Consider the following 115,343-nt stretch of genomic DNA (forward strand, 5'->3'; position numbering starts at 1 on the left):
ACCTAAAGGTGTACTCCACAGCTTCGGTAATATGTTTAGCCCCGGTACATTTTCGGCGCAGGGTCACTCGACTAGTGAGCTATTACGCACTCTTTAAATGGTGGCTGCTTCTAAGCCAACATCCTAGTTGTCTGTGCAACCCCACATCCTTTTCCACTTAACATATATTTTGGGACCTTAGCTGGTGGTCTGGGCTGTTTCCCTTTCGACTATGGATCTTATCACTCACAGTCTGACTCCCGGATATGAATGAATGGCATTCGGAGTTTATCTGAATTCGGTAACCCGAGATGGGCCCCTAGTCCAAACAGTGCTCTACCTCCATCATTCTCAATTCCGAGGCTAGCCCTAAAGCTATTTCGGAGAGAACCAGCTATCTCCAAGTTCGTTTGGAATTTCTCCGCTACCCACACCTCATCCCCGCACTTTTCAACGTACGTGGGTTCGGTCCTCCAGTGCGTTTTACCGCACCTTCAACCTGGACATGGGTAGATCACATGGTTTCGGGTCTACGACTACATACTCAAACGCCCTATTCAGACTCGCTTTCGCTGCGGCTCCGTCTCTTCAACTTAACCTCGCATGCAATCGTAACTCGCCGGTTCATTCTACAAAAGGCACGCCATCACCCATTAACGGGCTTTGACTTGTTGTAGGCACACGGTTTCAGGTTCTATTTCACTCCCCTTCCGGGGTGCTTTTCACCTTTCCCTCACGGTACTGGTTCACTATCGGTCACTAGGGAGTATTTAGCCTTGGGAGATGGTCCTCCCGGATTCCGACGGAATTTCTCGTGTTCCGCCGTACTCAGGATCCTCCTAGGTGTCTTCCACATTTCGTCTACGGGGTTTTTACCCTCTTTGACTGACTTTTCCAAGTCATTCGACTATCTGAAAGAACTACCATATTGGAGTCCTACAACCCCAACAAGCAAGCTTGTTGGTTTGGGCTTTTCCCGTTTCGCTCGCCGCTACTCAGGGAATCGAATTTTCTTTCTCTTCCTGCAGGTACTTAGATGTTTCAGTTCTCTGCGTCTACCTCGAATGTGCTATGTATTCACACAATCGTAACATCCTATTAAAGATGCTGGGTTCCCCCATTCGGAAATCTCTGGATCATAGCTTACGTACAGCTCCCCAAAGCATATCGGTGTTAGTCCCGTCCTTCATCGGCTCCTAGTGCCAAGGCATCCACCGTGCGCCCTTATTCACTTAACCTTATCAACCTTGCGGTTGGGTTTTGATCCTTCTTCTAGCGATAGAAGTTAGATCAAGAAAATAAGCAATTGAACTTATTAAAAAACTCATTCAACGCGGTGTTCTCGGTTTGTATTACTTACATTTACTTCAAATATCCAGTTTTCAATGAACAAAAGTGTTTGAGAGTAAACCTCTCAAAACTGAACAAAGTAAAAACAAATTGTGTAGTCTCCGTAATATTCCTTAGAAAGGAGGTGATCCAGCCGCACCTTCCGATACGGCTACCTTGTTACGACTTCACCCCAATCATCTATCCCACCTTAGGCGGCTGGCTCCAAAAAGGTTACCTCACCGACTTCGGGTGTTACAAACTCTCGTGGTGTGACGGGCGGTGTGTACAAGGCCCGGGAACGTATTCACCGCGGCGTGCTGATCCGCGATTACTAGCGATTCCGGCTTCATGCAGGCGAGTTGCAGCCTGCAATCCGAACTGAGAGAAGCTTTAAGAGATTAGCTTAGCCTCGCGACTTCGCAACTCGTTGTACTTCCCATTGTAGCACGTGTGTAGCCCAGGTCATAAGGGGCATGATGATTTGACGTCATCCCCACCTTCCTCCGGTTTGTCACCGGCAGTCTTGCTAGAGTGCCCAACTGAATGATGGCAACTAACAATAAGGGTTGCGCTCGTTGCGGGACTTAACCCAACATCTCACGACACGAGCTGACGACAACCATGCACCACCTGTCACTTTGCCCCCGAAGGGGAAGCTCTATCTCTAGAGTGGTCAAAGGATGTCAAGACCTGGTAAGGTTCTTCGCGTTGCTTCGAATTAAACCACATGCTCCACCGCTTGTGCGGGCCCCCGTCAATTCCTTTGAGTTTCAACCTTGCGGTCGTACTCCCCAGGCGGAGTGCTTAATGCGTTAGCTGCAGCACTGAAGGGCGGAAACCCTCCAACACTTAGCACTCATCGTTTACGGCGTGGACTACCAGGGTATCTAATCCTGTTTGCTCCCCACGCTTTCGAGCCTCAGCGTCAGTTACAGACCAGAGAGCCGCCTTCGCCACTGGTGTTCCTCCATATATCTACGCATTTCACCGCTACACATGGAATTCCACTCTCCTCTTCTGCACTCAAGTCTCCCAGTTTCCAATGACCCTCCCCGGTTGAGCCGGGGGCTTTCACATCAGACTTAAGAAACCGCCTGCGCTCGCTTTACGCCCAATAAATCCGGACAACGCTTGCCACCTACGTATTACCGCGGCTGCTGGCACGTAGTTAGCCGTGGCTTTCTGGTTAGATACCGTCAAGGGATGAACAGTTACTCTCATCCTTGTTCTTCTCTAACAACAGAGTTTTACGATCCGAAAACCTTCTTCACTCACGCGGCGTTGCTCGGTCAGACTTTCGTCCATTGCCGAAGATTCCCTACTGCTGCCTCCCGTAGGAGTTTGGGCCGTGTCTCAGTCCCAATGTGGCCGATCACCCTCTCAGGTCGGCTATGCATCGTGGCCTTGGTGAGCCGTTACCTCACCAACTAGCTAATGCACCGCGGGTCCATCCATCAGCAACACCCGAAAGCGCCTTTCAAATCAAAACCATGCGGTTTCGATTGTTATACGGTATTAGCACCTGTTTCCAAGTGTTATCCCCTTCTGATGGGCAGGTTACCCACGTGTTACTCACCCGTTCGCCACTCTTCTTTTTCCGGTGGAGCAAGCTCCGGTGGAAAAAGAAGCGTACGACTTGCATGTATTAGGCACGCCGCCAGCGTTCGTCCTGAGCCAGGATCAAACTCTCATAAAAAGTTCGAACAATCTTGCGATTGTTAAGCTCAATTTGTTTGCTAGCATATTGCTTGCTTGTTAAAAATGTTTGTTGTCTTGAATTGAATCAAGACGCCCTACACATTTGGTTTGTCTTACTTTGTTCAGTTTTCAAAGGTCTACTTCATCGGAAGTGTTTTTCCGATTTGTTTTTGGCTGCCGTAGCAACTTTTATATCATATCAGAGTGACAAGTGATTGTCAACTCTTTTTTAAAAGTTTTTTCGATTTCGTTTTTCGAAATCTTTCGGCAACTCATTTATCATAACTTATCGTTTGTTATTTGTCAAGAACTTTTTTGAAGTTTTTTTCGATAGAATCAAGCTTCGCAAGCTGTTCTTTTTTAACGACTCAGTTATCTTATCATGTCATCATCAACATGTCAATAACTATTTTTTAAGTTTTTTCAGAAACGTGATATAACGTCCACTTCAGAATCAACGCTGTTAAATTTATCATGTATTTCTTCCTTGGTCAACTATAAATTAAGCATTACTTTGTGAAATGATTTTTCGCTCAATTATTATTATTCGTTATACAAACGTTTTCTACATATTTTGAAAACAAAATGCACTAAAAAATTATCTATAGCAGAACATTTCATTGTCTTTTTTGGATCAAACAATAAAAAAAGAAGTTTGAAAAAAATTCAAACTTCTTTGTTCGCTTAATCTGTATTTTAGAAGAAAGGCACTCCCTCTACTTCGTAAGTTCCAAGAACAGAGCGCATTTGACCTGGTTCTTCCCAAATATATCCTTCGCCTAATTCTTCTCTTTGATTCTTTTGTTCAGTCTCAAAGACAAACAACGGAACATTTTCCTGATTAATATGTGTATTTGTCAATTCCATCAAACTAATCTTGCTAACATCGATATGAACTATTTCTTTTAAGAAATTAAGTATATTCGCTAAACCAGTCTTCCCTTCAGAAAGTTCCGCTAACGCAAATTCCAACTTGTCATCAATTGAATGGACCAAAAATTTTTTAGAACCATCCTCCAAATGCAACATAATTGTACCAGCAACTCTTTTGCTTGCCAAAATTTCCACCTCGATCACCTTGTTCTATGGCTTACATAAAAATTCTAGCACATTTTCAGAAAAAATACACACTTTTTATTTCTTATTTTCTTTCCGTTCTAATTCAGATAACGCTTCTTCTATCCAAATAGGTAACTGCTCCGCAATAGTGGCAAAACCGATTTTACGATTTTTATTCGTGAAATATCTTTTTCTACGATAAGGAACAGCTGAATTTGTTTTTTCTAATGTTCTTAAAGATAAACTGATTTTTTTGGAATATTCATCAATGTCGATGATCTGAACGGTTACTGGCTGCCCGACTTTTAACAATGAATGGATATTTTTCGTATAACCGGATTGTACTTCCGAAACATGAATAAGTCCTTGCGTCTCATTATCAAGAGAGACGAATGCCCCATAAGGCTGTATCCCTGTTACTTTTCCTTCAATTATTTGTCCAATTTTATAAGTCATCTACTTCCCTCTCTTCGCATTTATCATTATACTGTAAATAGCGCAAAAAAAGAAGCGACGAAAATGACTGGAGGTATTGAGATGATCGAATTTGATAAAAAGATTTCAAGAAAAGATACAGAAAGTGTAAAATGGGATGCGATTGCCGAGACATATCAAATGGATGATTTACTTCCTTTATGGGTAGCAGATATGGATTTCTTATCTCCCGAGGGGGTAGCTAATGCGTTTAGTGAATACATCAAACACGGAATCTTTGGTTATGCCACTCTGTCTGATAAACTCTATCAGGCTATCATTCATTGGGAACGTCAACGCCATGCTGTTGAGTTGACGAAAGAAAATATTGTTTTTACAAGTGGTGTGTTGACTAGTTTAGCTGCAGCAGTACAAACTTTTACAAAACCAGGCGATTCTATTTTGATTCATGACCCAGTTTATCCTCCATTTTCCTCTATTATAGAAACAAATCAACGTCACATTGTTCGAAGCTCTTTGCTAGAAAAAAATAACCATTTTGTCATGGACTTTTCTGACATGGAGAAAAAAATAGAAGAAAACAATGTAAAAGCAATGATCTTGTGCAATCCTCATAATCCAGGAGGTCGCGTTTGGAGCAAAGAAGAATTGAAACAGTTAAGCGAATTGTGTTTAAAGCATCGAGTGTTTCTGTTTAGTGACGAAATCCATCAAGATTTGACTTTATTCGATCATACATTTACTTCCATGCTGACGATTAATCCCGATTTGGATGATTTGCTCGTTGCCTTTACTTCTGCAACAAAGACTTTCAATTTAGCTGCAATCAAAAATTCAATGGTATTTATCAAAAATCCAGAGCTGAAAGCTAAATTTGAAAAACATTTAGTGATGAATCAACAGCACGAAATCAACACTTTTGGTTTGATTGGGACTCAAGCGGCTTATGAGACTGGTGGAGAATGGTTAAGCCAACTGATTCCTTATCTAGAAAAAAATGTTCAAACAGTTAATCAGTTTTTTGAACAGCATCTTCCGAAAGTGAGAATCATGAGCCCTGAAGGAACTTATTTAATGTGGTTGGATTTTACCGCTTATATTTCAGACGACCAGAAATTAGAGAATACTCTAGTGAGAAAAGGAAAAGTCGTATTAAATCCTGGTATCACATTTGGTCCTTCCGGTCATGGACATATGCGCTTGAATATTGCTTGTCCAGAAGAGACTTTACTAGAAGGACTTCATCGAATCAAGCACGCTTTAGAAACAACTGAATAAATCAGTTATCAAAGTAAAAGGACGAGACCTTACTAGGTTTCGTCCTTTTCTATAAATACTCCGTATCATACCAAACTATTCTGAAATTTCGATTGTTTCAATCACTACGTCATGTACAGGTCGGTCTTGTGGACCACGTTGTACATTTGCGATTTCATCTACTGTGTCCATCCCTTCTAGTACATGTCCAAAGACTGTATGCCGGAAATCTAGCCAAGGAGTTCCGCCACCTTTATACGCTTCAATGATTTCTGATGGGAATCCAGCACCTTCTAATTGTCCAAGCATATTAGCTGGCACATTTGTGTTATTTACAATAAAGAATTGGCTTCCGTTTGTGTTTGGACCTGAATTTGCCATAGATAAAGCTCCGCGAAGGTTGAACAGTTCACGACTGAATTCATCTTCAAAACTTTCGCCATAAATACTTTCTCCACCCATCCCTGTTCCAGTTGGATCGCCGCCTTGAATCATGAAATCAGGAATAACACGGTGAAAAATCACGCCATCATAATAACCTTTTTTGGAAAGTTCAATGAAATTTTGAACTGTCTTCGGTGCTAGTTCAGGGAATAATTGAACAGTAATGTCACCACGGTTTGTTTTGATAACAGCTTTTGGTCCTTTTTCACTTTTTAAATCTAGTTGTGGGAATCCCATATTGTTTCCTCCTATTATTTGCATACTTCATAAATAATAATAACATAATACCTAACCTTCCGTAAAAATACTAGATTTGTTTTTCTTTATTTTTTTCATCACTGCCTGCATTCCATGAATAAATTCTATGACTGACCATTTCAACTTCAAATATTTTTGAGAAGCATTCTCAATTAAATTCTGCTATAGTGTGAAAAGGGAGGAATTTTTTATGGAAATCTATGACATTACAATTATCGGTGCAGGTCCTGTGGGGATGTTTGCCGCTTTTTATGCAGGAATGCGCCAAGCTAAAACAAAAATCATTGACAGTCTACCTCAACTTGGTGGTCAATTAGCAACATTATATCCTGAAAAATATATTTACGATATCCCAGGTTATCCAGCAATCAAAGCAAGTGAATTAATCGATCAATTAGAAAAACAGTTAACTACTTTTAACCATACATTTCATTTAAAAGAAGAAGTTCTCTCGCTTACTCGTGAAGACGAAGTTATCGAGATCACTACAAATAAAGGCATACATTATTCTAAAGCAGTCATTTTAGCTTTAGGAAATGGTTCATTCCAGCCAAGAAAATTGAATTTAGATAATGCTGAAGCATTCGAAAACCACGGATTGGATTATTTCGTAAATGATTTGATGAAATATGCCGGAAAAAAAGTTGCTATTGCTGGAGGCGGCGATTCTGCTATCGATTGGGCATTGATGTTAGAGCCTATTGCAAGCGAAGTTTACCTGATCCATCGTCGTCCGGAATTCCGTGCGCATGAACATAGCGTATCACGTTTGAAGTCTTCATCTGTCAACTTGCTTACTCCATATCTAATCGATGGATTGTCTGGCAACGATGGAGAACTGTCAGACATCCGCTTAAAAAAAGTAAAGAGCGATGAAACAATTGATTTGATGATTGATGCTCTGATCGTTAATTATGGATTCACTTCTAATTTAGAACATCTCTCTTCTTGGGGACTTGATAGTACCAGAAATGCCATCACTGTAAAATCAGATATGTCTACTTCTATTCTAGGTGTTTATGCAGCTGGTGATATCTGTACCTATGAAGGAAAAGTGAAACTGATTGCTACTGGGCTCGGTGAAGCACCTACCGCAGTGAACAATGCTTTACACTACATTAATCCAAAAGAACGGACTCAGCCTGGTCACAGCACAAGCTTATATGATAAAAATCTTCGTCCTAGTTGATTTTTTAGATTCCTCTGCATTTCAAGCGAGATCCGAAAGCAGTTTCTTGCATTTTTTTCATGTTCCGTTAACATGAAATAGAGAAAGAAAAATAAAGGGGGAGCAATAATATGGTCGTCAAAACTGAGACTTTAGAAGAAAAAGCAAGAGAACTATTGAAAGAACGTGGCGTGAGTATCGAAGATATCGCACAACTTGTCATGTTTTTACAAAAAGACTATATTTCTGATTTGACTTTGGCAAATTGTACTGAAAGTGTCAACAGCGTATTAACAAAACGTGAAGTACATAACGCCATTATCACCGGAATCCAATTAGATATATTAGCAGAAAAGAAAAGATTGATGGATCCGTTGCAACACATTATCGAAGATGACGAAGGTCTTTATGGTATCGATGAAATCTTAGCTTTATCAATCGTGAATGTTTACGGTACGATTGGCTTTACGAACTATGGCTATATCGATAAAGTGAAACCTGGTATTTTAAAAGAACTAAACAGCCACGATGGCGTTCATGTCCATACCTTCTTAGATGATATCGTCGGAGCAATCGCCGCTGCTGCTGCCAGTCGATTAGCACACAAAGAACCAGAAAAAAGAAGTCGACTTACTCAATAAATCAAAAAAAGAAAGAAAACGTCTATTTAGACGAGTTCTTTCTTTTTTGTTTGTTTCAAGCTATTTTTCCCTAAGAAAAGAAAAATAGCAAAAAATACTTCTAATACTACAAAGAACAAGATAAAGCTATGCATGAAAAATTCTTCTGGAAGTACATTGATGATTGGATCAGTCACAGGATCGAATAACCAGTCATCGTTGTTGAAAAACGTTTCATGAAAAAGGATAAAAAAGCGATCAAATCCAATCATCATGAAAAAACCGAAAATAACTGGCAGCAACATGCCAATCTGAAACGGACGAATCAATCGCCAAAGACGATTATTCTTTTGCAAATATCTGATAAACAAAATACTTGGGATCAGAGTGATGAAAAATACAGCATAATCCACTAAAAACAAAATTTTCACTTCATAAAAATGATGAGCTCCGCTAGCAGAAACTGGAAAGTCCGGCAAACTGAGGACTGTTTGGAAGGGATTATTAAGATAATTCATCAGGTGATCAAAATTTTTCAGTAATGTCTCTTGGTCTAAAGAAGTATAATCCAAAATATGCAAATGTCCGATATCAAATACATACAGCGGTCGAAAATTGATCGTCACTCCAACTGCCAAACTGATCAGCGTCAGAAACAGGCTGAATAATCCGGCATATTCCAACCACCGCCATCTCGAATTTTTCATATTAGAAGCTCCATTCATCCAATGATCGTTTCACATAGGTAGCTGGGATAGGCAGCCCAGGTACATCTTCTTCTTTTGTGAAACCTGATAAAACGAGCAAAGTATCGATATTATTACGTATCCCTGCTTGGATATCTGTTTCATAGTTATCTCCAACCATGATTACTTCTTCTTTTTGCAGACCTAATACTTCAACGGCTTTATCCATAATGATTGCTTCTGGTTTTCCGATATAAATTGGTGGAGTTTGGGTTGCTGTCTCGACGAAAGAGATGACTGACCCTGCTCCAGGAAGAAGACCTCGTTCTGTAGGGATATTCTTATCCGGATTCGTTCCAATGAAAGTAGCCCCTTTTTGAATAGCAAGAGTTGCTTTGACGACCTTTTCATAGGTCAAATAATTATCTAGCCCTACTACTACATAGTCAGGAACCTCTTCTTCCCATGTAAATCCGGCAGCTAAAATCAAGTCAATCAATCCGGCTTCTCCGATAACATACACTTTTTTTCCTTTTCCATCTGTTTTCATGAAATCAATTGTAGCCAAAGTAGCTGTATAAACTGTTTCTGGTGCTACATGAATGTCAAACTCATCTGCTAGACGATTAGCCACTGTTTTTGGCGACTTAGTCGTGTTATTGGTAACAAATAAGAAAGGCAATTTTCTTTTTTGTAATTCTTCCACAAACCGTTTTCCTGCCGGTATAGGTTCCGTCCCGCGATAAATCGTCCCGTCTAAATCAATTAAATATCCTTTATAGTCATTCATCCACTACTCTTCCCTTTTTCTTATCGTAAATGCTGTTTTTGTTTTTTCCACTTGATTAGATTGTTCTTGTTTTTTTACTTTTTCAGAGGTTTTTGCTGACTCTGTTTTTCGATTTTTAATAACCGGTTTTTTGCGATTAGATGTGACTGGTCCTTTTTTCTCATCGATATACGCACGATTATGGTTTTTTTTCTTTTTTCGGCGCTGAGTTGTCTTTTCTTTTTTACCGCCGATTCTTTCGATGACAAAATACGCACAACCAAAATTGCAATATTCGTAAAGATAGTCTTCCAATGAATCAATTCGCTGATCCGGATGCGCCCGTCGATTATCCGCTCGGAAGAATCCTTTTAAACGTAGTTGTTCATAACCCCAATCTCCTACGATATAATCATATCGGGCTAGTACATCACTGTATCGTTCTCCCAGTTTTTCTGCATTAAATCCTTCACGATAATCGGACACAAGCCGATAATGTCTTTCACCTACCAAAAAATTACTGTCATCTAACAGCATCACTAATTCACCTTTGACTTTTTCTGCTTTCGGCTCCTCGACGATTTCTTCCAAAGCAGCTGTCAATTCTTCTGTGACTGTTGTTTCCTGTTCAGCTGATGATTTTTTCTTAGCAATTTCTGTTTTATGCTCAACGTTCTGCTGTTCATTTTGTTTTGCAGACATGCGTTCACCACCTATCTTTTTTATTATACCTTGTTTTTATTTGATTGGGTAGTGAGCTTTCAAGTAATCTCCTACCACGCTTCGGATAAATTCAGGAAACAAAAATTCATTTTTTCCAACAATTTCGATCGTTGGAAAAAATGGGACAAACATTAGATGATCGACGGTAGTAAAAGTATAATTTTTAGTCGGATCGACTGGCTTATTCTTCCAAAAAACTTGATGGTTAACGGAGTCATACATGATTCCATTATAGACCATCTGTCCAAAAATCTTGCCGCGAAATCCCATTCCCTTCATCGGATAGTTACGTAAAAACTGACGATTTTTTTCTATTTCTAAAACTAAACGAATCAGATCATTTCCACCCAATGTGACATTCAGCAAGTGCATTGGATGCGGCAATGCCGTGTGAAGCTGATCCTGGTTGACCCGACCTTTTGGAATTTCAGTTAAAAGCAGACCACTGTTTAATATTGCGGCGTCCGTCTTTCCTCGTTCTTTCACCGCCTCAAGGGCTACTTGGATAAACGAATGCTCACTGAAGATATCTAGGCTTAAAGAAAACGGCAAATCCGCTACTTCTTTTTCTTTTAGCAGCTCATGCCCCTGTTCTAAGTAACCGTTTACTTCTTGTTCATCTTCTGTAAAAGCTGTCATTGTTTCTGTAGGGATGGCTTTGGCCGAATGCTTAAGGATTTTTTTTTCTTCATCGATGGATAAATGGACTTCTCCTACATACTGACCGTATTTGCCAGCTGCTGCTATTTGGACATCGTTGACTACATGACCTTCTCTGAATAAATGATGGGTGTGCGAACCTAAAATAACATCAATTGCTGGTATTTCTTTTGCAATTTGTAAATCATCTTGAATCCCGAGATGACTCATCAAAACTAAAACATCCACTTGTGGACGTAAATCTTCGACTAATTCCGGCAAAATATCATATGGATTGCGTATGTCCCAGCCATTTGGATTATACGTAAGCGGGAACGGGGCAGTAAATGCAATCAAGCCAATTTTTGTCTGGTTTTTCGTTGTAATGATTTTATACGGTTTCGTCCATATCGGTGGCTGCAACGTATTTTTATCGAACAAGTTATCAAGGATGATATCAAACTCAGCATGATCATATAAATGGTTTAGATCTTCTTTGGAATTTCCTACGCCTTCATTGTTTCCTATCGTCGCTGCATCATAACCAACTTCATTCATCAGCAAGATATTCGCCTGTCCATTCGTTGCCTCTGATAATGGATGCCAACGATCCACAAAATCACCTAGATCGACTGCAATCGTTGTCGTATTTTCTTTCTTTTCGTTTTCTCGTTTACGCTGATCTAAGAATCTTCTGATCCTTGGCCAATTTTCTAAATGTGAATGCAGATCATTCGTATGTAAAATCACTATTTTTTCCATGTGTCCTCTCGCCTCTCTTTATCTTCATCATACCACAGGCAGCTTTTTCTTCCATTGAAACAAGCTCCATTTCAGAGCTTTTCCTGCCTAAAAGCAAATTACATAAGTATAATATTCGATAAAATAGTCTGGCTAAAAGAACGAAAAACTATTCAGTTTTACAGCCTAATTATTTCTAGAAATAAAAAAAAACAGACCCGAAAGTCTGTCGTCGTTTCATTATAATCAGACACATGGCGGAACCTGCTTAGTGCTGCTTCCTTCCAGACCTGACACGCTTCACAAGCCCACCATTGTCCTAGCCTTTCGGCAAAGAATAGTATACCTTATTTTTCATTCGTTGACCAGTCTTTTTTTAATTTCTTTTTTCGCTGACGTAGCTTTCGGAAAAAGTCAGTCAAAATCTTCCCGCATTCGTCTTCTAAAATGCCACCTTCTACATACGCTTGATGGTTGAATCGTTCGTCTTCCAAAAGATTCATCAAAGTGCCAGCTGTTCCGCCTTTCAGGTCATATGCACCGAAATAAACTTCTGCTACACGAGACAAAATCATCGCGCCACTGCACATAGGGCAAGGTTCCAAGGTAACAAAAAGCGACGCATTTTCTAAGCGCCAACTTCCAACTTTTTCACAGGCTTCCTTGATTGCAAGCATTTCTGCATGTGTAGTAGCATCTTGTGTCGTTTCTCTAAGGTTATATCCTTTTCCAATCACTTCTCCCTCTAATACAACCACTGCTCCAATCGGAACTTCATGGAGCACTTCTGCTTTTTTTGCTTCTGCCAATGCAAGGCGCATCCATTTTTCTTTATCTACTGCATCAAGATTTGTATTAACCAATTATCCTTCCCTGCCTTTGTTTTTTCTTGTTTTACTTTAGCATATGACAAAAAGGCTGTAACTAACTTTTTTTTCTATGGTAAAATAAATACAAGAGGTGAACAAGATGAAAATGAATAAATTACTTGCTCTTTACCCACAAGCACAGAAAAAAAACTGTCCAGCGTCAGAAGCTGATATCCTTTCTTTTGCAGTTGATGATGCTTTTATTTGGATTAAAAGCGATTCACTATCCCAACAAGAAACTAGTCTTTTGAAAGCGTTATTCCCTATAGTCAGCGATCAAAAAAAACATCCATGGTATCACTATCTTTTTAAAGATACTTCTTGCATCCAAGAAAAAAGCTTTCGTTTGATCCAGCTTCACGTCGAATCGAAAGGAGAATTCTTAAAAAAAGAATGGCAAGATACTATTTTGGAATTATTTCGCTATTCTGCTGATTTCTTCTTTTATACAGACACTGATGCTCTCTTGATCGAACAAAAAAATTGTGATTATCTTGATGCTGCTGAGATCAATGGTATTTTTCTATCTTTAGATGCTGATTTTGATACGACAACGTCTGTATTCGTTGGTTCTTTTCATTCACCAGGTAGCGACCTTGTCCCTTTGTTTGCTGAAGAAAGAAGAATTTTTTTAACAGAGCAAAACAATCTCTATACTCACAGCCGTACTTTTTCTATGCAAGATGTTGCTTTACATTACTATACAAAAGATGTCATGAAAGATAGTGCGTTGATCAAAAGTTACATAGAACTGATCAAACAAAATGAAATGGAAGAGATCATTCAAGAATTATGGAATGAATTAGGTAATGTCAGCTCTGCTGCAAAAACACTGTTTCTTCATCGGAATACGCTAAAATATCGAATCGAAAAATTTCAAGAACAATCAGGTTTCAATCTAAAAAAAGCCAATGATTTACTGTTTTGCTACCTTTTATTGCTTCATGAGCATGATTAAAGATAAGTTAAAGGGGTTATGACAAAAATTTTGTCATAACCCCTTATTTCGAATGAATAGTGTTCAAAAGCTAGTTTCTCTTAAATCATTTTTTCAACAAAATGCATAAGCCGATCTTTTACGTCTTCGGTTGAGTCTTTGATGGAATCACCGTAAACAGAGATTTTCTTTTTTCCTGATTTTATTTTTGCTAACATCCCCATCAAAGAATCCAAGTCACTATCTGACAGATCATCTACGATTTCCATCAATTTTTCATTTCCATCGAATTTGTCATGGACGAATTTTTTTACTTTTGTCCGAGTAGTCATATGATGGATCTTTTCCATTACTTTTCCCGATACGACGACTGCTGTCGCTACACTGGCAGCGGCTGCTACGCTTAATCCAATTGTTACTTTTGTTGATGTTTTCATAAGTATCAGCTCCTTTTTATCTACTTCAATCATAGCATAGACAAAAAAATAAACGAACTAATCCACTCATCAAAATCAGCGAAATCTTAATCCTTTAGGAAAAAAGTTCTTTACTGTTCCTTTTACTTGTTTACCAAAACCGACAGGTATCTTATCCAATACTAATAAAACCCATCCTTGATCCCCATCACGTTGAAATGTTTCTCCTGCTGTGTAAGACTGCCATTCCTTTTGAGTGATCGACAGACAAGGGATGTTTTCTGTCTTTTTCATAGCAAGTGCTAAGGCATAGCTAGGTTCAAATCGATTCTTTTTGAAATCTCCTAAATGCAAACCTGTACGCATGACCTTCAAACCATCAAGAGAAGGGAGCAACTCAGGAACTTCCCAAAGATGATCGTTGAACACTAAAAGTCTCCCAGTGATTTCATAATGGAAATCCATTGAAAATTCCGTCCAAAGTTTTTCCTGTTCTTTTGTCAATTGTTCTTTCCGTTTCTTACGTACTTTCTTTTCTTTACGCGTAGGGTTTTGTCCATGAAAAGTCAACTTCGCGACAAAATGCCCTTCTCCTTGATTTTCATGAGGCCATATACGTACTGTTTTGTCCAAACCATCTACGCTTCCCCATTCAGGACGTCCTGAACTAACGGTTTGAGACAAAGGGATTTCTTCAATTGTTACTGGGTAATTTTCTACAAGCCAGCTAATAATCTCTTCATTTTCTTCTGGTGCAAACGTACAGGTAGAGTAGATCAGCTGCCCTTCATGTTTTAGCATCTTTATTGCTGAAGACAAAATCTCTTGCTGACGTTTTTGACAGTGTAGCGGAGATTCTTCTGTCCACTCTTTTACTGCATCCGGGTCTTTTCTGAACATCCCTTCCCCTGAACAAGGCGCATCAACCACGATCCGATCAAAAAAACCGGAAAAATGAGGAACAAGCTCTGCAGGTGCATGATTTGTCACTATTGCGTTCGAAACTCCCCATCGTTCTATATTTTCTGATAGGATCTTCGCGCGTTTCGGAAATATCTCATTTGACACTAATAACCCTTTGCCTCTCATTTGAGCAGCTAATTGGGTCGATTTACCGCCGGGAGCTGCACACAAATCCAGCACTTTTTCTCCGGGTTTTGCTGCAGCAGCTGTTCCAACGATCATTGCACTTGGTTCTTGGCTATATTCGTACCCAGCTTGATGGAGGAAAGACTTTCCATTCACAGTGCCAAGAAATCCCTCATTGCTGTAGGGAGCGGGTTGCAATTCTTCGCTATGGTAAGTTTGAACCATAGCCAATCCTGCCGGTTTTAGTGGGTTCCACCGAAATCCTTTTTTTGCGCTTCCTTGCTCAAGGGCACAAAAAAATTCAGTTGATTCTTCGCCTAAAAGAAGACGATATTTTTTGATAAATTGCTGTGGTAACGTTGTAGCTTCCTCCTTCATTCAAATGTTTCGTTAGACATTTTACAATCTTTTTTACGAAAAATAAAGGTGGATGATCTACTTTTTCATGTTGCTGCCTAAGATAACTGGTCCTTTAAGATACTTTCCAAGTATTCATCCGTCACCTCGTTTTTATCCCAAACAGCGTTCATCGTTTCAAAAAAATCTTGAGAAAAATTATCTGAGCTCAAACTTCCCAATGCATTAAGCCAAAGCAATTCAAGCAACTTTTCTTCTTTGATTTTCGTGTGGCTTTTGATGTATGAGAAAAATGGCCGTTTAAATAGCGAATTCATGTCTAATTCAGATTTTGCAATGATTCCACGGATACTTTCATGGATAGAAAAAAAATCTTTCAGCAAGTAGACTGTGCTTAGAACATCATTGGAATTGCATTCAGCTAAGTATCGTTCAAAGCAAACAGTGATTTCTTCTAATATTTTCTCCTTTAACCCGCTGATCGATTTGAAATGTGTATAAATCGGATATGTAGAGCACCCACAGAAATCCGCCAGATCTCTTGCAGTAATTGACTTCATTCCATATTCTTCCACATATACCATACTTTTGAACAGCAAATATTCTTTACTATAATTTGTTACTCTCCCCATCATTCTTCCCTCCGTCCCTCTTCATCTACCCTTTAATAAATAACATATAAAATTAAAAAAATAGTGAAATAATTACTGACAACCTTCATAATCACTTTAGATATATCCATTAAAAATAAAGTATATTTACTTCTTAAACAAGAAAATCTTGACAAAATGCCCTATGAAATAAACAATAGAATAAACAAGGTGATAACAAGATTTAAATAACAATATATACAAACAAAAGGCGGTACTCTGTGAGAATAACACACACTGAAATGACTTTCCACTCACAGTTTTTGTCTAACTATATACAAAAACAGAATAAAAGGAGGCTATTATGTTAATTGAAGCAAGAAAAAAAGAGTTGCTTGTTCTGCACAGGGTCATTCAAAAAAACAATTGTTCTTTACAGGAATTAGCCAATGAATTGCATATTCCAAAACGGACAATCAAAGAGTTGATTCGGAAAGTAAATTTTTCGCTCAAGCAATTTTTATTGATGGAGGAATTTATTTATTCTAACCATAAAGGAGAGATCCACACTAAAGAAACCGATCAGCCTAAAAAGCTAGCTGTTTTTTATAAGTTAAGATTATGCTACCTAAAAGAATCCAATCGTTTTAATTATTTAATGTTGCTGATTAATTATCCACAATCTGCTGTACCAAAAAAGTATTTACTTGAACAACTTTATATATCGCCCTCCTATCTCGAAAAGCTGACAAAACAGCTCAATCATTCCTTAAATAAATTCCATTTAAGGATCGTATCTGTACAAAACTGCTGTGTTCTTGAAGGAAACGAATTATCTATCCGCCTATATCTTTATTTTTTTCTTTCAGATACATTCGAAGGAGACGATTGGCCGTTTTCCTCCCTTGAATTAAATACACTAAAAAAGAAAAGTAAGGATGAGCACAGAGAAAAAAATCCAAAACAAGAAAAAAACATCTATTTGTTACTTGCTTTATTCATATGTCGTAACAGACAACAGGCACGTTTTTCGAAAACTTCTCCTGAAATTACTGAATTAATGGATTTGTTGCAGCGTACACATGATTATTCAGAATGCTTTACTTCTTTTTCAGCGATTTATCCCTGTGAAGAGGTAGAAACGGAAAGAGCCTACTTTAATTATTTTTTCTATTGTTTTTTTCCAAATCAAATTTCATTCCAACAAAAACAGGTGATTGGTTTCTTATTTTCCACAAGCAAAAACCTTATTTGCCAACAAGTCGATCAATTGATGACTTACTTAACTCAACAGTTTCCTATCAATCATTTGGAAGAAAAAAAACCGATCTATTTTTATTTTCTCGTACTAGCAGTTATTCTTTTGGAACTGTTAGGTGAATCTAGCAGTAGCTTTTCTACACTCTGCTTTCCAGAAACTACCTCCAATCAAACAGCTTCTTTTATACAGGAAAAAAAATTAAGAGAAAAAATTGACACAATTTTTTCAAACTCTAGAAAAAAAGTTCAATTAAGTCAATACCTTAGTCAATTGATCCAACACTTATTACAAACAGAAATGAAAGAACAATTACTCATCCACCTGCAGATAACCAAACCATTCACAGGGAATTACCATCTGCAAAGTCATTTACAGCAACTATTTCGCAATGAAGCAGTCAAGATTATCGAATGTCCTGAACATGCTGATTTGATTATTACAGATCAGCATGAGAAAAAATCAGCTGAAACGGAAACTTTCTATCTAGATACAAACCACGATACAGTATTATTCGGTGAGTTGATAAAAGAGATTCAAGAACTGTATATGAAAAAAAGATATGAGAATAAAACAAAGAGCGTGGGACAAAAGTAAAGAACACTTTTGTCTCACGCTCTAAACACGTATAAACGGCGGAAGCAGAAGCAACTCCTTCGGAAATAAGCTGAAATTCACAAAAATTTGGAAAGCAATTTTCGTGAATTCCTTCTTATTTCTTGGAGTTAAACGCTTCTGTCCCAGCCTCTTTATGTTAATCTCTTCGGTTACCGCCAAACAATAAAATCAGACGCAGTAGTTGCAAGAATGTCGAAAGCGCCGCTGCAACGTAAGTCAATGCCGCTGCAAACAATACGTGTCTTGCCATCGGTACTTCTTCTTCCGTCAGCAGTCCGCCTTCACTCAAAATTTGGATTGCTCGACGAGATGCGTTGAATTCAACTGGTAATGTCACCAATTGGAAGAGTAACGCTAAAGAAAAAGCAAAAATCCCGATATTGATCAACGTAGAGTTCCAACTAAGCAATACACCTACCATAATCAATGGGAACGAAATCATCGAACCAAAGTTAGCTGCGGGAACAAGTGCCGCACGGATCTTCAATGGGACATACCCCGAAGCATCTTGCACCGCATGTCCGCATTCATGTGCTGCTACACCTATCGCAGCAACTGAAGTAGATTGCGCAGTCGCTTGAGACAGGCTCAGCATCTTATTACCTGAATTGTAGTTATCTGTGAGATCTCCGGCAATTTGTTGAACGCCAACATTATTTATTTGTTGGCTTTGCAATATATATTGTGCTGCTTGTGTACCAGTCACGTTGTTTTTGCTTCTCACTTGATCATATTTGCGGAAAGTACTATTGACATAAGCTGACGCAATTCCGGAAATGACTAATCCAAGAATGACCAAAAGAAATGTCGGATCTAAAAAACCATACATTCCATAACCATACATTGTCGTTTCACTCCTTTTTATTTCCTCTATTTTATCATTAGTAGCAAGAAAAAAATGTGAAAAGACCTTGAATATTCTTTAATTTTTTTTCACAAATTCCGATTTCAGTTTCATCGGTCCAAATCCTTCTACCTTGCAATCGATATTATGGTCGCCTTCTACTAAGCGGATGTTCTTGACTTTCGTTCCTTGTTTAATGGCACCTGATGCACCTTTTACTTTCAAATCTTTGATCACTGTCACGCTATCGCCTTCTGACAGACGGTTTCCATTTGCATCTAATACCACTAATCCGTCTTCTATGACAGTTTTTTGTTCTTCTTTGCTCCATTCGTTCCCGCATTCTGGGCAAATCAACAAACCTCGATCTTCATATGTGTACTCTGAGCCGCATTCTGGGCAATTTGGTAATGTCATCTTCTTTCTCCTTTAAAATCTTTAGTGAGCACTATTGTAACGGAAAAAGAAGATGTTGAAAAGATACATTTGTGATTTTTACCACAAAAGGAACGTTTTCGAATGAAGTTGTCACTTCGTTTCTCTACTCTTATACGATTGGCAAATGTCTTGAATCTCTTTATAGATTTCCTCTACTTCTGCTAAATCTTTTGCATTCGCACCACTTGCTAATGGGTGGCCTCCCCCATGATGGCGTTTCGCTAATTCATTGATGACTGGTCCCTTAGAACGTAAGCGTACGCGGTAATGTCCTGAAGACTGCTGAACAAAAATACCCCAAGCTAGTACTTCGTCGATCACTCCAGGAAGAGAAACGATTGAAGCCGTCTCTGAATCATCGATTCCATATTTATCAAGAATTTCTTGCGGAAGGATTATTCTTCCTGCACCATTTTCATCCACCTGGATATTTTGATAAAGATAACCGGAAAGTTTAGCGACTTTCATCGGCATTTGCTCAATCTCTCTATTCAAAGCACTTGCATCAAATGGATAATTTCTCAATATCGATGCAATCTCTAATGTACGGGACGTCGTGGAGGGATACAAAAAGCGCCCTGTATCTCCGACGATTCCCGCATAAAGTAACCGTGCAGCTTCCACGTTCATCTTAAATAATTCAGGAAACATCAAAGCAAATTCTGCAATCATCTCACTACAACTGCTTGCTTTTGTATTTACCCACACAAGATCTCCATAAGGGTCATCATTGGGATGATGATCAATTTTGATCAGCTTTTCTGCTAACTGATATCTTTGATCACTGATTCTGGGTGAATTAGCTGTATCGGTCACGATGACTAGCGCTCCTTGATAGAAGGCATCTTCAACCTCTTGCATTTCTGCTAAAAAGCGAAGACCTTCAATCGTTTCACCTACTTGTCGTATTTCTTTTTCTGGGAAACTTTCCCGTAATAGTTCGGCTAATCCTACTTGTGATCCTAACGCATCAGGATCAGGACGCAAATGCCTGTGGATAATAATTTTATCGTATTTTTTTATTGTATCTACTATTTCTTGCTGTACTGTCATTTCACTCCTGCTTTCTAAGAACGTTCCATTACTTGACAAACAACGATTGCTTTGGAAACGATGGTATTTTCAATAAATACTTCGATATCCAATTTAGCGGAACGTCTGCCGATTTCCAATACACGTGGACGAATGTCCAACTCGCTTTCCAATTGGATCAGCCGCAAATAATGTAGGTTCACTTGTTCAATCAAGATATTTCGTTTTTGGTTCATCACCATTGTTTTTTGTGCGACATCAGAAATGATTTCGCTAAGTACACCAAAAGAAATGGTTCCAACACCATTGACCATTTGTGGTGTCACTACAAATTTGAACTTAGGGTTTTCCAAACGGTTCCCTTCGCGATCGGTATCAATCGTATGGATATTTCCAGATATCTGATCTGAAATCGTATCTGCAATCTGCGGTTGTCGCTGGACAAGCTGCATCGCCTTCATTACATCTTGCCGGGTAATCAAGCCTTCCAATGTCAAGTCATCGGAAACGACCGGCATGACTTCCAGCCCATCCCAGATCATTTGATGGCTAACAGAAGCAATACTCATTGTTTTCTTTACACTGATTGGTTCTTTCGTCATCACTCGATCAATGATCTGATTTGGTGATTTCCCTAAAACGTCTTTTGCCGTAACGATCCCCATCAAACGGTGATGGCGGTTAACGACTGGAAAACGTGAATGTTGCGTTTCTTCTGACAAACGTTGATAATCAGAAATCGTATCCATCTGATGCAAATAATGTGTCTTTTCCGCCGGCATGTAGATATCGCTAACAAGCATGATATCTTTTTTGATCAATTGGTCACTTAATGCTCGGTTGATCATGGTAGCGACTGTAAATGTATCATAAGAGGTGCGCAAGATTGGCATTTCAAGTTCATCGGCTAGCTTTGCAATCTCAGCAGTCGTATTAAATCCGCCTGTGATCAATACTGCAGCGCCATCTTCCAATGCTAATTTTTGGACTTCCGCCCGGTTGCCGACGATCATTAGTGATCCTGGTGTAATATAGCGTTCCATGGCATGTTTAGTCATCGCACCGATGACGAATTTATTCAAGACCTTATCTAATCCTGCCGAACCACCTAAAACGTCCCCTTCAATGATCCGGACGACTTCGCCAAATGTCAAACGTTCAATATGTTTTTTTAATTTACGTTCGATACGGATCGTTCCTACTCGTTGAATCGTTGAAACTAGTCCGACATTTTCCGCATCTTTGATTGCACGGTACGCTGTTCCTTCACTGACATTCAATTCTTTTGCGATGCTTCTTACAGAAATTCGATTGCCCACAGGTAAACTTTCAATATATTCTAAAATCAAATCATGTTTTGTCGCCATTTTCTGCCTACACTTCCAGCGTTTCCGAGACGCTCATTATTTTTCCTTCGCTACCTTCCAGTAATGCTACAAAAGATTCAGGATCTTGTTCAATAACAGGGAACGTATTGTAATGGATTGGAACGACTTTCTTGGCACGAATTGTTTGTGCAGCCCGAGCCGCATCCTCTGGTCCCATCGTATAGTTATCACCAATCGGCAAGAAAGCAACATCAATATCGAATTCCTCTGCAAGCAATCCTAAATCACTGAAATAAGCTGTATCTCCTGCATGATAAATCGTTTTGCCTTCTGCTTGGATAATGATTCCGCTAGGCTCACCCATATACTGAACGATACCGTCTACTTCATAGCTTGAACTATGCTGTGCGTGTACGAATTTTACTGTGCCGAATGGAAATGCATGTTTTCCGCCGATATTCATACCGAATGAATCTACTCCTCTGCTATTTGCATAATCAGCGATCTCAACAATACTGATAACCGTGGCTTGATTTTCTTTTGCAATAGGGATCATATCTCCTATATGGTCACTATGTCCATGAGTAATTAGCAACCAATCTGTCTTTACTTCTTCTGCAGTTAAATCTGACAATGGGTTTCCTGTAATAAACGGGTCAATCATCACACGTTGGCCATTTTCCATTTCAATCGTTAAACAAGAATGTCCATGATACGTAATTTTCATATTCTACACCTCACGTTTTCTCTGTATCTTTTTTATTAAAACCGATTTCATTACTTGCATATCAATGAAAAAATATAGTTACTAAATATATTTTCATTGGATTGATAGTACAGTATGCACAAAGCAATTGTAACAGATAATACAGGATGCACCAAGTACCAAGCAGATATAATCTCAAGTTTGAGCTCTCTGCTTGGCTCCCCTTTTCGTCACTTAACTAATTAAATCAGCGTAAATAGGATGGACGAGATTTTCTAAATCAGCTACTTTTATCTGGAGGCTTCTCCCGATTTCACCGCTCGACACAATCACTTCTTCTTTTTCTTTTAAAGAACTGTCTGCTAAAAAACAATAATCAGGATGTGCGAGTTTTATTCCAATAGGGGTATTCGCTCCGTGAGGATAGCCTGTATGTGTTAAGACAAAATCCATTCCAGGAAAACCGACTTTACGGTCTTTCGTCACTTGTCTCGTTTTTTTATAATCCAAATGATCATTCAAAGGAATCAATGCGATGATCACCCCAGTTTTGTTCCCTTTTACTACGAGAGTTTTACATATCAAAGCTGGATCAATCCCTCTTTTTTGTAGTTCTTCTGTGAAAGATCCCTCTACTATATGACTAAAATCAAGTGGTTGGTAGCTGATTTTTTGCTCTTCTAAATAACGTTCGACTTTTGTTTGACTCATCATTGATCCACTCCCTTTATTCTATCGTTTATTATAAAGCGAGGGATACTGTATTCAAAAATCATTTGTTTCCCTCAAAAAAAAGAGCAAGACGAGCACTCTATAGAGAGAGCCATCTTACTCTTTGTTTATTTCTTATTTCGACGTTGAGTAGCTTCCATAATGACTGGCAAGATCACAGGGCGTCGTTTTGTTTGTTCAAATAAGTAACGACCTAATTGATCACGAATATCTTGCTTTAATTTGCTCCACTCAAAATCATTGCTTTCTAAATGCTTCTCAACGATTGTTTCGATCATACTGCTACTTTCTTTCATCAGATCACGGCTAGCTTTTACGTAAACGAATCCTCGTGAAGTGATTTGAGGTTTTGAGATGATTTTCTTCTCTCTTCGGCTAATAGTGACAACCGCTACGAAAATCCCATCTTCTGATAAGATTTTCCGATCACGTAAAACAATGTTTCCGATATCGCCTATGCCTAAACCATCAATCATTACATTTTCTGCACTTGTAGTTCCTGCAACACTCATACGCTTGTTCTTATATTCCAGCACATCTCCGCGTCCAGTAATATAGATATTTTTGTAAGGCATCCCTACTGCATGAGCCAAATCTGCGTGAGCAGCTAATTCCCGATATTCCCCTTGAACTGGCACAAAATATGTTGGCTTCATCAAATTGATCATCAATTGCAAATCATTAGGATTGGCATGACCAGAAACGCGCATATTCTCAGAGATCAATTTCACTGTTCCACCAGCTCGATAAATGATATCTTCCGTTTTCGCCACGATTGTTTCCATCGCGATGCTTGGCGTAGTAGTGATATAAACCAAATCGCCTTCTTCGATCTTGACATTACGGTGTGTGCCGTTTGCCATTTTTTGCAGAGACTTGATGGGTTCACCCATTCGGCCAGTTTCTAAAATGATCAGTTCTTCTGGATCATAGTTTTTCATGTCTTTCAATGTAACAAGCAAATCTTCACTTGGTAATTGAAGTTTTTCTAAACGCATCGCTGTTCGAATAATTCTTTCGAAATCTTGACCAGTCAAAACAACTTTTCGTTGCGCTTTTTCTGCTGCGTCCAATACTTGTTGCACTCGTTGCAAATTACTTGCTACACAGGCGACGATGATGCGTCCTTCCCAATATTTGATCGTATCAAATACTTCATCTGCTATCTGAGCTTCAGAAGCTACAGGTTGAGGATTCTCTGCATTTGCCGATTCACTCAGTAAAGCTAAGACTCCTTCTTTGCCGATTTCTGCCAATCGTGCATAATCTGTTTGATACATCGGGATAGCCGTTTGATCAAATTTAAAATCTCCCGTGTAAACGATACTACCTTCTTTTGTTTTCAGATTGATCCCCACTGAATCTGGTATCGTGTGAGTTGTACGGAAAAAGCTCACTACTGTTTCACCAAAGTCGATTTCTGTATGCTCATCTACCACATGAAAATCCTTAAATCCTTTGGCTGCTTCGTTACGACTGACATTCAATTTTGCTAACTCGATCGTCAACTCCGTTCCAAATACTGGTACAGAAATTTTCGACAACAAGTAAGGAAGCGCCCCGATCGCATCTGCGTGCCCATGTGTTAAAAAGACACCAGCTACACGATCAATGTTTTCTTCTAAATACGTAAAATCTGGGATGACGACGTCGATCCCCAACAACTCATTTTCAGGATATTTTAGCCCACAATCTAATATGAAAATATCCTCGCCCACTTCTGCGACATACATGTTTTTTCCATTTTCGCGAACGCCGCCTAATGGGATAATTTTAATGGTACTCACAAATTTCACCTCTTCTTATGACATCCAAGTTTAAAGATGTCGATTTTCTTCTTTATCTAAATTTACGAGCCATTCCAATGAAGCACATGCAAAATCACTAGTTCTCAACTTATGGAGAATCAGCAGGAAAATTACCAGCACATCCGCGTTCTGACAGTTGGATGGGCATTTTATTTTGGATATACTTCATTAACAAAATGGATCTTTTGCGAAACGCTATAGCCAGAATCTTTATATAAGTATTCGGCTGTTCCCCATTATTATACAACAAATGAACTAAATCGCTAGTATCAGCAATTGTTAGAATCACTAAGCAAATGAAAATTCCTCTGTAACATCTAGGATTTCTTTTGCTGTTTCTCTTTCATCTCTTCTTCGTCGGTTTGAAACATACTTTTTTCATTTTACCACATTTTTTGCAATAACTATAGTGACTTTTTATATATACAGAACCTCGTGTTGATGATATGCAAACAGCATAAGATTTAAGCTAGCTTTAAGATAGGTTGTCTATTATCAAATGCATCTACTAGGAGGGATGCAAGATATGAATTTTATGAAACGTGCATGGAAAAGTACAAAAGTAAAATGGGGACGTTCATTGTTATTGTTTGCCGTGTTCACAGCCATTCTTATTTTTGTGCTAGCTGGCCTCACGATTCGAAGCGCTGCAGAAGAAGCAGCGAATCAAGCACAAAAAGAAGTTGGAGCAACAGTGACTTTAAGTGCCAATCGAGAAGCTTCATTTAAAAAACAGGAACAAACTTCTTCAAGCAATTCTACCGCTGAAGAACGTCCAGATCCGGGCAGTTTTTCTCTTACCCCAGTATCCTTAACGGACGCGGAAAAAATAGCTAATTTGGATAATGTAAAGAGCTATTCCTTTGAAAGTTCCGCCTCAGCTATGGCAAAAGATGGAATAACTGCCATCACTAGTTCTGATTCAAGTGAAGACAGTTCAGAAACTACCGATGCAGGCGGTGGACCTGCCGGAGGAATGGGTGGAAATCCGCAAATGACTCAAGCAGATTTTCAAATCAGCGGTGTGTCAGCAACTGCACAAAATAGTACTTTTTCTGATGGGACAGCAAAAATCACGGATGGTGAAGGAATAGATGACAGCGACAAGGGCACAAACAACGTAGTCATTGATTCTACGCTAGCAGAAGCAAATGACCTGACAGTCGGAGATACTTTCACAATCACAAGTACTGAAGATGAAGATACCACTTATGAAATGACGGTCAAAGGAATTTATGAATCTAGCGAAACAAGTAGCAGTATGGGTATGAAATTCAACTTCATGAATCCGTCGAATACACTTTACACCTCTTATACTTTTGCAAATGAATTAAATGGGACATCTGACGATAACACGATAGATTCTGCTGTTTACACTCTATCTGATCCAGATGAAATGGATGAGTTTCTCGAAGGAGCAGAGAAGCTGATCGACACAGATACATTTAGCTTACAATCAAATGATTCCATGTATCAGTCAATGTTGGAACCTTTAAACAATGTGGCAAGTTTTTCTAAAAATGTGGTTTTACTAGTGGCTGTAGCCGGTATTATCATACTTACTCTGATTATTATGATTACCATCCGGGAGCGTCGGCATGAGTTAGGCGTCTTGTTATCTTTAGGAGAATCCAGAAGTAAAATCATTCTCCAATTGTTTACCGAAGTTGCTATTTGTATGATTCTTGCATTAGGAGTTGCTTCGATTAGCGGGAACGTCGTCGCGAATGCCGTGGGGCAGCAGCTACTTGACCAACAGACAGAAACCACGACACAAGACCAACAAGCTCCTGGCGGTGGACAAATGCCAGGTAACGAACAAGGCGGTCAGCAAGGAAACACGAATAATCCATTTGCTGTTTCTGATCAAGTCAGCGAATTGGAAATCAATGTCAAACCTACACAATTAGGACTACTAGCCGGAGTAGCATTTGGAATCAGCCTGCTTTCTGTCTTTTTAGCTTCTATAGGGATATTAAGATTAAACCCAAGAAAAATCCTATTAAATTAAAGGAGGAATTTGATGTTACGGACAGAACAATTGGGATTTTGGTATCAAGATCCGCAAGATGCGCTTTACAAAGATGTAGAACTGAATTTCGAAGCTGGAAAAATGTACGCTATTTTAGGAGCAAGTGGTTCTGGAAAAACGACTTTTCTTTCGCTTATTTCCGGATTAGATACACCAAAAGAAGGAAAGGTATACTATCAAGATCGTTCACTGAACAAAATCGGATTAAGAAATTATCGTAAAAATGATGTCTCGATTATTTTCCAAGCTTATAACTTGCTTCCTTATTTATCAGCTCTAGACAATGTCATAACAGCAATGGAGATTACTAAAACCAAACAAGAAAATTATCGTCAAGTTGCTTTAGATCGACTAGCTCGTGTAGGAATTGATGAAGTATTAGCAAAAAAACAGGTGACCAAACTTTCGGGAGGTCAGCAACAGCGAGTCGCTATCGTTCGTGCTATCTGTTGCGAACATCAACTGATTGTAGCTGATGAACCTACTGGGAATCTGGATGAGACCACTTCACAAGATATCGTCAAACTTTTCCAAGAAATCGCCCATGAGCAAAATCGCTGTATTATCATCGTAACTCATGAGGTCGAAGTAGCAAAAAGTTGCGATGAAGTCTTTGAACTAAAAAATAAAGAATTTCAAAAAATGGAAGTTTAAAAAATAGGATAATGTTCAACCAAAAAATCCGAACCATATCTGCGAGGCAGATACGGTTCGGATTTCTATTTGCTTGATTCATTTAGTAATGAACGTTGTTTATTTGTTTTCATCTTTTCGAGAGAATTTGTCTTTGATTTCATCGCCCAAATCACGAGCTTTTTCTTTGATATCAGAACCTAGTGATTGTGCTTTTCCTTCTGTTTCTTTGCTCTTGTCGTCTGTTGCCTTGCCGTATGCTTCTTTTCCTTCACCGACTACTTTGTCTTTCATGTCTTTAGAACGTCCTTTTAAATCTGCCATGGTGTTTCCTCCTCTTAATTTGTTTATTGATCTACTTTCAGGGTAACATCAACAACAGATACAGACAAACAGAACGCTCGTTTTCTAAAAAAGGATGAGTCAGATAGTGGATCAAAAACTTTTTTCGAAAGTTCCCCATACTTTGACTTCTTTTTCTTGGACCATTATTTCTCCTTTAGCAATAACTGTATCAATGTCAAGCGTTTCTTTGTCCAAGATACACAAGTCTGCATCTGCGCCAATTTCAATTTTTCCTTTTTTATCTAATTTCAATATACGTGCTGGGTTACTGGTTATAGCTCGCAAGGCGATTTCCAGAGGAATATTTTCTTTTTGCACAGCTTCTTTGATCCCTACTAGCAATGCCTTGGCACTTCCTACTCCTAACCCTAGGAAATGATTGTTTTCATCAAAATAAGGCAAGCTTCCTTGTCCATCTGAGGTCATCGTGAAATTATCTAAAGAAACATCTTCCTCAATCAATCGTTTCAATGCTTTACTGAAGCGCACTTCCCCATCTGTCTTCTCCCAAAAATCAGGATCTTCGCTAGCGGTGAAGTCAATCGTGCCGCCACGTTTAGCAAATGCCACGCAAGCTTCAAATAATTCTGGTGTGCGATTCGCATGAGTAGGCAAAAACTGTGTGATCGGAATTTCTGTTTCTTCTACAATTCGTGTCAATAACTCTAGCTTTCTTTTTCCTCCGCCTAAGTGGACATTGATGATCCCAGCTTTTCCCGACAACATGCCTCCTACACGAGCATCTGCTGCTGCACGGGCAAATTCTTCAAAACTTGGCTGAGAAGAACGGTGATCGGATACTGCGATTTCTCCGATTCCGATGATTTTATCGATTGTTAAAAAGTCTTTGATGATCGAATCTGTTACTGTTTTTACCGGTAATCGGTACGAACCCTCGTACACATAAGTGGAGATTCCTTCTGCTTCAAGTCCTTTCGCTTTGCTGATCAAAGCAGTCATATCTCGACCTTCTCCGTCTGTTCCCAAGCAACCGACAACTGTCGTTACACCAGCTGTAGTCAATTGACTTAATGTAACTTCTGGCGTTCTGTTTTGATAACCGCCTTCTCCTCCTCCGCCTAAAATATGGAAATGACAGTCAATGAAACCTGGAGTCAGTACTTTCCCCTCACCTGAAAGTTCTTCTACTTCCACTCCTTCGTAGCCGCCTTCTAGCTGTTCTTCTACAGCCAAAATCTTCCCACCGGCAATCAATACGTCCATTTTCCCTAAGTAATCTGGTGCAAACACTTCAATTTGTCGGATGATCTTCATACATTTTTCCTCTTTCTTTAAGTATAGCTGATGATAGGATCTTAAAAAATAATCCAAACGATAGAATCTTTACTCCTTTGATTTTACCGTAAAATGACGGTTCTTGGAGTCATTTATCTACTGTTTGGATTACTTTTTTATTTACTTATGTCTCCAGTACTACTGCAGACCGATCGCAATAGCAATCATGATGAAAATAGTTCCCAAAACAAACAGGAATCCTTGCATCTTGATTTGGAACCTTGCCCATTTTGCCCATTCGATCCGTGCAACACCTAACACACCAATCAAGCTAGCTGATACGGGCGTAAAAGCATCCATGAAACCAGAACCAAGCTGATAAGCAAGAACTGCTACTTGTCTAGATACACCTACTAAATCTGCCAATGGAGCCATAATCGGCATGGTCAAAGCTGCTTGTCCTGAATTTGATGTAACAACCAAGTTGAATAAACTTTGGAAGATATACATCGCCCAAGCGCCAATGACAGCTGGCACACCGGTCAATGCCGTCCCGATTCCATGCAAAATCGTATTCAAAGCTGAAGGAACAGACGCATCGGATCCACCTAAGACGAGAAGGATTCCTTTGGCCATCCCTACTACGATTGCTGTACCAGCTAAATCAGCTGCACCAGATTGGAAAGAAGAAGCGATGTCATTGACTTTCATTCCATCTAATTTGAAAAGAACAGCAATGATTCCGGCAACTAATCCCATCACAAAGAATTGAGAAGCGATTTCGGGGATGTAATAGCCTTTTTGAGTCACGCCCCAAACGATCCAAACAAGAACAGCTAACATCTCTACTAAAATCAGTTTATGCCCAAGCATGAATTTTTTATTTTCATCAGATGTCTTTTTGATATGAGAACGAAAATAATCATCTGATTTGTAAGTCAACGAACTTTCCGGTTTTTTACGGATTTTTTCTGCATATATCATCATATAGCCAGCTGCTAAGGCAGTAACAACTACCCACATAATCAATCGGAATGTCGCACCAGACAACACTGGGATTCCAGCAATCCCTTGAGCCACAGCTACGCTAAACGGGCTCATCCAAGAGGTCGCATTTCCGACTTGAGATGCGACATAAGTCACGGTTACTGCTACGATTGAGTCATATCCTAAGGCAATGACGAATGGAACCATCACCATTGAGAATGGAATCACCTCTTCTGCCATCCCAAATGTAGCGCCCCCGAATGAAAAAGCAAAGAATAATAGCGGTAAAGCTAAACGCTCCAGTCCCTTCGTTTTACTGATAAACGCATAGATTCCTGCATCAATCGCTCCGGTACGCATAATAATACCAAAAGCACCTCCGACAACAAGGATCAATGCAGCAATCCCTACAGCAGATCCATATTTATCTCCAGATACTAGACCTTCAAAAACAAAATTTAAGAAGCCAAAGCCACCAAAATCGTCTGTTCCCCATATTTTGGCTGTTTTATGCAATTTTTTAGAAGTATCATAGATATTTTCGCCATACTCATCGTAAAGAACATCATCTGTTAAGGAAATTTCATCTAGTTTTTCTTGCGTAAGATTTTTTTCTCCGTCAGCAATGACTTTTTCCAATCCTTTTTCAGGAACATCCAATTTTTCACGTTCTGCTGGATGGTCTTGCAGTTCTTCTAATTGATCAAATACATACGATTTATCCAGCTCGTAAGCATAACGGAAGGAATCTTGGCGTAAAACAGTACGAGTACTTGTTTCGCCATTCGCATCTTTATATTCAATGTCTTGCGTGCTGAACTTTCCTGCTGGTACGACAAAAGTCAGTATCCATGCAAAGATGACTACACCAAAAATAATGACATACGTATGCGGTGTCGATAATTTAGTGAAGTCACGTTTCGGTTTTCCTGAAGAATTTGTTTTCTTCAAATTTATTTCTTCCTTTCTTTTCTCAGTAATTTTGATGAATAAAAAATGGATAATCAAATGAATTATACAGTAAAAATGACATTTCCACATGAATAATTTATTAGAAAATCACTTTTTTCTATTTTGCTTTTTTTCTCATATATATGACTATTTTTTTCTTTTTCCATTTATATTAAGTATTTTATTTCTCTGTTTTTCCTTAAAATTCTTTTTTTATTTTTAGATTAGCGGAAATCCCGTCCTGATTTTTTCATTTTATAATCGTGAATAAATTGTATTTCATTGCAAAAAAGCAAAAAATAATAATAAATATCCATCTCATATCTTTCATTTTTTGTATATTTTCTTTCTATTAGAAAAAGGAATCTTCTTCGACAATTTTGTTATATCAGGTAAACTTCATTGCAATAATGATAACAAATGTACTATAATTACATTGTAAAGAGTTTTGGGGAAGACTCTTTCATCAACGTGTATTAAGAGACAAGAAAGAATCCATGCGGATTCTTTCTTGTCTCTTTTTCCGCTGTTTTTTTGTCTATCTAGCATTGCATATTTTTGTAGCTCTTTTTTTCTCATTGTGAAACAACTCATAAAAATAACGTACTTTCGAAAAAAAAGGCTGACATCTAGAGCTAAACAAACTTAAAATAACAAAAAAACAAAAGATGATTATTACTGTTTTTCTTGGAAAATCGTTTTCTTTGTTTCAAACACTCCATATTTACGTGGAACACCGTTTTTTTAAAGAAACTTTGGTCATTGTGTGGAAAACTATTTTCCTCTTGTTTCCTGAACTAGCTGTTTTGCTGTAAAATACAAAACCTGTTGAAGCAAAAAGATCGTTGCAAGAGAGGCTGTTCCACAGATTGCTGGATCTAAATTCGGCAAAGTCAAGACTGCATCATGCAGATTGGCATGGTTATCCAAAACTAAATCAGCAAATTCAAATAATCTCAAACCACTGCTATGCTGGGACTTGATGCTTCGTGACAAATCAAATCCAGTAACAATGATCAAAGGATGTCCATTTTCTTTGATCCATTGAGCCAACTCAATGATTGCTGGATTTCTTCCTTCATTCGAAAGAAGAAGAAAAATGTCTTCTGGTTTGACAGAAAGCTCATCAATAATCGCTTGTCCTGCCCCTTCTAGCGTTTCATAGACACCTCCGGCTGGGTTCTCAATCAATATACTTGGCACAAGGTCCGGTGTTTGATCCCAAAATTCAAATGCTACACCACTTAGTGTGCGACTAGCATATATCTGCAGTCTTCCGCCTTGATTGATTTGTTTCGCAATCCAAGTTCCTGCTTGAACCATCAACGGCTCTTCTATCCTTAATTTCTCTTCCAATTGGTAATAATAGTCAAAATAACATAAACTCATTTTTCTCTCCCGCCTAGCTATACTTGACATGAATAGAAACAGCTGCCTAATCTAAGGAAATACATAAAAAACAGAAGATAAACAGTAACACATGCGGTCTTTGCTGTTTCAAACGCAAAAAAGGTATTGAACGAATACGCCCAATACCTTGACATAGCAAATAAAACAACGTGCAGACCATAGAAAATCTCTACATAGGGGTAGAATTTTCCCCTTAGATTAGGTACAATAAATAAGGTCGATGCACTGCATTGACTATGGCAAAATGATCGGTCAGGGTGTATGAGTGTGACTGGTCATTCCCTGATTCTTAGCGCCAACTAAGGGTCAGGGAGCCTTTTTTTATTCAGCTGTTTCTATCTGAACTCATTGTAAGTAATCTCTTATTCAAGTGCAAGTACGAAAACACAAAAAAACATTGGTATGATTTTTTTACAAATAAATAACATAAAAAAAGGAATGACTTGTCCTTATGTAGCAAGCATTCCTTTTTGAAAAGATTCTTTTAAATAAGTAAAAAAAGTTTTTTTCACCAATTAAATAAATCTCTCAACTCAATATTTTATCCATTATTTTATCTTTTTTTGCGTATACATACTAAATATTACCGTCTTCTTCTCGCTCTTCTGCTTTGTTCCGGAGAATCTGTACTAGAAAAAGTAGCGGCATGTCTACCCTTTTTTCCGATTCGAGACTTTCTTTTCCTATAAGGAATATAAATGATCAGATACAATACAGCAAAAAATAAGGCAAATATGCAAGCTTCCCAACTACCTAACGCCAGTTCAATCATCAAGCTAGCAACTGCAACTGACGCTGCATACCAGATAAAAATCAGGAATCTTTCTTTTTTTCTGACCATTTTGAACATGATAAATAGACTAATGAGCAATAGTGGTAACACAAATACCCAATTACTTCCTTCCATCAGCCACTTGAGTATATCAAGTAGCGACTGCGCAACAGCGACTAATTTTCCCATAGTGGACACACACCTTTTTTATAATTAAAAAAATTCGCCTTTTTATTCTACTATGAATCTTCTGGATTGGCTTTCATTTCTCTTATGTAATCATTTTCTTTTATGTAACTTAAAAAAAAATTAAACCATTAGCAGAAAATTTTCTAAATATATTCACAAAAGTCTTTTTTTTATCTTTCATTTTTCCTCGTCTTCATTCACTTAGCGTCAAAAAATAAAAACGACAGTTGCGCAAATGACGCACAAGCTGCCGCTTTAATACCCATTTGATTTTTATTCTCAGCAGGTCACTTATTTCCAGTTAATTTTCTGTTCTTAGCTCTTTGCTCAACTGGATAATATAGGCGCTTAACGATGCACCGATTTCCGGATGACGAAGTCCATATTCAATATTTGTCTTCATATATCCTAGCTTATCGCCTACGTCGTATCTTTTTCCTTTAAATTCTCTCGCATAGACCGCTTCTGTTTGGTTAAGGGTCTGAAGTGCATCTGTTAGTTGTATCTCGTTCCCTGCTCCTGGTTCTTGAGTTGCTAATATCTCAAATATTTTGGGAGTCAGCAGATAACGTCCGATAATGGCTAAATTGCTTGGTGCTTTTCCAAGTTCAGGTTTTTCTACAAAACCATTTACTCTGCAACGTCCCTTTTCGTTATCCGCTTTAGGATCAATAATTCCATATTTAGAGGTTTCATTTTCTGGTACACGCATGACGGCAACAGCAGAAGATTGTGTTTCTTCATAATCCATCATCAATTGTTGAGTCAGTGGGATATCATCTTTCATCAAATCATCCCCGAGCATGACAACAAATGGTTCATTCCCTATGAATGCTTTTGCTTGAAGCACGGCATCCCCCAGTCCTCTTGGATGAGATTGACGGATGAAGTGAAGATTGACATGAGTCGTTTCTTCAACTAAAGCGAGTAGTTCTGTTTTTTCCTTTTCCCGCAAATTGTTTTCCAATTCGATATTTGCATCAAAATGATCTTCGATGGGTCTCTTTTCTTTTCCCGTTACGATCAAGATATCTTCGATTCCTGAATCCAATGCTTCTTCCACAATAAACTGGATCGTTGGCTTATCCACGATTGGAAGCATTTCTTTTGCCATGGCTTTTGTTGCCGGCAAAAAACGTGTTCCTAGCCCAGCGGCAGGAATAACTGCTTTTTTGACCTTCACTTGCTGTTCCTCCTAAACGACGCTTACCTGTTAATCATCTATTTAACGAAGAGAAAATTCATTCTCCATTTTTCCGTCACGTAGCATGATTTCTTTTGCTGCTTTTTTGATATCTTCTCCATTATACAAAACATTATAGATGGTTTGAGTAATTGGCATCTCAACACCTAGCTGTTGCGCTAGCTCGACTGCTGCTTTTGTCGTTGCCACACCTTCAACGACCATTCCCATGTTTTCCAAAACTTCTTCCAGTTTATGCCCTTGTCCTAATAAGTTACCGGCACGCCAATTACGGGAATGAACACTTGTACAAGTAACAATCAAGTCCCCAACGCCGCTCAAACCGATAAACGTCAGCGGATTGGCCCCCATTGCTACACCAAGACGGCTAATTTCTGCTAATCCGCGAGTCATGATTGCCGCTTTTGCATCGTCTCCGAACCCTAGCCCATGGATAGCACCGGCACCAATAGCAATGATATTTTTTAATGCTGCGCCAGTTTCTACACCAATCACATCATTATTTGTATAAATCCTGAAATAATCATTCATGAATAATTCTTGTACATAAGCAGCTGCTTTTTGATCAATACTTGCAGCTGTAATCGTTGTGATATCATGAACTGCTACTTCTTCCGCATGACTAGGGCCAGATAATACGACGATTGCCTGTCGTTTTTCTTCTGGAATTTCTTCAGCCAAAACTTCTGAGATCCGTTTATGCGTATCTTGTTCTAGGCCTTTACTTGCATGGATAATGACGGGCTTAGTATTCATTTTACCAATAAGTTCCTGGGCGACTGAACGGATTGCTTTTGTCGGAACGACAAACAAAATAGCATCTGCGTCATCCACTGCTTCTGCCAATTCTTTATATCCGATAATCGATTCTGGAATCGTCAAATTAGGTAAAAAATGTTGATTTGTATGATACGTATTGATTTCATCAATCTGTTCAGGTACATTTCCCCAAATCCGGACATCATGCCCGTTTTCTGCCAATGTCTGTGCTAAAGCAGTGCCCCATGATCCAGGACCAAGAACTGCGATTTTTTGTTTCATGGATATTCCTCCAAATAAATAATTAATAATTTCCATTATAGTATACATTTCTTAAAGTTTGGACTAATTTCCATTGTTTTTAAGTGTTTGTTTAATTCTTTTATCGACTTTCACTTGAAATAATCTATTTAATGTTGCAATAGCGTACATTTTAATTTTTTTCTTTTTACACTTGTTATACTTTATTTGTCACTAAGAGAAAGGAGGTTTGACTATGTTTCCATTACCATTACCATTGGGAGGCTGGGAAGTTTCTCCTAACAACCCTTAATTGAAGCTACATACAAGAAGAGGCTGGGACAGAAGCGTTTAACTCCAAGAAATAAAAAGGAGTTGCTTCTGCTTCCGCCGTTTATACGTGTTTAGAGCGTGAGACAAAAGTGTTCTTTACTTTTGTCTCACGCTCTTTGTTTAAGTCAATACATGGTAGAAATTTTGATAAAAGTCATATCCTCCTTATTCCGACACGCAGTTATACATCAGGCTTATCATCTCTTGATACACAGTGTTCAATCAGCTCACCCTCGATATTAGATTAAAAAACGGCAAAATATGAAAAACTATTTTGCCGTTTTATTTCTGTAATACTTAGGTCAAAGTATTGATTTCACAACCGCTTTATAAACGGTGTTACAGAAGTAGCTTCTATCACGACCTCATCATCAACTTATTTTTTGCCATAAAGAGAAGGCCGTATCTGGTGCCCAATGTGCAGCTGCAATATGCGCTTGCACGCAACGATATTGAATACCATTATATGTGACTATGTCTCCTACTTGATAAAAAGTACCGACCGTCCAAGAATTTCCTTGGCCGTTCTCGTCTAGGGTTCTTGCCGTAACAGACTGGCTTAGTAAAGAAGCGCCTGTCTGATTAACTGCACGAACTTGATAACGATATGCAGTAGAAGCTGTTAAGTTTTGATCTTCAAATACAGCGGTTTGTGAGGTAGCGATCTTCTTGCCATCTCTGTATATTTCATAATAAAGTACTTCTTCCAATAAGCTATTTTCCTGCCATACCAAATGAACTGTTGATTGTGTCACACTGTTGACGCTCAACCCGTTTGGTATAGAAGGTGCTGGTAAAGCTGCTGCTTCTTGAGTGCGAATGTTCAAATCATCAGAACGTGCAGAAATATTTCCTGATGTATCGACAGCTTCAATCGTATAAGAATAAGTCGTTTCTGGTTGTAAACCTGTATGTATATAATTCGTAGTGTTGCTTGTTCCTACTAATCGATTGTTTTCATAAATATTATAATGTGACACACGGACGTTATCTATTGATTCAGTCCAAGACAATGTGACCGTCGTACTTGTTGCTGTTCCTCTAAGATTGGTCGGTTTAGAAGGTTTCTCTGTATCTGGTTCTTGTTCCGTAAACAGATTTTGATAAGCTTTCGCAAATGATTCATTATAAGAAATACCAGCTGAGTTTACCCCTTCGTCCCAGTTCACGCTCCAAGTCATCAAACCTTTCAAAGGTGTACGTTCTTTTTCCATTTGTTCGAATACTTGATAGACAACGGATGGATCTTGCACATAACCGTTGGCTGCCGCATCGTTATTTGCTGGAATCCCCAAAGCCAGACGATCTGCTGGTATCCGAATGTATCCACTCTCTCCGTTATGCAAGGCTTTTGACATACCATATAAGAAATCATATTTTCGACTGTCATTGTTCTGAGCAATCCATTCGTCGCCCACGCTTAATCCGTCGCCCGCCTGATTATATAGTTGTGGTGCAATAAAATCATACTCATTTTCTAATGCAGTGATATATGGGACATAGCCTCCCGCTGTTCTCAAATAAGGGAATTCAGGTGCCATAGAAATAATAAAGTGTTTTCCTTGCTTTTTATAATGATCTCGTACGATTTTCAACGCTTCTGGGATCACTTGCTGGTTATCTCCTGCCGTAATGGCGCTTTGTTCTAAATCAATGTCTAAACCATCAAAACCATAAGTTTCTACCAACCGAATCACTTCATCTGCAAATGCTTGTTCTTGTCCTCTGTGCAATTCGATATGAGAATCAGCTCCGCCTAAAGAAATGATAACTGATCGTCCTTCTTCATTTAAGGTGGCCACTTTGCTTCTGAATTCTTCATCACTCATATTAAATGGCTCAAATGTAGGAATCCCTTCGCCTTTCATAAAAGATACTGCGATGACATTGTAAAACGGATTGATCTTTCCTAAGTCTGTCTCTGCTGGTTTCCCACCTCTATATCCCGCACCTTGCTCTGGTACCCAATTATGATAATATCCAACAGCAATTTGCTTTTCTGAGATATCCGGCATCAATGCCGCAGAATCTTGTGCAGCATATATAGTTTGTCCACCTCCAGCGAAACAGCCGATTGCTGCCAATGACAGCCAAAAAATTTTTTTCATTCATCATACCTCCTAATATTTGGTAACTATAGTTTATTTTAACAACGTCTGTTTTTCATTTTTTGTATGTTATTACAACATAAATAAAAATTGCTTTTAAAGCATGAGCACTTTTTATCAAAAATAGTACATAATTGACATTTTCGTCCTTAGATAACAGCCTTGTGTTATCTTATATTCATAAAAAACGTATGGAGGTAACTTACATGATAAAACATGCTTCTTTAATTCGAAAACTAAGAAAAGAACGTGGCCTGACACAAGCTCAATTAACAGAGGGGCTTTCTCAGCGAGGGACATTAGCTGCTTTTGAATCTAGAGGAACAAAAATCAGTTTTGAATTGTTAGTGGATTACCTTGAACGGATGAATGTTACACTTGAAGAATATCAATTTTTGCTGAACAACAATACTCTTACAGGTAAACAAAAACTTTCTAATTACCTGATCACAACAAAATATTTAACAAAAGAGCAAGAGAATGAACTACTAAAAGAATTTAAAAAAACTGGGAATATTTATTATCGCCTGCTATATACGCAACGTATACTAATTGATCAATATCTGGGAAACCGAAAGCTCACTCGTTCGGAAACTTTGACAGAAGTTTCTATTATCAAAAAGTACTTGGAAGGTATCGATACATGGGGACATTATGAACTTTCTATTTTTTCCAATTGTTTATTTATATTCGATGACGAGTATATTTATCATTCTTTTCAGCGTAGTGTCACAAAAATGAAAGCATATGTCGATACTGCTCATTATTCCGAATTATTATCAAATTTTCTTTTGAACGGTATACATCTATCTTTTCATCGTTCTTCTGTTTTTCTTAGAAAACTATTTTTAGGAGAATGGAAAAAAGTAAGTGACCGTTATAAACATACTTTAGACTTGGCCCGTTACCGATCATTCACTGCTTTAGCTCAATTAGCAGATGGCAATGAACGAGCACTAAAAGAAATTGACGAAGCAATCCATTTCTTTGAATGGCTAGGATTAGAGGAAGTGAAAGAAGAGATCATTGAATTGAGAGATTCTCTTTTGAAAAAAACTATACATAAAAATGATAAGGCTATTTATCAATAGTCATTCTTCTAGTTTTTTATTTTTGTTGCAATACCATACAAAAAAATAATATTTAAATAATACATTTTATACTATCTTACGAAAAGGAAACCTTTTCTTAAAATATTTTATCTAACTGGAGGAATTATCAAATGAAAAAAAGTACTTTATTGGGATTAGGAATGTTACTTGCTACAACAGGAATCGCCGCTTTGTCTTCTGTAGATGTCTCGGCTCATGGCTATGTTTCACAACCTATCAGCCGTGGCTATCAAGGTGCTCTAGATAGTAGGAATAATTGGCAAAGTGCTTTTGAAAAGTATGGTCGTATCATCAACGAACCACAATCTCTAGAGGCACCAAAAGGATTCCCTTCGGCTGGACCTGCAAATGGTCGGATTGCTTCTGCTAATGGTGCAGTAGGTGATTTTGTTTTGGATAAACAAACAGCTACGTTATGGACAAAAAACAACTTAACTACTGGGGCAAACCGATTCACTTGGCATTTCACAGCTGACCACGCAACGACGAAATGGCACTATTACATGACTAAAAATGGTTGGAATCCAAATGCCCCATTGAATAGAAATGACCTGGAATTCATTGGTGAAGTAAATAATCGTGGCAATATGTCTAATACTAATCCGACTCATACAATCAATATTCCTAGCAATCGTCTGGGGTATCATGTCATTTTAGCAGTTTGGGATGTAGCTGATACAAATAACGCATTTTATAATGTAATCGATGTCAATGTTCAAAATCGTAATGCATTAACTGACTTGGAAAACAACTAAAAAATAAAGGGAGCAGTTGTCGCTGCTCTCTTTATTTTTTATCTTCTTTTCATCCAATCGATCCTAATAATCAAACTGACGATAGTAGCGGCGTATCTCTAATGGATGACAATTCAGCTGTTCGACATGTGCATCGATACGCTGTGTCACTGCATGCATCAATAAGAAAGACAACACACGTCCGCGATATTTTTCGCTGATACCTTCTACTGGATAGTCTTTTGTATCTATCAATGTATAATTACTACAAATTTTTGGCAAAAGTTTAGCTACACGTTCAGATAACACTCTCTGTTCATCTTCGCCTAAAAATAAAGTGACTGGGGTCGTTTCTTCAACGATCTCTAACGTCCCGTGAAGAAACTCGGCAGCATGGATAGATTTCGATGGGAGCCAGCTTTGTTCTTCCCAATAACACATGGCATATGAATAAACAGCTCCCCATTGATTCCCAGCTCCGATAAAATAATGCATGCTATCACGTCGATGTTTTTCTGCAAATGATAAGCCAAATGCATCTGCTTTTTTCTCTGCTTCCACTAACCCTGTTGGCAAATACTGTTCGAGCTGTTCATAGTACTCTGAGTAATCTTCGAATTCCCCATGCAAATACATCAATCGATCTGCTACCATAAAAAATTTGATTTGTTCTGTTCCGGGAGCTGGATAAGTAACCACAAAATCGCATAGTTGAGACAACTTACTCTCTGCTTTATCGATAAATCCAATCAGTGTCGCTCCTATTTTCTTGATTTCTTCTACTGCTTTCACTACTTCTTGGGTTGTCCCAGTAACAGAGGACACGAAAACGATAGAATCTTTTGTTAATCTTTTGTTCCCAGTAGTGTAATATTCTGCAGCATGCTGTACAAAGACAGGCAAGTTGCTTTTCCCATTCATATAAGTGACAGCTTGCATCGAAGAAGCATATGTTCCACCAATTCCTAAATAATAGACAGCATCGAATTTTTCCGTATAAAGTTTATCGATGATTTTTTCTACTTGCGGACGTAAAGCTAGTGCACCTTTTATTGCTTTGATTTGTTCTTCTTCATTGAATTTCAACATGATTTCCACCTCTTATAATTTACTTTTCAAGACTGTATCAAAGTCTTCAAAGATCTTTTTGTTCAAGTCGATTCCTTTAGCTACTGCGGTTTTATAAGCGAATAGTTGAAATGGAATGACAAGTGGTAATATAGACAGATATTCATCACATTCTATTGCTAATCCAAGTGTTTTCTCGTTTCTTGCTTTTTTTGTGGTAATTGTGAGAGTCTCTCCAACATACTGACTCATATATCTCCGCAACTTTTGTGAACGTTCCTTATTTTCATTGTCCCCTTCAATAAAGAACAGCAAATGGGAAGCATCAGCCTCTAGATATGGGCCATGCATGTAAGCTTCTAACTCAAATCCTTGTGACGGGACACGGATTGTTTCCGTCAATTTCGTTTCTGCTTCTTTAGCTGTTCCCCAGTTTGGACCATAGCCAATAGTGATGAAGCGTTGTGTTAAACGAAACAAACTTTGATGCTCATCAAAAAATTCTTCCGTTTTTTGAATAATCACTGGTAAATGATCGATTATTTTTTGTAACTGTTGCATGTAGTTTTGTTCTATTTCTTTGCTGATATTATTTTTACTTATCCCAATTCCTAGCCCTAAGAGTAGTAACTGTAAGACAGTAGCAGAATAGCCTTTTGTAACGAAGCCAACTGTTTCTATCCCAGCACCTAAATCAATAATCTGTGTAGCTTCTAAAGCAAGTGGACTTTGTACGTCATTTGTGACAGCAATAATCGGTATTTCTTGTTTTTGGATCATTTTTACTGCTTCAACAGTAGAAGCACTTTTCCCACTTTGTGACACAGCAATCACAGTATCGATTGATGGAGAAAGTTTTCCATAATGAGCAAAATGAAAAGGTTCTTGAATATCGACGGTTAGCTCGCCATAAGATTCCAATGCCGGCTTCGCTGCTAAACAAGCGTTGTAAGAAGAACCCGTTGCTAGCATCAGCAGATTCGTTGTTTTTTTCATTTGTTTTCTTGTCGAAAAATCATTCTTTTTCAAGATCGTACTTAGTACTTCCTTTTCTTCATAAATATAATCTTGCATCGTAACCATTTTCTCTGCTCCTTTTCTAAAAAATCCCTATCCACGAACCAAAAATCCCAAAGAAAGCTAATCCGATCAAAATCGTTAATGGTTTTACTTCTTTTTTCAATAGATAAAACACTACACCAAATGCACCCAGACATAAGATATTTGGGACGATATCATCAAAAATACTTTGAACAGTCACAGCATTTTCTCCTGAACCGATTTTTAAAGGGATATTGATGGTAATCATCGTGGCAGTCATTGCTCCGACGACCATCAGCCCAATGATAGACGCGCCTAATGTCAAACTTTCCATCATCCCGTTTGCCTGAATCTTTTTCAAAAAACCTGTTCCTAAGCGATAACCCCAACCTGTTGCTAGATAGCGGAACAGAATGTGCGGAATATTGAAAATCAAAATGAACAAGATAGGTCCTAAAATATTTCCTTGCATAGCTAAAGAGGTGCCCACACCTGTGGCAATCAATCGCAAAGTTCCCCAAAAGAAAGAATCCCCTAACCCTGCAAGTGGTCCCATCAAAGATGTTTTGATACTGTCGATCGCGGTCACATCAAATTCAGGATCATCCTTATTTTCTTCCTCCATTGCAGCCGTGATCCCTAAAATCAATGTAACGATATGTGGGGTCGTGTTGAAAAACTCTAGATGCCGTTTCAAAGCTGCTGCCATTTCTTCTTTCGACTGATATAACTTTTTCAAAATCGGAATCATTGCGTAAACATAAGCCATATTCATCTGTCGTTCATAGTTCCAAGAAAACTCCATTTGAAAAGAACGCCAGAATACATGATTCAGTTCTTTTTTCGTTATTTTGCTATTTTTACTCTCAGAATTCTTCATCTTCTTCGACCTCCCCTGCAGTGGTTTGAAGTGGCAGTTGACGGACATTCATGATATTGACTACCACAACGGCTAAAATTGCACCAAAAATAGCTACTCCGGTCACAGGAATCTTTAAGTAAGAAGCTATAGCGAAACCTAAGAAAAAGTATGGTGAAACTTGTTTGTTAATCAGCAATCGAGCGAGCATCGCGAAACCAAGAGCTGGAATCAACCCTGTAGCTACTGACAAGCCATTCTGAACGAAGTCAGGAATCTTATTGAGTAGATTTCCGATCGTATTGCTTCCCACCATATACGAAACCATTACCACAACACCAAGCATCAAAGAAAGACCGAAACCGGCAAGCAAGTGCATATGCTCGACTCCTTTATAGTTTCCTTCTTCTGCATAACTGTCCGCTTTATGGTTCATAATTGGAATCAAAAGACCTAAGTAAATATTTTTCAATATCAATGTCAACGTAGCAATTGGTAAACCTAGTAAAAGTGCCGTTTCCGTACCAGCTCCAGCTGTGATAGCAAAAGCCGTGCCTAAAATTCCTCCGGTCACCACATCAGGGGGGATCGAAGCACCTACTGAGAATGATCCGATAAATGCTAACTCCAAAGTGGCACCCATGACGATCCCAGTTTTTACATCACCTAACACGATTCCTGTAAACAGTCCCGTCACAATTGGACGAGAAAGCAGCGATGTCCCTAATGCATATTCTGATTGTGCGATAAATGCAACGATACCTAATAAGACTGCTTGTACAATCATTGAGTTTCTTCCTTTCTTACAAAACTTCCCTTACGTCCACTTTTTTATCTGCCGGTACTTGACGGATCTCCACTTCTATTTGTTTGTCAATCAATCTTTTCAATCGTTCCTCCTCTTCTGGTAAAATATTCACCGCTTTTCCAATACTACGAGTACCAGGTTTCGCCTTGATCCCTCCTAAGTTGATGGTTTTGATTTCTGGATACGCTTCTGCCAGCTTATATGCGTCCTCGATTGATTCCACTACGATGAATAGCTTATATTTATCTGTCACACCGCTTTTCAATGCGGCAATCGAGTCATCAATGGATTTGATCACTAGTTTGACTCCTTGCGGCTTGGCTAATTTGATCGTTGTCTTTCGTATCTCATTAGTAGGCACATCATCATTCGCAATCAAAATACAATCTGCACCTATTGTTTGTGTCCAAGAAAAAGCGACTTGTCCGTGTAATAACCGATGGTCAACTCTTGTCAATACAATCATTCTTCTTCCTCCTAAAATTCGTCTTCTTCTATTTCCTGATTGATCCGTTCGTTACAAAACTGGATCATTTTTTTTGAATCAGTTAGCACCTGCTGGATCAAAACAGTTGTCTCCACTTCAGCGTCCAACTGAGATACTAGCTCAATCAAGAGTGGCAAATTCAATCCAGCAACAAGATAGACATGATCCTGATTGATATATTGTAAGAATTCATTGTTGACACTTCCGCCAAAAAGATCCGTCAGAACAATGATTTCTTTATCTTTGTACCTCATAAACAGCTGACTTACTGATTCCGTTAAATCAAAATTCTCATCAGTATAGCAGTCCAATGCAGTAATAGAATGATTTTTCCCATAGATTAGCTCTAATGAATCTAGTATCCCTGAAGCAAATTTACCATGGGAAGCTAAGATAATTTCTCTGTCCACTTTTTCATCTCCTCTTTTTACTTACACATACTAAAAAGCAAGTTGCGTGCCAAAGTTAGTGGCCACAACTTGCTTATGTTCAAAATTCTTCTTCTATCGAGAGTAACTCTGTACTTTCACTCAAAATATCACAGATATAGGCAATCTCAGAATGAGGGATCATGACACTATAATGCTCTTCAATGACACTAAACGCAGATTTAATAGCAGATACCTCTTCTTTTTGACACTGTTCCCATTTCTCTAATCCTTGATAGGTTTCAATTGGCATTTGTCGGATCAAACGTTCGATTAGACAGCTCACATGGACATATAACGCTAGTTTTTTGGGGTTACTGATTCTTCGATTCAACTGCACCTCTAATTCTCGCATAAAATGATCGATTTCCTCCATCACCTTTTCTGTATCTAGAATAGTCACAGAGTCCAGTACTTTCTCCAATGAAAAATTGCGAATGATGTTCTGGTTGAATGTTTCCTTATCTGAAACATTCATAGCAGAATCCAACCATTCTGCTAGTACAGACATCTTCTCTCCTGAGATGAGGTCTTCTAATGAAAGATAGTCGATATCGGTGATAGCAGGATCTGCGGTACCTATGATCCCTACGATTTCGTATATGGAAAACAATGGTTCACTGTTTTTCTTATCTTTTAATCGCTGATATTCATATGGGATGATTTTCAACTGACAAGTCGTAGGCAAGCTTTTCTCTAGCAGTTCACTTAGGTGAGCCGCCGTGCCGATTCCAGTGAAGCAGGTAGTAATGAGTGCTTTGGGTTTATTTTCTTGTGGATAGAGGAGCCGCCATTCTGGTTGGATTTGACGAACGGCCTCTTCTGCTATTTCTTCTAAAGCTGCATTTTTTTGCAAGCATTCCCCTACTGTGATGGCTAAAGGTGTCGTCACATTATTCATAATCAAAAGTGGTACAGATAATTGTTTTTTAAAAAACTGATGGATTTCTTTCAGAGATCCCATATCTACTAATATGATCAACCCATTTGAAACATCGCTGTTTTCGCAATAATCCACGATTTCTGAAGCAATCTGCTGTGGTGTGACATCTAGCGGCATATCAAATGATTCAAATAGATCTTCTTGTAATAAACGATTGACCACATTTGCCATACTGCTGGCAGTTGCATAGCCATGCGCAGCAATCATTGCTTTTGGCAGTCGTTTTTCTTTTGACCATTTTACTTTTTTTAGATAGATCGTCAGTAAAATCCGATCCATACTAGTGACTTCAATATCTAATTTAATCTTACTCAGTTCCAAGATTCGCTGGACATAATGATAGCTAGATGGATAAGATTGAGAAACCTGTTTTTCTAATTCTTTGATTAGTTGGATAATCGCATGTTCTTCCGGTAACCATTTGACGGTGCTTCGCTGATAAAGATAGTAACTCAAGGCATAGACACTGTTTCCATCGAACTTGATTTGATAGGCAGACTCCATTTGTCGAAAGGTCTCACGGATAGATTGAGTCCAATAAACCAACAGCTCGTGTTTTTCTTGTCTACTGGTCTCAAACAGCAAAAAATCAAATAATTGGATCACTTCTTGTTTTAGTTTTCCTTCGCAAGAATATAGAAGACACTCATTTTTTTTGAAATCAAGTAGGATTTGCTCAAAACTTTTAACGATTCGTTGCTGTTCTGGCTGTTGCTTTTCCATCAATTGTTCTAAGGTCTGATCTTGCGTGATATAGATTCCTTGCTGTGCTGTATTTTTGGTAATGGGCTGAGTGAGTAGTTCTTTTTGCAAATGATGGATGGTGACATGGATCTCCGACTGTTCACGTTGTTCAGCATACGCTTTTGCCGCTGAAACTTTGACAATATTTTTCAGCTCTCCTATGTTTCCAGATAATTTTTGACCTGCTAGAAGTGACAAAACTGGGCCACTGACTGACAAAGGGCTCCCCATTTTTCTTTGTTCCTCGATAAAAAAAGAGTAAACCAGTTCTAGCCGTTCATTTCGACTACGCTGATTGAGTGCAGGTAGTTCGATTCGGATAGGTATTCTTCGAATGAAAGTGGTTAAGAAATGACTAGTGGTCTCTTCTGTCGTGGCAAAAAAAAGACGTGTTTTGATCCGCCGTGACAAATTAGGTTCTCCCATACGATAAATCACACCTTGATCAAGATAGGTGAATAGTTTTTCCTGCCCTTCTGGTGTTAAGCGATGTACCTCGTCTAAAAACAAGATTCCACCATCTGCTGCTTCGAAAGCCCCTTTTTTATTTTCTTCTGCTCCAGTGTAAGCTCCTTTGACATGTCCAAACAAATTGCTAGTCAACAGTTCAGGATTATCTGCATATTGTGCACAATTGAAAGTGATGAATGGTGCAGAGTCCTCTAGTAAACCATGAAGCAGACAATACTGATAGACTAAATGGACTAAATAACTTTTACCTGTGCCGCTTTCACCTGTGATCAAAAGTGGCAATCCGCCATCTGGATAGTAAAGAGCTGTTTTGATTTGTTCGATACTTTCTTTCAAACTGGCGTCGTGTCCGATCATAAAAGAGAATAAATCTTTTGGTTGTGCGAAAAAAGGCTGTTCTTCTTTAAGATCATTGATAGAAAAATAAAAATTCGTACGTAACTTAAAAAATTGTTTTTCAAAAGCTTCTTTGTGGAAATAAACCACTGGACGAGAATTGATTTTGACTAGTAGTTTCTCCTCATTCAATTGGTTCAAATAATGACTGACTGTGTTTCTTTTTACCCCAAAATGTTCAGCCAATCTTTTTGCTGTAAAGACCTCGTTCATATGGTTGAGATCGAAAAAGGCTGTCTGGTTCTCTAAGTAGCATAAAATTTCGTGTTTTAACAACTTATCCACCCCTACTCCATCATAGAAAACGGATTCATTTTGTCAATAAAATCTTTAATAAAGGGTTGAAAAATATGTCTTGTTATAGACAGCAGCTCACTTATCCCTTATAATTTTTATTCTAAAAAAGAACAGTTCCTTCCGGTTTTTATACTGGAATTTCCAAACAATAAAGAAAGAACAAGGAGGCTATGACTATTCAATGAAATCGGATAAATCTAAAAAGAGGAAGTATACTTCTTGGAAAACTTTTCGCGAAATCATCGGATCTTATCTCGCTGTGGTTGTGTTTTTACCTTTGCTTTATATGGCTATGACAGAACAAACCCGTTTTATCGATGTAGATACGCAATATATAGCCGAAACAGGATTTTTATTTATCTTTATCTTGATTTTTGCGTTCTATAAATCCTTCCACACAAAATAGGAGGCACAGCTCTCAATTTTTCTGTCTGCTTTTTGTTATTACAAATCCTTATATCTGGTATAACAACAATTTATTGGCGTAACGAGGAAAAACGAGTTATGATGCTTTCAGAGAGTAAAGAGGTACTGTTGTCACCATCCTTTTTATTGATTACGTACACCACTCTTAGTTTTTTCCCATTGATTAAGAAAACAAGGTAGAAACATCACTGTTCCTGCCTTGTTTTCTTTTTCGTGTGCTGTTTTGATATCAAAATCGCAAATGGCTTTCTACATAGTAATATTGATAATGAGAGGTTGTATTCGTTACACCAAACTTAATAGAAGCGTTTCTTCCTACTCCGATATTCACCCCTGCATTCCAAGTTGTCGAACCATTATTGAAGAAGTCGCCATTTACAATGTAAAAAATACGGTTAGCATCTTCTAAATGAACATAAACAGTTCCACTAAATTGTTTCGACAAACCATTATATCCGCGGATCATTTCAACTCGTACGATTCTTTTGATAGCCCTAAAATTTCCACTTTCACTGGTCTCGCAATAAAAGCGCATCGTAGATCTATAACTAACATTATCTGTCAAAGATTGCGATAATGCTCTGTATGTTACCCTTGATGTACGTGCTTGTCTTGCACTTTTAGCTGAGAATCCAAGCTCTTGTTGTGCTTGGATAATAGGGATGCCGTTTTCTTTTGCTACTTCTCGCACCATTTCATCAAAAGTGAGTACGGGACTTATGTTTATCTCTTTATTTTCATTTGATATGTCGTTCACTGACGCATCCACTTCTACAGCAAACACAGGCTGTCCGATATTACTTATCCCCCCTAAAGTGCCATACATAATAAACCAATCAACAATTTTTTTATTTTCATAGTCCTTCCTTCAACATTAATTAGGTTTCCCTCAAATAATTTGTGACAATAACTTTATATCATAAGAAGAAAACGATTTCAACAACTTTATAAAAAGAAGAATAAACTACAAAAAAACAAAGTTTTTATTAGAATTAATAACATCGTTACTTTTTATTTTTTCACAAAAAATAACAATAGTTTTCATGGGAAAGGAAGCTTCGCCCTCTCGATTTTATGAGATTCTATTCATTACTAAGATCATTTGCTTTATACTCGCTATTTTTTACTTAAATCATGGAATCACTACTTTTTTATTTTCAAAAAATAAATAGCGCTCCATTGATGATTCTGTACCTGATCCACCTTTTACACAAGATTCATTTATAAAAAATCGGACAAAATAGACGTTTGGAGGACTGAAGAAACCGGGATGATTTTCCCGTTCTCTTTCTTTTTTTCTAAAAAATACTCTATTCAATCTCTAAAATCTCCTCATAATAAAACTTTCATTTATGAAAAGGCTTGTTCTCTTTTCATTCTAAATTTCCTAAGCTACAATGTGGTAGTACTTGTTTTTTCAACTGTAGACAAATAAATAATAGGAGGAATCATATGATTCAGTTATTACGTTATGCAAAAGATTATCGTAAGCAAATCATTTTGGGTCCGTTCTTCAAGTTTCTTGAGGCTGTCTTCGAACTTGTCCTACCTTTAATGATGGCTTCCTTGATCGATAATGGACTAAAAATGAATGACCGAGGAAAAATCATTGAAATGGGCTTATGGATGGTCGCTATGTCTGTGATTGGTCTGATTTGTGCCATCATTTGCCAATACTACGCTTCAGTAGCTTCACAAGGATTTGGTACAGAGTTGCGAAATCAGCTGATCAAAAAAATCAATACTTTCTCTCACAACGAGTTGAATCATTTTGGAACAGATACCTTGATCACTCGAATGACAAACGACATCAATCAGCTTCAACTAGCTTTAGCAATGGTCATTCGTTTATTGATTAGAGCACCATTTTTAAGCATTGGTTCAGTAGTCATGGCTTTTGTGATCGACTGGGAAGTAGGTCTGTTTTTCTTAGCATTATTGCCTATTTTCTCCATCATTTTATTTTTTATCATCAGAAAAACTGTTCCTCTCTATCAAAAAGTGCAAGAAAAACTAGATCAGCTCAATGAACACGTCAGCCAGAATCTTAGCGGCGTTCGTGTCATACGTGCATTTGCACAGACAAAAAAAGAAACAGAAAAGTTTGATAAAAGCACAAATGATCTAGCGAACAATTATTTACGTGTTTCCAATATCTCTGCCCTTTTATCACCTGCTACGACCTTGATCATGAATGTCGGAATCATCTGTTTGCTAACAGTCGGCGGGATCAAAGTAAACATTGGTAGTTTGGAACAAGGACAAGTTCTTGCTTTGATCAATTATATGAATCAAATGCTTTTAGCACTGATCGTTGTTTCAAACCTCGTCGTGATCTTCACACGTGCCGAAGCTTCAGGAAATCGAGTAAAAGAGGTTCTAGACACAGAGAATTCGATTCTTGAAGCCGAGGTCAGTACTACTCCCGATTTTTCTTCTGAAGCGATCCTCGTTTTTGATCATGTTGACTTCCGTTATACTCCTGATTCTGGGCTTTCTCTTCAAGGGATTACATTTCAGCTGAAGCGAAATACGATCCTTGGAATCATTGGTCCAACGGGAAGCGGGAAAACGACTTTGACTCAATTGATTCCGCGCTTCTATGATGTCAGTTCTGGTACAGTCATAATGGATGGAATGGACGTTCGTTCTTGGCAGCTGGATCATCTTCGTCAGCAAATCGCCCTTGTTCCCCAAACTTCCGTGTTATTTACTGGGACTATTCGTGAAAACCTTCAATGGGGTAAGCAAGATGCCACAGAAGAAGAATGTTGGGAAGCCCTGAAAATCGCTCAGGCAGAAGAATTTGTACGTCAGCTTCCAAATGGTTTAGATACAAAAGTCATGGAAAACGGAAAAAATTTCTCCGGCGGTCAAAAACAGCGACTAACGATTGCCAGAGCTTTGATCGCCAAGCCAGAATTACTGATTTTAGATGACTCTTTGAGTGCGTTGGATTATCAGACTGACTTGGATTTGCGTAAGGCGCTGCAGACTTATCTTGGCAGTACAGTGATCATTATCTCCCAACGTGTCCGCTCCATTCAAGAAGCCCACCATATCTTAGTGATGGATCAAGGAAAGATCGCTGCTCAAGGTACACATGAAGAATTACTTGCTCAATCAGCGGAATATCAGGAAATCGTCGCATCACAGGAGGAAGAATAGTTATGAAAGTAAAAAAATTATCCTTGCAGACACTCCGTCGCTTCATCCCTTATCTTACTGCTTATTCAAAAGATATTTGGCTAGCTGTACTACTAGGGATCATCAACGGGATCGCAACAGTTGTGATGACGTTACAAATTGGCCAAAGTATCGATCAAATGATCGGAGAAGGACAAGTTCGCTTCAATCGACTATTCCATTTACTGATTCTGTTCGGTGGGATTGTTTTGATCAACGTAGTCAGTCAATGGCTCATCCAAGTATTAAGCAATCGGTTAGCTTACTTGTCTGTTGCAACATTAAGAAAAGATGCTTTTGCCCATTTAAATCGATTGCCACTTCGTTATTATGATCAAAATTCTCATGGAAATATCGTCAGTCGATTTACAAATGATATGGACAACATTTCTATTGCGATTTCTGCAGCCTTCAATCAATTGTTTTCCGGAGTTGCGATCATCCTTCTTTCATTTATTTTTATGATGCGTCTAAGTCCACTTCTGACATTGGTCGTTCTTTGTTCTACACCAATTATTTTCCTTGTGAGTTGGATCGTTGCTCGTGCTTCACAAACAAATTTCGATAGACAGCAAAGAATCATTGGGGAGATCTCGGGCTTTGTGACCGAACGAATCGGTAATCAGAAAATCGTGAAAGCTTTTCAGCAAGAAGAAGCTAGTCAACAGCAATTTGAACTGCTAAATGCTGATCTATATCAAAAAGGACAACGGGCACAATTTTCTTCTTCCTTGACAAACCCGTCTTCTCGTTTTGTAGATCACCTTGCTTATTTATCGATTGGTTTAGTTGGCGGCCTATTGGCATTGAAGAGTGGTTCGTCAATCACTGTTGGTGTGATTTCCAGTTTTACGATCTACTCAAGTCAGTTTTCTAAACCATTTATCGAACTTTCTGGAATCACGACACAACTGCAAACCGCTTTTTCTGGTCTAGAACGAGCATTTGATTTGATCGATCAACCAGAAGAAAAGCCTGATTTGCCAGATTCCTATGCCTTGGATCCCAAAAATATCATAGGAAAAGTCTCTTTTGATCATGTTTCTTTTTCTTATGACCCCAAACAGCGTTTGATCGAAGATTTCAATTTTACTGCTTATCCAGGTCAAACCATTGCTATAGTAGGAAAAACAGGAGCCGGAAAATCCACACTTGTTAATTTGCTGATGCGTTTTTATGACACAACAAAAGGAACGATTACAATCGATGACCATGACATCCGCTCTATTCAACGTGATACATTACGTAAAAGTTTTGGAATGGTGTTACAAGATACTTGGCTATTTGACAGTACATTGCGAGAAAATCTCCGCTTTGGGAATCCGGAAGCAAGTGACACAGAAATCAATGATGCCCTAAAAGCCTCTTATATGTATGAATTTGTAGAACGTTTGCCGGAAAAATTAGATACTAAGATTGGCGGTCAAGGGTTAAAGATATCCGATGGACAACGCCAACTGTTGACGATTGCTCGAACGATGATCAGTAATCCGCCTATGTTGATCTTAGATGAAGCTACCAGCTCAGTCGATACATTGACAGAGAAAAAAATCCAACAAGCTTTCTTAGCAATGATGGAAGGAAAAACCAGTTTTGTTATTGCCCATCGCCTCTCCACAATCAAAAATGCGGACCAGATATTAGTGATGGATCAGGGAGCCATTGTCGAAATGGGCACCCATGATGAGTTGCTTCAAAAAGATGGTTATTACCGACAGCTTTATCAAGCACAATTCACAGCACAATAAAAACAAGCAGTCTTCTGGGATGGGAAGACTGCTTGTTTTTTATTTAGCGTGGATCGCTAAACTTCTTAAAATTTTTTTGTAAGGAATACTACGTCCTACGTAATAAATGGCAATTGATTGAATCGGTAACCATATCACTGTTTTTAACAGGCGGGGCGCCCAAACGACCCAGCTGAACAATGGCACATGATACATCAACGCAAGCCATAATGGTGTCAAAAATAAGTTTATGATCAGCGTGACACTAAGCGTAGCCAAAATGGCATTTTTCCAAGTGATTTCTTTTCGATAGAAAAAGAATCCGTAGATTGCTCCTTCAATAAATGCATTCAATGTAAATCCAATAAAAAATGCAGATTTCGAGAAGAGAGCCATTCCTACTAAATCAGCTAAAACTGCGCCTATCCCTGACCAAAAAGGACCAAAAAGAATGCCCATGATCACTTGTGGAATAAATGTGACACTGATTTTAATAAATGGGGTCTCGATTGCTACCAGACGGGACAACGTGACCATCAATGCAATCAGTAAGCCCATAATAGCAATCATACGTGCGTCTAACCGGTGTTTCTTCATTTTTAGCATCTCCTTTAAGAGCTGCTACATCGTATCATGCAGCGAATGCGAAAATAAAACCGCGAACATTACGTCCTTCGTCCAAGAGGCAACATCCCATCCTCTTAGCACTTAACGCTTTATTTTCTACTCTGTATTATTTTGGGATCTTTTCCCACAGAAACTATAGCATATTTTCACATTTACTGCAAACACGAAAAACTAATATTATTGTTTATATTATCCAATACGTTCGTATTATATCGCATATTCTCAGTTCGTTTAGCTTTTATAGCTTCATATAGGCGAACATTAAACGTTATTTTTCCATACACTTGTCCATCAAAATGAAAGTGGACGTTTGTCTATTTCATGGACGATTCTTCGAAAATCTAGGAAGCCGGCTTCCAGCCCTCTTAGCAGCACCTCAGCTGTTCCGATATTTGTAGCCAACGGAATCTCATAAACATCAGATAAACGGATAAGTGCTGTTACATCTGGTTCATGCGGCTGTGCAGCCAGCGGGTCTCGAAGAAAAATCACCAAATCTAACTGGTCCTCCGAGATCATTGCTCCAATTTGCTGATCTCCGCCTAACGGTCCGGATTTAAACCGATGAATGGGCAAGCCGGTTGCTTCCGTGATCCGTTGTCCAGTCGTCCCGGTAGCAAAAAGTTCATGTTTTTCCAATATTGTTTTATACGCTGTTGCTAATTTCACCATCATAGGTTTTTTTCGGTCATGAGCGATCAAAGCGATTTTCATAAAAGACACTCCTTTTGATATAGTTAACATACTTATTTACTTCAGTGTATCAGTTTTTATTTCTTATGGATATTTATTGAAGCTTAAAACTAGCACATTGACAAAAAAAAGAAAAAATTCTTGTTCAACATGACATTGAACTTAGTTAACGCTTTCATTTATACTTTAATCAGTTAATAAAACTAAAAAAGAAAGTGTGGAACGTATTATGGTAGAAATGGCTCTGAAAAACGTATATAAAAAATATGACAATGCAGAAAATTATTCTGTAACTGATTTTAATCTATCAATCAAAGACCGTGAATTCATCGTTTTTGTTGGTCCTTCCGGTTGTGGAAAGTCAACTACTTTGCGAATGATCGCGGGACTGGAAGATATCTCTGAAGGAGAACTAAATATCGGCGGAAAAGTCATGAATGACGTGGCACCTAAAGACCGTGATATTGCCATGGTTTTCCAAAACTATGCATTGTATCCTCACATGACTGTTTATGATAATATGGCTTTTGGTTTGAAATTACGTAAATATGATAAAGCAGACATTAAAAAGCGTGTGGACAATGCAGCAGAGATCCTCGGACTGACAGAATACTTGAAACGAAAACCAGCTGCTTTATCTGGTGGACAACGACAACGTGTAGCATTAGGACGCGCAATCGTTCGGGATGCCAAAGTCTTCTTGATGGATGAACCATTGTCAAACTTAGATGCTAAATTACGTGTAGCCATGCGTGCTGAGATTGCCAAACTTCACCAACGTCTTGAAACAACGACGATCTATGTTACTCATGATCAGACAGAAGCGATGACTATGGCTGACCGAATCGTTATCATGAAAGACGGATTTATCCAGCAAATCGGTACACCGAAAGAAGTTTATGATACACCAGTCAACATGTTCGTTGCCGGCTTTATTGGATCTCCTGCCATGAACTTCTTTAATGTGGCATTGAAAAACGGTGTCATCACAGATGGACATGGGCTTAAGCTTCGTATTCCTGAAGGGAAAAACAAAGTATTAGTCGAAAAAGGTTATGAAGGAAAAGAAGTCATCTTTGGCATTCGTCCAGAAGACATCCACAGTGAACAAGTAGCCCTTGAAGCTTCACCTGAAGCCGTAGTGAAATCAGAAGTTGTCGTTTCCGAATTACTTGGTGCTGAAACGATGCTTTACACAAAAACTGGTTCTACTGAGTTCATCTCAAAAGTAGATGCAAGAGATTTCCATAAACCAGGTGAAATGGTTGACCTTGCCTTCAACATCAATAAAGGGCACTTCTTTGATAAAGAAACCGAACAAGTCATCAAACTTCCCTAATCTGCCCCCTTTAGAGCTACGCCAGAAAATAGTGGTGTAGCTCTTTTTAGGACAAAAAACTCTCATCTTAGCGGATTTATTATCCGTTAGTAGATGAGAGTTTTTCTTTGATAGATCATTAGTATGTCGTTTTCTTCGCGTACCCTTGAATCGATTCTTTCCGATTTCCTTTTTTTGCTGCCGTAAATACCGGGATATCAAAATATTTGCTGAGTGTTCCTGCTATAAAATAAGCAATATTATAATCAACCAAACTATGGATGAGTCCACCAATTCCCATCAAGATGAACACTGTATAAAAATACCCTTGAGAGTAATACGTGTCAGGCATATTACCGATGAAGTAAAAGATGCTGACTACTAGCATTTCTACTAAAGAATGAATCACACCTATCACAAAATTGAACCCTTGGAAACGCCAATTAGTAAAAGTAAACTGTCCATTCTTTAAAACGATACTCGGATGCTTCTGTAAGTACCATGCCCCAATCAATGCAAATACAAGATGTGACAATGCGCGCAATGCAATGATAACTGGCGTTGTCAAAAAGAAACCGAATGTCGTACCTAGTGCAACAGCCACTGCAACTCCTGGTGTAAAAAACATCGCAATAAATAATGGCACATGAGACGCTAATGTAAAAGAAGCAGGTGGGATCATGATTTTAGGCATAACCATTGGGATAATGACCCCCATCCCAATCAATAAAGCAGAAATCGTTAGTTTTCGAACTGAATTTTTTCTCATTTTTTCTCTCTCCTAATATGTCTTGACACATAAATGTCGACTTAGTATAACTTACTTACTAATAACTGTCAAGACACATATTCTTTTCTAAATCCACACAAAATGAGTGTGAGTATCAAGTATAAGAATTTTTTGATCAAGAGACAAAAATAGGAGATGTGACAAAATTTGTGTCACATCTCCTTGTTCATAATGGGAATCAAAAGCTTGCCTCAGCGGCGATAAGACCAACCAAATCAAAAATAGGAGAAGCAATTTTCGTAAATTTCTTCTTATTTCTTGAAGCTGATCACTTCTGTCACAACCTCTGTTTTTACTGCTTATTTTCTGACATCGCATTGCTTAATGCGGCAAATTCTTGTAATGACAACGTCTCTCCACGACGTTTTGGATCGATTCCAGCCGTTTCCAAGCTTTTTGCTAACCATGCTTTTGTCTGATCATCTTTGCCATACGAATGCTGCAAATTATTCCAAAGCGTTTTTCTTCTTTGCTGAAATGCAGCTTTTGTCAATCGGAAAAATGCTTTTTCGTCCGTCACTTCTACTGCCGGTGTATCTCTTCTTGTCAGTTTCAAAATCGCTGAATCTACATTTGGCTGAGGGACAAATACTGTTTTTGGTACGATGAAGGCTAAACTGGCTTCCATATAATATTGAACAGCAATCGATAATGAACCGTATGCTTTCGTTCCTGGTTCAGCAGAGATTCGATCAGCTACTTCTTTTTGCATCATGACGACTAATTCATCTACGACCAAATCCGATTCAAGAAAATGCATCATGATGGGCGTCGTAATATAATAAGGTAAATTTGCTACGACTTTTAACGGAAGCTCTTCATGAAATGTTTCTCTTACGGCTGTTGATAAATCCGTCTTCAGAATATCTTGATGTATGATGGTCACATTGTCATAGGGTTGCATCGTATCAGCCAATACAGGAATCAAACGATCATCAATCTCAAATGCTACGACTTGCTTTGCATGCATCGCTAATTGTTCTGTCAATGCGCCGATTCCTGGCCCAACTTCGATCACGTTCGTTCGTTCATCTATTTGCGCAGTTTCTACGATTTTTCTTAAAATATTTGGTTCAGTGAGAAAATTTTGTCCTAAACTTTTTTTAAATGAAAAACCATGTTTCAATAAAATCTCTTTTGTTCTAGAGGGTGTCGCGATTTCACGATATTCACTCATGTTGTTCCTCCACTATTTTCATTGCTTGTGCGAGCTCTTTCGGCGTAATACGAAACATCTTCAAACGTTTTTCCAATTGTTTGCCGTTCGTATAACCGATACGCAACTCATCACCTAGTTTTTCTCGTTTTTCTTTTGCTTGTGCTCCAGCTATTAAACCATAGTCTAAAAGGTCTTGTCTAGTGATTTCAGAAACAGCCGTTTGGGAAATGTCTGGCGTCACAACCTTTTTCAATGCTTCTAAAATAGCAGCATCACTTGCATGCTCAACACCAAGACTTCCCTTTTTCTTTGGTTTAGCTTGTGTGCGCGGCAAAAAAGCATGCTTTGCCTGAGGAACAGCTTCCATAATGATTTTTCTTATTTTTTCTCCTGAAAAATCAGGGTCGGTAAAAACGATCACCCCTCGTGTCTCTTGGGCATGTTCAATTTGCATCAGGATATCTTCATTGATAGCAGAACCGATCGTTTCTATCGTATCTGCATCAACTACTTCCCGTAGCCTTCTTGTATCGTCTTTTCCTTCAACGACTATAATCTCTTGGATCCTCATCTTATCCATGTTCGCTTAGACCAAATAATCGGTGCGCATTTGTCCATGTTTGGGCAGCCACTTCTTCTATTGGTAGATTCCGAAGTTCAGCAATCTTTTCTACTGTATAACGAGTATAGCCTGGTTCATTTCGCTTTCCTCTAAAAGGAACTGGTGCCAAATAAGGGGCATCTGTTTCCACAAGTAATCGTTCGATTGGTACATTTGTTGCAGCCTCTTGGACGTCTAATGCTTTTTTGAAAGTGACGACACCGCTAAATGAAATATGCATCCCTAAGTCAAGAAATCGTTTTGCCCATTCATAATCACCGCTGAAGCTATGCATGATTCCACCAATATCTCGAACATCTTCTTCTTTTAGGATTTGATACGTGTCTTCAAGTGCTTCTCTAGTATGAATACTGATTGGAAGGTTCATTTCTTTTGCGATAGCAATCTGTCTGCGAAATACTTTATCTTGGACTTCTTTCGGGTCTTCCATCCAATGATAATCCAAGCCAATTTCCCCTAATGCTACAACCTTTGGCAAAGTCAATTGTTCTTGTAATTTATTTTCGATTTCTTTCGTATAACTGCCAGCCTCTGTCGGATGCCAGCCGATAATACTGTATATATTTGGATAGTCATGGCTTAATTGCAAAGACTTATCAATCGTTGGCGTATCGAAGCCCACGACCGCCATTTTCGTTACCCCCATTTCTTGTGCTCGCTGAATCGTTTCTGGAATATCTTCATTGAACTGTTCCGCATTTAAATGGGTATGAGAATCAAATATCATGTTTATCTCTCCTTTTCATTCTTACTTTAGCACATTAGCACTGCTTGCAGAAGTAGCAAAAAACAAAATAGAAGAACTTGTTTTGTTGAAATAGAAAAAGCACGAAGATCCAGAGGACTTAGTTCGTACTTTTTCTGTCTGTTGTTGAAATATTTTACTCTTCTGAGCGTTTTTTCTTTTTTTGATAATAGACTGGGATACCAATCAAGGTAACACCTATACCGATCAATGCTAATTTCGTTTGCGTCATCATCGTCATGCCTAAAATGAAAATAGCACCGAGAATCGCAATAATCGGAACGATTGGATAAAGTGGTACTTTATATGGGCGTGGCAATTCCGGCGCTTTTTTTCTTAAAATAAAGACACCGATAAAAATCAGTAAACTGAATAGCCACATCACAAAAATCAACATGTCGGTTAAAAAGTCGAAAGAACCAAGGCTCATCATAACACAAGCTACTGCTAACTGGAAAATCGCAGGAACATAAGGTACCGTAAATTTCTTTGAAAGCTTTGTCAGCTGTTTGCTGAAAGGTAGCTCGTCTTCCAAAGCCATCGCATAAGGCACACGAATCCCAGTTAAGGTATACCCATTCAATGCCCCGTATACCGAAATCAAAATCCCAATAGTGACCAGTTTTCCGCCGATTTCTCCAAAAATGACGTCTGATGCTTCAGAAGCTGCGTTCAAATTACCGGCAAGATGATCAATCGGCAGAGTTTTCAAAAAAACAAAATTGATCAATAAATAAACGACAGTGACAAAACTCAGCCCAAGTATAATCGCTTTAGGCAAATCTTTTTCCGGCCGTTTCATTTCACCAGCCATTGCGCCGACGCCTAACCAGCCGTCATAAGCAAACAATGTTGCTAGCAACGCACTGCTCAAGCCTTCGACAAAAGTAACATCTTTTCCAGCTTCGATTGGAAATAGCTGGACAGTTCCTTGTCCTGGTGTCAATAATCCCCATACGACAATCACGGCAATTGGTATCAATTTAACAATCAGCGTCACTGATTGTACAGACGCACCGACTTTTGTTCCTAATAAATTCAATCCTGTCACAGAAACAGCGGTAATCACTGCAATCAACAAAAGGTAGTCGGTAGATAATTGTAATAAGTTCGTCAATTGTGTCGCAAAGATAATCGATAATGCAGCAATATTAGCAGGGAAATAAATCAAGCTTTGCGCCCATCCTAATAAAAAGCTGGGTAGCTTTCCATAAGCTGCTTCAATATATTTGACAGCTCCACCAGTTTCTGGGATCGCTGTAGCTAATTCAGCCACTGTCAATCCAGCACAGATCGTTAAGAAACCACCCAAAAGCCAAGCTAGTAATGTCAAACTTGTAGACTGCGTGCTTGCAGTAACAGCAGCGGTTTTAAAGAAGACCCCTGCGCCAATCACGGTTCCCATAACGGTAGCTAATGCGCCAAACAGATTGATTTCTCGTTTTAGTTTGCCTTTCATTCCCATCCTCTTTCTTCTTTGAAATTTGGTATAATTTTCAGTATAACTGAGAATATTTTAATTTACCATTCTTTTTTCTCCACTTCCAATGAAAAACTCCCTCTTAAGACGGATGTATTTCCTCTTTATTTTGCGTATACTAAACCTACCTTTTCCACGAAGGAGGAACAGTTTATGGATTTTAAGCGTTCTTATCCGAAATTAGCAGATTATTTATCCAACCGAATCGATTTTTCTCGTAAAGAACAGCAACAGTCCCGTTGGCATTGGTTCACGTTGATTTTATTTGGATTATTGACCATTGCGACGTTATCACAAAAATTGATATTGCTGACTGTGTTCATCGCAATCGTTGCATTGATCAAAGGTCCCGTGATGATTTTGTGGGGGATGTTGTATTCCTTTCTAGTGGGGCTATTCCCACCTATCGGTATTTTGCTTTCAGCGATTTTCTTTTTATTGAACATTGGAACATTTACAAAGAACTGGCGGATGACCTTAGTAGGGATCTATTTTTATTTTTATCCCTTCGGAGTGATGGCACTTCGTGAAGTCATGCATTGGAATAATCATTGGTTTTCGGCTGGTGCCTTGCTTTTAGGATTGATCTTGCTTCATGTGATGTTGACGAAACTGTATCAGCGTTATGGTATTGGAAGAACGATTTTCTGGTACGTCTTTTCGATTCCATTTGCACTGCTTACTGCTCTCTTACCAAGCCGTTTGAAGACAAAAATAAAAGGTTACCATAAAATCAAATAATAGGATTTTTACAAAATAAAGAAAACAATCATCGAGGTCAAAATCGATGATTGTTTTCTTTATTTTAAATACTATTAGTAGATGTAAACAAATTATTGCTTTCAAAATCCTTGGATGTAAGAGACAATAAAATAAAAATGAGTACCCAGATGAATCAATTAAAAACCGCCCGTCCACTTATCATTATGTTGCTTTTTTCTGTCTTTACGATTCCTATCAGCCTTTTTCTTAATCGGCAGACAGATGAAAGGATCACAAATATTTTATTCAACTATTCGCAGCCACTTTTTCTTTTGTTTTTAGGAAGCTGCAGATTCCATCGGTGGGTAAAGCTCGTCCTTCTTTTTCTAGGATACATTTTATATGGTTATATGTGTCTTTATTATATGATTGGCTTCCATAATCACCATTGGGGCAATTGACAGGAATCAAAAAAACCTCGCAAGCAGCATTGTCTTGCGAGGTTTTCTTATGATTTTATGCGATCTCTGATCCATTTGGCATGGATTTTGGTGCTTCAATCACTTGTAAAGAGCCATCTGGTGCTTCTGCGGAAAGGATCATTCCTTGACTGATTTGTCCACGCATCTTTCGTGGTTTCAGATTTGCTACAATAACGACTTTTTTCCCGATCAATTCGCTTGGATCAGGATAGAATTCAGCGATTCCTGACAAAATTTGACGATCTTGGCTGTCTCCAGCATCTAGTCGGAATTGCAACAACTTATCTGCCCCTTCTACTTTTTGGCAGTTGATGACTTCTGCTACTTTTAGTTCAACTTTTTCAAATACATCAAATTTGATTTGTTTTTCTTTCGTTGAAACAAGTTCTGTTTCTTCTGGATCCCATTTGACTGTATCTTCGTTTGTTTGAGTACCTTCAGACATTTTTTCTTGGATAAAAGCAACTTCTTCTTCCATATCCAAACGTGGGAAGATTGGTGTACCTTTTGCAACTACTTTTGTTCCTGAAGGGAATTCGCCAAAGTGCAATCCTTCAAGATTCATCGTTTCAGGGTCCAATCCTAGTTGATTGAAGATCTTATCTGGCGTTTCTGTCATGATTGGTTGAAGTAAAATCGCGGCGATACGCAAGGATTCAGCTAAATGGATCATGACACTATTCAATTCAGCTTTCTTTTCTTCGTCTTTTGCTAATACCCATGGTTCTGTTTCGTCAATGTATTTGTTTGCACGAGAAATCAGCACCCAGATTTCAGCTAACGCTGTATTGAATTCCATTTTTTCCATTGCATCATGGTAACGTCCGACAACGTTAGCAGCCGTCGTAGACAGTTCACTGTCAAACGGAGTGACAAGTGAGGCATAATCAGGAACGAGACCATCACAATATTTGTTGATCATAGCGATCGTACGATTCAATAAGTTCCCTAGATCATTTGCCAGATCATAATTGACACGAGAAACAAAATCTTCTGGCGTAAAGACGCCATCTGACCCAAATGGCACAGCACGAAGCAAATAATAACGGAGTGCATCTAAACCATAACGTTCCACAAGCATTTCAGGATAAACGACATTTCCTTTTGATTTAGACATTTTTCCATCTTTCATCAATAACCAGCCATGACCAAATACTTTTTTAGGTAGAGGCAAATCAAGAGCCATCAGCATAATTGGCCAATAAATCGTATGGAAGCGAACGATTTCTTTACCGACCATCTGAACATCTGCAGGCCAGTATTTTTCGAATAGACTTTCATCCTCGGACCCGTAGCCTAGTGCAGAGATGTAATTGGACAATGCATCGATCCATACATACACCACATGTTTCGGATCACTCTTGACTGGTACCCCCCAAGTAAAGGTTGTTCGTGAAACTGCAAGATCTTCTAATCCTGGTTTGATAAAGTTGTTGATCATTTCATTTTTACGAGATTCTGGTTGGATGAATTCGGGATGTTCTTCATAGTATTCCAACAGGCGATCTGCGTATTTGCTCATGCGGAAGAAGTAAGATTCTTCTTTTACCAATTCTACTTCATGTCCGCTTGGCGCTTTACCGCCGATCACATTACCTTCATCATCTTTGTACACTTCTGCAAGTTGTGTTTCTGTAAAGAATTCTTCGTCAGAAACAGAGTACCAGCCTTCATATTCACCTAAGTAAATGTCTCCCTGTTCTAATAAACGATCAAATATTTTTTGAACAGCTGCTTTATGGTAATCATCTGTCGTACGAATGAATTTGTCATAACTGATATCAAGCGTTTTCCATAATTTTTTGACATCAGCCGCCATTTTATCTACGTATTCTTGCGGTTTTACACCTAATTCTTCTGCTTTTGTTTCGATTTTTTGACCATGTTCATCCACTCCAGTGAGATAAAACACATCAAAGCCCATCAACCGTTTATAACGAGCAATTGCGTCACATGCAATCGTAGTATATGAGTTGCCGATATGAAGTTTGCCGCTTGGATAATAGATTGGCGTAGTGATATAAAAAGTTTCCTTTTCTGCCACGGGGCTCTTCCTCCTTTATCGCATGATGCGAATTCGTTTCCTTGCTAGTATACCATAAAAAAAGCATGCTGTTAGCTTTTTTTCAAAATGAAAAAGTCTGGATAAACGACTTGTTCTCTATGATGAATCCCTCCTTCAAAAGGAAGGACAGAGGGAATAAATGCTATTTTTCATCTTGTTTCATGTTTAGTCGGAAACGGCTTTTTATTTCTCTCCTGACTCATGGTATAATAAAGACTATCTATTTTAGTAAGGGACTGGAACGATCATGCAGAAGAAACATCTTTTTTTTACACTTAGTATTGCTTTTCTTTCATTAGCACATTTGATATTCAGCTATTTTTATATTCGTATGTATGGTTATTTTAACCTTCATGGGCATTTGAACAGTTTCATGACAGTCGCATGGCTTTTACGTTTTGTCATTGACGCATATATCGTTATTTGCGGCTTCTTTGCCGTTCGTGAAGAGCGGTATAAAGTATTGCCGTTTTATCTGCTTTTCTTTTTATTCAATCTAGTACTTCCATTTATTTTTCATATTTAAGGAAGAAGCAAGGATTTTTCAAGTAAATCCTTGGTTTTTTTTCAGAGTCTGCTACAATAAGGTAAAAAGTACTTTTAATGTCAACGGAGGTGGTCTGATGAACCGATTTGCTTCTAAAGAAGAAGAAAAATTATATTATGAACATGAAGCAAGTGAAGAAGATTTTCTTAACTGGTATCAAAAACAGGAACGTCCAGAATATGACAAGCCCTCTTTGACTGTCGATATCGTACTGATGTGCTATAACAAAGAAGAAGATCAGCTGAAAGTATTGCTGATCCAACGAAAAGGGCATCCTTATCGAAATTCATGGGCATTACCTGGTGGTTTTGTCCAAAAGGACGAGTCAACTGGAGAAAGTGTCTTAAGAGAAACAAAGGAAGAAACTGGTGTAGTTATCTCTAAAGAAAACATTGAACAACTGCATACATTCAGTACGCCTAATCGAGATCCGCGAGGCTGGGTCGTCACAGTCAGCTACTTAGCTTTCATTGGAGAAGAACCGCTGATCGCCGGAGATGATGCTAAGGAAGTACGCTGGTTCACATTGGAACGTCACGGCAACAAGATCAATTTATCGAGCGGAGAAGTGGCTATCTCACTTGACTTAGTCACTGGAGAGTCTTCTGGCAAAGATACTTTAGCTTTTGACCATAGTCAAATCATTTTGAAAGCATTCAACCGTGTAGTCAATAAAATGGAACACGAACCGCAAGTTTTGCAAGTTTTAGGTAAAGATTTCACGATTACAGAAGCTCGAAAAGTATTTGCAAAGTTCTTAGGAATCGATTATAAAACGATCGATCATTCCAATTTTAAGAAAGCTATGCTCCAATATTTCGACGAGATTGGCGAACGTCCTGTAGGAATCGGTCGCCCTTCAAAAATCTACCAGCTCAAGCCGGGACATCATGAGTAAGGATTGTGAAGAAAGGGCTCCGTTCTGAACACTCAAGAAAAATGGAAAGCCGCTCTTTGTGTTTTGCGTTTTTTGCTCCATACTTTGGCGTGTCAGTAAAATTCTTCGAATAAAAAAATAACAATAGCAGAAAAAACTCGTACGAATTTTTTCTGCTATTGTTTTATTGGTTTGTCATAATTAGTGAGCTTTTCTTCAAAAGAAAATTCCTAGAAACAAAAGTCAATCAGACTTTTTATTAACAAGGCGAACCCTAACGCTCCTGTCAGTTTCATTCATTTTTTATTCCTTGATGACCGAATGCCTGCCTAGTTGTTCTAACACTTGGCTCTTTCTTACAGAATTGCTTTCTTCTGCTCCGTCGGCATTGATCAAAAGAAATTTTTTATTATACCATTGGGATTTATAACGCAATTTTGTTATTAATTTATGCCAGTCATGAATAGAAAAATCAGCATGTGCCTCTTCTTTTGGAAAAGACTCTACAAATAAGTAGTCATATTGTTTGACCAATTTCCCAGATAATTGTTCAAGATAATCTTCTCGCTGGTTCTTTTGTTTCAGATAAAGATCCATTACTTTTCTCTTTTGTTTCTGATAATTGCTTGCCTGATCTAACCTGGTCTTTCTATGGTGAGCGGAGCGGACTTTTACGCTTAATTTCCGCTGTGCATGCTGAAGTTTTTCTTCTGTCTGGTCAAATTTTGGCAAAGTTACTTCTATGGGCTGCGATGTTTCAATCAATGTTTTTGGATGATAGGCGATCCCAATCCATTTAGCTGAAGATTCTTTTTTTATTGATGAAACATCACAAAGTAGTGCGACATAGAACTCTTCATTATATCGAGCAGAAATCGTAGCGGAACGAATCGTGCCTTCGACTGGACGGTGCTGGTTTATCTTGATCAGTTCTTTTTGTTTTGGTAATTTTAAGTGACCGTTTTTCAGATAGACCGTATGAGTTTGATTATTCGTCGTATAAGATTGCCACATACTTTTTTTCGTTTTAAGCTTTGGGAAGCTGGCACGTCCCTTGAAATAATTGCGAAAAGCTCGGTCCAAATTAAGCTGTGCATTTGCTAAAGCAAGACTGTCTACCTCTTTTAAGAATGGGTATTCTTTTTTTAACGTAGCAGGCGTGAGCGAAAAATCGGCCACTCCTGTTTGTTGCCAACTTTTCTGCCGTTCTTTCAGCAAATGGTTATAGGTAAATCGAACACAGCCAAAAGTACGGATCAATTGCTGTTTTTGTTCTTCTGTCGGATACATACGGAATTTAAAAGCTTTTAGCATCTATGTCCCTCCTAGTTAGCAACCAGAAGAGATTCCTTTTGTCGTTTTAATTTTTTTGCATAATATGGGACTTCCTGCTCAGTTGCATAGACAAAATGTTCTGGTGCGATTTCACGAAGCTGACGTACTTGTCCGTCATCTGGTTCGGGTTGATATTTGATTCTTCTGCGCTTTCTCTCATGATCTGGATCTGGCAAAGGAATAGCAGATAACAAACTTTCTGTATAAGGATGGACACCATGATTATAGATTTCATCACTTTTTCCCATTTCTAATAACAAACCGTTATGCATTACACCGATTCGGTCGCTGATATGTTTAACCATTGATAAATCATGCGCAATAAATAGATAGGTCAATTGATGTTCTCGTTGGAGATCTTGCAATAAATTGACAACTTGGGCTTGGATGGAAACATCTAATGCAGAAATCGGTTCATCGCAAATGATAAATCGCGGTTTTACTGCTAATGCTCGTGCAATACCAATACGCTGGCGTTGTCCTCCTGAAAATTCATGGGGATAACGAGTGCCATGGCTCGGATTCAATCCAACGGTTCTCAATAGATCATCGACTTTTTTGGCACGTTCCTCTGGTGATTTAGCTAACCCATTGACATCAATTCCTTCCGCAATGATATCTCTGACTTTCATCCGAGGATTCAACGAAGCGTATGGATCTTGAAAGATCATCTGAACATCATGTCGGAATTTCGTCAATCCTTTTTTGTCTTTGATCTTCGTTACATCTTGACCATCGAATAATATCTCACCGTCAGTAGGTTCATTCAAACGAATGATCGTACGGCCAGTAGTGGATTTTCCGCTTCCAGATTCGCCTACTAAACCAAATGTTTCTCCTTCATAGATGTGAAAGCTGATGTCATTTACAGCATGTACTTCATTCTTTTTTCCTACATTGAAATACTGTTTCAGTCCTTTAACTTCAAGTAGTTTATTTGGCATCAGCAATTCCTCCTTGACCATAAGTATGTTTTTGTTTCTCTTTAAAAATAGCCCAGCGACGTTGGATTTCTTCTGGCGGTGTCACTTTAGGCGCTTGTGGAGCAAGTAGCCAAGTTGCTGCCTTGTGTGTTTTTGATAGTTCAAAAAATGGCGGTTCTTGTTCTGCATCGATTTTCATCGCGAATTCATTTCTTGGGTAGAATGCGTCTCCTTTTGGCGGGTTCAATAAATCCGGTGGAGAACCAGGAATGGCATACAATCGGTCGTTCGCACTGTCTAATGTCGGCATTGACCCAAGCAGTCCCCAAGTATAGGGATGTTGCGGGTTGTAGAAAATCTCTTCGGATGTTCCAACTTCAACGATTCTTCCCCCATACATAACAGCTACACGGTCAGCAACGTTCGCTACTACACCAAGGTCATGAGTGATAAAGATGATTGATGTATCGATTTTTGTCTGAATTTCTTTCAGCAGTTCCAAAATTTGTGCTTGGATAGTCACATCAAGTGCTGTTGTGGGTTCATCAGCAATCAGGATTTCCGGATAACATACCAGTGCGATCGCAATCACGATCCGTTGGCGTTGACCTCCTGAAAACTGATGGGGATAACTATTGATACGTTTCTCAGCTTCAGGTATACCAACTAATTTAAGCAGTTCTAATGCAGCTTTTTGTCCCTCTTTTTTCGAAACTTTATTATGCTTTCTAAGTGACTCAGCAACTTGTTTCCCAATAGGCATCGTCGGATCTAAAGAGGTCATTGGATCTTGGAAAATCATTGCTATTTCTTTTCCGCGGATTTTTTGCATCTCTCTTTCTGTCTTCTCAACGATGTCTTTACCTTTAAAGAGGATTTGCCCAGCATCTATATTGGCATTGCTCGACAGCAAACGCATGATGCTTCTGGTCGTCACTGATTTTCCGCTTCCAGATTCCCCAACGATCGCCAATGTTTCTCCTTTATTCAAATGAAAATTGACACCGCGAATCGCTCGTACCTTTCCAGCATACGTATCAAAAGAGATTTCTAAGTCTTTCACTTCTAAAATTTTCGTCATCGTCTCGTCCTCACTCTTTCATTTTAGGATCAAAGGCATCACGCAATCCATCAGCAAGTAAGTTAAAGCCAATCATGATAACCGATAAAGTTACTGCCGGAATCCATAATAGATAAGGCAGATACAGGAATGTCTTGTACCCTTCGCTCAACATCGTTCCTAATGAAGCTGACGGAGGCGTAAGACCTAAACCGATAAAACTTAAAAAGGCTTCAAAGAAAATAGCAGATGGGATACTAAACATCATTTGAATAATAATGACACTGGAGATATTCGGCAAAATATGTTTGAATGCAATTTTCATTCTTGATTCACCTAATGTCAATCCAGCTAGAACATATTCTTGATCTTTTAATTTCATTGTTTGTGCACGAACGATACGTGCCATTGGTATCCAGTTTGTGATGGCCATAGCAGCCACGATGGAAAAAATTCCTGGTTCAAAAACGACCAACATCAAAATCATGACAACAAGGTTTGGAATTCCTGACAAGATTTCCAAAAAACGTTGCATCGCATTATCGACACGTCCGCCTAACAAACCAGATATTAACCCGTAAGCTACACCAATCGTTACATCTAATAATGCAGCAATAAATGCGATCAGCAACGAGATTCTCGTCCCCATAAATAAACGGCTTAATACATCACGGCCCAAACCGTCTGTTCCTAAAAAGAAACTTACGTTTGAAGGAACGTTTGCTTGAGCATATTTATCAACAAGTTCACCGCCGACCATTGCTTTTCCATTCAATCCATCGATATTGATTCCCGGAATACGAGGAGGCAAATTGATATAAGCCACGTTTTGGGCAGTTGGATCATGTGGAGAAACAAAGATCGTGACCACAGAGATCAAAATGATGACCAACAGTAAAAACATTGAAATAACGGCAGCTTTGTTTTTCTTTAAACGGCGCCATGAATCTTGGATAAAATTCAAAGAAGGTGCAGTAATCTGCTCACGTTCTTCTTCGGTATTTTTTTGTAATGGAAGAAACTCATCCGCCGGAATATCTGCGACTGTTTCATAACGCTTGGGTGTCATTTCCATTTATCCTCGGCTCCCTTCTGAAACACGAATTCTTGGATCAACTAGACCGTACAATAGATCAACGATCAAAATAACAAAAATCAACATAAATGAGTAAAGGATCGTTACAGCCATGATCGTAGGATAATCATTTGTTGTAATCGACTTAACAAATTGTTCACCGATACCAGGAATAGCAAAGATATTTTCTACCACCAGTGATCCGGTCATCAATGCGACAGCCAAGGGTCCTAATAAAGTCATCAATGGGATCAAACTATTTCGAAGACCATGTTTAAAGGCGATTTCCCAACGGCTCAACCCTTTTGCTTTTGCTAATTCCACGTAATCACTATGCAGTACTTCCACCATTTCCGTCCGGATAAATCGAGCAGAATCAGCAAGCGGCGACATGGCCAATGCAATTGTCGGCAAGATCGTGTACACAAAGCCATCCCATTTTGCGATTGGTAAAACTTGTAATTTGATTGCAAAGATATATTGTAGTAAAACAGCAAATACAAAGTTTGGAATGGAACGACCTAATATCGCTACAAGTGTAGAAGATGTATCTGCCCATGTATTTTGCTTCATGGCAGAAATCGTTCCTAAAATCGTTCCTAGGACTGTTCCAAAGATAATTGCCTGTAACCCTAATTGCAAGGATGGTCCGATTCTTCCAGCTAACAAATGTGCGACTGGCTGGTTTTTAAATTGGAAGGAAATTCCAAAATCTCCTTGGATCAAATTAGAAAGATAAATCCCATATTGTACGATAACTGGTTTATCCAAACCGACTTGTTTATTTAGCATCTCGATTGTTTCAGGACTCAAACGTTCCTGATTCGTATATGGCGTGCCAGGCAGCAATTGCATCAAGAAAAAGGTGATTGTTGCAATTAACCAAAGCGTGATGATCATGAAAAAGACACGTTTTAATACATATTTGATATAACTATTCACTAATGTTTCCCCCTAGCTTTTGACTTCTGACAGATGTTTCGCTACATTATTAGATAATGAACCAAAAATAAAGGAGCAATCAAATGAAAAAAAAATCTATCCCCTACGCAGTAGCTTTTCTACTGATTCTGGTTATTTTAATAAAAAATCTCATCAACCATTCCTTTACACTCATTCAATTATCTAATGATCTATTCTTATGGTCATTGCCGTTTCTGATTATCGGCGGTTTTTTATGGGTCTTTTCTTCGGGTTTCTTCGATCATTTTCAGCGATCGGTCCATCTTGCACGAACAAGGAACCGAAAGAAAAAACCAGAATTTTCCTCGCTCTCGTCTGCCAGCTACGGTATGTACAGCTTTTGGCTGATCATTGCCGGAATACTAATTGCTCTTTCTGCTATTTTCATGCTTTTTTCTTTGTTAGGATAAGTGAATATGAGAACGAGGTTGCGACATTTGCCGCAGCCTCGTTTTTTCTCATGCTCACGGTATTAACGATTATTCTTCAACGTATGTCCATTTGTAATCCCATGAAGCGCCTGCAGCATGGTGAACGATACCTTTGATTTTTTCATTCACTAGGTGACCTTCTGCTTTTTGGTACACCGGAACGACACCCATATCATCAGAGATGATCTTGATTGCTTTTTGGAAATCATCCCAACGGGCTTGTTCATCGCCAGCATCTGTTGATGAAGCTGCTTTAACTGCTTCGTCATATTCTGCATTGCTCCAGCGACCACGGTTGTATGAATTACCTGTGACAAACAAATCAGTAAAGCTGCTTGGGTCTGCATAGTCAGCAGCCCATCCACCTAGTACTGCGTCAAAATCACCCGAAGTTGAGCGGTCAAGTCGTACAGAGAATGGAACAGGTGTTGGTTTGACTGTTACGCCATCCAAGTTTTCTTGGATTGAGTTTTGAACATATTCGATTACTTTTTTCGATGAATCATCATCAGAAGCCATCAAATCAAATTCTAAAGAATCCACGCCCAATTCTTTTTTCGCTTTTTCCCAATATTCTTTTGCTTTATCTTTGTCATAAGAAACTAATTTTCCAGCTTCTTTTGCAAAGTCTTCGTTCGTTGTTGGACTTTTTACCATATCTGATGGGATCAATCCTGTAGAGACAACTGATCCGTCACCTAGTACTTGTTTTACTAAAGCTTCACGATCGATTGAATAAGAAATAGCTTTTCTTAGGTTCACATTGTTGAATGGTGAATTCTTTTCACGTTGGTTGAATTCGATATAGCTTGTTCGTGCTTCTTTAACAGAAGTATAAGCTGGATCGTTTGCGTTTTGCTGTGCTAATTCACCAGACAAGATCACATCATCTGCTTGGCCATCTTTGAATAAGTTCAACGCAGTAGAAGATTCTTTTACTACACTGACTTTGATTTCAGAAAGTTTTACTGTGTCTTTGTCCCAGTAATGGTCATTTTTCTTATAAGTCCATTCTGTATCTGTTCCTGGTCCATCGAAATCTTCTAATGTGAATGGTCCATTATAAACAGCTTTATCACTTGCAGATGCATAGGCGTCCCCATTTTCTTCCACTACGGATTGTTTTTGTGGGAAAAATGATGGGAAAGCAAGCAGGTATTGGAAATATGGTGTTTGTTTCGTCAATTTGATTTCTAATTCATAGTCGCCAACTGCTTTGATCCCTAGTTCTGATTTATCTTTCTTTCCAGCTGTGATGTCTTCTGCGTTTTCAACTGGCGCATACAGGTAAGCATATTCAGAAGCTGTAGCTGGGTCTACTGTTCGTTGCCAGCCATAAACGTAATCCGCTGCTGTAACAGGATCACCGTTTGACCATTTTGCGTCTTCTCGTAATTTGATTTTGTAAGTTAATCCGTCTTCACTGACTTCTGCCAACTCGCTAGCTCCTGCCGGCTGTGGTTTGCTGTCTTCATCAAGACGGTAGATTCCTTCATAAACGTTATTCAATGCTGTAAAACTGATTGTATCTGTTGCAACTGATAAGTCAGCTGTAGGCATTTCTTGAGGCACGACTAAGTTAAATACGCCTCCTCCATCTGCTGAACCGCTTTTTGCTGAACTACTGCTTGTGGCTGAACTGCCGCCATAACATCCAGCAAGTACAAGGCCGCATACCGCAACCAAACCAAATGTAAATTTCTTTTTCATTTTACGTACCCCTTTATTGGAATTTTCAGAATAATTAATATTTTCTGAAGTTGTTTAAGAGTTTAATGAATAATTATTAAAAAATCAACACTTTTTTTTGTCTTTTTCATAAAATAATGATTTTTTCGTGAGGTTTCAAGGAATTTTTCAGAAAAAAATAGCTTTGTACAAGGTTTTCTATTGTCTTTCAGTAGCCATTAAATAATTTTTGTTATATTGTCTATTATTGCCATACAAAGATAAAAAAGAATAAACAAAAAGGAACTCTGACAAAAGTCTTGTCACAGTCCCTTATCTGAATAAACGGTGTTCTCCTGCCAACTCCTCGGTCACAAATCACAATATTCATCAAACATGAGAAGCTGTTTTTTGAAATTGTTCCTTGTGACTCGGAGCTGAACGGCAGGCTCACAACCTCTTGATAAACGGTGTTCAATCAGCTGACCCCCGATATTAGCTCAACAAACGGCAAAATATGAAGAACTATTTTTCCGTTTGTTGAGCTAATACTCAGGACAGGACGCTGATTTCACAACCTCTTTTTATTATTGAGAATCTGGTCGAGGAATAATCGTTTTTGCCATCCAAATATCTGGTTTGTCCCAGCCATTTGCATTTGGTAAGACACCTACGATTTTATAACCTAATTTTTCATAGAACTCATACGGATGTTCACGAAGGTTCTGGATGGAAGCCACTTTATCAAATGTATGCTCATACAGGTCCGTTTGACTTAACGTTGTTCCATGGTCTAAATCATCCGTACCTAAATAAATCGTTATTCCTCCTCTGGAAGCTACTTCTTTTTCTAAGTAATTGACTAATCGAGTACCTATTTGGTTCTTTCGTCGGGAGCTTTCTACGACTAATGGATGCAATTCCCAACCTGTGATACCGTATTGAGGGATTGCACCAATAAATCCTACTAACTCATCTTGGTCAACTGCTGCTACCGCGATCCGTTCTGGATTCATCATTTCTTCTACTTCTTCTGCCGAGCTGTCTCCATATTCTTCCGGCCAAGTCAGTCTCAGTAAATCAGAAAGCTGATCTTTCAATACTGGATTATTACGGTCAAATTCACTGATTATCATACGTCTTCCCCCTTGTTCTTGCTTATTCTAACAGTCCTTTTGAAAAAACGAAATGTTCTCGCTCAAAAATCTTTAGCTACCAATCATTATCCCTATTCTTTCATTATTTACCTTACTTATAAAATAAAAAAATTATACAGAAACACTTTATTCAAAATAGGAAAGATCAGGAAGGCCATCAATTGGAGGGAAAAACTCTGTTTGTTCATCATGATATAGATTATCTTTTGCTTTAAAAAAAACCAATTATGAATTGACAAATGAAACACATTTTTGTAAAATAATCTAAATATTCAGAATTTTTAGATCATTTAAATAAGCAAGAGGAATCGTAGAAAATACTAAGAGGAACAAAAATTCATTATTTTCGTTTTCAATGTTTTTGTACTTATTTTATTTTTAGGATACTTATTGATGATTTCAAGATGTTCATGCCACCTTATTCATTACTTATCCTGTCTTAGGTTCGCCTCTACTCCATCTACAGCCGCGGTCAGAAAGATCACTCTTTAAAATTTTAACCCGTTTCAACGAAGAAAGAAGGAAAAGAATATGAGTCAAAGTGTTTTCTTACCAAATTATACCATTGGAACAGATGCGTATGAAAAAGCAAATGGAATCGTCAAAGAATATGGGAAAAAAGTAGTGCTGATTGGAGGGAAGACTGCACTTTCAAAGGCAGAAAACAAAATAAAAGCAGCTTTGACTCAGGAAATAGAAGTTATCGCCAGTCTCTGGTACGGGGGTAATTCAACTTATGGAAATATTGAACAGTTGATCCAGCATGAAAGTGTTCAAAAAGCAGACGTCTTGTTTGCAGTCGGCGGTGGCCGTGCTTGCGATACTGTAAAAGTCATTGGTGAAAAACTAGCTAAACCAGTCTTCACCTTCCCCACTATTGGTTCGAACTGTTCGCCCGTCACTGCGGTATGTGTCATCTATAACGAAGAAGGCATAATGGACGGACTCTTCTTTCCTTCAAAACCACCTGTACACACCTTCATTGATACAGCAATTATTGCCGAAGCACCTGATAAATACTTATGGGCAGGTATTGGCGATGCTTTATCCAAAGAAGTCGAATCTACTTTTTCTGCTCGTGGCGATGATCTAGGCTACACGGATAGATTAGGAATCCAAATCGGAAAAATGTGCATTGATCGTCTCTTGACTTATGGTACGCAAGCATTGAAAGATAGTGCCGACAATCGTCCCTCATATGCAATTGAACAAGTCGTTTCGGATATCATTGTTACTACCGGATTGGTTTCTGTTTTAGTTAACAATAACTATAATTCTGCTATGGCACACTCATTCTATTACGGTACGACTGTTCTAGAAAAAATGGAGGGATACCTTCACGGAGCATCTGTCAGTTATGGTGTACTGACCTTATTGATGATGGATCAGCAGTTCGATTTGTTTAATAAAATCTATGTGTTTATGAAAAAGAACCAACTTCCAGTATCGTTAACCGACATGAATCTCAATGTCACGACTGATTTAGAAGCAATCTTAGATAAAGCCATGACCACAAATGATATCAAACATGTGCCTTATGAAATCACCCGAGAAAAATTTAAACAGGCCATTCTTGACGTAGAAACTTATCATGCTACACAAGAAAGCCAGCAAGGATATAAGAAAATCAGTTAAATAATTGCTAAAACCCTCATCAAGCAGGCTGTCATCAAATTGACGACATTTCTTTGCTTAATGAGGGCTTTTCTTGTCAAAAACGCTTTATAACTTTCGCTATAGAATCTTTTCTCTTATTTAAGTTGAACAGTTCCTTAATTAAGAAAGCTGCTCCTTTTATGGTAATTGAAAAAACGAAGTAGGCTACGATTATTTGGCAGCTGTTTTTTTCATTTGCTTGCTTCGCAATTGTCCGCAAGCTGCATCAATATCTGTACCATGTTCTTTACGTATCACACAGTTTACGCCGTTTTTCTTCAATACATCATAAAATCTCAATACATCAGCTTTTGGACTGCGAGAATATTGATCATGTTCACTGACTGGATTATATGGAATCAAGTTGACATAGGCTAACTTTTTCTTATCTTTTAATAGATCTGCTAATTGTTGCGCATGCTCTGGTCTATCATTTACTTGATTCAACATGATATATTCAAACGTGATTCGACGGTTTGTTTTCTCTAAATACTCATCCACAGCTTCCATCAATTTCTCAATTGGGAAACTTCGGTTGATCCGCATGATCGATGTTCGCACCTCATTATTCGGCGCGTGCAAGGAAATAGCCAGATTGACTTGTAAGCCGTTATTAGCGAATTCCTTGATTTTGTGTGCTAATCCACTAGTAGAAACTGTAATATGTCGCGCACCAATCGCCAATCCTTTGGCATCATTGATAATATGCAAAAAGTCCATTACATTGTCGTAATTATCAAATGGCTCACCGATTCCCATTACGACGACATGGGAAACACGTTCGCCAAGATTGCGCTCATCAAAATAATGTTGAACCATCATGATCTGCGCAACGATTTCTCCAGCGGTCAAATCACGGTTCTTTTTAAGCAACCCGCTTGCACAAAATGTACAGCCGATATTACATCCTACTTGTGTGGTCACGCAAACGGACAAGCCGTATTCTTGTCTCATTAGTACGGTCTCAATCATATTTTTATCAGGAAGTTCAAACAAATATTTAACTGTACCGTCCGAAGCTTCTTGGACGACCATTTGTTTCAGAGGATTGATGATAAAATGCGCCGATAATTTTTCTATCAATTGTTTTGATAGATTCGTCATTTCTGTGAAGTTACTTACACGTTTTTGATACAACCATTCCCAAACTTGGGCAGCTCGGAATTTTTTCTCACCGTTTTCTATAAACCAATTGATTAATTCTTCATTCGTCAAGCCATAGATGGATTGTTTTTCCAAAGTATTTTCCCTCTTTTTCTCAAAGTTTCGCTACATACTATACATGATTCGTTTAGTTAATGCAATACTTCACAAATAAATCGAATAGAACTTTAATCTCATAAAAATCAAAAAAGACAAGACATCGTACCGTATTAGAAAAGATGGGAAAAAAGCCATTTTTTCTCTTGGTATCATCATGTCTTGTCTTTTTTACATAGTTATTCGTTTTTCAACCGTTCATCGAACAAGTTTTACATATCATTATCTTCCGGCAGTGGTTCTGATGTTTCCTCTTGCTCAATGAATACTTTCCGAGGCTTACTTCCTTCTGATGGGCCAACAACTCCATGAGCTTCCAGTTCATCTACGAGTCGAGCGGCTCGGTTGTAACCGATTCGAAATCTTCTTTGGAGAAGGGAGATACTTGCTGTTTGCATTTCAACAACAAGTGCTTTTGCTTCCTCAAACAGCTCATCTTGTGGCTGTTCTGGGGCACCTGCCGTTTCAACTTCATCTGTCGGCATCATTTTCTCTTCATAATGAGCTTCTTGCTGATCTGTAACAAATTGAACGACCCGCTCCACTTCATGGTCAGAGATGAATGCTCCTTGCACACGGATAGGTTTATTCTCACCCATTGGCAAGAACAGCATATCTCCTCGCCCTAAGAGCTTTTCTGCTCCATTAGAGTCGATGATCGTCCGAGAATCTGTACCGCTTGATACAGCAAATGCCATTCTGGAAGGTACATTTGCTTTGATGATCCCTGTGATAACATCCACACTTGGACGTTGAGTAGCTAGGATCATGTGGATGCCCGCTGCCCGAGCCATTTGCGCTAAACGAATAATCGCATCTTCGACTTCGTTGCTAGCTACCATCATCAAGTCAGCTAATTCATCTACGATTACTACGATGAATGGTAAGGTTGGATGTTTCGTTCCGTTTTCTAAGTTTTTCTGCTGAACAAATTCATTGTAACCAGAAATATTTCTTACACCAGTTGCCGCAAATTTTTCGTATCGTTCTTCCATTTCTTGTACTACTTTTTGTAAGGCTTGTGCCGCTTTTCTAGGGTTTGTCACGACCGGCGTCAACAGATGAGGTATCCCGTTGTACATATTTAATTCAACCATTTTCGGATCGATCATCATCAGTTTTACTTCATGGGGCTTAGCACGCATCAATATACTTGTAATGATCCCATTGATTGCTACTGACTTCCCACTACCAGTCGAACCAGCTACAAGTAAGTGAGGCATTTTCGAAAGGTCAGCCGTTTGTACTCGTCCAGAAACATCACGTCCTAAAGGTACTTCCAGTAATTTATCTGGATGGTTTGGCTGAGCTTCGATGATTTCTCTAAAGGAAACCATACTGATCTTTCCATTTGGTACTTCAATACCAATCAGTGATTTACCTGGGATCGGCGCTTCCATCCGAACATCTTTCGCCGCTAAAGCAAGTGCGATATCATCTGTTAAGTTCACGATTTTACTTACTTTTACCCCTACAGCTGGTTGGACTTCGAATTTTGTGACGGATGGGCCTAAACTAGCTTTGACGACCTTAGCATCCACACCGAAACTTTGGAAAGTTTGTTCCAATACACCGATATTTTTTTCGATTTTTTTATACTCATCACTTTGATCCACAGTTGGTATAGAATCAAGCAAGTCAACTGTCGGCAATTCATAATCTTGGTTTTCCTGTTCTGCTTCGATCTCAAATTCTAATGAGGTACCGTCATCCTCTGGCAACTCATCAGCAAAACCTTCCGCTGTATTGGTCTGTGTTGGTGTATCTGGTACTGGTTTTTCTAGATTCGCAGGATGGATATTTTCTTGAAAACTGTCAATTGGAACAAAACTTAACTGCTCAGGTTCGGCATTTTCTGGTTCCTGCCATTCATCAGGAGTATTTTTCCTTTGCTGTTTCACAGCTTTTTTCTTCTCATATTCTGCAGCTTCTTTTTCTGCTGCTTCTTGTGCCGCTAAGCGTCTTGCTTCTTTCGCTTCTGCACGCTGTTTCATTCTTTCTTCCTTTGCTGCTTGCTTTTGAGCTTGCTTGGCAGGATCACCTTCCAATAATTCCTGTACCCGTTCTCCAATTGATTGGATACCATTCAGCAGCTGATAGCCTTCCAAATTACTGAACAGGAATGCCCCACCCGCCAGTAATAGAACTGCTGCTAAATAACTTCCAGGCTGTGCAATCAAGAAATAAGTGAAATGATAAAGAATTGCTCCGATCATCCCTCCGCCAACGTTATTATCTACTTGACTTTGTTTTATATCGCTAGCCAATAAGTCCCATGTCGTCCCCATGATATTTGGTTCCCCAGTATGGAGTTTGCCGAATAAATGGGCATGTAGCAATAATAAGATACCGAAATAAAAGAGTATACCGCCAAACCAGCGTCGGTTTTTGCCAATTGAAAACTCTGTATTCTTAATGACAATCCAAAATCCTAATACGGCTAATAAAAGACAGAGGATTTGGTAAGTATTTCCTGCAATGATCCGAAAGCCGTTTGCAATCAATATTCCTAAAAAACCTAATTTTAAAAAGCCGAATACAGCAAATAGAATCAAGGCAAATCCAACACCAATCGTCAGCATTTGTTCTTGCTGCTGTTTTTGCTTTTTCGTTTTTTTCGTCTTTTTCCTTTTCTTAGTAGGCCGTTTCTTTTGTGCCATTTATTATCCCTCATTTCATCAAGTTTCATTATACAAAAAAAAGCAAGGGAACTAAAGTTTTGTTTGAAAGAACTGTCGCTTTCTTTCATTTTTCAGCTTATTTTACAGTTTTTCTTAATTTCTAAATGATTTTATCAAAAAAAGGCACGGCCATATCCAGCCGTACCTTCTTGTTTTAAGTATGTGAACTAAAGGTTCTCTCCATTTTCTTCAATCAGTTTTTGGTACCAGTAATAACTGTCTTTCTTATATCGTTCCAAAGATCCTTCTTGTGTTTCATCTTGATCGACATATACAAATCCATATCGCTTTTGATAACCGTTCAGCCAACTCAGCAAATCTGTATAAGACCATGTACAATAGCCTAATACTTCTGCTCCATCTGAAATTGCTTCTTTGATTGCTTTGACATGGCTTTGTAAGTAATGGATTCGATAGTCGTCATGGATTTGTTTGTCTTCTGTCAACTTGTCATACTCTCCTAAGCCATTTTCCGTGATCAGCACCGGCATGCGGTAACGGCTCGTGATACGACGCAATCCGATCCTTAAGCCTTCTGGGTCGATCTCCCAGTCCCAATTTGTTCGTTCGACAAATGGATTCTCAACTTTTTTATACATTCCAGGAACCCCTGTTTCTTCTGATGAACCTTTTTTCCCAGTCGTATTCATCTTTCCTGCTCCAACCCCATCTAATGGATTGAATGCATTCGTCGCTGTTTGATAGTAATTGATCCCAAGGAAATCTGGCTTGGCTGATTCTAGCAATTCTGCATCGCCCGCTACAATCGTTGGCGCCCATCCTTTTTCTTCTAAGAATCTCATAGCAGCAATAGGATATTTCCCCCACATGTAGACATCCATCCAATAATTGGCCATCAGATCTTCCGCATTTTCGGCTGCCAGAACATTTTCAGGATTACTGTCGATTGGATAATTTGGTGTATACGCAAAGCTTGGTCCGATTTTCCCAGGCATTTCTAACTCATGGAATTTGTTGATGACAGATGCATTTGCTAGATTTGCGATATGGTTGACTTCATACATTCGTTTTGGATCCGTCACGCCTGGCGGATGTGCTGCTAATAAATAGCCTAATGAAGTAAAGATATTTTGTTCATTCAAACTAATCCAGTAATGGACTTTCCCGCGGAATGCCTCAAATAATGTTTCTGCATAATTAGTGAAATCTTCAATGATCTGACGTGATTCCCAACCATTATATTCATCTTGCAATGCTTGTGGAAGATCCCAATGATACAAAGTCAACATAGGTTCGATACCGTTTTCAATCAATTCGTCGATCAATCTCTCATAAAAAGCGAGCCCAGCTTGATTGACTTCTCCTCGTCCATTAGGAAAAATCCGTGTCCAAGCTACAGAGAAGCGGTAAGCTTTCAGACCTTGTTCTTTCATTAAAGCAATATCTTCTTTATAACGATGATAGTGGTCTACTGCCAGATCACCGTTTGTTCCTTTAAATGTCTTTCCTGGAATCCGAACAAATCGATCCCAGACTGATTCGCCTTTCCCATCTTCTTGCCAAGCTCCTTCTACTTGATACGCTGCAGAAGCAGAGCCCCACAGAAAATCTTTTGGAAATGAGGTAAGTTCTTTGTGTTCCATTCATCTCTTCCTTTCCTATAACCTTCAATCGTTCCTCTTTTAGAATAACACGAAACCCCTTCCACAACAAAATAAAATTATGTAAAAAAAGCAAAGGTTCTCAGATATACTAAGTCCCTTTGCATCTATTTGTTAATTTCTCGGCGTGACATCTTCACCAAACCATTTATTGGAGATTTTTTGGAATTCCCCTGTTTTTTCTAATCGGTCAAGTGCTTCATTTATCTTCTTCACTAACGTATCATCTGACTTACGCGCGCCAACCGCAAAATCCTCACTTTCGTAAGAACCTTTTGTCATGTTGAAGTCTTCTAATTCGTTTCTTTGTTTCAAATAATAGTCCGCATATACTTTATCCATCAGCAAACCATCGATCCGTCCGCTTTTCAGATCAATCAGTGCTTCATTAAAACTATCATACAAAACAGCATCTTGGTTTTTGACTATCTCTTTTAATACTTCTGGTTGTTTCGTAAACACATCATAACCAGATGACCCATTTTGCGCACCTAATCTCTTATTTTTCATTTGCTCAAAGCTTGTGATTCCTGATTCTTTAGGTGTGATCAGCACTTGATCATTTTCCATATAAGGTTTTGTAAACTGCACTTTCTTTTCTCTTGCCGGTGTCTTGGAATAGCCGTTCCAGATCAAATCGATCGTTCCATTGTTCAATTCAAATTCCTTCATCGACCAGTCAATAGGCTGAAAGTCTACTGTAATCCCATATTGTTCAAAGACTGCTTTGGCTAAATCAATATCGAATCCTGTAAGCTTCCCATCTTTATCTCTAAATCCCATAGGAACAAATGTATCGTCCAAACCTATAACGATTTTTTTCTCTTCGTTGATAGCCGCCCAATTATCTGCTGAAGCCTTTTTATTCGAACAGCCTGCAAAAAGAAGAAGACCTACGAGCAAAGCGAATAGAAAACTGATTTTTTTCATCTCTATCTTCTCCTTTCTTAACGAATTGGGGAAACTTTTAATAGTTGATCACCGACATTTTCTGCAAATACGAGATCATGGGTGACAATGATTTGGGTTACCCCGTCTTCTTTCAATGATAGGATCAAACGCTCGACTTGCTGGCGCAACTCAGGATCTAAAGCACTCGTTGGTTCATCATAAGCCAATACTCTCGGATTCATGGCCAATGCTCTGGCAATCGCTACACGTTGTTTTTGTCCGCCAGAAAGCTGATAAGGATAGTTATTCAATAAATCGCTAATCCCTAATGAAGCCGCTAATTCTTCTGCTTTTTTGGTGTATTCTTCTTTTGTCTGTTTCAGTACCATTTTCGGTGCTAAGGTAATGTTTTCAAAAATATTCAGATGTGGAAATAGCTGGAAGTCTTGGAATACCACTCCTACAACTTGTTCTTTCATTTTAAGCTCAAATGGGTTGAACGGTACACCGTCTAAATAAAATTCTCCGCTGTCAGAACTTTCTAAGCCAGCCAAGATACGTAAAAGCGTGGTTTTACCGCCACCGGAAGGACCTACGATAGCTAATGTTTTCCCATCTGGAATGATTAGATCCAAATCTTTGATTATTTCTTTTTCACCAAATGCTTTGTTCACTTTCTTCAATTCAATCATATTTCTTCCTCCTATCAGTTAGCGGTAATAATTTAATTTTCCTTCAACTTGTTTCATTACGATTGTTAGAATACCAGTCAATGTAAGATAGATGATTGCCACGCCTAGCAAAGGCAGTAAAGTCGCGTCGCGTTCCATCGCGATTTTCCCGGCACGCATTACGTCACCTAAACCTAATATATAGATCAAGGAAGAATCTTTGACCAAGTTGATAACTTCATTACCTACAGAAGGTAAAACAATCTTTGTCACTTGCGGGATGACGATTTTCGTCACCGTTTGAAAGGGACTTAATTGCAAAACTTGCGCTGCTTCATATTGACCTTGAGGAATCGATTGTATCCCTCCACGGAAGATCTCTGCAAAATAAGCTGCATAGTTCAAGATAAAAGCAATGAGCGCTGCTTCGAATCGATCAAAAACGATCCCAATCGTCGGCAAACCATAAAAAACAAAAATCAGCTGTAACAATAGTGGCGTTCCCCGCATGATCCATACATATGTTTGAAGAAAGTAGCGTAGTGGCTTAAAATGCAAGGACAATCCTAGTGCTAAAATAATCCCTAATGGCAACGAGCCAATCAAGGTAAATAAAAATAATTTCAATGTTGTGAGTGCTCCTACTAATAATTGCGGCATAACTTCAATTAAATACTCCATCTTCTTTTCCTCCTTTAAAATAAAAAAATCCTCTTGGCAAATGCCAAGAGGACGTATTATACGTGGTTCCACCTCTGTTTATTTTTTCCTTGCAGAAAAAACCTCACACAGTCGTTGCAAATCAGATGAAAACAAAAAGTCCTTTGATCCGAAGATCAAAGGACGTTAATCACGTGGTTCCACCTTTTTTTACCGGCTCCTCACGGAAAAGCCAGCCTTATCTGGTCATCTAGCAACGACCGCAGCTGTAACGGGCTCCCCGGATTTTCCTACTATACGCTTCAGAAAATCGACTCCAAGATGTGTTTCACGGTTAACTGCTGCCTCTTTCCACCAACCAGAGACTCTCTAAAAACACCTAACTGCTACTCTTCTTTTCGATGTCATTTGTTTTAACTTTACGTGTAATTTACATGATTATTTTTCATTTGTCAACTCTTTTTTATGATACACTAATAAAAAAAGGAGGGTGAGGCGCGATGAATCATGCAACCGAACAAGAAGCTTATGAACTACTAAGAAAACTGGGTATCTCTTTTCAAAAAGTCGATCATCCTGCGATTACGTCAGTCAAAAATGTCCCTTTTTCCCTACCTGGTCCGCAAGTAAAAAATCTATTATTGAAATCAAGAAAAGGAAAACAAATCTATCTTGTCATCTTGCCTGATGAAAAGCACGCCGATTTAAAACAACTAGCTGAACAATTAAAAGAAAAGCGCTTATCTTTTGTTTCTGAAGAACAGCTTCCTGACCTCCTAGGCGTTCCAGCAGGTACAGTGACTCCATTAGCATTGATGCACGACAAAGAGAAAAAAATCCAAGTCGTGATCGATGCTGCTATTGATCGTCAAGATACCGTAGGCTTTCATCCAAATATCAATACCACTACCTTGATTATGGATTTTTCCGACTTTGAAAAGATACTTGTTTACTTAGAACATCTGCCAGTTTATGAAAATTTGTAATGATAGAGTAGTTTTCTTATTTCCCAATTCAAGCGTCTTTTTCTTTATTTAGCACAAAATATATCAGAAATTCTTTTAGCCAATCAAACAATGTAACAACTAATATGAACGCTGAAAACTAATACGAGTATTCTTCCATAGTTAGCCAAATCCATATTTATTGATTCTACGAAAAAAGAAGCATATATAAAAATGCTTCTTTTTTCAATTATAAATCGGAATTTTATTCTTTTGATTTCAGTCATATTTAACAAGAAATATTATATTCTGAATAACAAAAATTATTCTAACTAAACTTTTTTATATTTTTGTAAGAATATCCCAGCACAGATAGTTACTATCAATAAACCAATGATTACAGCAAAACTAGATTTTTTACTACTTGTTTTAGGAAGAATGCTTTTTGATTTATTTGTTATCTGTTTAGGTACAGCTCTCTTACTAATATAATTGGTTCTTTGTTCGCTAGATTCTCCTGTATGAGCAAATATTTGTAATTTTTGAGAGAATAGATTTCTAATTTTCTCTCTCTCTGTCTTCTCTGGAAAATTTTTCCACGGTGTTATATGGCTACCTGGTATAGATATATTTGTTTTTTCCGGTGTATAACTGTTTTTAATGTTATACCCGTCAATCGTCGTACTGTATTCGGGCACGTTATCTTCCGTTACTGTATAGATGATTTCTTGACCGTCTTTGTATTTTGGCAGATTTGTGAAACGATAGCTCCAATCATCTTTTTCACTAACTTCTTTATGTTGGATCGGTTGACCGTCGGCTAATAGATTCACTGTGATCGTCGTCGGTCGTTTGCCGTCTTGGTTCTCATTGTCTTCCCATGTTTTTTGTCCAGAAACCTCTTTGGTTTCTGGTACATGGGTATTGGTAATAACGATGTTTCCATCATCTGTTTGTTTAACTTCACTGGTATAGCCAGCTACTTTGGTCAGCTCTTCCACTCGATAAATGATAGCTTGTCCTTTCGCCTTTTCTGCCAACTCGTTCCACGTGGTCGTCCAGTGGTTTTCCTCGCTCAGTTCTACTGCCTCGCCTATTTTTTGGTTATTAGCATACAGCTGGACTTGGATACTTTGAGGTCGCAGCCCGTCTTGGTCATTTCCATCATCCCATACTTTAGTAGCACTTAGGCTAGTTTTTCCCGGTGTATAACTGTTTTTGATGTTATACCCGTCAATCGTCGTACTGTATTCTGGCACGTTATCTTCCGTTACTGTATAGATGATTTCTTGACCGTCTTTGTATTTTGGTAGATTTGTGAAACGATAGCTCCAATCATCTTTTTCACTAACTTCTTTATGTTGGATCGGTTGACCGTCGGCTAATAGATTCACTGTGATCGTCGTCGGTCGTTTGCCGTCTTGGTTCTCATTATCTTCCCATGTTTTTTGTCCTGAAACCTCTTTGGTTTCTGGCACATGAGTATTGGTAATGATGATGTTTCCATCCTTTGTTTGTTTAACTTCACTGATATAGCCAGCTACTCTGGTCAACTCTTCCACTCGATAAGTGATAGCTTGACCTTTCGCCTTTTCTGCCAACCCGTTCCAAGTGGTCGTCCAGTGGTTTTCCTCGCTCAGTTCTACTGCCTCGCCTATTTTTTGGTTATTAGCATACAGCTGGACTTGGATACTTTGAGGTCGTAGCCCATCTTGGTTATTTCCATCATCCCATACTTTAGTAGCACTTAGGTTAGTTTTTCCCGGTGTATAACTGTTTTTGATGTTATACCCGTCAATCGTTGTACTGTATTCTGGCACGTTATCTTCCGTTACTGTATAGATGATTTCTTGACCGTCTTTGTATTTTGGCAGATTTGTGAAACGATAGCTCCAATCATCTTTTTCACTTACTTCTTTGTGTTGGATCGGTTGACCGTCGGCTAATAGATTCACTGTGATCGTCGTCGGTCGTTTGCCGTCTTGGTTCTCATTGTCTTCCCATGTTTTTTGTCCTGAGACCGAAATGACTTCTTTATTCTCATTTGTAACGACTAGCCCGTTTTCAATTTTTTGATAACCTGAAGGGACATAATCATTTCCGTTTTGGTCTACTTCTTGCACTTTAAACGTATATTCGTTTCCACTATCATCATACTGTTGGATATCTTCCCAAGTCACTGAAGTTATTCCATTGTCTAATCGTTTTGTTTCTGCATCAGGAACTGGTTCCCAATTGTTTGTACTTGCTCTGAATAATTTAAAATAAATACTAGGTCTTGGATTGGTTCCACCGTTCCAAATTTTAGTTGCTGTGATGTTCGTAACCTTTTTCTTGTTATAAACAGGTAAAATGACTCCCTCTGTATCATTTTCATTTATGGAGAATTTGAGTTCATTTGAGCTTAATGGATCAAAGTCAATCCAATTGGGTGCTTCTTTTTCTTTTACAACATAGTCTCCTACTTGCAGACCTTTGATACTAGCTTCTCCCTGTTCATTCGAAGTCAACAGGATACTAGACTGTCCTTGAATAGGCTGTTCATCTGCTCGTCTTAATTCGAAAGTCACATTTGGGATACCAATCTCTGTGCCATTGATATATTTGAAAATCTTCAATTCGCCTCTAACTGTACCGTTGACTCCACCAGAAGCTGAAATATTTTTAACTGTATGATTGAAACTTTCTCCATCAACAGCAGGTTTATTAAATTCTTTAAACCAAGCTTCCGAATGATTCTCAAAATTTGTTTGTTCTGAATTTTCTATGATCGTCTTATAACTCACCATTATTTTCCTAAGATTGACAAAGTTTTTTGGTATAGTTATTTCAATGTAATTATCATTTACTGAAAAATTAAATGTAGCGCCGGGGAAATCTTGTAAAAATTGTTGGATTCCCTCTTCTCCTCTATAAACCTTCTGTTCACCTAAGTGTATTTGATTAATTTCAAACGTACTTGGATCTAATCTTTGTCCACTTTGGATTTCATCACTGATTTTAACTGGTTGTTCAACATAAGTGCCGTTATTGTTAATATTCAAAAACCATCGAATGTGCTTAGTATCTTCAGGAAGCATGTCTCCTGTTTTATAATAAAAAACGCTAGAAGAAGAACCAGAAGCTGGCTTTGTCACATTTACAGTAGCCGTTTTGTCACCGCTCGTCACGGTGAATGGTCCCGTATTTTCTTCACCGGTATCGGTTACGTTTCTGGCCTGTATCTCAAATTGCCCCCAACCTTCTACTGAGTCTAGGTTTTTAATATTTTCATTAAACACAACTTGCGCAGAATCTTTTCTGACCGTTAAAGTTCCAACATTTTTATTTTCAATCATTAATGGGATTTCTTTTTGGAATCCTTCACCGCGAATATTTCCTTCACTTGGCCAATTGATCCAAAGATAATCACCTGGTTGGATATTTTGTTTTTTTTCGTCAAACGAGAATTTTACTTTTATGTTTCCTCCATCTGTAATATTCGTTGGGTCCACGGTCAACGAAGTGACATTACTGCTGATATCTCTGCCTGCATCCGCATAGACATGAACAGGAATCAGCGATGTTATATTAGTAATAATAAATAACATTGATAAAATAATATTTCTACACTTTTTCATTTTTTCTATCTCCCCTATTTTAACTAAAAATAAGCCATACTATATTAGTACTCAAAAACCCTTGTTCTCAAATCCTCCCTCACTCATTTCATTTCCAACCTTTCAACCATCAAATAGATAGTTATTTTACAAACATTTAGAAAAAATAAATATGCCAAAAAAACTTTTATATAAAGTTTTTCCTAATAATAATTATTTTTTTCACATATGTTCACTTTATTTTACTTATTGCTTTCATTTTTTCAAGCTATATTTCCAATTCTTGGCTTACAAAAATGCAACATTAATAAATAACGATAGTTTCATAAAATACACTTTTAATTAACATTATTAGTTTATACTAGCTGTTTTTGTGTTAATTAAAGGCTAAAATACAATATAAAGAAACATCTGTTTCTTTATTTAGAATAAAAAAATACAGACTCTGTTCAAATAAATGAACCTAGCCTGCATTATGTGATTGACTCTACTTTTTAATTCATTGAGATGAATAACCCGTTTTTATAAATGCCCAAAAGTAATCGGTGCCGAAGCCATTCCTCGACCTAATTCTTTTTCAAATTTTCCTATTGTTGATATCTCCATATAAAACGGTGATACTGGTTTAGACAATTCTCCCCTGATTGCTAACGGACGTAAACTACGTTCCAAATTATTCATGACTTTAGGATAATACTGACCTTTTTCTAAGCCTGTCTTTGCGTCTATCAAAAGTATACGTTCCTTTTCTTTGATCTCTGGATTTAAAACGAGATCATATAATTTTAGTACCATGTTTTCTATTTCTTCACTTTTAGACATCACGATTTCCTCCCAAAAATATATTTCTTCCCACTACATTCTATAAACAAAGTATACACTACATCTAGATTTTTTTAAATCATTACTGGATTGTTAAAACCTTTCAATACACTGTTATGGCAACGATTTTTATTTTAAAAACATTCTAAATTAAATCAGTAAAAATTTTTATTCTAAGATTTTTATTAGAATTACGCCTAATTTGTGTCTCTCAGGGCAATTCTAAGAACGTTTCAAGAGATAGCGACACTATCGTTATCGAAAAAGGCGAAAACCTATCTCATTTTCTGCTAATGTAAGTTGGTTTAGCTTTTGTTAATATGACTTTATGAAAATGGAGGTAATTAAATATGATTTTTCCTAAAGTTAATGAAGTAAGCTTGAATAAAGGATCCTTTTTTCATATCTATGAAAACGAAGATTTTGAACTGTATAATATCCTTTCACAAAAAGAGGTCATCGAAAACCAAATAATCTGCCATCCAATTATTTACAAATCTATTTTCAAGTATGCATTTTTTGCTTCCAATGATTTTCAAAGAATGGAGATTACCGACTGTATATTCGAAAACTGTGATTTTTCAGGCTGTATATTGACAAAAAGCATGTTGCATCGCGTGAAATTTGTCAATTGTAAATTAACAGGTACTAAATTGATGGAAAGTTATATTGGGAACACGTTATTCGAGAATTGTAAAATGGACTATGTAAATTTATCTGGTTCAAACATAAAAGAAAGTACCTTTGAGCACTCTGTCTTATCAAGCGCAGATTTTGTAGACTGTTCCCTCACTAAAATAATGTTTTCTACTAATGATTTAGAAAATGCTAGCTTTTTTGATACTGATTTAAAAAATATCGATTTAAGTAGCAACTCCTTTGAAATGATTGAAGTACGCTCGGAACATCTAAAAAATTGTACGCTTAATCAGTTACAAGCACTTGGTTTTGCTAGAAAATTTTTACAAATAAAAGTAGTATAATCAAAATGAATATATAAGATAAATTTTTAGCAATACAAATATCCATAAAAAAACATTGCCTATTTTAACTCTTCATGTATACTGACTCTATCTTCAAAAACTGAATAGTAGGAGTTATTATCATGAATAACATTTTAGGAAAAAAAATAGAACTTAAAAAAGGGATATTGGGCACTATTGTCGTTGTACTCGGTTTGTTAGGGTTGCTATTTGCGCCATCCATTATTAGCATTTTTTCTTTAACTATCACTGGATTTATAGCATTTACACTTGTTTTTGGTAAAAAAGATACGAAAAAAATGTTCTCGAAACCTGTCGCTCCTGTCAAAAATATAGCCAAATATTTTTTTATCAATGTAGTAATCAGTGCCGCAGTCTCGGTATTTTTGCAACAAATTTTGAAATGGGGTTTAACAGGCAATCCAATAAATGAGGCTTTCAGCCCGTTATTATTTATTATTTTGCCTATCATGATACTTGGAGAAGAATTGTTCTCAGTGTATTTTCTTGCTATTTTTTCTAGTAAGTTCAGCATTCCTGTCGCTAGTTTCTTGTCAGCGATCATCTTTGGATTCATTCATTACAGTACTTATGATAATGGAAATATTTTACACACTGTAGCACACATCCTTTTGATACAAGGGGTGGCAAGATTGTTATTCAACCAAGCTGCCATTAAAAGCAACTCGATCATTACAAGTTGGGCAGTTCATGTGATATTTGATTTCACAGCTATATTGCTAGTCGTTTTATTCTCCTAAACTTTTATAGAAATAATACATGCTCTATTACTAAGAAAGCATACTTTATTTCCTTTAAATAAAAAGACAGATGTATCAATGGATTAAAAATCCTTGATACATCTGTCTTCTCTTTTAATGCCAGCTATAGGGATCGAACCTACGACCTACGCGTTACGAGTGCGTTGCTCTACCAACTGAGCTAAGCTGGCCTTATCCAAAAGAAATTATATACTCTATTTGGCTGATTGTAAAGAGTTCGATGGAAAATTAGTTTAATTTCATGATATTTTTCATAAAACGTGGTATAATTGATGTGAAAGGCAGGTTTTATGAAAATGGCAACTTTTGGAAAATTTGATACAACTATCGTACCATCGGAAATTGGTGAAAAATTCAAGATCAATACTCACGTAATGTTCACGATTCACGGCAAGCCGCAAACTGGAACGATTTCAAAACAATTGAAAAATTCCGCTGTTGTTGAGATTGATGAAACTGCAGAAAATGCGAACTTGATGACGCAAAGCAAGGGTGTAGTAATCGTTAACTACAAAGAACTTAAAAAGATTTGAATTTGACCATCTCTGCATTTTTGGGATGGTTTTTTTATATGTAAACGAAAGCTGTTCTGCCTCAAACGATAAAAATGACCAAAAAAGGATGTGACAAAAGTTGTGTCACATCCTTTTTCATTTTCACTTATTTTGTACCAAACAAACGGTCACCCGCATCCCCTAGTCCAGGAACGATATAACCATGTTCATTCAATTTTTCATCTAGAGAAGCTGTATAGATATCAATATCAGGATGCGCTTCTTGCAAAGCTTTTACTCCCTCAGGTGCTGCTACCAAACAAACAAATTTGATGTTCGACGCGCCACGTTCTTTCAATGCATCGATTGCCATGATTGCTGATCCGCCTGTTGCCAACATTGGATCTACTACAAACAACTGACGTGCATCAATGTCTTCTGGAAGTTTGACGAAATATTCATGTGGCTCAAATGTTTCTTCATCTCGATAAAGACCGATATGTCCCACTTTAGCAGCTGGAATCAATTCCAAGATACCATCAACCATTCCGATACCTGCGCGCAAGATTGGAATAATCGCTACTTTTTTACCGGACAACGTTTTTTGTGTTGTTTCAGTGATCGGTGTTTCGATCACGATGTCTTCCAACGGCATATCCCGTGATACTTCATATGCCATCAACATAGCGATTTCATCGACTACTTCACGAAAAACCTTTGTTCCGCAGTTTTTGTCCCGAATAATAGTTAGTTTGTGTTGAATCAATGGATGATCGATCACTTGAAATTTGCCCATTTTTTAAGCTCTCCTTTGTTCTGTCGTTTCTTTTTAATTGTAAAACAAAATCAAGTGATTGACTAGTCAAACTCGCCATTTTTCCTAAGAAAATCCTTTTTTGAAAAGAAGTTTTCCTGCGGACAAGCAAAGCTTATTCTTTTTCCATGATCCAAGAAGTAGATAATGCCATTGCTGCACGCGCTGCCCTTGTCTGATCCATAGCATTTACCATGACGAAATCATGGATGATTCCTTGGAAGCGTACTTGTGTAACAGGAACCCCTGCATCACGAAGTTTGCGTGCATAAGCCTCGCCTTCCTCTCTTAATACATCCGCTTCTCCTGTCAAAATCATTGCTGGAGGTAGATCTTTTAGTTCATTCAGTTCTGCTCTCAAAGGCGAAGCTGTGATTTCAGCACGTTCTTCTTCATTCGTCGTATATTGATCCCAAAACCATCTCATTCCATCTCTTGTCAAAAAATAGTTTTCTCCGAATTCATGATAGGAATCTGTATCGAAATCAGCGTTGGTAACTGGATAATACAGCAATTGTTTAGATATTGGGAGCCCTTTTCGTTCTTTTGTTAAGATTGTCATGACTGTAGCCATGTTACCACCTACCGAATCTCCTGCAACGATTAGATTCTCGAGATCCAGATTTTTTGACTTGGCTAATTTATTCAGCTGTTGCAACACAGCATAATTTTGTTCAATTGCTGTTGGATATTTCGCTTCAGGTGATCGACTATATTCTGGAAAGACAACGACAGAATTCGTGCGGACCGAAAGTTCTCTGATCAATTTATCATGGGTTTGAGCACTGCCAAAGACCCAACCAGCTCCATGGATATAAAAAATAACTGGTAATTTATCTATATTTCCTTCTGGTCGTACAAAACGAATATTGATTTTTCCCCATTCGCCAGTATCTACCATCAAGTCTTCAATATCAACGGAATATTTGTTTACAGGTGATTCTTGTACTTCTTCCAGTAATGCTCTTCCTTCTTCCGGTGCTAGTTCATAGATTCGCGGATGAGGTGCATTTGCATCACTGAATGCTATGGCTTCCTTTTCTAACGAGATACGATCAGTCATGACTTTTCCTCCCTGAGATTTAATGTGAAGACTAAAATTACACCTCATATACTAGAGAGCATCATCGATATTGTCAAAGAATCCGTTTTCCACAAAAAATAAAATAGAAAAAAACAGAAAAGTCCGGTATTGAACTTTTCTGTATTATTGTATTATATGGAATTTAAATTTTTATTTTTTATGCAATGGAAATTTTTCAGTTAATTCGCGTACGCCTATTTTGACTTCGTCTAATTGAGCATTGTCGTCTTTTGCTTGTAATGCTTTGACAACTAATTCAGCCACTTTTATAGCATCTTCTTCTTTGAATCCGCGAGTAGTGATTGCTGGCGTACCGATTCGGATGCCGCTTGTTTTGAATGGGCTTAGCGTTTCAAAAGGAATCGAGTTTTTATTTACCGTGATATTCACACTGTCCAAAATACTCTCTGCTTCTTTTCCATTTATACCTAACTCACGAACATCGATCAGCATCAGATGATTATCTGTTGCTCCTGAAATGACTCTTGTTCCGATTGCTTGATTGAATACTTTGACCATTGCTTTTGCATTGGCAATGATTTGTTCACTATATTCTTTAAATGCAGGATCTAATGCTTCTTTAAATGCCGCTGCCTTTCCAGCAATCACATGCTCTAGAGGACCGCCTTGAATACCAGGGAAGACCGCACTATTGATTTTTTTCGCTAATGTTTCATCGTTTGTCAAAATCATGCCGCCACGAGGGCCGCGCAATGTTTTGTGAGTGGTAGTCGTTGTGATATCTGCGTAAGGAACTGGATTAGGATGAAGTCCTGCTGCTACTAATCCTGCGATATGTGCCATATCTACCATCAGTTTTGCGCCTACTTCATCTGCGATTTCTCTGAATTTCGCAAAGTCGATCGTTCGTCCGTAAGCACTAGCTCCTGCTACAATCAATTTTGGTTGATGTTTTCTAGCTAAAATACGTACCACATTATAATCAATAACTTCTGTTGTCGGATCAACACCGTAAGCAACAAAGTGATAGGTTTTGCCACTGAAGTTGACTGGTGATCCATGTGTTAGATGTCCGCCTGCGGAAAGATCCATTCCTAAGATCGTGTCCCCTGGTTCTACCAAAGCGAGATAAGCAGCCGTGTTGGCTTGAGAGCCGGAGTGAGGTTGGACGTTCGCAAATTTCGCTCCGAATAATTCTTTTGCACGGTCAATCGCTAAATTTTCAACGATGTCGACAAATTCACATCCACCATAATAGCGATGCCCTGGATAACCTTCTGCGTATTTATTTGTCAAGATACTTCCTTGCGCAGCCATCACTGCTTCGGAGACAAAGTTTTCAGAGGCAATCAGCTCCAAATTATGTTCTTGTCTTTCTTCTTCTTTGGCGATCGCAGCCCAAAGATCAGGGTCAAACGTTTTGTAATCTACCACAAACAACAGCTCCTTTTTATTTTCCTACAATTTTATTTTTCCCATCAAAAACAAATTGCCAAATATTCGTATCTCTTCTATTTACACTTCGTTTTTCGTTCACTAATAGAAGATTTACTTGATAGCATTGTATCATACTAAAAGAATGCGGCAATAACCAATTGATCATTTTTCAAAATAATTTTGCCCAGCTGCTTTTTTCAAGCGATTCATATAAGCATTCCCCAATCCAGTTTCTGGATATACTTGTACAAAAATCAAATCTAACCCAAGTGTTGGTTCATCTAATCCTCTTAGACCTGCAAACAATCCTTTAGCCGCCGCTTCTACTGAGTTGTCGTTATACATATAAACTGCTGCGGTATCTGTCCGCACTTGATCCGCAATTTCGGGGCTTGCTATGACACCTACACGGATCTTCTTATTTTTTGCCCATTGAACTGCAGTTGACCAATCGCCCTCTCTGACCATCAGAACACGTGTATCGGGTGAGTAGTGCTTGTATTTCATCCCAGGCGCTTTTGGTGTTTCATTTTCTTTTACAAGATGCTGATCAATAGCAACAGGAGATTCGATGACTGCTTCGATTTGTTCTTTCGTTACTGCACCTGGTCGTAAGATCATAGGCATGGCTGTTGGATCACTTAAATCAAGAACAGTGGATTCTACACCAATTTGCGTAGCTCCATCATCAATGATCCCAGTAATTTTTCCTTGTAGATCATGGAATACATGATCTGCAGTTGTCGGACTTGGTTTTCCCGACGTATTTGCACTTGGACCGACAAGCGGAACCCCTGAAAGTTCGATTACTTCTAGTGTTTTTTTGTTATCCGGCATACGAAATGCAGCTGTGGATAATCCTCCTGTTACAACTGAGGGCAAGGTGTCTTTTTTGATTTTAAATATCAAAGTTAGTGGTCCAGGCCAGAAGTTCTTCACAATCTTCTCTGTTTCTGGATGAAAGTTGTCCACATACTCTTTTACTTGTTCAAAAGAGGCGACATGGACAATCAATGGATTGTCTTGAGGTCTTCCTTTTACAGAAAACACTTTCTTGACAGTATTTGGCAAGAGAGCATTGGCGCCCAATCCATACACTGTTTCAGTAGGAAAAGCAACAAGTTCTCCTGCTTTCAGTGCTTTGGCTGCCTCTTTTAATTCAGTTTCATCATAACGTTTCGTTTCCACAGTTTATCCACAACCCCTTTTTCATACATTCTTGTTTTATCCAACTTTATCCTCAAGTTTTCCACTGACTGTGGATAATTCGTTTGTCAATAGTGGATAAACTTGTTGATAAGCCAAAAAGTCGTTTACATCCTTGTCAAATAAGTGTTTTTTTATAATAAAAAAACAAATAAAAATTTTTTCATCCACAACTTCAACTGTAAACTTGGATCATTCGTTCATTACCAAAAAGATCCTTTTTTATCGCCACTTTTTTATCTGAAAATGCTTGCTGGAATATTTTTTTTACTGCTTCACCTTGGCGAAATCCGATTTCTAAAAAAATCTTTCCATTTGGTTTTAGTACGCTTGGTGCTTCAACTGCTATTTTTTCATAAACAGCTAATCCATCGTTTTCCGCAAAAAGGGCCATCTTAGGTTCGAATGACCGAACACTTTCATCCATCAGTTCCCATTCATTCCGACTGATGTACGGCGGATTAGAAATAATCACATCAAATCGCCGATCCTGTACTGGTTCCAATGTATTCCCATGGTAAAAACTGATTTTCGTTCCTTCGTGCTGAGCATTTTCTTTCGCGACTTCTAACGCTTCTTCAGAAAGATCTACGGCAGATACATGCCAATCTTTTCTTGCTGCTTTCAAACTAATAGCAATCGCCCCAGTACCTGTCCCAATATCTATCACTTCCAATGGTACATCAGGAGTCTCGTCTAAACACCACTCCACTAACTCTTCTGTTTCTGGTCGAGGAATCAGTGTTGCTTCGGTTACCTTCAACCGATGATCATAAAAATCTGCATATCCTAGCAAATACTGAGGCGGATGATCTGCAAGCAGAAGTCGCAGATCTGTTTCGATCAACTGTTGTTCTTCTTTTGAAATCTCTTCGTTCATATGAAGGAGCCAATCAAGTTTTTTCCATCGTTTTCGTTCCAAAAATAAAAATTGGATACTGTATGCTTCTTTTCCATGTTCCTCTAAAAAAGAAGAAGCCCGTGACAGGACTTCTCGATAGGTCATTTTACCCATTTTGCATAGCTTCCAGTTTTGATGTTTGATCATACATGATCAATGCATCAACGATCTCATCTAATTTCCCTGCTAAAATCTGATCTAATTTTTGGATAGTTAATCCGATACGGTGATCAGTCACGCGATTTTGTGGGAAATTATATGTCCGAATCCGTTCTGAACGATCCCCAGTTCCGACTGCTGATTTTCGATTGGCATCATATTCACTTTGTGCTTCTTGTTGGATCTTATCATACACACGAGCACGCAAGATTTTCATTGCTTTTTCACGGTTCTTGATTTGAGAACGTTCATCCTGCATAGCAACGACAATCCCTGTTGGTAAGTGAGTCAAACGTACAGCAGATGCTGTTTTATTGACGTGCTGTCCGCCAGCACCTGAAGCATGATAGATATCTGTGCGGATATCTTTGTCTTCAATATCAATCTCTACTTCTTCAGCTTCTGGCATCACGACAACTGTTGCTGTGGAAGTATGGATACGCCCTTGCGATTCAGTTGAAGGAACACGCTGGACACGGTGTGCACCACTTTCATATTTTAATTTCGAATAAACATTCTCTCCGGTAATCATCATGATCACTTCTTTGTATCCACCGATCCCGGTAACGTTTGCTTCCATCACTTCTGTTTTCCAGCCTTGTGCTTCAGCATACTTTTGGTACATATTGAAAAGATCACCCGCGAATAAGGCTGCTTCGTCTCCGCCTGCTGCTCCACGGATTTCCATGATGATATTTTTATCGTCATTTGGATCTTTTGGTAAAAGCAGGATCTTGATTTTTTCTTCTAAGACTTCTTTTTCTTTTTTTAACTCAGATAATTCTTCTTTTGCTAGTTCAGCCATTTCATCATCCAGTTTTTCACCAAGCAGTTCTTCTGTATCGGTGATTCCTTGTACTACTTCTTTATAACGACGATAAACTTCGACTGTTTCGCGCGTGTTTGCTTCTTCTTTTGAAAGCTGCATAAAGCGCTTTGTATCAGAAATCACTTCTGGGTCACTTAAAAGTTCTCCAAGCTCTTCATAACGGTCTTCAATTGATTGTAATTGATCGTACATGCTTATTCTCCTTCTGTAATCATTGATGGGTGAAAGTAATGCTTTCGACAAACGGGGTAATAAGCTTCATTTCCGCCAATTTGTACTTGATCGCCTTCATAAACAGGTTTTCCATCAATATAATGTAAATTCATGATTGCTTTTTTGTGGCAGAACCAACAGATCGTTTTCATTTCTTCAATCTTGTCTGCATAAAGCAATAAATATTTTGATCCTTCAAATAACTCGTTTCGAAAATCATTTTTCAAACCAAACGCCATAACCGGAATATCCAATTCATCCACGATTCTCGTAAAAGCAATGACATGTTTCTTTTTTAAGAACTGCGCTTCATCGATCAGCACACAATAGGGTTTGCTTTCCATGTTCTGAATCACGTCAAATACGTCTGTTTCTTCAAATATCGGCATTGCTTCACGTTTCAGTCCGATTCGGCTTGAAACAACGCCTAAACCATCTCTGGTATCAATACCGCTTGTCATCAAGACAACTGGTTTATTTTGTTCTTCATAATTATGTGCGACTTTTAAGATCTCGATCGTCTTGCCGCTATTCATTGCGCCATACTTAAAAAATAGTTGTGCCATGCTCTTTTTCACCTTCCAGTTTGTTCCTATGGTATTATACTTGATTTTCAACATTTTTTACAGTGAGAATTTTCATCAAGCACAGATTATCGTTCAAATCCCTTGCTTACTTTTGTTCCAATTTTTTGACAAGAATTAAACATGGGTTCCATTCATCCCATAAATTTGGAAAAACTTCCAACCTTGAAAATCCTAATGATTCGTAGAAACAAATAGTTTGATCATATATAGAGTAGTACCCCTCGTCTACAGTCTTCACTTGCAAATATTTGTAATGTTTTGCTGCGTAACCTTCTGCTTCTTTAAAAAGTTTTGTTCCTAATCCTTGGTGATGATAGTCTTTTTTTATTCCCATACAATAGATTTCGGCAGTATCTTCACTTGTCTGTGAAAGAGTGATAAAGCCTAAATATTCTTCTTTTCTTTTTTCACACCATAAAGGTAGTTTACTTGATTCCTCGATATATTTTTCCGTTGATTCAGGAAGCCCAAACCACTCAGGCAAGTCTAGTAATATTTCTCGGACACACTTTCCTTTTTCCTCCCTATCTTTTACAAACGATATCGGCATATTCTTTCTAGATTCTCCCTTTTTGAATTGAGTATAGCATGTTTTCTTTCTTTCACGTGCTATAATAAGTTAAAATTCCAAAGTTTTATGTAAGGAGCTATTTGATGACAAAAAATATTTTTGATTCCATCGCTAACCATTATGATTCCCCTGACCGTCAAGCATTAGCCAAGATTATTCGCGAAGAACTAACTACTTATCTACCTCGCGACAGCCACCAAAAAGTCCTTCTGGATTATGGAGGCGGAACTGGGCTTGTGAGTTTACCGCTTGCGGAAAGATTCAAAGAACTGATCATTGCCGATGCTTCGGAAACTATGCTGAAAATGGCAGAAGAAAAGATCCAAGCAGCAGATCTGAAAAATGTCCGCACGATCCACGCTGATGCTTCTGTCGAATTTCCTGCTGTCCAAGCAGATGTGATCCTTCTATCACTCGTACTTTTGCACATTCCTGATACGGAGACTATTCTCATGAAACTTTACGAACTTTTAGCTCCTGGCGGTCAACTGATTATTGTAGATTTTGACAAGAATGAACAAATCAGTCATCCGAAAGTCCATAATGGTTTTATCCAAGAAGAATTGAACGATCGATTGAAAAAAACTGGCTTTGTCTCTACTGCTAGTCATACTTTCCATCGTGGTGAAAAGCTATTTATGAATAAACATGCTTCGCTTTTCTTATCTATCAGCCAAAAAGCTTAAAAAGAGGTCACGACAGAAGTGGGCAGCTTCAAGAAATAAGAAGCTACTTCTGGAACAACGTTTATTCGGAAAAAGAAGCTGTGACAAAATCATGTCACAGCTTCTTTTTATTTTTTCATCAAATGATTTTGATTTCTGAAAGAGGCCAGTAGCGGAAAACAACTTTGCCTTGGATCATATCTTTGTCGACTAACCCAAACATTCGGCTGTCTTTTGAAATCAAACGGTTATCACCCAGAACAAGATACTTTCCTTTCGGCACAGTATATTCAAAATCGCTCGTAAAGGTAGAGGCACTTTCTGCTTGTGCTTGGAACCCTGAACTATAAGCATACTCTCCTTGTAACTTATCTTCTGAAAATTCTTTTTTGAACTTATCTAGATAAGGCTCATCATACTTTTTGCCATTAATGGTCAATTGGTCATTTTCCATCTTGACTGTGTCCCCAGGCATACCAATGATTCGTTTAACAATCATTCGTTCTTCATCCCCTGGTTCCTTCGTAGTAATGATGTCCATTCGTTCATAGTTCGAGATTTTAGATGAAATCAGTCGTTGTCCATCACTTAATGTAGGGTCCATCGAATGTCCGTTTACAGTGACTGGTGTAAACACGTACACTCTAGCTAATAAAATAGCCGCTAATACAAGGATCAGAATCCCCCAATTTTTCAAAAATTCTTTCACAGCTTACCTCCTACTTATATTTCCTCGTTATTTATTACATTTTTTTACGATATTTCATTGTACTCTCTTTATTCTACAATGTTTATAAATGAAAGGAAAGAATAAGTGACGTGTTCGTTCTATTTTTCTCGTTATATAAAAAAGGGGCATGACAAAAGTCATGTCACATCCCCTTATGAATGTCTTCTTCTTTGGCTCCGACTATAAACAACTTGTTCTTCTTGTAATTGTGCTTTTTTTGCAATTAATTTCAGGCGATAAGGCTCATGATAACGCAACCCGTCTTTGACAAAATCACCGCCAACGATGAACAATCCGACAGGTTCCAATGTGTCTTCTGTTGAGCTCAGTCGAATGGTCCCTACTTTTTCCATGTCCGAGTAGCTTCGTCCAATATTTAGAACATACTCTTTCTCTCCTGTTTTCTTGACATAGTAATAAGGATACAACGTATTTCTGTCGACCAAAAATCCATCCATGCGACCGAGTTCATTTGTTTTGATCTCACCATTTCCAATCAAATACCGCATATTCTCGGCTAATTTCAATTGGTAATCTTCGTCATAAGAAACCATGACCTCTTGTGTATTCACTTTATCGATCGAATTTCCATTATTGATTGTTTCTTCTGTCTGGATGTTGAACGCTTCATCAGGCAAATACTTCACAAAAAGCTGCGTGACATCGGCTTTCGTGTTTTTATCTAAAAAGTAATAAAATACATTTAAAACAGTAAAATAAACAAGCACTAGAAATGCAAGTCCATATAAGAAAAATTGAAGATAGTTTTGGTTTTGCCAAAGTCCATAAACAATTCTCAATAAATAAAGCGTGGGGATCACACTTAAAATCGTATATCCACGGTTAAGATATTTAGGACTGATGTCTAAATAGCCAAGGAATTTATGCACCCCATTGATAAGGTCTAGTAAAAATGTCATTGAGAATCACCTGCTTGCTGGTTATACGTTTGTGTATTTCCTGAATCTTGGTTTTGCTGTGCTGTACGTGCGGCATCATCATTTTGCGTGTTATCATCTACAGTCGTACTGCTTGGTATCGTTTCGGAGCTAGCACTTGTATCCGGACTTGTACTTGGATTGGTTGAATCCGATGGAGTGCCATCTGGTACCGTATTACTTGTTTCGCTTGAGCTGTCAGTTGTATATGTCTCATCATACGACGAACTAGTTGTTGTATCGTCCCATGTACTTGTCGTAGTGGTTTCATTCAAACTTTCCGTTGTTGTTGGTTCAGATGTCGAGACTGAAGTAGTTGGTGTTGTTTCTTCTACAGTACTAGAACTTGAACTTGGTGCACGGTAGCTGGAACTATTCACAATACCTGTAGTAGTCGCGACAATCGTCGAGATTGTTAATACAGCGATTGGCTTCAAAATAGGTGCTACTTTTCGCATCTTATCTCTTCCTTCATTGAAATTTATTCTTGTTTCCTTACTTTACTACGGACAAATTATACAGTCTACCTTATTTCTACCATAAATTCTTTATTTTTTTCTTACGTTTTTCCGAAAGATTTCTTTAATTTTCATCAAAAACTACGGTCGATGTTTTTAAGTAAGCTTTTGCTTCCCGATTGATTTCTTTCAAATCACATCCTTGCTGCTTGGCAGCGAACACGCAACCACAATAACATTGGCGGTAGATATCATACTCTTTGCACATTTGCAAAGAGCGTTCATAGCCTTTGTTTTTCTTGAAATCACTTGGCAAATATTGTGTCCCGTAAATCTTTTGGATATCCATTCCGATTTGATTGATCAAGGCTGCATTTTTCTTTGGTGAGATCGTCAGGGCACTTCCAAAGTAATCGTATCCTAGTTCTTGCGCTTTTTGCGCAACAAGATCTAATCGCATATTGAAGCATGCACTGCAGCGAGCACCACCTTCTTTTTCGTCTTCAAGATGGTTGGTTAAAACCATTTTGGTGAATTCACTTGGACGGTATTCATCAACAATCAGCGCTACATGATGGTCAGTTTTCTCATTAAATTGGTCTACAAATCGTTTTTGTTCATGTAATCTCCGCAAATACTCACTTTTAGGATGGATATTCGAATTTGAAAAAAATAACGTGATATCTGCATATTGAGACATGAATTCCAACGTGTGCGTACTGCAAGGAGCACAGCATGTATGTATTAATATCTTAGGCTTTACTTCTTCTTTCTCCCATTGCATGATCATTTTTTTCAGAACTGTGTCATAATTTATTTTTTGATTTTTCATTTTTTCTACGATTTGTTGGGCATTGATCAATTTGTTATTCCTCCTCCTTCTTTTTTCTAGGATTTGCTTTATTATAAGCCATTTCTATTTTAATCGAAAGCTGTATTGTTATCTGTTTAATAATTTCTTTGAGTATTCCTGATTCCCCTTGTATACTGGTAGAAACGACTATTGTCAGGAGGATAGTACTGTGCATGTTGATTTATTCTTTCGAAGGCTGCAGCGGCGAGGACAGAAGTTTGCTGCCAATCATTTCTCATCGATCCAAATCATCGTTTTTTATTATATATTGATGACGGTCTTATCACTCGTTCTATTTTATCTGCCGATTTTTCGCGAACCAGATAGCCATGTTTCTTTTGTGGACATGCTGTTCATGGCAATCAGTACAGTGAGTGTGACTGGACTATCGACTTTTGATATCAATTCTGTGTTCAATGATAACGGTATTATACTGCTAGAAGTATTATTTCAAGTTGGTGGTTTGGGGATCATGATGATTTCTACTGCTTTTGTCATTTTTTCTAAACGACGAATCACGTTGAAACAGCGGCAGCTGATCATGACAGATATGAATCAACCGCGTTTGTCTGGTATCGTCCGACTGATCCGGATTACTTTTGCTATTTTAATCTGGTTTCAATTACTTTTTGGGACATTCTTTTCTATTTATTTTTATTACAGAGGCTATTTTGATCGTTGGCGTGATGCCGTTTTTTACGGTTTTTATCAGGCGATATCGGCTGTCACGAACTCTGGATTTGACGTCACTGGGGATTCCATCAAGCCCTTTGCACATGACTATTTTTTCTTGATTCTGATCATGTTTTTGATTTTTGTCGGCGGAATTGGTTTTCCTGTATTGATGGAGTTTCGGGAGTGGCTGTTATATAAACGTTCCAGTGCAAAGCTTCCATTTCGTTTTTCCTTGTTTACCAAATTAGCCGTGTTGGCTTTTGTCATCTTATTTGTTTCGGGAACTATCTTAATTTATCTATTGGAAAAGGACCATTTATTCCAAGATTCCAGTATGAGTGTCAAATGGATCAATTCGATGTTTTATTCGATTACAACTCGTAATGCCGGTCTCCAGATTCACGATTTGGGTGATTTTCAGATCACGACACTGATTATTTTTTCTTTACTGATGTTTATCGGATGCAGTCCTAGTTCTGTAGGAGGCGGGATACGAACAACTACTGTAGCGATCATCGGTTTGTATCTATACTCCTTCCTCAAGAGTGAGGATAATATCAATATTTTTGGACGGAGAATCGATCAAGATGATGTGCGAAAATCAGTCGTTGTCTTTATGCTTTCTCTTGGTATGTGTTTCTTTTGTATCGTTTTTTTATCTGCTACAGAGGACCAAACACTGATCTCGATCATCGTCGAAGTAACTTCTGCTTTTGGAACAACTGGTTTATCCTTAGGAATTACCGGCGACTTATCTGTTGTAGGTAAAATCACGATTGCTGCCCTGATGTTTATTGGGCGGATTGGAATGCTGTATACATTGATGCTGTTCGTACCAAAAGAAACCCGAGATCTGGGCTATGAATATCCAAGTGAGAAAATCATTATCGGATAAAAGTAACGATAACTGCAAAGCCTCCCACTGATATGCTTATCTGGTTCCTTGTCAAAAGACAGTTCGGATAAGCTTTTTTTGTGTTCGACAGATGAAGTAAGAAAGCAAAAAAACATCGAAGAAAATCGTTCATCTTCTCTTCGATGTTCATCAATAGTATTAGCCAGCTGATACGTCATAGACTTTTTAATTGAGCGAAGCACTAAGGGAAACTTTTTTTTGATTCCTCTCTGCGTTTTGCTTGTGTAAGTCGTTATTGACAGTATGGCTTCTATTTTTACCTTTGTCTACTGCATCTAGCAGGCTTCTCTTTTGCAGCTTCTCTGTTTCCTCCCATTTTTCGTCTGTTGTATTTGTCGTGTCCTTCTGTGTGCTCTCCTTCGTATGCGTTGAAACAGGATGTTCTGTGGCAAGCGCTGATTTTTCTTGTGTCTTATCCAAATGAGGACTTAACCAGTATTGTTCTGGATTGAACAAAAACCCTAACGACAAGTTTAGAAACATCATTCCTTTGTCCTCTTCTAATTTCTTGCTGCTAAGGTCTCTTCGCACGCGTGGTCGTACGTCAAAATCTCTTCCTTGGGAAAGGTCTCTGATAATCGTCGTGACCATTTCCGCATCCTCCAACTGTAAATTTGCTCGCAACATATTCATTTTCTTTTTCATTTTCTTTTCATTAGAAGTCAATGCTTTCGCCACAGCTTCTTTCGATAGCTTCGGCAATTTCTGATATTCTGCTAATCGGTCTACGAAATTCTCAAAACAAGGAGATGATAGTGCATCACTAAAATTATTTTTGTAATCTTTTAGCACGTCTTGTCCACTACTAGCAAAATTTTTTGGTCTCCTCCTATAAAATATGAGATCGTCCGTGTATGAACTAAGATGTGTTGTTTCATGTATGATCGTCTCAGATGGGACTGATCTTAACTCTAAATGTGGTATTATACCGGGATCTAAATGGAACGCGTCTGCTAAAATGAATATTCTACATTGTGGATCTTGTGGGAATACAAACGCATTTACAATATAACCTTTTGGAAACTCTGACACATAGGATTGTGAAAAATAGTCTCGTTTCAAATCAGTAGTCACGATCCAAACATTTTCAAAACCAATATCTGCCGTTTTTTGGAGGAACTGCTCTCCTTTTTCTGCTATAGATCGTAGTCTCTCGATAATTTTCTTCAATATCTGCTCTTGATTAGGCACATTCTCCAATTCGAACATTTGAATCAGGTATTTACCTTCACGAGTGTCAGAAATAGCTTTCTTTCTCGACAATCTTTGGCATGTTTTTTTCATATTGTCATATATTATTTTCGTATTTTCGAATTCTAGTGCAAGCTCGACTTGAAATGGTTTGAGAAAATCTGGTGTCTTGCTTGCATCAAGACCAGCAAATACCCGAAAACTATTCTGAGGATGGGATTTAAGATATTCGCGTGTATACATAAGAAACGAATTATCAATTTGTTTTTGAACTGTAACCTCGATAGGTCGAGTAGGGATGAAGTCATATAATTTTTTCGGCTTTTCCTTCGAATTCACTTTTCTTGCTTGTTGTGGAAGTGGAAGGTATACCTTGGCTTGTCTCAACTTATTCCATTCATCAGCTCTATCTTGAATGACAGGCAATCCATTAATCGTATATTGGCTTTGTAGTCGGGGCCCTGATGTTCCTGGTTTTGATGATCCTGGCTGTGATCCTCCTCTTGGACGTGACGGCTCTGGTTGTATTTTTGGATTTAACGGTTCTATTTTGGGTGAATTTTCCAGAGAAATAGCTGTTTCAATTTGTATATAACTTGCTTCTCTGATACCTCGTTCTTCCTGCCACAGTTTTTTCTCCAAAGGTGTTTCAACCTGGAATTGACCGCTTTCCGGGTGAAATCTCAAAACCGTCATTGGCTCGTTCGCGTCTTTTTTCACTAAATGATATCGTCCAGCTTCCTTATCCAATAAGATGAGTGGCACATAGTGATTTTCTATCTTGATATAAGATCTTCCGGAATCATCTCGCATCAAACCTCGTTCATCTGGCGCAGAAAGATTCATTGGATCTTGTCGAGTTTCGAACTTCTCAAGTTGTTTTCCGATGCTTGTACGGACTTCCTCTGCCATAAAGGGGGACGTCTTTGCTTCGAAATACCACTCCATCCCATTAAAGTTAACAGGAAACAATTCTTCGCCAATCTTCGCATCATAACGCACACCATGTCCCTCAATCGGCGTTTCTCTAACAGGAACCCACTGATCGTTCATTTTTATCAAGAATTGGTCCGGCTCTCCTTCTTCTAACACCGTCCTGATCCGCCCTTCGCCATAAGCCGCAGGGTTTAGATTTTTTTCATCAATCACTTTTTGATTGTCTTTTATCTTGATTGCCACGATATCGATCAGTCGTTTCTGTTCTTCTGAAAATGAGACTGGACCTTTAAACACTTCTAATTGGTTGTTCTTCAATAGATAGTAGTCACCAAAGCCGTTCCCTGTTTGTAGATCCGTCACCCGTACATATAAATGTTCATCTACACGTTTCACCGGAACTTCTGGTCCATTTTTCGGTAGCCGCGCCTTCACAAAGTTCTCTGAGATACTTGGCGTCTGCTTTTCCAGTTTTTCTAGCTTTTCTAAAAGATTTTTTATTTCTGTACTTCGAACTTTCGTGTTTAATTTCGCTAATCCTTTAGCCATCAGTTTACTGCTATCCGTTATCAATTCAACCCCTGGATCGATATAGCGCACAATACTAACTCCGAGTTTGCCTAATTCAACGGAGGTGGGAAGAAAATGCCCGCTGTTTCGTAACGCGCTTCTTAAGCCGCCTCGTGCAATCGCTCTTGCCACACCTAATCCAAATTTTGTACTGAGCGCAACCGCCTCTCCTGCTACTGGGATCAATAATGCAACATCGATCAAACAAGAAGGCACCGCTTTTTCAATATCTTGTTCGATGATTCCTGTCACACAATCATAAAAAGGGACAACATGTGTGAGTACATCGAATGCTTTTTCTAGCGGTGTTTTTTCATCGCCTGACTGATAAAGTTTGTCATACAGTTCGTGGCGGTGTTTATGACTGAGCCTTAACGCAAATACCGATGACTTCCCTTTCTCACTGCTTTGAAAATCCATATTTTTGAATCGTTCACTGTTTAGATTCACGTTAAGAGAGAATGTGTCGTATGTCGGCTCATGACTATTTATTTCAAACAATTGATATTTGACGTATAATGACGGGTCTTGATCTACACGATACACGACATATCCGCCTTCATTTTCCAGTTTTTTCAATCCGTACACACGTTCTTCATCCCCACGTTTAGCTACAAACAGATCAGTCTTCTTCAGATCGGCATCCGTATAAACCGCTTCTGATTTATATTGAATATCTCCTCCCAATCCAATCACAGGAATACGCTTGAATTTTTTTCTTTTTATTTTTGCAGATGCCTCATAAATCTGCGTCTCTTCTGAAAAAAGAAACTGGGATTCATCTTGATCCATCGTTTCCAATGCGAGTTCGATCAGCTTTGTATCTAATTTTGCATAAGCATCTGCCACATTTCCAGTCAAGTCTTTGTACCATTCGTCTAAATTAGGAACTTCCCAGTGCGCTGTCGGGCAAGGATGTCCTCCGCTGATATAGCGAGCGATAGCGTCTGTCTCTGTGACAGGCAGCGCGCCATAATATACCAATAGTGGTGGCGGATACCCTTTTAGTGATGCTTTAGACTTGTAACACTCCCGAATCGTTTCTTCTGCCAGCACCTGTTTCCGCCGCCATTTAAGGGTGGCTTCTTGATAATTTTGAAATAGATGGTCGATCGTTTCTTGTTTTTCAACCAGCTTGAAATAGCCTTTTTGCCAATAGCTGATAAAGGTGCTGAGGGCTACTTCTTTATAGGTTCCTTCGGTCAAAGCTTCACGCAGGCGCTCTGGTTCCAGTTGCGCTGTCGCAAACAATGCAGGCATAAAAATTACCTGCAAATCTTCAAAGTTGAGCTCCTTTTTCTCAGCCACACTATCCAAGAAAGCTGCTCCTAAGGAACTTTTTTCTGATTCATTGATTTTTGTACGATACTCTTCCCGTTCTAGCAGCTTATCACCTGTCAACTGCACGAGCAGTTTCTGATCAGAAACCAGCCGTTTGCCTTCACTTAGATCGTCTGGTCGGTACAAACTCGGCAAGGTTTGTTTGAGTGATGCTTCCCAGAGTGTTTTAAACGTAAATGCCCCCGCCTTCTCTTTTAACGGCAAGTAATCAAACGACAGACCCATCTCATATGGACTGTACTCAAGCTGAGCTCTTAGATGATTGACTGTCATCTTAGAAGGATCGGGCATCGCAACGATGTTTCTAGCTAGATGTTCTTCAAGTGAACAGCCAAGAACATGCTCGAATAGCCACTTTATCACTGTCACTTCGGCATCTTTATCTGAGATTTTCTCTTCTTCTTTTCCTCCGTAAAGATTCAATTCTTTCAAGATCACTTGTGCGAGGGTGTGGAGTTTATCTGTACGAAAAACGGTGTCATCATCCTGATGTAAAAGCCACTTACCCATGGCAACCAGTCGCTTTTCTTTTGTCACCTCCCCAGATAACACACCCTGTTCCTGAAAAAGGCGTTCTACTTGGCTCATCAACTTTTGAGATTGCCATGGATTTTCCTTCTGTGTGGATGTTGGCGGAGCTAAAGAACGTTTTACTCTTGACGTGTCAGGTAAGGCAGTAGAAGATCGTCTATCGAGCTCCATCTCTATTATCCAACGAGACACAATCCCACTTGCCTCTTCTTCTGAGAGGGACTCTTCTTCCTTCTTTCCAAGGAGGATATTGGCTAATTGCTTGATTTTGACATCGTATAATGTCTCCGGTATCGTTTCTTCAAGTGCTGTACTGGCAGAAGTTGTGGGATTTGCAGTTACTTCCTCAAGAGCTGTACTGACGGAACTTGTAGGTTTCGTAGGTGCTTCCTTGAGTAAAAGCCAGTGTGTGATTCCTTTGATCAGCTGTTGCGGTTCATGATTCTCACAAGCAATCCCATGTTCAGTCAAAAAAGAGAAAACTTTTTCACGCTGCTTCTCTTTTTGATCCTCATCAAGTTCAGGAAGTAATTTTTTATTTGGCGGAGGGACTTCAATGTCATTTTCCTGAAGAAAAGTCGCAATTTCTTGCTCGATAAATACCGTCTCAACTGCTTGATCTGTCGTATTTTTGCCCACTTCCTGCTTCTCAAGTATGTCGAAGGTTTTAAAACTATAACCTGCCTGTGCATTATTGTTTTCCCATTGCAACAAATAGAGTCGTGCCTCTATTGGAGACATCTTTTCCCAGTCATTCCGTAATTTAGACAAATCACCTCAGCAGCTAGTTGTTGTCTTACTAGCTTGATCTCGTAATTTTCTCCTGAAAGGATCCACTCTTGTAACTTTTGGACCAGTTCCCTTCGTGTTTGTATATCCTTCACGAAATTTTGATTAACAAGAAGGTACCAAACTTCTTCATTCACTTTTTCTGTTTTTTCCCGTGCATCAAACAGCTCTTCACTATAATAAATAGGAGAGAGCTCCTGCGTTTTGGGTATTGTCCCTGGTAAATTATTGATAAATTCATTGAATAATTGTTTGCCTTCTTTTTGATATTCGTTAAAAGAAGTGATTAGGACGGGATCTGCTCCAGACAGATCATACTGGCTCGTCTTATCAGTGATTGCTTTGTACGTATAATCTTCTAACCACGTATTGGTTTTCCATTGCAGAAAGATGTCCTGTAATTTATTAGCAGAGATGAATTCTCCCCACCGCACGTTTTCCATTCCATAATTTTTAAGGAGCGTGTAAGCCAAAAAATGTTTTCTTTCCAATTGACTTAATTTATCTAAATCTTTATTTTCCATCCATGTTCGAGCAATCTCTGGTAGTTCACTCTCAGGAGTCGCGTCGTTCGCCAGCTTTTCTTTCATGAAAAATTCTTTAATTTTTTCATTCACGTGACTTGTTTCATTTTTTCTCTGAAAAAGGGCACGATCATAAAAGAAGACCGGTAACGGTTCCTGATAACGTGTGGAAGGCAACTGATCAGTGATGATCGTCTCATTGATGTGATGGACTTGTTCTGTTTCAAGATCAACAGTAGATAACGTTGGGCTATCCAACTGATTGGTTCGCTTATCTACCGACTCATCTGACATCATTGGTTCAGTCATTGCCACATTTTCGTCTGGTGTGTTCTGCTGCTCCTCAGAAATCGGGATGGCTTGCGCGCCTAAGTGTTGGATTACATCCAAGCTTTGGACGAATCCACTTAATAAGTTTCCCAAGTCATTAGTTAACTGCCAAAGCTGTGCAGAGATAGACGCTTCTTCTTGTTTCAAAATAGATTCGCTTTTTAGAGGTCCATCTTGGTTTATCGGCGTTGGGTTATCTGAAAACGTCCGCTTCATCAAATGGATAAAATGATCCATCACCGAACTGCCTAACACGTCTGCTTGGTTTTCTGTGTAGGACGTGTGTTCAAATTGACTGAAAAAATTGTAAAAGGTCGTAGTTAGATCTTCCCAAAAAGCTTTTTCGATGGGCGGTGCGGTCTCTCTTGGAACCAGGCCACTTTGCTTTTGGGTTTCTTCAAATGAAGCTTGAAAAGTCTGTATTAGCTTCTCGGCAGCGTCTTTACCAGAAAAATAATCAGAACTATTTTTATTAGGGTGTTTAGAAAATGATGGAGTGGCTTCATTTGTTTCCTCTGATCGACCGCCATTCAACTTCTGCGATTCAGTGATTGCTGTCTGACGAATGTTTCTGAAATCGGATTGCTTGCGTTCCTTCTCTCTTACACCTTGTTCACTCTGAGACTCAGTCGCTTTATCTGGTAGATGGTTCGAAAACATCGTAATTCCTTGCGCTAACTGCTGGATTTCAAGGCTCCATTGACGTGCGGCATCTGCCAACGTGACAAACTGATTTTGGGATAGGCTTTCTGGATGAAACTCCCTTACTCTTGTCGTATTTGTTGGTGTTTCTTGTCTCCTACGAATAGAACGCGAAGACTTCTGAACATTCTTAGACTGGTTCGGCGGTGGATCCGGCAGTGTAAGCGCACTCAAAATACTGTAGACATAGAGATATCCGCTTAAAGTCTTAAGTCCTTCCCTTGTTGGACGTTGTCCCATGCTTGCAGCAAGCTCATTTAATGCTCTTTGGTTGCGTTCTAGTCCAAATGGAGTCTGTGTTTCACTCGTGTACTTCCCCACCTTAGCTCTGTGTTGGTTGATGTCATTCGGCATTGTTTTTCACTCCTTAGATTTCAATTACTAGAAAAGACAGTCTCATTTCTTTAAATCTGTAAGTTCCATTCTCCTTGTTTTTTTCAATAACTCGAACTAGTCTATGTCACTTCCTTGTATGTGTTAGTTCTTACTCACACGCTTTTCTTAAAACAACATGGTTTTCTTTTTTGCTTGTTTTTTTACGCTCTCCTTTATTAAGTATTTAAACACATTTCAATAGTTCATACTTATATCAACAAAATTTTTTTTTCTGTGGATAGAAAAAAATGGACTGTGATTAAACATTTGTTATTTCTCACTATTCCATTATCTGATGATTGTTTTTTTATGTATACGTCAAAAATATGTTGTGTTATTTATAATAAGAAATACAATGGAATGATTTTTACTTTATCCTAGTATGCTACTTTACTTTATTTACAAAGTTACTTTCATAGATCAAGAATACTTGGCATTTATTGTCGAATCAAAAAAAACAATTTCATCTTTCTTTTCCAAATCTATCTGAAAATAAGCAAAAAAAATGGAAAGAAGCGACCTCTCGTTATCATGAACAAAACCTTATTTTACGGTTAAAAGTCTTTTACCTTCACGAAAAGGATTCTGAAAAAAATCATGTGTTTACCCTTATAAGATACATTTTAAGTTGAACAAACTATTCTAAATAATAACCTTTTCAACTAAAATGATAGAAGAACTAAATATGTTTGATTTGCAAGGGGAACTTACGGCGTTGAGAAGGTAAAACCTGACCCTTTGAACCTAGTGGTTAATACCAGCGTAAAGAGCAAATGCCCTTTTTTTTGATTTTAAGGTACACAAAAAGCACTCATCCCTGTGACCAAACCCAACCAGAAAGGAAGCGAGTGCTTGATGTTTAAAAACTATACTATCTTTATCATTATTCTTTCTGACATAACCTTTTCTTAAGAATAAGAAAAGCAATTTAACCTTTTTTTCAACATATGGTATGATTAGTTGAATTTATTCGTCAGCAAATCGTTTTTGGAGGTTACATAATGGGAATACGCAGTCATTTTGCGATTGCAGTTGGGAAAACGTCGCAATGGGCATTAAAAACTTTTTTTAAAGGCGGATCAAGTTTACCAGGTAAACTAGCGCTGAAAGTCGATCCACATATATTAGATAGCTTGGCAAAAGACTATCAAGTCGTCGTTGTTACCGGAACAAATGGTAAAACATTGACTACCGCTTTAACAGTCAATATTTTGCGCCAGCAATTCGATGAAGTTCTAACCAACCCTACTGGTGCGAATATGGTACAAGGAATTGTATCGACTTTCTTGCAGGCAAAACCAAAAAAAGGACAGAAAAAATTTGCTGTCCTAGAAATAGATGAAGCAAGTTTGAGCAAAGTCACAGAATATATGAAACCAGAACTATTTTTATTTACAAATATTTTCCGTGATCAAATGGATCGGTATGGAGAAATTTATACGACCTATAAAATGATTGTAGACGGTGCCGCAAAGTCACCAAATGCAACGATTATCAGTAACGGTGATTCACCGATCTTCAATTCGATCGAAACAGTTAATCCTAGAAAATATTATGGCTTTGACCATGAAGAAGATCGTGAACAAATGGCGCATTACAATACAGACGGTGTCTTGTGTCCAAATTGTCATCACATCCTGCATTATAAAATGATCACTTATGCAAACTTAGGAAAATATTACTGTCCAAATTGTGACTTCAAACGTCCTGAACTGGATTACCGATTGACTGATATGGTACGGATGGACAATGTTTCAGCAGATTTTGTGATCGATGGTCATGAATATGGAATCGAAGTTGGTGGTATGTATAACGTCTACAACGCTTTAGCAGCTACTGCAGTGGCGGAGTACTTCAATGTCGATCCTGATAAAATCAAACAAGGGTTAGGATATGACGAGAAAGTGTTCGGCCGACAAGAAGTCATCAATATCAATGGAAAGAAATGTACATTAGTACTTGTCAAAAATCCTGTAGGTATCAATCAAGTAATCGATATGATTGGTCTAGCTCCTTATCCATTTTCTTTAGTGGCTTTATTGAATGCCAATTACGCAGACGGAATCGATGTCAGCTGGATTTGGGATGGTAATTTTGAAAACTTTGCCGATATGGATATCCCAGCCGTTATTTCTGGAGGAGACCGTCATACAGATATGACTTTACGTCTGAAAGTTGCCGGGATTCCAGAAAATAAATTGACAGAAACAAAAGAATTACCAGAAGTAATCGAAAAAATCAAAGAATTGCCAACTGAACATGTCTATATCTTAGCTACTTACACTGCTGTATTGCAGCTACGTAAAGAACTAGCGGCTCAAGGATTTATCAAAGGAGGAATGAATCGTGGCTAATTATGAACTCAATATCGCCCACCTTTATGGAAATTTGATGAACACATATGGCGATAACGGAAACCTTTTGATGTTGAAATATGTAGCAGAAAAAATGGGGGTTTCTTGCCATACGGAGATCGTTAGTATACATGAACCTTTTGATGCTGATAAATATGACTTGGTTTTCTTTGGCGGTGGTCAAGACTTTGAGCAACTGATCATTTCAAAAGACATCCAGAAAAAGAAAGATTCTTTGATCAACTATATCGAAAATGATGGTGTCATGTTAGCCATTTGCGGTGGTTATCAATTGCTAGGTCACTACTACATGGGAGCCAACGGAGAAAAGATCCAAGGTATCAGTGCACTGGATCACTACACATTAAGTCAGGAAAATAACCGATTTATCGGTGACATTGTCATCCATAATGAAGAATTCAATGAAACTTATTATGGATTTGAAAACCACAATGGTCGGACTTTCTTAGGTGAAGGTGAACGGCCTTTGGGGAAAGTGGTACAAGGTCAAGGAAACAATGGGGAAGATCAATCCGAAGGTGTCATTTACCGAAATGTCTTCGGTTCTTATTTCCACGGACCTATCCTTGCAAGAAATGAGAAATTAGCAGCTCGCTTGATCCGCCTAGCTTTAGAACAACGTTACGGTAAAGAGTTGGACCTGCCCTATCTTGAAGGACAAACAGCCTAGTTATTCGAAAAAGGGGAATGTGACAAAAGTTGCGTCACATTCCCCTTTTTCGTATCCTATTTTAAGCGACTTGCTTGGCATAACGGTTCACGTTTTGCTTGATATTCCCGATTGTTTTCGGATCATTGATTCCTGTGACTTCTTGGATCAATTGTTCTAAGTTTTCATGGATTTTCATTTCATGCAGTTGACGGCTTTGTTCATCTTCAGGATCATAGTAATTAAAAATAATACCCATTGTTGCCGTTAAATGTGGACAAGTCAAGTTATGTTCTTGTAGTTCTCTCACTGGCCGTGTAAACCGTTCTTGATAACCTAACTTACGTAATGGTGTCCGAGCGACACGTGTGATCGCATCAGAGATATATTTGTTTTGGAAACGATGGATGATTTTTTCAATATACGCATGATGCTGCTCTGCATCAAACCCCCATTTGGCAATCAGCAAACTTCCTGTTTCCTGCAGAACTGATTTTAATTGTGCCACAACTAACGCATCTTGCATTGCTTCATCAATGGTCTGGTAACCTAACAAGGCACCTGTATAAGCGACAGTCGCATGACCAGTATTGACACTAAATAGTTTGCGTTCGATATATGGTTCTAAATCATCTACATATAAAACCCCTTTTAATTGGATTTCTTTATTTTTTCTTTGGCTATCGTCAATGACCCATTCTTTGAAAGGTTCTACTTGGACGAATAAAGGATCTTCATGGTGTTGTAATGGGACAATTCGATCGACTGCTGCATTTGGAAAGCCGATATATTTGTCAGTAAATGATGTTTCTGGAAGATATTTATACACTTCTTTTTCTAGAAATGCTGAACCACCAATCATGTTTTCACAGGCAATGACATCTAAAGGTGTTGTGTTTCCTTCCATTTCTCTTTCTTGGATACCTTTTGCAATCAACTCGGCAATAAAAGGTAAGATATTCGGGCCAATGGCGGTAGTGACTAAATCTGCTTCAGCGATTTCTTGGATTACTTTTTCTGGATTTGTTTGATTGTTGATTCCTTTGACATTTTTTACAGTGATTCTTTCTTTTGATTCATCTGCTAATTCGATTTCGTATTCTTTTCTTTCATTTAAAGCATCAATGATCATGTGATTCACATCTACGAAAGTAATCTCAAATCCATTAGCTGCCAAAACTTCTCCAATAAATCCTCGACCGATATTTCCTGCACCAAAATGTACTGCTCTCATTTTTCTCTCTCCTTAAGCAATTGCTAGATTTTCCGTTACTTCTTCTTTGCTGAGCGCGTCTGCTAGTTGGACAACATTGTCCATATCACTGCAATAAAGTGCGATTTGCTGTACAAGTTGCAGATGCTCATCGCCGACTCCTGCTATACCGAACAAAACAGTCGCAATCTTTTCTTCTTCTTCCGTACCAAAATTGACACCGTCTGGCACCTGTACGACACAGATGCCGGATTTTTTCACATATTTTTTTGCTTCATCT

The 115,343-nt window shown here is 38.4% G+C and carries 100 protein-coding genes, 1 tRNA gene, 2 rRNA genes, 1 other RNA gene, 2 pseudogenes, 1 riboswitch and 1 other annotated feature (2 of these 108 running past the window's edge); of the genes and pseudogenes, 28 read left to right on the forward strand and 78 right to left on the reverse strand.

Going from position 1 to position 115,343, the window contains the following annotated elements; all coding sequences use genetic code 11:
* From IGJ53_RS10915 to IGJ53_RS10930, 4 genes are all read right to left on the reverse strand, one after another.
* A 23S ribosomal RNA gene (locus IGJ53_RS10915) occupies positions 1 to 1,217 on the reverse strand; it reaches 1,698 nt to the left of the window's first position.
* A 229-nt stretch (positions 1,218 to 1,446) separates the two neighbouring features.
* A 16S ribosomal RNA gene (locus IGJ53_RS10920) occupies positions 1,447 to 3,007 on the reverse strand.
* The 16S and 23S rRNA genes sit together here, the layout of an rRNA operon.
* 698 nt (positions 3,008 to 3,705) lie before the next feature.
* Entirely contained in the window at positions 3,706 to 4,068 is a 363-nt protein-coding gene (locus tag IGJ53_RS10925) for a hypothetical protein (protein ID WP_002310196.1), read from the reverse strand.
* A 75-nt stretch (positions 4,069 to 4,143) separates the two neighbouring features.
* A complete protein-coding gene (locus IGJ53_RS10930) occupies positions 4,144 to 4,524 on the reverse strand; it encodes a CvfD/Ygs/GSP13 family RNA-binding post-transcriptional regulator (protein ID WP_010733008.1) in 381 nt (126 codons plus the stop codon).
* A gap of 63 nt (positions 4,525 to 4,587) precedes the next feature.
* On the opposite strand from IGJ53_RS10930, the gene IGJ53_RS10935 reads away from it, so the two are divergent.
* Positions 4,588 to 5,781, forward strand: coding sequence for a MalY/PatB family protein (locus tag IGJ53_RS10935; RefSeq protein WP_195670355.1), 1,194 nt, complete (start codon positions 4,588 to 4,590; stop codon positions 5,779 to 5,781).
* A 75-nt stretch (positions 5,782 to 5,856) separates the two neighbouring features.
* On the opposite strand, the gene IGJ53_RS10940 is transcribed toward IGJ53_RS10935, so the two are convergent.
* Positions 5,857 to 6,441 (reverse strand): peptidylprolyl isomerase, encoded by a 585-nt coding sequence (locus IGJ53_RS10940; RefSeq protein WP_002290993.1) that lies wholly within the window; start codon positions 6,439 to 6,441, stop codon positions 5,857 to 5,859.
* Positions 6,442 to 6,652: 211 nt separating this feature from the next.
* On the opposite strand from IGJ53_RS10940, the gene IGJ53_RS10945 reads away from it, so the two are divergent.
* Entirely contained in the window at positions 6,653 to 7,651 is a 999-nt protein-coding gene (locus IGJ53_RS10945; protein WP_010733006.1) for an NAD(P)/FAD-dependent oxidoreductase, read from the forward strand.
* A 110-nt stretch (positions 7,652 to 7,761) separates the two neighbouring features.
* Positions 7,762 to 8,271 (forward strand): phosphatidylglycerophosphatase A family protein, encoded by a 510-nt coding sequence (locus IGJ53_RS10950; protein WP_010733005.1) that lies wholly within the window; start codon positions 7,762 to 7,764, stop codon positions 8,269 to 8,271.
* Positions 8,272 to 8,297: 26 nt separating this feature from the next.
* Here IGJ53_RS10950 and IGJ53_RS10955 read toward each other — a convergent pair whose 3' ends face one another.
* The 6 genes from IGJ53_RS10955 to tadA form a co-directional block, all read right to left on the reverse strand.
* Complete coding sequence (locus IGJ53_RS10955) at positions 8,298 to 8,957, reverse strand: TIGR01906 family membrane protein (RefSeq protein ID WP_010733004.1); 660 nt, start codon at positions 8,955 to 8,957, stop codon at positions 8,298 to 8,300.
* A gap of 1 nt (position 8,958) precedes the next feature.
* Positions 8,959 to 9,726, reverse strand: coding sequence for a TIGR01457 family HAD-type hydrolase (locus tag IGJ53_RS10960; RefSeq protein WP_010733003.1), 768 nt, complete (start codon positions 9,724 to 9,726; stop codon positions 8,959 to 8,961).
* Between the two features lie 3 nt (positions 9,727 to 9,729).
* On the reverse strand, positions 9,730 to 10,407 hold the full coding sequence (locus tag IGJ53_RS10965; RefSeq protein ID WP_259742321.1) for a YutD family protein: 678 nt from the start codon (positions 10,405 to 10,407) through the stop codon (positions 9,730 to 9,732).
* Between the two features lie 36 nt (positions 10,408 to 10,443).
* Positions 10,444 to 11,829 carry a bifunctional metallophosphatase/5'-nucleotidase gene (locus IGJ53_RS10970; RefSeq protein ID WP_259742320.1) on the reverse strand — a complete coding sequence of 462 codons (1,386 nt, stop codon included), beginning with the start codon at positions 11,827 to 11,829 and terminating at the stop codon, positions 10,444 to 10,446.
* A 218-nt stretch (positions 11,830 to 12,047) separates the two neighbouring features.
* Positions 12,048 to 12,134, reverse strand: an RNA gene (ffs, locus tag IGJ53_RS10975) — signal recognition particle sRNA small type.
* 21 nt (positions 12,135 to 12,155) lie between these two features.
* Positions 12,156 to 12,671 (reverse strand): tRNA adenosine(34) deaminase TadA, encoded by a 516-nt coding sequence (tadA, locus tag IGJ53_RS10980; protein WP_259742319.1) that lies wholly within the window; start codon positions 12,669 to 12,671, stop codon positions 12,156 to 12,158.
* A gap of 106 nt (positions 12,672 to 12,777) precedes the next feature.
* Here tadA and IGJ53_RS10985 point away from each other — a divergent pair, with 106 nt between their 5' ends.
* Entirely contained in the window at positions 12,778 to 13,635 is an 858-nt protein-coding gene (locus IGJ53_RS10985; protein ID WP_010733001.1) for a helix-turn-helix domain-containing protein, read from the forward strand.
* Positions 13,636 to 13,715: 80 nt separating this feature from the next.
* Here IGJ53_RS10985 and IGJ53_RS10990 read toward each other — a convergent pair whose 3' ends face one another.
* The 3 genes from IGJ53_RS10990 to IGJ53_RS11000 all read right to left on the reverse strand — a co-directional run bounded on the left by IGJ53_RS10990 (position 13,716) and on the right by IGJ53_RS11000 (position 16,111).
* Positions 13,716 to 14,051, reverse strand: coding sequence for a hypothetical protein (locus tag IGJ53_RS10990; protein WP_010733000.1), 336 nt, complete (start codon positions 14,049 to 14,051; stop codon positions 13,716 to 13,718).
* A 75-nt stretch (positions 14,052 to 14,126) separates the two neighbouring features.
* Positions 14,127 to 15,497: an RsmF rRNA methyltransferase first C-terminal domain-containing protein gene (locus IGJ53_RS10995; RefSeq protein WP_259742318.1), complete on the reverse strand. Its 1,371-nt coding sequence runs from the start codon at positions 15,495 to 15,497 to the stop codon at positions 14,127 to 14,129.
* Positions 15,498 to 15,574: 77 nt separating this feature from the next.
* Complete coding sequence (locus tag IGJ53_RS11000) at positions 15,575 to 16,111, reverse strand: TetR/AcrR family transcriptional regulator (protein WP_025477330.1); 537 nt, start codon at positions 16,109 to 16,111, stop codon at positions 15,575 to 15,577.
* A gap of 319 nt (positions 16,112 to 16,430) precedes the next feature.
* Between IGJ53_RS11000 and IGJ53_RS11005 the strand changes: the two genes are divergently transcribed.
* A complete protein-coding gene (locus IGJ53_RS11005) occupies positions 16,431 to 17,921 on the forward strand; it encodes a helix-turn-helix domain-containing protein (RefSeq protein ID WP_259742316.1) in 1,491 nt (496 codons plus the stop codon).
* 157 nt (positions 17,922 to 18,078) lie between these two features.
* Here IGJ53_RS11005 and IGJ53_RS11010 read toward each other — a convergent pair whose 3' ends face one another.
* The 7 genes from IGJ53_RS11010 to IGJ53_RS11040 all read right to left on the reverse strand — a co-directional run bounded on the left by IGJ53_RS11010 (position 18,079) and on the right by IGJ53_RS11040 (position 24,809).
* On the reverse strand, positions 18,079 to 18,786 hold the full coding sequence (locus IGJ53_RS11010) for a zinc metallopeptidase (RefSeq protein ID WP_002287139.1): 708 nt from the start codon (positions 18,784 to 18,786) through the stop codon (positions 18,079 to 18,081).
* A gap of 78 nt (positions 18,787 to 18,864) precedes the next feature.
* On the reverse strand, positions 18,865 to 19,203 hold the full coding sequence (locus IGJ53_RS11015; protein WP_002291014.1) for a zinc ribbon domain-containing protein YjdM: 339 nt from the start codon (positions 19,201 to 19,203) through the stop codon (positions 18,865 to 18,867).
* 111 nt (positions 19,204 to 19,314) lie between these two features.
* Positions 19,315 to 20,277: a DHH family phosphoesterase gene (locus tag IGJ53_RS11020; protein WP_259741930.1), complete on the reverse strand. Its 963-nt coding sequence runs from the start codon at positions 20,275 to 20,277 to the stop codon at positions 19,315 to 19,317.
* Positions 20,278 to 20,291: 14 nt separating this feature from the next.
* Complete coding sequence (locus IGJ53_RS11025) at positions 20,292 to 21,623, reverse strand: DRTGG domain-containing protein (RefSeq protein WP_002291018.1); 1,332 nt, start codon at positions 21,621 to 21,623, stop codon at positions 20,292 to 20,294.
* 7 nt (positions 21,624 to 21,630) lie between these two features.
* A complete protein-coding gene (locus tag IGJ53_RS11030; protein WP_002373881.1) occupies positions 21,631 to 22,311 on the reverse strand; it encodes a metal-dependent hydrolase in 681 nt (226 codons plus the stop codon).
* 213 nt (positions 22,312 to 22,524) lie between these two features.
* Positions 22,525 to 23,004 carry a YbaK/EbsC family protein gene (locus IGJ53_RS11035; RefSeq protein ID WP_080114473.1) on the reverse strand — a complete coding sequence of 160 codons (480 nt, stop codon included), beginning with the start codon at positions 23,002 to 23,004 and terminating at the stop codon, positions 22,525 to 22,527.
* Between the two features lie 125 nt (positions 23,005 to 23,129).
* A complete protein-coding gene (locus IGJ53_RS11040) occupies positions 23,130 to 24,809 on the reverse strand; it encodes a ribonuclease J (RefSeq protein ID WP_010732994.1) in 1,680 nt (559 codons plus the stop codon).
* Between the two features lie 547 nt (positions 24,810 to 25,356).
* On the opposite strand from IGJ53_RS11040, the gene IGJ53_RS11045 reads away from it, so the two are divergent.
* Both IGJ53_RS11045 and IGJ53_RS11050 read left to right on the forward strand, forming a co-directional pair.
* Positions 25,357 to 26,841 (forward strand): ABC transporter permease, encoded by a 1,485-nt coding sequence (locus IGJ53_RS11045; RefSeq protein WP_259741929.1) that lies wholly within the window; start codon positions 25,357 to 25,359, stop codon positions 26,839 to 26,841.
* A gap of 12 nt (positions 26,842 to 26,853) precedes the next feature.
* Entirely contained in the window at positions 26,854 to 27,516 is a 663-nt protein-coding gene (locus tag IGJ53_RS11050) for an ABC transporter ATP-binding protein (RefSeq protein ID WP_259741928.1), read from the forward strand.
* Between the two features lie 99 nt (positions 27,517 to 27,615).
* On the opposite strand, the gene IGJ53_RS11055 is transcribed toward IGJ53_RS11050, so the two are convergent.
* The 8 genes from IGJ53_RS11055 to IGJ53_RS11090 form a co-directional block, all read right to left on the reverse strand.
* Positions 27,616 to 27,819: a CsbD family protein gene (locus IGJ53_RS11055; RefSeq protein WP_002373888.1), complete on the reverse strand. Its 204-nt coding sequence runs from the start codon at positions 27,817 to 27,819 to the stop codon at positions 27,616 to 27,618.
* Positions 27,820 to 27,930: 111 nt separating this feature from the next.
* Positions 27,931 to 29,115, reverse strand: coding sequence for a beta-aspartyl-peptidase (gene iadA / locus IGJ53_RS11060; protein ID WP_002315780.1), 1,185 nt, complete (start codon positions 29,113 to 29,115; stop codon positions 27,931 to 27,933).
* Between the two features lie 159 nt (positions 29,116 to 29,274).
* A complete protein-coding gene (gene yfcC, locus IGJ53_RS11065; RefSeq protein WP_002291032.1) occupies positions 29,275 to 31,014 on the reverse strand; it encodes a putative basic amino acid antiporter YfcC in 1,740 nt (579 codons plus the stop codon).
* Positions 31,015 to 31,788: 774 nt separating this feature from the next.
* Positions 31,789 to 32,403 (reverse strand): SIS domain-containing protein, encoded by a 615-nt coding sequence (locus tag IGJ53_RS11070; protein ID WP_002291034.1) that lies wholly within the window; start codon positions 32,401 to 32,403, stop codon positions 31,789 to 31,791.
* A gap of 604 nt (positions 32,404 to 33,007) precedes the next feature.
* Positions 33,008 to 33,385, reverse strand: a complete 378-nt coding sequence (locus tag IGJ53_RS11075; protein ID WP_002291036.1) for a hypothetical protein — start codon at positions 33,383 to 33,385, stop codon at positions 33,008 to 33,010.
* Between the two features lie 301 nt (positions 33,386 to 33,686).
* Entirely contained in the window at positions 33,687 to 34,568 is an 882-nt protein-coding gene (gene galU, locus IGJ53_RS11080) for a UTP--glucose-1-phosphate uridylyltransferase GalU (protein ID WP_259741926.1), read from the reverse strand.
* 42 nt (positions 34,569 to 34,610) lie between these two features.
* Positions 34,611 to 35,630 (reverse strand): NAD(P)H-dependent glycerol-3-phosphate dehydrogenase, encoded by a 1,020-nt coding sequence (locus IGJ53_RS11085; protein WP_259741925.1) that lies wholly within the window; start codon positions 35,628 to 35,630, stop codon positions 34,611 to 34,613.
* 662 nt (positions 35,631 to 36,292) lie between these two features.
* Entirely contained in the window at positions 36,293 to 38,029 is a 1,737-nt protein-coding gene (locus tag IGJ53_RS11090) for a fibronectin type III domain-containing protein (protein WP_259741924.1), read from the reverse strand.
* A 206-nt stretch (positions 38,030 to 38,235) separates the two neighbouring features.
* On the opposite strand from IGJ53_RS11090, the gene IGJ53_RS11095 reads away from it, so the two are divergent.
* Complete coding sequence (locus IGJ53_RS11095; protein ID WP_010732988.1) at positions 38,236 to 39,120, forward strand: helix-turn-helix domain-containing protein; 885 nt, start codon at positions 38,236 to 38,238, stop codon at positions 39,118 to 39,120.
* A gap of 131 nt (positions 39,121 to 39,251) precedes the next feature.
* Positions 39,252 to 39,896, forward strand: coding sequence for a lytic polysaccharide monooxygenase auxiliary activity family 9 protein (locus IGJ53_RS11100; protein WP_010732987.1), 645 nt, complete (start codon positions 39,252 to 39,254; stop codon positions 39,894 to 39,896).
* Between the two features lie 63 nt (positions 39,897 to 39,959).
* Here IGJ53_RS11100 and IGJ53_RS11105 read toward each other — a convergent pair whose 3' ends face one another.
* The 7 genes from IGJ53_RS11105 to IGJ53_RS11135 form a co-directional block, all read right to left on the reverse strand.
* Positions 39,960 to 40,964, reverse strand: coding sequence for an SIS domain-containing protein (locus tag IGJ53_RS11105; protein WP_259741923.1), 1,005 nt, complete (start codon positions 40,962 to 40,964; stop codon positions 39,960 to 39,962).
* 12 nt (positions 40,965 to 40,976) lie between these two features.
* A complete protein-coding gene (locus IGJ53_RS11110; RefSeq protein ID WP_002373908.1) occupies positions 40,977 to 42,026 on the reverse strand; it encodes an SIS domain-containing protein in 1,050 nt (349 codons plus the stop codon).
* 16 nt (positions 42,027 to 42,042) lie between these two features.
* Complete coding sequence (locus IGJ53_RS11115) at positions 42,043 to 42,864, reverse strand: PTS system mannose/fructose/sorbose family transporter subunit IID (RefSeq protein ID WP_002291048.1); 822 nt, start codon at positions 42,862 to 42,864, stop codon at positions 42,043 to 42,045.
* Positions 42,851 to 43,630, reverse strand: coding sequence for a PTS mannose/fructose/sorbose/N-acetylgalactosamine transporter subunit IIC (locus tag IGJ53_RS11120; protein ID WP_438750227.1), 780 nt, complete (start codon positions 43,628 to 43,630; stop codon positions 42,851 to 42,853). The genes IGJ53_RS11115 and IGJ53_RS11120 overlap by 14 nt, the downstream gene beginning before the upstream one ends.
* Before the next feature lie 16 nt (positions 43,631 to 43,646).
* On the reverse strand, positions 43,647 to 44,117 hold the full coding sequence (locus tag IGJ53_RS11125) for a PTS sugar transporter subunit IIB (protein WP_002287114.1): 471 nt from the start codon (positions 44,115 to 44,117) through the stop codon (positions 43,647 to 43,649).
* Between the two features lie 11 nt (positions 44,118 to 44,128).
* Positions 44,129 to 44,548, reverse strand: coding sequence for a PTS sugar transporter subunit IIA (locus IGJ53_RS11130; RefSeq protein ID WP_002373911.1), 420 nt, complete (start codon positions 44,546 to 44,548; stop codon positions 44,129 to 44,131).
* A gap of 79 nt (positions 44,549 to 44,627) precedes the next feature.
* Positions 44,628 to 47,405 (reverse strand): sigma 54-interacting transcriptional regulator, encoded by a 2,778-nt coding sequence (locus tag IGJ53_RS11135; protein ID WP_010732985.1) that lies wholly within the window; start codon positions 47,403 to 47,405, stop codon positions 44,628 to 44,630.
* 193 nt (positions 47,406 to 47,598) lie between these two features.
* Between IGJ53_RS11135 and IGJ53_RS11140 the strand changes: the two genes are divergently transcribed.
* Positions 47,599 to 47,823 (forward strand): hypothetical protein, encoded by a 225-nt coding sequence (locus tag IGJ53_RS11140; protein WP_002315767.1) that lies wholly within the window; start codon positions 47,599 to 47,601, stop codon positions 47,821 to 47,823.
* 249 nt (positions 47,824 to 48,072) lie between these two features.
* On the opposite strand, the gene IGJ53_RS11145 is transcribed toward IGJ53_RS11140, so the two are convergent.
* Positions 48,073 to 48,669 carry a hypothetical protein gene (locus tag IGJ53_RS11145; RefSeq protein WP_010732984.1) on the reverse strand — a complete coding sequence of 199 codons (597 nt, stop codon included), beginning with the start codon at positions 48,667 to 48,669 and terminating at the stop codon, positions 48,073 to 48,075.
* A 626-nt stretch (positions 48,670 to 49,295) separates the two neighbouring features.
* Between IGJ53_RS11145 and IGJ53_RS11150 the strand changes: the two genes are divergently transcribed.
* A complete protein-coding gene (locus IGJ53_RS11150; RefSeq protein ID WP_010732982.1) occupies positions 49,296 to 51,011 on the forward strand; it encodes an ABC transporter ATP-binding protein in 1,716 nt (571 codons plus the stop codon).
* A 2-nt stretch (positions 51,012 to 51,013) separates the two neighbouring features.
* Entirely contained in the window at positions 51,014 to 52,777 is a 1,764-nt protein-coding gene (locus IGJ53_RS11155; protein WP_259741922.1) for an ABC transporter ATP-binding protein, read from the forward strand.
* A gap of 39 nt (positions 52,778 to 52,816) precedes the next feature.
* On the opposite strand, the gene IGJ53_RS11160 is transcribed toward IGJ53_RS11155, so the two are convergent.
* Both IGJ53_RS11160 and mgsA read right to left on the reverse strand, forming a co-directional pair.
* A complete protein-coding gene (locus tag IGJ53_RS11160) occupies positions 52,817 to 53,353 on the reverse strand; it encodes a folate family ECF transporter S component (RefSeq protein WP_002289509.1) in 537 nt (178 codons plus the stop codon).
* Positions 53,354 to 53,390: 37 nt separating this feature from the next.
* A riboswitch (THF riboswitch) is annotated at positions 53,391 to 53,489 on the reverse strand.
* Positions 53,490 to 53,674: 185 nt separating this feature from the next.
* Positions 53,675 to 54,097, reverse strand: coding sequence for a methylglyoxal synthase (gene mgsA, locus IGJ53_RS11165; RefSeq protein ID WP_002291069.1), 423 nt, complete (start codon positions 54,095 to 54,097; stop codon positions 53,675 to 53,677).
* A gap of 208 nt (positions 54,098 to 54,305) precedes the next feature.
* Between mgsA and IGJ53_RS11170 the strand changes: the two genes are divergently transcribed.
* Positions 54,306 to 55,415 (forward strand): ABC transporter ATP-binding protein, encoded by a 1,110-nt coding sequence (locus IGJ53_RS11170; RefSeq protein ID WP_010732980.1) that lies wholly within the window; start codon positions 54,306 to 54,308, stop codon positions 55,413 to 55,415.
* A gap of 118 nt (positions 55,416 to 55,533) precedes the next feature.
* Here the strand turns inward: IGJ53_RS11170 and IGJ53_RS11175 are convergent, their stop codons facing one another.
* The 5 genes from IGJ53_RS11175 to IGJ53_RS11195 all read right to left on the reverse strand — a co-directional run bounded on the left by IGJ53_RS11175 (position 55,534) and on the right by IGJ53_RS11195 (position 60,169).
* Positions 55,534 to 56,163: a hypothetical protein gene (locus IGJ53_RS11175; RefSeq protein ID WP_002291071.1), complete on the reverse strand. Its 630-nt coding sequence runs from the start codon at positions 56,161 to 56,163 to the stop codon at positions 55,534 to 55,536.
* A 313-nt stretch (positions 56,164 to 56,476) separates the two neighbouring features.
* Positions 56,477 to 57,361 carry a 16S rRNA (adenine(1518)-N(6)/adenine(1519)-N(6))-dimethyltransferase RsmA gene (gene rsmA / locus IGJ53_RS11180; RefSeq protein WP_002293596.1) on the reverse strand — a complete coding sequence of 295 codons (885 nt, stop codon included), beginning with the start codon at positions 57,359 to 57,361 and terminating at the stop codon, positions 56,477 to 56,479.
* Positions 57,354 to 57,923, reverse strand: a complete 570-nt coding sequence (gene rnmV / locus IGJ53_RS11185; RefSeq protein ID WP_002315760.1) for a ribonuclease M5 — start codon at positions 57,921 to 57,923, stop codon at positions 57,354 to 57,356. Before rnmV ends, rsmA begins: the two co-directional genes overlap by 8 nt.
* A complete protein-coding gene (locus IGJ53_RS11190) occupies positions 57,916 to 58,692 on the reverse strand; it encodes a TatD family hydrolase (RefSeq protein ID WP_010732979.1) in 777 nt (258 codons plus the stop codon). Before IGJ53_RS11190 ends, rnmV begins: the two co-directional genes overlap by 8 nt.
* Positions 58,693 to 58,846: 154 nt before the next feature.
* On the reverse strand, positions 58,847 to 60,169 hold the full coding sequence (locus IGJ53_RS11195) for an APC family permease (protein ID WP_010732978.1): 1,323 nt from the start codon (positions 60,167 to 60,169) through the stop codon (positions 58,847 to 58,849).
* 174 nt (positions 60,170 to 60,343) lie between these two features.
* Between IGJ53_RS11195 and IGJ53_RS11200 the strand changes: the two genes are divergently transcribed.
* A complete protein-coding gene (locus tag IGJ53_RS11200; RefSeq protein WP_002315757.1) occupies positions 60,344 to 60,931 on the forward strand; it encodes a hypothetical protein in 588 nt (195 codons plus the stop codon).
* A gap of 149 nt (positions 60,932 to 61,080) precedes the next feature.
* A complete protein-coding gene (locus IGJ53_RS11205; protein ID WP_025478452.1) occupies positions 61,081 to 61,353 on the forward strand; it encodes a hypothetical protein in 273 nt (90 codons plus the stop codon).
* 55 nt (positions 61,354 to 61,408) lie between these two features.
* Here the strand turns inward: IGJ53_RS11205 and metG are convergent, their stop codons facing one another.
* Positions 61,409 to 63,418 carry a methionine--tRNA ligase gene (gene metG, locus IGJ53_RS11210; RefSeq protein WP_259741921.1) on the reverse strand — a complete coding sequence of 670 codons (2,010 nt, stop codon included), beginning with the start codon at positions 63,416 to 63,418 and terminating at the stop codon, positions 61,409 to 61,411.
* Between the two features lie 268 nt (positions 63,419 to 63,686).
* Here metG and IGJ53_RS11215 point away from each other — a divergent pair, with 268 nt between their 5' ends.
* Together IGJ53_RS11215 and IGJ53_RS11220 are read left to right on the forward strand one after the other, a co-directional pair.
* Entirely contained in the window at positions 63,687 to 63,965 is a 279-nt protein-coding gene (locus IGJ53_RS11215; RefSeq protein WP_002293582.1) for a hypothetical protein, read from the forward strand.
* A 97-nt stretch (positions 63,966 to 64,062) separates the two neighbouring features.
* On the forward strand, positions 64,063 to 64,884 hold the full coding sequence (locus IGJ53_RS11220) for an NUDIX domain-containing protein (RefSeq protein ID WP_002293580.1): 822 nt from the start codon (positions 64,063 to 64,065) through the stop codon (positions 64,882 to 64,884).
* A 282-nt stretch (positions 64,885 to 65,166) separates the two neighbouring features.
* On the opposite strand, the gene IGJ53_RS11225 is transcribed toward IGJ53_RS11220, so the two are convergent.
* The 5 genes from IGJ53_RS11225 to opp3b are packed head-to-tail and all read right to left on the reverse strand — an operon-like array spanning position 65,167 to position 70,198.
* Positions 65,167 to 66,177, reverse strand: a complete 1,011-nt coding sequence (locus IGJ53_RS11225; RefSeq protein WP_259741920.1) for a transposase — start codon at positions 66,175 to 66,177, stop codon at positions 65,167 to 65,169.
* 11 nt (positions 66,178 to 66,188) lie between these two features.
* Positions 66,189 to 67,142 (reverse strand): ABC transporter ATP-binding protein, encoded by a 954-nt coding sequence (locus IGJ53_RS11230; protein ID WP_002310132.1) that lies wholly within the window; start codon positions 67,140 to 67,142, stop codon positions 66,189 to 66,191.
* The gene (locus IGJ53_RS11235; protein WP_002315752.1) at positions 67,132 to 68,202 is read right to left on the reverse strand and encodes an ABC transporter ATP-binding protein; all 1,071 of its coding nucleotides are present in this window, start codon (positions 68,200 to 68,202) and stop codon (positions 67,132 to 67,134) included. The genes IGJ53_RS11230 and IGJ53_RS11235 overlap by 11 nt, the downstream gene beginning before the upstream one ends.
* Before the next feature lie 10 nt (positions 68,203 to 68,212).
* Positions 68,213 to 69,256, reverse strand: a complete 1,044-nt coding sequence (locus IGJ53_RS11240) for an ABC transporter permease (protein ID WP_002293574.1) — start codon at positions 69,254 to 69,256, stop codon at positions 68,213 to 68,215.
* A complete protein-coding gene (gene opp3b, locus IGJ53_RS11245) occupies positions 69,257 to 70,198 on the reverse strand; it encodes an oligopeptide ABC transporter permease (protein WP_002325415.1) in 942 nt (313 codons plus the stop codon).
* A gap of 83 nt (positions 70,199 to 70,281) precedes the next feature.
* Between opp3b and IGJ53_RS11250 the strand changes: the two genes are divergently transcribed.
* Entirely contained in the window at positions 70,282 to 70,629 is a 348-nt protein-coding gene (locus tag IGJ53_RS11250; protein WP_002293992.1) for a DUF3899 domain-containing protein, read from the forward strand.
* Positions 70,630 to 70,698: 69 nt separating this feature from the next.
* Here the strand turns inward: IGJ53_RS11250 and IGJ53_RS11255 are convergent, their stop codons facing one another.
* Entirely contained in the window at positions 70,699 to 72,360 is a 1,662-nt protein-coding gene (locus IGJ53_RS11255) for a peptide ABC transporter substrate-binding protein (RefSeq protein ID WP_002289796.1), read from the reverse strand.
* A 194-nt stretch (positions 72,361 to 72,554) separates the two neighbouring features.
* Here IGJ53_RS11255 and IGJ53_RS11260 point away from each other — a divergent pair.
* Positions 72,555 to 72,659, forward strand: a pseudogene (locus tag IGJ53_RS11260) (ribonuclease P); the annotation flags it as partial.
* A gap of 246 nt (positions 72,660 to 72,905) precedes the next feature.
* On the opposite strand, the gene IGJ53_RS11265 reads toward IGJ53_RS11260, so the two are convergent.
* Positions 72,906 to 73,454 carry an aminoglycoside 6'-N-acetyltransferase gene (locus IGJ53_RS11265; RefSeq protein ID WP_002293989.1) on the reverse strand — a complete coding sequence of 183 codons (549 nt, stop codon included), beginning with the start codon at positions 73,452 to 73,454 and terminating at the stop codon, positions 72,906 to 72,908.
* A gap of 552 nt (positions 73,455 to 74,006) precedes the next feature.
* On the opposite strand from IGJ53_RS11265, the gene IGJ53_RS11270 reads away from it, so the two are divergent.
* Positions 74,007 to 75,110 carry an iron-containing alcohol dehydrogenase family protein gene (locus tag IGJ53_RS11270; RefSeq protein ID WP_010732974.1) on the forward strand — a complete coding sequence of 368 codons (1,104 nt, stop codon included), beginning with the start codon at positions 74,007 to 74,009 and terminating at the stop codon, positions 75,108 to 75,110.
* On the opposite strand, the pseudogene IGJ53_RS11275 reads toward IGJ53_RS11270, so the two are convergent.
* From IGJ53_RS11275 to IGJ53_RS11305, 7 genes and pseudogenes are all read right to left on the reverse strand, one after another.
* Positions 75,107 to 75,313, reverse strand: a pseudogene (locus tag IGJ53_RS11275) (hypothetical protein). The gene IGJ53_RS11270 and the pseudogene IGJ53_RS11275 overlap by 4 nt on opposite strands.
* Complete coding sequence (gene rlmN / locus IGJ53_RS11280) at positions 75,303 to 76,370, reverse strand: 23S rRNA (adenine(2503)-C(2))-methyltransferase RlmN (protein WP_002293564.1); 1,068 nt, start codon at positions 76,368 to 76,370, stop codon at positions 75,303 to 75,305. The pseudogene IGJ53_RS11275 and the gene rlmN overlap by 11 nt, the downstream one beginning before the upstream one ends.
* 233 nt (positions 76,371 to 76,603) lie before the next feature.
* Positions 76,604 to 79,051, reverse strand: a complete 2,448-nt coding sequence (locus IGJ53_RS11285; RefSeq protein WP_010732973.1) for a DNA translocase FtsK — start codon at positions 79,049 to 79,051, stop codon at positions 76,604 to 76,606.
* A 188-nt stretch (positions 79,052 to 79,239) separates the two neighbouring features.
* Entirely contained in the window at positions 79,240 to 80,676 is a 1,437-nt protein-coding gene (locus tag IGJ53_RS11290) for a glycoside hydrolase family 1 protein (RefSeq protein WP_002310127.1), read from the reverse strand.
* A gap of 132 nt (positions 80,677 to 80,808) precedes the next feature.
* Positions 80,809 to 81,624: an amino acid ABC transporter substrate-binding protein gene (locus IGJ53_RS11295; protein WP_002373955.1), complete on the reverse strand. Its 816-nt coding sequence runs from the start codon at positions 81,622 to 81,624 to the stop codon at positions 80,809 to 80,811.
* Positions 81,625 to 81,641: 17 nt separating this feature from the next.
* On the reverse strand, positions 81,642 to 82,277 hold the full coding sequence (locus IGJ53_RS11300) for an amino acid ABC transporter ATP-binding protein (protein ID WP_002293345.1): 636 nt from the start codon (positions 82,275 to 82,277) through the stop codon (positions 81,642 to 81,644).
* A gap of 18 nt (positions 82,278 to 82,295) precedes the next feature.
* Positions 82,296 to 82,937, reverse strand: coding sequence for an amino acid ABC transporter permease (locus IGJ53_RS11305; RefSeq protein ID WP_002293344.1), 642 nt, complete (start codon positions 82,935 to 82,937; stop codon positions 82,296 to 82,298).
* Between the two features lie 155 nt (positions 82,938 to 83,092).
* Positions 83,093 to 83,327 (reverse strand) — a binding site (T-box leader).
* Between the two features lie 89 nt (positions 83,328 to 83,416).
* Between IGJ53_RS11305 and IGJ53_RS11310 the strand changes: the two genes are divergently transcribed.
* Entirely contained in the window at positions 83,417 to 83,902 is a 486-nt protein-coding gene (locus IGJ53_RS11310) for a prolyl-tRNA synthetase associated domain-containing protein (protein WP_010732970.1), read from the forward strand.
* A 290-nt stretch (positions 83,903 to 84,192) separates the two neighbouring features.
* Here the strand turns inward: IGJ53_RS11310 and IGJ53_RS11315 are convergent, their stop codons facing one another.
* Positions 84,193 to 87,480 (reverse strand): Cna B-type domain-containing protein, encoded by a 3,288-nt coding sequence (locus tag IGJ53_RS11315; protein WP_438750238.1) that lies wholly within the window; start codon positions 87,478 to 87,480, stop codon positions 84,193 to 84,195.
* Positions 87,481 to 87,981: 501 nt separating this feature from the next.
* Complete coding sequence (locus IGJ53_RS11320; RefSeq protein WP_010732967.1) at positions 87,982 to 88,281, reverse strand: bacteriocin immunity protein; 300 nt, start codon at positions 88,279 to 88,281, stop codon at positions 87,982 to 87,984.
* A 350-nt stretch (positions 88,282 to 88,631) separates the two neighbouring features.
* Here IGJ53_RS11320 and IGJ53_RS11325 point away from each other — a divergent pair, with 350 nt between their 5' ends.
* Together IGJ53_RS11325 and IGJ53_RS11330 are read left to right on the forward strand one after the other, a co-directional pair.
* A complete protein-coding gene (locus IGJ53_RS11325) occupies positions 88,632 to 89,264 on the forward strand; it encodes a pentapeptide repeat-containing protein (RefSeq protein WP_010732966.1) in 633 nt (210 codons plus the stop codon).
* Positions 89,265 to 89,386: 122 nt separating this feature from the next.
* Positions 89,387 to 90,025 (forward strand): CPBP family intramembrane glutamic endopeptidase, encoded by a 639-nt coding sequence (locus IGJ53_RS11330; RefSeq protein ID WP_002303626.1) that lies wholly within the window; start codon positions 89,387 to 89,389, stop codon positions 90,023 to 90,025.
* Between the two features lie 118 nt (positions 90,026 to 90,143).
* Here IGJ53_RS11330 and IGJ53_RS11335 read toward each other — a convergent pair.
* Positions 90,144 to 90,216, reverse strand: a tRNA-Thr gene (locus IGJ53_RS11335).
* 120 nt (positions 90,217 to 90,336) lie between these two features.
* Between IGJ53_RS11335 and IGJ53_RS11340 the strand changes: the two genes are divergently transcribed.
* Positions 90,337 to 90,579, forward strand: coding sequence for a hypothetical protein (locus tag IGJ53_RS11340; protein WP_002291542.1), 243 nt, complete (start codon positions 90,337 to 90,339; stop codon positions 90,577 to 90,579).
* Positions 90,580 to 90,706: 127 nt separating this feature from the next.
* Here IGJ53_RS11340 and upp read toward each other — a convergent pair whose 3' ends face one another.
* The 8 genes from upp to IGJ53_RS11380 all read right to left on the reverse strand — a co-directional run bounded on the left by upp (position 90,707) and on the right by IGJ53_RS11380 (position 98,281).
* Complete coding sequence (gene upp, locus IGJ53_RS11345; RefSeq protein ID WP_002291540.1) at positions 90,707 to 91,336, reverse strand: uracil phosphoribosyltransferase; 630 nt, start codon at positions 91,334 to 91,336, stop codon at positions 90,707 to 90,709.
* Positions 91,337 to 91,469: 133 nt separating this feature from the next.
* Complete coding sequence (locus IGJ53_RS11350; protein ID WP_010732965.1) at positions 91,470 to 92,417, reverse strand: alpha/beta hydrolase; 948 nt, start codon at positions 92,415 to 92,417, stop codon at positions 91,470 to 91,472.
* Positions 92,418 to 92,588: 171 nt separating this feature from the next.
* Positions 92,589 to 93,833: a serine hydroxymethyltransferase gene (gene glyA, locus IGJ53_RS11355; protein ID WP_010732964.1), complete on the reverse strand. Its 1,245-nt coding sequence runs from the start codon at positions 93,831 to 93,833 to the stop codon at positions 92,589 to 92,591.
* Positions 93,834 to 93,998: 165 nt separating this feature from the next.
* Positions 93,999 to 95,024 carry an L-threonylcarbamoyladenylate synthase gene (locus tag IGJ53_RS11360; RefSeq protein WP_438750241.1) on the reverse strand — a complete coding sequence of 342 codons (1,026 nt, stop codon included), beginning with the start codon at positions 95,022 to 95,024 and terminating at the stop codon, positions 93,999 to 94,001.
* Between the two features lie 193 nt (positions 95,025 to 95,217).
* Entirely contained in the window at positions 95,218 to 96,057 is an 840-nt protein-coding gene (gene prmC, locus IGJ53_RS11365) for a peptide chain release factor N(5)-glutamine methyltransferase (protein WP_259742152.1), read from the reverse strand.
* Complete coding sequence (prfA, locus tag IGJ53_RS11370; RefSeq protein WP_002291519.1) at positions 96,050 to 97,123, reverse strand: peptide chain release factor 1; 1,074 nt, start codon at positions 97,121 to 97,123, stop codon at positions 96,050 to 96,052. Before prfA ends, prmC begins: the two co-directional genes overlap by 8 nt.
* 2 nt (positions 97,124 to 97,125) lie before the next feature.
* On the reverse strand, positions 97,126 to 97,710 hold the full coding sequence (locus tag IGJ53_RS11375) for a thymidine kinase (RefSeq protein ID WP_002291517.1): 585 nt from the start codon (positions 97,708 to 97,710) through the stop codon (positions 97,126 to 97,128).
* Between the two features lie 106 nt (positions 97,711 to 97,816).
* A complete protein-coding gene (locus IGJ53_RS11380) occupies positions 97,817 to 98,281 on the reverse strand; it encodes a GNAT family N-acetyltransferase (protein WP_010732960.1) in 465 nt (154 codons plus the stop codon).
* Between the two features lie 104 nt (positions 98,282 to 98,385).
* Between IGJ53_RS11380 and IGJ53_RS11385 the strand changes: the two genes are divergently transcribed.
* The gene (locus tag IGJ53_RS11385) at positions 98,386 to 98,988 is read left to right on the forward strand and encodes a class I SAM-dependent methyltransferase (protein ID WP_086311509.1); all 603 of its coding nucleotides are present in this window, start codon (positions 98,386 to 98,388) and stop codon (positions 98,986 to 98,988) included.
* 118 nt (positions 98,989 to 99,106) lie between these two features.
* On the opposite strand, the gene lepB is transcribed toward IGJ53_RS11385, so the two are convergent.
* The 4 genes from lepB to IGJ53_RS11405 all read right to left on the reverse strand — a co-directional run bounded on the left by lepB (position 99,107) and on the right by IGJ53_RS11405 (position 101,955).
* A complete protein-coding gene (gene lepB / locus IGJ53_RS11390) occupies positions 99,107 to 99,676 on the reverse strand; it encodes a signal peptidase I (RefSeq protein WP_002316795.1) in 570 nt (189 codons plus the stop codon).
* A gap of 173 nt (positions 99,677 to 99,849) precedes the next feature.
* Positions 99,850 to 100,617, reverse strand: coding sequence for a DUF6681 family protein (locus IGJ53_RS11395; protein ID WP_010732958.1), 768 nt, complete (start codon positions 100,615 to 100,617; stop codon positions 99,850 to 99,852).
* Positions 100,614 to 101,093, reverse strand: coding sequence for a hypothetical protein (locus tag IGJ53_RS11400; protein ID WP_002294107.1), 480 nt, complete (start codon positions 101,091 to 101,093; stop codon positions 100,614 to 100,616). Before IGJ53_RS11400 ends, IGJ53_RS11395 begins: the two co-directional genes overlap by 4 nt.
* Positions 101,094 to 101,217: 124 nt before the next feature.
* Positions 101,218 to 101,955 (reverse strand): epoxyqueuosine reductase QueH, encoded by a 738-nt coding sequence (locus IGJ53_RS11405; protein WP_002310105.1) that lies wholly within the window; start codon positions 101,953 to 101,955, stop codon positions 101,218 to 101,220.
* A gap of 160 nt (positions 101,956 to 102,115) precedes the next feature.
* Here IGJ53_RS11405 and IGJ53_RS11410 point away from each other — a divergent pair, with 160 nt between their 5' ends.
* Positions 102,116 to 103,516, forward strand: a complete 1,401-nt coding sequence (locus IGJ53_RS11410; protein WP_010732957.1) for a TrkH family potassium uptake protein — start codon at positions 102,116 to 102,118, stop codon at positions 103,514 to 103,516.
* Positions 103,517 to 103,702: 186 nt separating this feature from the next.
* On the opposite strand, the gene IGJ53_RS11415 is transcribed toward IGJ53_RS11410, so the two are convergent.
* Both IGJ53_RS11415 and IGJ53_RS11420 read right to left on the reverse strand, forming a co-directional pair.
* Complete coding sequence (locus IGJ53_RS11415; protein WP_438750246.1) at positions 103,703 to 108,877, reverse strand: hypothetical protein; 5,175 nt, start codon at positions 108,875 to 108,877, stop codon at positions 103,703 to 103,705.
* Positions 108,835 to 110,805, reverse strand: a complete 1,971-nt coding sequence (locus IGJ53_RS11420) for a QWxxN domain (RefSeq protein ID WP_259742155.1) — start codon at positions 110,803 to 110,805, stop codon at positions 108,835 to 108,837. Before IGJ53_RS11420 ends, IGJ53_RS11415 begins: the two co-directional genes overlap by 43 nt.
* A gap of 1,022 nt (positions 110,806 to 111,827) precedes the next feature.
* On the opposite strand from IGJ53_RS11420, the gene IGJ53_RS11425 reads away from it, so the two are divergent.
* Complete coding sequence (locus IGJ53_RS11425; RefSeq protein ID WP_002287244.1) at positions 111,828 to 113,180, forward strand: Mur ligase family protein; 1,353 nt, start codon at positions 111,828 to 111,830, stop codon at positions 113,178 to 113,180.
* A complete protein-coding gene (locus IGJ53_RS11430; protein WP_002315738.1) occupies positions 113,173 to 113,871 on the forward strand; it encodes a type 1 glutamine amidotransferase in 699 nt (232 codons plus the stop codon). The genes IGJ53_RS11425 and IGJ53_RS11430 overlap by 8 nt, the downstream gene beginning before the upstream one ends.
* A gap of 61 nt (positions 113,872 to 113,932) precedes the next feature.
* On the opposite strand, the gene IGJ53_RS11435 is transcribed toward IGJ53_RS11430, so the two are convergent.
* A complete protein-coding gene (locus tag IGJ53_RS11435; protein ID WP_010732954.1) occupies positions 113,933 to 115,084 on the reverse strand; it encodes a mannitol-1-phosphate 5-dehydrogenase in 1,152 nt (383 codons plus the stop codon).
* Positions 115,085 to 115,096: 12 nt separating this feature from the next.
* Positions 115,097 to 115,343 carry the 3' portion of a PTS sugar transporter subunit IIA gene (locus IGJ53_RS11440; RefSeq protein WP_002291499.1) on the reverse strand. Its footprint extends 191 nt past the window's final position, so 247 of the gene's 438 nt are visible here — the last part of the coding sequence; its start codon lies beyond the right edge, outside the window; its stop codon occupies positions 115,097 to 115,099.

The sequence above is a fragment of the Enterococcus sp. DIV1283b genome (assembly GCF_051710965.1).
In the GTDB taxonomy this organism is placed as follows: Bacteria; Bacillota; Bacilli; order Lactobacillales; family Enterococcaceae; genus Enterococcus_B; species Enterococcus_B lactis.

Coding starts and splice junctions, on each gene's coding strand:
- IGJ53_RS10930 (WP_010733008.1), bottom strand. CDS start 4,524: ATGACTTATAAAATTGGACAAATAATTGAAGGAAAAGTAACAGGGATA.
- IGJ53_RS10935 (WP_195670355.1), top strand. CDS start 4,588: ATGACTGGAGGTATTGAGATGATCGAATTTGATAAAAAGATTTCAAGA.
- IGJ53_RS10940 (WP_002290993.1), bottom strand. CDS start 6,441: ATGGGATTCCCACAACTAGATTTAAAAAGTGAAAAAGGACCAAAAGCT.
- IGJ53_RS10945 (WP_010733006.1), top strand. CDS start 6,653: ATGGAAATCTATGACATTACAATTATCGGTGCAGGTCCTGTGGGGATG.
- IGJ53_RS10950 (WP_010733005.1), top strand. CDS start 7,762: ATGGTCGTCAAAACTGAGACTTTAGAAGAAAAAGCAAGAGAACTATTG.
- IGJ53_RS10955 (WP_010733004.1), bottom strand. CDS start 8,957: ATGAAAAATTCGAGATGGCGGTGGTTGGAATATGCCGGATTATTCAGC.
- IGJ53_RS10960 (WP_010733003.1), bottom strand. CDS start 9,726: ATGAATGACTATAAAGGATATTTAATTGATTTAGACGGGACGATTTAT.
- IGJ53_RS10965 (WP_259742321.1), bottom strand. CDS start 10,407: ATGTCTGCAAAACAAAATGAACAGCAGAACGTTGAGCATAAAACAGAA.
- IGJ53_RS10970 (WP_259742320.1), bottom strand. CDS start 11,829: ATGGAAAAAATAGTGATTTTACATACGAATGATCTGCATTCACATTTA.
- IGJ53_RS10985 (WP_010733001.1), top strand. CDS start 12,778: ATGAAAATGAATAAATTACTTGCTCTTTACCCACAAGCACAGAAAAAA.
- IGJ53_RS10990 (WP_010733000.1), bottom strand. CDS start 14,051: ATGAAAACATCAACAAAAGTAACAATTGGATTAAGCGTAGCAGCCGCT.
- IGJ53_RS10995 (WP_259742318.1), bottom strand. CDS start 15,497: ATGAAGGAGGAAGCTACAACGTTACCACAGCAATTTATCAAAAAATAT.
- IGJ53_RS11000 (WP_025477330.1), bottom strand. CDS start 16,111: ATGATGGGGAGAGTAACAAATTATAGTAAAGAATATTTGCTGTTCAAA.
- IGJ53_RS11005 (WP_259742316.1), top strand. CDS start 16,431: ATGTTAATTGAAGCAAGAAAAAAAGAGTTGCTTGTTCTGCACAGGGTC.
- IGJ53_RS11010 (WP_002287139.1), bottom strand. CDS start 18,786: ATGTATGGTTATGGAATGTATGGTTTTTTAGATCCGACATTTCTTTTG.
- IGJ53_RS11015 (WP_002291014.1), bottom strand. CDS start 19,203: ATGACATTACCAAATTGCCCAGAATGCGGCTCAGAGTACACATATGAA.
- IGJ53_RS11020 (WP_259741930.1), bottom strand. CDS start 20,277: ATGACAGTACAGCAAGAAATAGTAGATACAATAAAAAAATACGATAAA.
- IGJ53_RS11025 (WP_002291018.1), bottom strand. CDS start 21,623: ATGGCGACAAAACATGATTTGATTTTAGAATATATTGAAAGTTTACCT.
- IGJ53_RS11030 (WP_002373881.1), bottom strand. CDS start 22,311: ATGAAAATTACGTATCATGGACATTCTTGTTTAACGATTGAAATGGAA.
- IGJ53_RS11035 (WP_080114473.1), bottom strand. CDS start 23,004: ATGATGAGTCAAACAAAAGTCGAACGTTATTTAGAAGAGCAAAAAATC.
- IGJ53_RS11045 (WP_259741929.1), top strand. CDS start 25,357: ATGAATTTTATGAAACGTGCATGGAAAAGTACAAAAGTAAAATGGGGA.
- IGJ53_RS11050 (WP_259741928.1), top strand. CDS start 26,854: ATGTTACGGACAGAACAATTGGGATTTTGGTATCAAGATCCGCAAGAT.
- IGJ53_RS11055 (WP_002373888.1), bottom strand. CDS start 27,819: ATGGCAGATTTAAAAGGACGTTCTAAAGACATGAAAGACAAAGTAGTC.
- iadA (WP_002315780.1), bottom strand. CDS start 29,115: ATGAAGATCATCCGACAAATTGAAGTGTTTGCACCAGATTACTTAGGG.
- IGJ53_RS11070 (WP_002291034.1), bottom strand. CDS start 32,403: ATGAGTTTATGTTATTTTGACTATTATTACCAATTGGAAGAGAAATTA.
- IGJ53_RS11075 (WP_002291036.1), bottom strand. CDS start 33,385: ATGGGAAAATTAGTCGCTGTTGCGCAGTCGCTACTTGATATACTCAAG.
- IGJ53_RS11085 (WP_259741925.1), bottom strand. CDS start 35,630: ATGAAACAAAAAATCGCAGTTCTTGGTCCTGGATCATGGGGCACTGCT.
- IGJ53_RS11090 (WP_259741924.1), bottom strand. CDS start 38,029: ATGAAAAAAATTTTTTGGCTGTCATTGGCAGCAATCGGCTGTTTCGCT.
- IGJ53_RS11095 (WP_010732988.1), top strand. CDS start 38,236: ATGATAAAACATGCTTCTTTAATTCGAAAACTAAGAAAAGAACGTGGC.
- IGJ53_RS11100 (WP_010732987.1), top strand. CDS start 39,252: ATGAAAAAAAGTACTTTATTGGGATTAGGAATGTTACTTGCTACAACA.
- IGJ53_RS11105 (WP_259741923.1), bottom strand. CDS start 40,964: ATGTTGAAATTCAATGAAGAAGAACAAATCAAAGCAATAAAAGGTGCA.
- IGJ53_RS11110 (WP_002373908.1), bottom strand. CDS start 42,026: ATGGTTACGATGCAAGATTATATTTATGAAGAAAAGGAAGTACTAAGT.
- IGJ53_RS11115 (WP_002291048.1), bottom strand. CDS start 42,864: ATGAAGAATTCTGAGAGTAAAAATAGCAAAATAACGAAAAAAGAACTG.
- IGJ53_RS11120 (WP_438750227.1), bottom strand. CDS start 43,630: ATGATTGTACAAGCAGTCTTATTAGGTATCGTTGCATTTATCGCACAA.
- IGJ53_RS11125 (WP_002287114.1), bottom strand. CDS start 44,117: ATGATTGTATTGACAAGAGTTGACCATCGGTTATTACACGGACAAGTC.
- IGJ53_RS11140 (WP_002315767.1), top strand. CDS start 47,599: ATGAAATCGGATAAATCTAAAAAGAGGAAGTATACTTCTTGGAAAACT.
- IGJ53_RS11145 (WP_010732984.1), bottom strand. CDS start 48,669: ATGTATGGCACTTTAGGGGGGATAAGTAATATCGGACAGCCTGTGTTT.
- IGJ53_RS11150 (WP_010732982.1), top strand. CDS start 49,296: ATGATTCAGTTATTACGTTATGCAAAAGATTATCGTAAGCAAATCATT.
- IGJ53_RS11155 (WP_259741922.1), top strand. CDS start 51,014: ATGAAAGTAAAAAAATTATCCTTGCAGACACTCCGTCGCTTCATCCCT.
- IGJ53_RS11160 (WP_002289509.1), bottom strand. CDS start 53,353: ATGAAGAAACACCGGTTAGACGCACGTATGATTGCTATTATGGGCTTA.
- mgsA (WP_002291069.1), bottom strand. CDS start 54,097: ATGAAAATCGCTTTGATCGCTCATGACCGAAAAAAACCTATGATGGTG.
- IGJ53_RS11170 (WP_010732980.1), top strand. CDS start 54,306: ATGGTAGAAATGGCTCTGAAAAACGTATATAAAAAATATGACAATGCA.
- IGJ53_RS11175 (WP_002291071.1), bottom strand. CDS start 56,163: ATGAGAAAAAATTCAGTTCGAAAACTAACGATTTCTGCTTTATTGATT.
- rsmA (WP_002293596.1), bottom strand. CDS start 57,361: ATGAGTGAATATCGTGAAATCGCGACACCCTCTAGAACAAAAGAGATT.
- rnmV (WP_002315760.1), bottom strand. CDS start 57,923: ATGGATAAGATGAGGATCCAAGAGATTATAGTCGTTGAAGGAAAAGAC.
- IGJ53_RS11190 (WP_010732979.1), bottom strand. CDS start 58,692: ATGATATTTGATTCTCATACCCATTTAAATGCGGAACAGTTCAATGAA.
- IGJ53_RS11195 (WP_010732978.1), bottom strand. CDS start 60,169: ATGAAAGGCAAACTAAAACGAGAAATCAATCTGTTTGGCGCATTAGCT.
- IGJ53_RS11200 (WP_002315757.1), top strand. CDS start 60,344: ATGGATTTTAAGCGTTCTTATCCGAAATTAGCAGATTATTTATCCAAC.
- IGJ53_RS11205 (WP_025478452.1), top strand. CDS start 61,081: ATGAATCAATTAAAAACCGCCCGTCCACTTATCATTATGTTGCTTTTT.
- IGJ53_RS11215 (WP_002293582.1), top strand. CDS start 63,687: ATGCAGAAGAAACATCTTTTTTTTACACTTAGTATTGCTTTTCTTTCA.
- IGJ53_RS11220 (WP_002293580.1), top strand. CDS start 64,063: ATGAACCGATTTGCTTCTAAAGAAGAAGAAAAATTATATTATGAACAT.
- IGJ53_RS11225 (WP_259741920.1), bottom strand. CDS start 66,177: ATGCTAAAAGCTTTTAAATTCCGTATGTATCCGACAGAAGAACAAAAA.
- IGJ53_RS11230 (WP_002310132.1), bottom strand. CDS start 67,142: ATGCCAAATAAACTACTTGAAGTTAAAGGACTGAAACAGTATTTCAAT.
- IGJ53_RS11235 (WP_002315752.1), bottom strand. CDS start 68,202: ATGACGAAAATTTTAGAAGTGAAAGACTTAGAAATCTCTTTTGATACG.
- IGJ53_RS11240 (WP_002293574.1), bottom strand. CDS start 69,256: ATGGAAATGACACCCAAGCGTTATGAAACAGTCGCAGATATTCCGGCG.
- IGJ53_RS11250 (WP_002293992.1), top strand. CDS start 70,282: ATGAAAAAAAAATCTATCCCCTACGCAGTAGCTTTTCTACTGATTCTG.
- IGJ53_RS11255 (WP_002289796.1), bottom strand. CDS start 72,360: ATGAAAAAGAAATTTACATTTGGTTTGGTTGCGGTATGCGGCCTTGTA.
- IGJ53_RS11265 (WP_002293989.1), bottom strand. CDS start 73,454: ATGATAATCAGTGAATTTGACCGTAATAATCCAGTATTGAAAGATCAG.
- IGJ53_RS11270 (WP_010732974.1), top strand. CDS start 74,007: ATGAGTCAAAGTGTTTTCTTACCAAATTATACCATTGGAACAGATGCG.
- IGJ53_RS11285 (WP_010732973.1), bottom strand. CDS start 79,051: ATGGCACAAAAGAAACGGCCTACTAAGAAAAGGAAAAAGACGAAAAAA.
- IGJ53_RS11290 (WP_002310127.1), bottom strand. CDS start 80,676: ATGGAACACAAAGAACTTACCTCATTTCCAAAAGATTTTCTGTGGGGC.
- IGJ53_RS11295 (WP_002373955.1), bottom strand. CDS start 81,624: ATGAAAAAAATCAGTTTTCTATTCGCTTTGCTCGTAGGTCTTCTTCTT.
- IGJ53_RS11300 (WP_002293345.1), bottom strand. CDS start 82,277: ATGATTGAATTGAAGAAAGTGAACAAAGCATTTGGTGAAAAAGAAATA.
- IGJ53_RS11305 (WP_002293344.1), bottom strand. CDS start 82,937: ATGGAGTATTTAATTGAAGTTATGCCGCAATTATTAGTAGGAGCACTC.
- IGJ53_RS11310 (WP_010732970.1), top strand. CDS start 83,417: ATGAATCATGCAACCGAACAAGAAGCTTATGAACTACTAAGAAAACTG.
- IGJ53_RS11315 (WP_438750238.1), bottom strand. CDS start 87,480: ATGAAAAAGTGTAGAAATATTATTTTATCAATGTTATTTATTATTACT.
- IGJ53_RS11320 (WP_010732967.1), bottom strand. CDS start 88,281: ATGTCTAAAAGTGAAGAAATAGAAAACATGGTACTAAAATTATATGAT.
- IGJ53_RS11325 (WP_010732966.1), top strand. CDS start 88,632: ATGATTTTTCCTAAAGTTAATGAAGTAAGCTTGAATAAAGGATCCTTT.
- IGJ53_RS11330 (WP_002303626.1), top strand. CDS start 89,387: ATGAATAACATTTTAGGAAAAAAAATAGAACTTAAAAAAGGGATATTG.
- IGJ53_RS11340 (WP_002291542.1), top strand. CDS start 90,337: ATGAAAATGGCAACTTTTGGAAAATTTGATACAACTATCGTACCATCG.
- upp (WP_002291540.1), bottom strand. CDS start 91,336: ATGGGCAAATTTCAAGTGATCGATCATCCATTGATTCAACACAAACTA.
- IGJ53_RS11350 (WP_010732965.1), bottom strand. CDS start 92,417: ATGACTGATCGTATCTCGTTAGAAAAGGAAGCCATAGCATTCAGTGAT.
- prmC (WP_259742152.1), bottom strand. CDS start 96,057: ATGGGTAAAATGACCTATCGAGAAGTCCTGTCACGGGCTTCTTCTTTT.
- prfA (WP_002291519.1), bottom strand. CDS start 97,123: ATGTACGATCAATTACAATCAATTGAAGACCGTTATGAAGAGCTTGGA.
- IGJ53_RS11375 (WP_002291517.1), bottom strand. CDS start 97,710: ATGGCACAACTATTTTTTAAGTATGGCGCAATGAATAGCGGCAAGACG.
- IGJ53_RS11380 (WP_010732960.1), bottom strand. CDS start 98,281: ATGCCGATATCGTTTGTAAAAGATAGGGAGGAAAAAGGAAAGTGTGTC.
- IGJ53_RS11385 (WP_086311509.1), top strand. CDS start 98,386: ATGACAAAAAATATTTTTGATTCCATCGCTAACCATTATGATTCCCCT.
- IGJ53_RS11395 (WP_010732958.1), bottom strand. CDS start 100,617: ATGACATTTTTACTAGACCTTATCAATGGGGTGCATAAATTCCTTGGC.
- IGJ53_RS11400 (WP_002294107.1), bottom strand. CDS start 101,093: ATGCGAAAAGTAGCACCTATTTTGAAGCCAATCGCTGTATTAACAATC.
- IGJ53_RS11420 (WP_259742155.1), bottom strand. CDS start 110,805: ATGCCGAATGACATCAACCAACACAGAGCTAAGGTGGGGAAGTACACG.
- IGJ53_RS11425 (WP_002287244.1), top strand. CDS start 111,828: ATGGGAATACGCAGTCATTTTGCGATTGCAGTTGGGAAAACGTCGCAA.
- IGJ53_RS11435 (WP_010732954.1), bottom strand. CDS start 115,084: ATGAGAGCAGTACATTTTGGTGCAGGAAATATCGGTCGAGGATTTATT.